Genomic DNA, 114,028 nt, shown 5'->3' on the forward strand with positions numbered 1-114,028 from the left:
ACCAGTGGGTGGCGTTCTTCGGCAGCTGTTCCAGCGTGGTGACCACCACCGCCTCCACCTGATCGACGCTGATGGTGGGCGGCCGGCCCGGCCGGGGCTCGTCGACCAGCCCGTCCAGCCGCTCGGCGAGGAAGCGTCGCCGCCACTTGCGGACCGTGTCCGCAGCCACCCGCAGATCCCGGGCGACCGCGATGATCGCCGGCACCTCCGGTCCCGCACACGCCAGCACAATCCGCGCCCGCAAGGCCAGTGCCTGGGCCGACGGCGCCCGACGCGTCCACCGCTCCAACACCGCCCGCTCGTCATCAGACAGCAGCAACGGTTGAAGCTTTGGTCCCCGACGAGGAACTGACGCACCAGCAGCAGAAGTCACACACCAACTAACGATCAACTACTGGCGCAGGACACTAGGCCGTGTATCGAAAGTGGATCTTGAGTGACGGATGATCTCGGTGCATGGGGCGGGGAGATCTCACGGACGAGCAGTGGACGGTGCTGGAGCCGTTGTTGCCGAAGGGCACGAGAGCGGGGCGGCCGCCTGTTTGGTCTCGGCGGCAGTTGATCGACGGCATAAGGTTCCGGGTTCGGACGGGTGTTCCGTGGCGCGACGTACCCTCCGAGTACGGGCCGTGGGGTCGGGTCTACGACCCGTTCCGCCGGTGGCAGCGGGAAGGCAGTTGGCACCGGATCTTCACCCAGCTTCAGTCCCAGGCCGACCTGAAGGGGGCGATCACGTGGGACCTGAGCGTTGACTCCACGGTATGTCGCGCCCATCAGCATGCGGCCGGGGCCCGGAAGCGGGGCGATCTACAGAAGGAGCCGCCGGGCGGTGTCTTCACCGAGCCTCGTGATCACGGACTTGGACGTTCGCGCGGCGGATTCACGACCAAGCTGCACGTGGCCGTCGAGCAGGGCCAGAAACTGATGTCGATCATGGTCACAGCCGGGCAGCGTGGAGACTCTCCGCAGTTTGAGCCTGTGCTGAACAGAGTCCGTGTGCCTCGCTCAGGGCCGGGACGGCCACGTGTCCGCCCCGATCGCGTGCGCGCTGACAAGGCGTACGCCTCCCGCGAGAACCGCGCCTACCTGCGCCGCCGCGGCATCCGCTGCACCATTCCCGACAAGGCCGACCAGGCGCGCAACCGCAGGAAACGCGGCTCCCGTGGCGGCCGGCCGCCACGTTTCGACCCGGTCGACTACCGTGAGCGCCACGCTGTCGAGTGCGGAATCAACCGCCTCAAGAGACACCGAGCTGTGGCCACGAGGTACGACAAGCTCGCAGTCCGCTACGAGGCAACCATCCTCATCGCGGCCGTCAACGAGTGGCTGTGACCCTCGGCTGTCACGCGGTGGGATCCAGGTTTCATGCCCCAGGCAGTTTCTGCCGCAGGGCACGCAGCCGAAGCCGTCCTCGCACACGATGTTGCGCTTCTGGGGGCGTTTCGATTCGCTTCCGGGCCGTAGGGTGCGCCGTGAGGTACACGTTTGGGGAGAGGAATGACCGTGGGTGATGTGCAGCTGGCGTGGCAGCGCTTGGTGGACTGGCTGGAGACGAATGCACCGGCGACTGCATCGTCGGTTCTCGCTCCCGCGACGCCGGCGGCGATCACTGCGGCAGAGAAGCGCATGGGCGTCGTTTTCCCGGTCGACCTTCGGACGTGGCTTCTGGCCTCCGGGGCCGACAACGGCCCTGTTGGTGTCACGGAGGGGGTCGTGCCCGGCAGCAACCGCGATTTGCTGGGACTCGCGGCCATGGGGCGGACGTACCACTTCAAGATGGAGATCGAGCGCGACGACCCGTCCCCCGATCCGGAGTTTCCCTTCTGGCATGAGCAGTGGATTCCGATCATCTCGGACGACGATACTTGTTACGGCAAGTTCCTGGATGCGCGTAGCGGTCAGATCGGTTCATTCGGCGATGGGGATGAGCCATCTTTCGGAGTTCACGAGTCACTGACCGCTCTGTTCAGCGAGACGGTCGTCCTCATGGAGCAGATTTCTGCGGGGGCGCAGGGCGCAACTGGACGTGTTCAGGGTGGCAGGCTGATCTGGAACTGATGATCGGCGTACGCACCCAGGCCAACGGTGCCGATCGACACCACGGGCCCACTGCTGTTTCTGCTGTGCTACTGCGGCTTGGCTGCGTCGACCCGGTCCTGGTCGCCGTCAATGACTGCACTGCTTTGGATCTCCCACCGTGATTTGAACCTTCGCCGCACTGTTCGCGATCCACTTTCGATACAAGCCCTAGTGCCGTCCTCCACCCCCACGCCACCGCCTGCCGCGTCTCCGCAAGCCGGCGGGGTGTGGCTGTGCGACGGGAGACCATTCCTCACGCCCCCGGCGGCGGCCCCGTCGTCCCGCGCACCATCAGCCGCGGTTCCAGCACCAGTTCGCGCGGCGGCGTCGACGCCGCGTCCTCCAGCCGCTCCACCGCGAAGCTGACCGCCTGCGCGGCCTGAGCCGCGGCGTCCTGGCGGACCGTGGTCAGGTCGATGTGCGACAGATGGGAGAGGTAACTGTCGTCGAAACCCGCGACCGAGATGTCCCCCGGCACCTCCAGCCCCGCGCCTGCGAGGCTGTGCAGCAGGCCGACGGCGCAGCGGTCGTTGGCCGCGAGAACCGCGGTGGGTCGGGCGTCCTCCATGGCCAGCAGTCGCCCGGCGGCGATGCCCGCCTCCTCGGTATGTCCGCCGGGAATGACCCGGATCTCGTCGGCCAGGCCGTGACGACGCATCGCGGCACGATAGGCGCGGCGGCGCTCCGCGGAGCCGGCGCCCCGGCCGCCATCGATATGGGCGATACGGCGGTGGCCGAGGGTGACGAAGTGGTCGATGACCTGGCGTACGCCCTTGCCCTCCGCCGTACGGACGCTGTCCGCGCCGCTGCCCGGCACGTCCGCGCCCACCACGACCAGGGCGGAGCTGCGCCGCGCCAGTTCGCCGAGGAAGGCGGCGTCCGATTCGGGCCCGAGCAGGATCAGCGCCTCGCAGCGGTGGCTGAGCAGCGCCTCGGCGGCCGTGCGCTCGTCGCGCCCCGGGGCGCGGGCCGACAGCAGCACGTCGTACTCCAGGCGCTCCGCCTCCGGGTAGATCGCCTCGACCAGGTCGGCGTGGAAGGGATGGTGCAGGGTCAGCAGCACGCCGATGGTGCGGCTGCGGCCGCGGGCCAGCAGCCGGGCGGCGCTGTCCGGCTGGTAGCCCAGCTCGTCGGCTGCCCGCAGGACGCGCTGCCGGGTCTGCTCGCTGGCGCCCGGCCGGTTACGGAAGACCAGGGAGACCAGGGCGCGCGAGACACCCGCCCGGGCGGCCACATCCACCATGGTGGGGCGCTTCTGGTCGGTTCCTGCCAACGCTTCGCTCCTGTCTTGTCGCACTCTGGCCGTCGTCCTGACGGTGCGGTCCTTCGCGTCTGCTCCCGCGCGGGAACGCACTTCCTCGGCCGGCCGCCGCCCGCACTCTTGACATCCCGGCGCTACGGGATCATGGTACTCGCATCTAGCGCGCTCTAGTAGAGCGCGACAGGAGGGTTTCATGGCACTGGATGTGCTGACGATGGGGCGGGGCGGCGTGGACATCTACCCGCTGCAGAGCGGCGTCGGCCTGGCGGAGGTCACCTCGTTCGCCAACTACCTCGGCGGCAGCCCGACGAACGTCGCCGTGGCGGCGGCCCGCTACGGGCGCGCCGCCGCCGTCGTCACGAAGACGGGGGCGGACCCCTTCGGCGAGTTCGTCCGCGCGGCCCTCACGGGCTACGGCGTGGACACCGCCCATGTGGGCGTCTCCCCGGGGCTGCCGACGCCGGTGACGTTCTGCGAGATCTTCCCTCCGGACCACTTCCCGCTGTACTTCTACCGCTTCCCCAAGGCTCCGGATCTGGACATCACGCCCGAGGAGCTGGACCTGGGCGCGATCCGCTCGGCAAGGGTGTTCTGGATGACCGGCACCGGGCTGTGCGAGGAGCCGAGCCGAGCCGCCACTCTGGCGGCACTGCGGGCGCGCGGGCGGAGGGCGCACACGGTCTTCGACCTGGACTGGCGCCCGATGTTCTGGACCACCCCGCCCCGGGCCTGGTACGAGGAGGCCCTGGCGCACGCGACCGTCGCTGTCGGCAACATCGACGAATGCGAGGTCGCCACCGGCGAGCGGGACCCGTATGCCGCGGCCCGAGCGCTGCTGGCCACGGGCGTGGAGCTGGCCGTCGTCAAGCAGGGACCGCGCGGTGTGCTGGCCGTGCATCGGGACGGCACCGCGGTGGAGCAGCCGCCGGTGCCGGTGGATGTGATCAACGGCCTCGGTGCCGGCGACGCGTTCGGCGGTGCGCTGGTGCACGGCCTACTGGCCAGCTGGGAACTGGACCACATCATCGCGTTCGCCAACGCGGCCGGCGCCCATGTGGCCGGACAGCTCGCCTGCTCGGACGCCATGCCCACCGAGACCGAGGTCGCGGAGCGGCTGAAGGCGGCCGGCACATGGTGAGGGGGCGGATCCGGGAGCTGACCTCGCTGCGGGTGCGGGATCCGGAGGCGGTGGCCACGGCGGCCGCGGCCCGGAGGCGGGCCAAGTCCCCGCTGGGAGACACCGGGCGGGCAATGGTCATCGCCGCCGACCATCCGGCCCGCGGGGCGACGGCGGTGGGCGGCGACGCGCTGGCCATGGCGGACCGCACCGAGCTGCTGCGGCGGCTGTGCGTCGCACTGGAGCGGCCCGGGGTGACGGGGGTGCTGGGCACCGCCGACATCCTGGAGGACCTGCTGCTGCTCGGGGTACTGGACGACAAGTGCGTGTTCGGGTCGATGAACCGGGGCGGACTGGCCGGCTCGGTCTTCGAGATCGACGACCGGTTCACCGGCTACGACGCGCACACCATCGCCGAACTCCGCTTCGACGGCGGCAAGATGCTCACTCGCGTCGCCCTCGACGATCCGGCCACCGCCGGCGTGCTGCAGAACTCGGCCCGGGCAGTCGACGAGCTGGCCGAGCGGCGGCTGCTGGCCATGGTGGAGCCGTTCCTGTCCCACTGGGAGGACGGCCGGGTGCGCAACGACCTGTCGCCCGACGCGGTCGTCCGCTCGGTGGCCATTGCTTCCGGTCTCGGCCGGCGCAGCGCCTACACATGGCTGAAACTGCCGGTGGTCGACGACATGGAGCGGGTACTGGCTGCGACCACCCTGCCGGTGCTGCTGCTCGGCGGCGATCCGGGCGACGCAGATGGGGAGCGGGTGGCGCGAGCCAAGTGGTGGCGGGCGCTGCGGCTGCCCGGGGTGCAGGGGTTGGTGGTGGGCCGTTCGCTGCTCTATCCGGCGGACGGCGATGTGGCGGGAGCGGTGGACAGGGCGGTGGGGCTGCTGTGAGCACGAAATATCTGCAAGCGGATACCGCGGCCTCCGGGCCGTACCGAACGGTGATCACGCCGAAGTCGGCGGGGTGGGGCTACTCGGGCCTGCGGATCCTTCAACTGGCGCCGGGCCAGGAGCACGTCTTCGGCACCAGTGACGCGGAGCATCTGGTGCTGCCCCTGTCCGGCGGCTGCACGGTTACCGTCGACGGCGCGTCGTACGAACTGAAGGGGCGCGACGGCGTGTTCGGCGCTCCCACCGACTTCCTCTACCTGCCCCGGGACGGCGAGGCCCGCGTGACCAGCCGCAACGGCGGCCGCTTCGCGCTACCCTCCGCCCGCTGCGAGCGGCGCCTCCCGGTGCGTTACGGCCCGGCGGAGGAGGTGCCCGTGGAACTGCGCGGGGCCGGCAGCTGCAGCAGGCAGGTCCACAACTACTGCCTGCCGCAAACCTTCGACGCCGACCGGCTGCTGGTGTGCGAGGTGCTGACGCCGGGCGGCAACTGGTCGTCGTACCCACCGCACAAGCACGACGAGGCGCGGCCGGGCGAGGAGGGTGAGCTCGAGGAGATCTACTACTTCGAGGTGGCGGACGGGGGCATGGCCTATCAGCGGGTGTACGGCTCCCCCGAGCGGCCCGTCGACGTGCTCCAGGAGGTGCGCAGCGGCGACACGGTGCTGATTCCGCACGGTTGGCACGGGCCGTCCATGGCTGTGCCCGGCTACGACCTGTTCTACCTCAACGTGATGGCGGGGCCCGGCCCCGAACGCGCCTGGCTGATCTGCGACGACCCGGCGCACGGCTGGATCCGTACCACCTGGGAGGACCAGCCCACCGATCCGCGGCTGCCGTTCGGAGGGACGACGAGATGAGACTGACCACCGGCCAGGCACTGGTGCGCTTCCTGGCGAATCAGTTCAGCGAGCGCGACGGTCGTGAGCGGCGGCTGATCGACGGCGTGTGGGGGATCTTCGGCCACGGCAACGTGGCGGGGATCGGGCAGGCGCTGCTGCAGTACCCCGACGAGCTGCCGTACTTCCTCGCCCGCAACGAGCAGGCGATGGTGCACACCGCCGCCGCCTACGCCAAGATGAACGACCGGCTGGCGACCTACGCCTGCACCTCCTCCATCGGCCCCGGCGCCACCAACATGGTCACCGGCGCCGCGCTGGCCACCGTCAACCGGCTGCCGGTGCTGCTGCTGCCCGGCGACACCTTCGCCACCCGCGTCGCCGACCCCGTGCTGCAGCAGCTGGAGGATCCGCGCCAGGGCGATGTCTCGGTGAACGACGCGCTGCGGCCGGTGTCGAAGTACTTCGACCGGATCGAGCGCCCCGAGCAGCTGATCCCGGCCGCCCTGGCCGCGATGCGGGTGCTCACCGACCCGGTGGAGACCGGCGCGGTGACGCTGTGCCTGCCGCAGGACGTGCAGGCGGAGGCCTTCGACTGGCCGGAGGACTTCTTCCGCCGCCGGGTCTGGCACGTGGGCCGGCCGCAGCCCGAACCCGACGCGCTGACGCGCGCGGTGGCGCTGCTCCGGCAGGCCGAGCGGCCGCTGATCGTCGCGGGCGGCGGTGTGGTGTACGCGCAGGCGTGGCCGCAGTTGCGGGAGTTCGCCGAGGCGACGGGCATCCCGGTGGCGGACACGCACGCCGGCAAGGGCGCGATCCCGTGGGACCACCCGTGCGCGGTGGGCGGCCTCGGCTCGACCGGCACCAGCGCCGCCAACGCGCTGGCTGCCGAGGCGGACGTGGTCCTCGGCATCGGCACCCGCTACAGCGACTTCACCACCGCCAGCCGGACGGTCTTCGCCTACCCGCAGGTGCGGTTCGTCAACCTCAACGTGGCCCGGCTCGACGCCGTCAAGCACGCCGCCGAACCCCTGGTGGCCGACGCCCGGGCGGGCCTGGAGGCGCTGACCCGCAAGCTGGCGGACTGGCGCACGGACGAGGCGTACCGGGCCCGCGTGCGGGAGCTGGCCGCCGACTGGCGGTGGGCCACCGACCACGCCTACCACCTGTGCCACGGCCCGCTGCCCGCGCAGACCGAGATCCTGGGCGCGCTGAACGAACTCCTCGACGACCGGGACGTGGTGATCAACGCGGCCGGCTCGATGCCGGGCGATCTGCAGGCGCTGTGGCGGGCGCGCGATCCGAAGGCGTACCACGTGGAGTACGCGTACTCCTGCATGGGTTACGAGATCGCCGCCGGGGTCGGCGCCAAGCTGGCCGCCCCCGACCGCGAGGTGGTGGTGCTGGTCGGCGACGGCTCGTATCTGATGATGTGCCAGGAGCTGGTCACCGCCGTCTCGGAGGGGCTGAAGCTGACGGTGGTGCTGGTCGACAACGGCGGCTTCGCCTCGATCGGCGCGCTTTCGGAGTCCCTCGGCTCGCAGCGCTTCGGCACCCGCTACCGCTTCCGCGACGAGAAGACCGGGCGGCTGGACGGCGGCGTGCTGCCGGTGGATCTGGCGGCGAACGCGGCGAGCCTGGGCGCGCGGGTGCTGAGCGCGGGCAGCGTTCCCGAGTTCCGTGCGGCGCTGTTGGAGGCCAGGGCCGCCGACCGCACGACGGTCGTGCATGTCACCACGGACCATCTCAGCCCCGGTCCGCCGAGCTCCGCCTGGTGGGACGTGCCGGTGGCGGAGGTCGCGGAGCTGGACTCCACCCGGCAGGCACACGCCTCGTACGAGACCGCCAAGCGGGCGCAGCGGCCGTATCTGTGATCCGTACCGACTGAACAGCGAAAGGAGAACCCCTTGCACACCATCGAGCACTGGATAGCCGGCTCCCCCGCCGCAGGCTGCGGCAGCCGCACCGCCCCCGTCTTCGACCCGGCGACCGGACGGCAGCGGGCGAGCGTGCTGCTGGCGGAGCCGGCCGACGTGGACGCGGCGGTCACCGCCGCGGCCAAGGCCTTCGACAGCTGGAGCGAGAGCTCCCTCAGCACCCGGATGCGGGTCATGTTCGCCTTCCGTGAGCTGCTCGTACGGCATGAGGACGAGCTGGCCCGGATCATCTCCGCCGAGCACGGCAAGGTGCTGGACGACGCGCGCGGCGAGGTGGTGCGCGGGCGGGAGGTCGTGGAGTTCGCGTGCGGGATCGCCGACGCGCTCAAGGGCGACTACTCGGCGCAGTACTCGCGCGGGGTGGACGTGCTGTCCTTCCGTGAGCCGCTGGGGGTGTGCGCGGGGATCACCCCGTTCAACTTCCCGGCCATGGTGCCGCTGTGGATGCATCCCATCGCCATCGCGACCGGCAACACCTTCGTCCTCAAGCCCAGCGAACGCGACCCCTCGGCGTCGAACCGGATCGCCGGGCTGTACGCCGAGGCCGAGCTGCCGGGCGGCGTGTTCAACGTCGTGCGCCGTGGTACTGCCCGATGCGGACCCGGAGTTCGCCGCCGACCAGCTGATCGCCGCCGCCTACGGCTCGGCCGGGGAGCGGTGCATGGCGGTCTCGGTGGCCGTCGCGGTCGGGGACGCGGCGGACCCGCTGGTCGCGGCGCTGGGGCGCAGGGCGCGGGCAGTGCGGGTCGGGCCCGGCGACGATGCGGCCAGCGAGATGGGGCCGCTGGTCAGCCACGCCCTCCGGGCCGTGGATCGGGCTGTCGCCGATGAGGGAGTCCTTCCAGCCGCCGAAGGAGTAGCCGGCCATCGGCACCGGCACATTGACGCCGATCATCCCGACCTGCACCCCGCGCTGGAACCGCCTCGCCGCGCCGTCGTCGCCGGTGAACAGGGCGGTGCCGTTGCCGTACGGGTTGGCGTTGACCAGCTCGATGGCGGCGTCGAGGGGGGCGACGCCTACGACGGCGAGGACGGGGCCGAAGATCTCCTCGCGGTAGGCGTCCATGCCGGGCGTGACACGGTCGAGCAGCGACGGGCCGGTGAAGAACCCGTCCTCGTGCCCCGGCACCGTCAGCCCCCGCCCGTCCACCACGACGACCGCGCCCTGCCGCGCCGCCGAGGCGACGGCGCCCTCCACCCGCTCCCGTGCAGCTGCGCTTCTACACCCGGCCGAAGGTAGTCACCACCCGCTGGCCGGACGGGGGCGGCCCGCGCGCCGCCTTCGCTAACCCGCCCGTATCTCCCAGACCCCTGAAAGGCCATACCGTGAGCACCGCATCGACCCCCCGCGCCACCGCGGGCAACCTCTGCCTCGGCTCCGCGCCCGACTCCTGGGGCGTGTGGTTCGCCGAGGACGAGCACCAGGTCCCCTACACCCGCTTCCTCGACGAACTCGTCCAGGCCGGCTATCGCTGGCTGGAGCTCGGCCCGTACGGCTACCTCCCCGTCGACCCGCGGCGCCTGGCCGACGAGCTGACCGCCCGCGAACTGCAGGTCTCCGGCGGCACCGTCTTCGGCGCGCTGCACCGGCCCGAGCAGTGGGACGAGATGCTGGCGGGCGCCCGCCGGGTGGCCGAGCTGACCGCCGCCGCGGGCGCGCACCACCTGGTGTTCATCCCGCCGCTGTACCGGGACGAGAAGACCGGCTCCTTCACCGAGTCCCCCGAGCTGACCGCCGCACAGTGGGACCTGGTCAGCGGCGCGGCGGATCGGCTGGGGAAGATCCTGCTGGAGGAATTCGACGTACGCCTCGTCGTCCACCCGCACGCCGACAGCCACATCCAGACCCAGCCGGAGATCGAGCGCTTCCTGAACGCCTCCGACTCCCGCTACGCCAACCTCTGCCTGGACACCGGGCACGTCGCCTACGGCCGCGGCGACAACCTCGATCTGATCCGCCGGTATGCCGAGCGCATCGGCTACGTCCACATCAAGCAGATGGACGCGGAGATCCTCGCCCAGGTCGAGGCGGAGGACCTGTCCTTCAGCGAGGCCGTCAGGCGCGGCGTGTGCGTGGAGCCGCCGGCCGGGGTGCCGAACCCGGCGGACATCGTCGCCGCGCTGTCGGAGCTCGACGCGGAGCTGTTCGTCATCGTCGAGCAGGACCTGTACCCCTGCGCCCCGGAGGTGCCGCTGCCGATCGCGGTGCGCACCCGCGAGTATCTGAACGGCGCCGGGCTGTCGGGGACCCGGCGCCCCAACCGCTAGCCCGCAAGCCCGCCTCTGTCCCGCCCGACCCGCAAGGAGAACGACCAGCATGACCATACGTATCGGAGTGATCGGCACCGGCTCGATCGGGCGCGAGCACATCGAACGCGTCACCCGCCGTACCAGCGGCGCCGTCATCTCCGCCGTCACCGACATCGACCGGGCCCTGGCCGAGAAGGCTGCGGGCGAGGCGGGCGGCGCCCGGGTGTGCGCCGACGGCGCCGAACTCATCGCCTCCGCGGACGTGGACGCGGTGCTGGTCACGTCCTGGGGCCCGACCCACGCCGAGCATGTGCTCGGCGCCGTCGCGGCGGGCAAGCCGGTGCTCTGCGAGAAGCCGCTGGCCACGACCGCCGAGGACTGCCTGGCCGTGATGGCGGCCGAAGAGGCCTACGGGCGGCGGCTGGTGCAGGTCGGCTTCATGCGCCGGTACGACACGGGCTACCGCGAGCTGAAGCGGATCATCTCCGGCGGCGGCATCGGCCGGGCGCTGATGATGCACTGCGCGCACCGCAACCGGGCTGTGCCGGACGCGTACACCACCGACATGGCGGTGCAGGACTCCGGCGTGCACGAGATCGACGCGGCGCGCTGGCTGCTGGACGACGAGATCGTCTCGGTGCAGGTGATCGTGCCGCGGTCGACCAGCCGGCGCTTCGAGCACCTGGCGGACCCGCAGTTCATCCTCTTCGAGACCGCCGACGGGGTGCGGATCGATCTGGAGGTCTTCGTCAACTGCCAGTACGGCTACGACATCCAGTGCGAGGCGATCGGCGAGGAGGGCCTGATCCGGCTGCCCGACCCGGCCCGGGCGCAGCTGCGGGCGGCGGCGCGGATCGGCACCGCGATCGACCAGGAGTGGGACGACCGCTTCTCGGCGGCCTTCGACGCGGAGCTGCAGGCGTGGGTGGACTCGGCCGCGGCGGGCCGCGCCACGGGGCCGTCGGCGTGGGACGGCTACGCCGCCACGGCAGTGTCGGTGGCGGCGGTGCGGGCGCAGCGCTCCGGCGGGGTGGAGCAGGTGGAGATGGTGGACAAGCCGGCGTTCTACGCCTGACGTCGGCGTGCGTAAGGGGCGCCCTCCGCGGAGGGCGCCCCTTACGCGTTCAGCCCTGGAGCTTCTCGAAGAAGAACTCGTGCTTCAGGAACGACGTGTCGTACTCCGCGCCCGGGTACGGCGGGATCAGCTGCGCGGCCTGGAACAGCCGCCAGCCGTCCTGGAGCGCCGCGACGCCCGTCTCGTACGGCGGTTCGTCGCTGTCGCCGGTGGTCGGGCTGGTGCGGCCCGTGCCGTCGTACTGCGACCAGCCCACCACCTCGGAGTCGAGCGCCGAGTTGGCCAGATAGAGGACCAGGACCTGCTGCTTCATGCGTGGCTCCGGAGGGTGGGGCGGTTGGCGACGCGGGTCGCCCAGTAGTCGATGTCGAAGGTGTCGTCGCCGGTCAGGGCGCGCCAGAGTTTCACCCGGTTGTAGACCTCCAGGCGGCCGGTGGCGGGCTCGTACCAGGGGAAGGTGAGGCTGAGTTCCCTGGCGACGGCGGGGTCGTCCAGGTCGGAGGTGTCCCAGAGGCGGACCTGGGGGACGGTCGGGTTGAAGCGGATCTTGAACATGTAGCGCAGGATGTCGCTGGCGTTGCGCCGGCCGCCGTGCCAGATGCCATGGTGCAGCAGGACGACCGTGCCGGCCGGGCAGGTGAGGCGGGTCTGGCCGCGGAGGTTCTGGTAGCGGCCGGTGTCGGACTCGTTGGTGCGGCGCAGATGGCTGCCGGGGACGCTGAGGGTGCCGCCCATCTCGGTAGTGACGTCCTGCGGGTAGTACATGAGCTGGACGTCGAACGCGTCGGGCCGGATGTCGATGACGGCGTCGGCGTGCAGGGGCTGGGCCTCGCCGCCGTGCGGTTCGCGGACGTGGACGAAGTGGTGGTCGACGGTGGGGCCCGGGCCGACGAGGCTCTCCAGGGCGCCGGCGACGGCCGGGAGCTCGATCAGCCGGCGGGCGAAGGACCCCTCGGGGAAGGCCTTGTCCACGGGGGTGCCGAACGGCACCTCGGGGATCCCGGCGTCGAAGACGCCGATGGCCTGCTCGTTCATCTCCGGCGGTACGACGGCGTCCAGGCGGAGCGAGCCGTGCGCGACGAAGCTCGCCACCTGGGCCGAGTTCAGTAGCTGCTTGCTGGTTGACATACGGCAAGCCTAGAAAGGGCCTGCTCCCCTGTCGTGTGCTCTATTCATCGACTACTGGTAATTTCTCACCATGACCGGTCATGTGGTGCTGCCGCTGGACGAACCGCCGCAGGCGGTGAACGCGGGCGTCGGCATGCACGGCACCCTCGGCTCGCACGACGTCTTCCGGCTTCCCGGCCTGTGGCAGCTGCACCTGTACACCTACTCCGGCGAGCTGGCCTTCGGCGGCGGCCGGTATCCCATCCGGCCCGGGCACGTGAGCCTGGTGCCGCCGGATGTAGAGGTGCACTTCCACTACGAATCGCGCCGGAACGAGCATCTGTACGCGCACTTCGCGCTGCCCGGCCGCGGTGAGCGGCGGACCGTGCCGGTGATGCAGGACGCGGGCGCGGAGGCCCCGGTGCTCACCGCTCTGCTGCGGCACGCGGTGGCCGCGATGCCGGTGTCGCCGGCGCGGGCGGCTGCGGAGGTGTGGACGGTGCTGTGGCACACGGCGCAGCTCGGCGGCGGCCAGGAGGCGGCGGGGCAGCCGCATCCGGCGCTGGCGGCGGCGTTCGCGTACATCGAACAGGGGCTGGCGGGACCGCTGCCGGTGCCGGGGATCGCCCGGGCGGCGGGGGTCTCGCACAACCACCTCACCCGCCTGTTCCGCACAGGCACGGGCGACACGGTGGTGTCCTACATCCGCCGCCGCCGTATGGAGCGCGCCCGGCATCTGCTCCAGGCCTCGACGATGCCGATCCCGGCGGTGGCGGCGGCGGTCGGCATCCCGGACCTCCAGGCCTTCAACAAGACCTGCCGCCGCGAACTGGGAGCGGCGCCGCGTACGATCCGCGAGGCGGCGCGGCCCTAGCCGTCGCCTTATCCGGGGGTTGAGAGCTGCTACTCGCTGTGTGTGCAGGAGCGTGTGAGTGCGTCCTCGGGCACGGCGTGGGAGCGCGCGGTGGCAGGCGGGTCGGACTGTCGGTGGAACGAACCCGGCTCGGCGTGACCGCCCCGGGCTGTCGCGGCTGGCGGACCGGTCACCCCGTGACGCTCGGCCTCCCGTCCTCGATGTGTCCCGCCAGCCGCCGGGAGAAAGCCGGGTCGCCCGCCACGGTGACCACCAGGTCGTACCAGCCGTGTGCGGCGCTGGTGGGGTGGGTGAGGGTGCGGGTCTCGCCGGGTGCCAACCGCAGGCAGGCCGGGTGCGGATCCCGTTCACGGGCCTGCGGGCGGACCGTTGCCGTCTGAGGCCGCGCCGAGGTGTTGGTGAGCGTCAGCCGCAGCTCACGGGCCGGGGCTTCGACCGCCGAGGCGACCTCCACGCCGTCGGACGGCGTGCCCGTGAACTCGCGGCGGAAGCCGTTCGGGCCGGTGACCGTGAAGCGGTAGTGGTCGGCGGTGAGAGGCACCGTCCACTGCGCCTCGCCCCTTACATCCCGGTGCTGGGGCGCGGCGAACTCACCCGCGTAGGGGTAGAGCGCGAAGTGCGCGCTGGACGCGCCGGTGTTGACCAGCGTCACCGCGACCTGCTCGCCGCGCACAACGGCGTGCGCGTCCGGCTGGTACGGCAGCGCGCGGGCGGGACGCGTTCCCGGCGGCACGGCGGCCGGAGCGGGCTCCGGGTCGAACGCGAACGCCGCCGTCAGATCGCCCGTCACCGTCCGGCGCCACGGCGAGACGTTCGGGTCCTCGACCCCCGTCCACCGCTCGAGGAACCGGTTCACGGAGGTGTGGTCGAAGAGCTCCGAGCAGACGTGACCGCCCGTCGACCAGGGTGAGATGACCAGCATCGGCACCCGGATCCCCAGGCCCGTGGGGTGTCCCTCCCACCACTCGTCCGGGTCGTCCGGGCCCGGCACTGGCGGCGGGACGTGGTCGAAGAAGCCGTCGTTCTCGTCGTAGGTCAGGAGGAGGACCGTGTGCCGCCACACCTCGGGGTGCGAGGCCAGCGCGTCCAGCAGCCCGTGGATCACCTCCGCTCCGGCCTGCGGGGAGGAGACGTTGGGGTGCTCCGACGACACCGCCGGGGCGACGACGTAGGAGACCTCCGCCAGCCGGCCCGCCGCCACATCGCGGGCGAAGGCGTCGGTGAGGGTGCCGGTGGGCACCCGGCGCAGGGCCCGCTCGAACAGGCTGCGCTCCGCCGGGGCGAGGGCGTCGACGCCCTCCTCCAGCAAGCCCAGCAGCCGGTCCCGTTCGGCGTCGTCGGCCGCCTCGCGGACGGTCTCGTAGAAGGACTCCAGGTAGGTGTGGCCGTCGGTCTTGCGCAGCGCCTCGCGGGCGACGGCCTTGAAGGTGGCGAAGAACTCCGGCTGGTTGTCGGTGTAGTTCTCCCACTCGCTGTACGTCTGCCAGCTGCGGCCCGCCCGCTCCAGCAGCTCGGCGTACGTCGGCCAGTCGTAGCCGGGGTGGACGTCCTCGTCGTTGGCGTCGTTGTCGACGGCGCGGCGGCCGTCCGGCTCATGGCCGGACAGGCTGGACCACAGGTAGTTGCGGTTGGGGCTGGTCGAGGAGTGGATGGACGCGTGGTAGGCGTCGCAGATCGTGAAGGCGTCGGCCAGTGCGTAGTGCAGCGGGATGTCGTCCCGGTCCAGGTAGGCCATGGTGGCCGGGGTCTTCGCCGGGACCCAGCCGTCCATCCAGCCGCCGTGCCAGGCCTGCTGGGCGGTCTCCCAGCTGTGGTCGAGGTCGTGGAAGGTCGCCAGCTGCGGCGTACCGGCCGCGGCGCGGGCGGCGAAGGGGCGGACGGTCCGCTCCCCGTCGGGCTGGTCGAAGACCAGGGCGCCGCCGGGGAGGCGGATCGCATTGCGGTCGCCGAAGCCGCGGACGCCGGGGAGCATGCCGAAGTAGTGGTCGAAGGACCGGTTCTCCTGCATGAGGACCACCACGTGCCGGACGTCTTCCAGCCCGCCGGCCGGCGGCTCCTCGGCCAGCATCCGCAGCACCGAGGCCGGGAGCTGAGCCGTCACGTCAGCTCCCCGCGACATCGACGAACACCGGGTTGGTGTAGAACCACGTGTCGAGCCACGGGTCGCCGCCGCCCGGCTCGTGTGCGATCGGCCCGTGCGGGTCGATCGACGCGCCGAGGTAGCCGGTGCCGTTGCGGTTGCCGTCGCTGCCGCGCAGCCGGACGTAGAAGGGCTCGTCGCCGGCCGTCAGCGGGATGTGCAGGGTATAGGTCCCGGAGCGGCCGGTGACGTCCGTCGTGTGCACGACCCGGGTGTCGGGCGCCCGCCACGAGTCGCGGTCCGCGGCCGGGCCGCGCACCGCACCGTGGATCACATCGACGTGGGCGAGCTCCGGCAGGATGTCGTGCGCGTTGGGCCGGGAGGCCGTGGTGACGGTGACGGACAGGGTGAGCCGGTCGCCGGGGCGTACCCGCAGCCGGCCGCCGAGGGTGACTCCGCGGCCGGTGTCGTCGGCGCGTCTGAGGCGCACGTCGAGCCCGTCCAGGAGCTGGCCGTGGTCGAGCCAGACCCTGCCGGCCCGCAGACCCGCCATGACCGGCCGGTAGCCGTACTTGGTGACGCCCACATGGGTCCGGCTGAACTGGCCGGGCCAGAAGTCGCCGCCGGGCTGCGGCTCGGTGGTGTTCACCGGGTCGGGCAGCCGGCCGGTGTTGTCGAAGTTCTGCCCCGGCGGCCAGTCGCCGTTCTTCCAGGTGTCGAAGACCACCCGGTGCACGTCGGAGTTGGTGGTGATGGTGAACAGCCTGCCCTCGGAGAGCATCGCGTCCCACAGGCCGCCGACGGTGGCGGTCACCCAGTCGAAGCCGCCGTACGTGACGTAGGCGTCGGTGGGGTAGCCGGGCCAGGAGTTGGCCGAGGGGGCGTTCTCGTACTCGCCGCGCTGCGAGTCGGGGCCGCGCCAGCCGGGGATGCCGCCGCCCTGGGCGCCGGGGGCGCCCTCCATGCCGATCATGATGTCGGGTGCGGCGTCGCGCCAGTTGCGCATCTCGTGCGGGGAGTCGATGCCCAGGCGCATCGGGTGGTTGGCGATGACCAGGACGTCGTCGATGTAGCCGGTGCGGCGCTGTTCGGCGAGCCAGCGGATGGCGGCCACCGCGTGCGCCTCGTTGCGCGGGGTGTCGGGGTGGTCGGGGCCGCCGGCGGTGTGGTCCAGGAGCTTGCCGTCGTAGGCGAGCTCGAACCGCGTGAGCAGGTCGACCTCGTGCGGTCCCGGGGCGGCGAAGACCGTGCAGTGCTCGGCGGCTGGGATGTACCACTCCAGGCCCTGGAAGATCAGCTGCCGGGGGTGGGCGGCGCGGGCCTTGAGGATCTCCTCGTGCTCCAGCCGGGCGCCGTAGCTCGCGTGGCCGAAGTTGGAGTGCTCGTTGAAGACCATCCAGTCCAGGCCGTAGCGGGCACCCGCGTCGACCAGCTGGCTGAACGTGTACTTGGCGTCGTGGCTGTAGACGCTGTGGATGTGGTGGTCGCCGACCAGGTACGCCAACTCCGGGTCCGTGCCGCCGAGCTGGGGCGCGGACGCGGCGGAAGCGGTGGACGGGCTGAGCAGGGATCCGGCGGCGAAGGCGGCGCCGAACAGGCCGGCGCGGCGCAGCAGGCCGCGGCGGGACAGGGCCTGGGCGCTGAGCGCGGCGGCGGGCACGTCGGGGTCGGCCCAGATCGGCAGCTTGGAGGACGGCATGCGGGTGCTACTCCCTTGCGGTGGATGGCGGGAATCGGCGGGATGGAGGGCTCGCCCCCGGAGGCGAGAGGGGGCGAGCCCTCGGGCGGGACCGGTCGGCCCGGATGAAGTCCGTCAGCTGAGCATGAAGTCGCCGACGGCCAGCGCCCGGTCGCAGATGCGGACGTCGCCGAGGCGGCCGTTGAGGATCTGGTCGATCCTGCCGCCGTACTCGTAACCCCCCAGCAGCCACGGCAGCCCGACCGAGGTGAGGCCGACGGCTGCCGCGTGCGGGTTGCGGGCGACCGGGCAGCCCTGGACGTACATCGTGGTGTGGCTGCCGTCGTTGACGACGGCGACGTGCCACCAGCGGCCGGGCGCGGTCTCGTCGCCCCAGTTGGTGGCGATGCCCTCCTGGTTGAGCGGCCGGACGGCCCACTGCGGGCCGGGGCCGTCGGACAACGACAGGGTGGCCAGCGGCTCGTCCGGGTCGTCCTGCGTCTTGCCCGCGGCGCCGCCGGTGCCGGTGCGACCGACGAGTCCGCCCCAGGCGTTGCGGGCGGAGTCCCAGTCCTCGGCGGGCTGGTAGAAGGCCTCGATGGTGTAACCGTCGGGGAAGGTCGCGGCGTTCAGCGGTGCGCCCTGGACCGTACGCAGATATGCGCCCTGCAGCGGCGGCTTGCCGCCGGCAAAGCGCAGGCTGCCGTGACCGGGCTGGTCGGGGTGGTGGGCGGCGGAGAAGGTGAGGCTGCGGGAGGAGGAGCCGGGGACGGCGACGACGGTGAGGTCGTTGCCGCGGCCGCTCAGGTCGCGAATCGGTCCCTCGGCCCTGGCGCCGTCCTCGCGCCCGTCGAAACGCCAGTACGCCAGGGTGCCGGGGACCAACAGCTGCGCCGCGGGCCGGGGCCCGCGCGCGGCCACGGGGGCGAAGCCCGCGAAACGCTCGGCGAAGTCCACCGCGACGGAGAACCGGTCGTCGGGGCCGGTCAGTTCGATCTCCCCGCGCTCCAGCTCGTTCAGGCCGTCGGCGGCCCGGCCCAGGATCCACGGCGAGACGGTCTCGACGTCGATGGTGTCGCGATCCAGGTCGAAGTGGTAGAGGCGGATCATGGCGGCGCCGCCGTAGTAGCGGTTCTGGTAGTTGGTGAGGTGCAGGTGCACGTCGTTGCCGGCGGCGTTCTCGCGGACGGTGCGGGCCGCGGGCCAGAAGTGGCCGTTCAGGGTGAGGAAGATCTGGTCGTGGTCGTGGATCAGCTCGGACCACAGGCGCTGCCCGTAGTCGGACAGGACCGCCCCGCCCTTGTCCTCGTCGACGCCCACGAGGTCGTGCGTGGTGAGGATGACGGGGGACTCCGGGTGGTCGGCGATGACCTGGCGGGCCCAGGCGAAGCCCGCCTCGGACATCCGCCAGTCCAGCGCCAGGACCAGCCACTCGCGGCCGGCGGCGGGGATCAGGTGGTACGTGTTGTAGCCGTCCGGCGTGGCCCCGCCGAAGGTGGGCAGATCGGCCATCCGGTCCGGGCCGAAGGTGCGCAGATACGGGGTGGCGCCGCGCTGGTCGTCGGTGCGCGAGGGGATGTCGTGGTTGCCGGTGAGCACGCTGTAGCCGACGCCGTTGCGGTCCAGCAGCTCGAACGCCTCGCCCACGGCGGCGAACTCGGTGTCCGTGCCGTGCTCGGTGAGGTCGCCCAGATGGGCCAGGAAGACGATGTTGTCGTCGCGGCCGTGGTCCAGGACGTAGCGCAGGGAGGCCTCGACGGGTGCGCGCTGGATGCTCGGACCGTCGAAGAGGTACTGGGTGTCGGGCATCACGACCAGCGTGAACCGGTTGCTGTCCGGGTCCGGCCGCCAGTCGGCGGGCTCGTCCGCCTGCGCTGCGGCCTGCGTGGCGGCGGTGGCCGTGGCGAGCGCGGTGCCTGCGGTGATCAGCCCGGCGCGGCTGAGGAAGGTGCGCCGGTCGGTGCCGTGCGAGGTGCACACATCGTCTCCAGGAGAGGTTTCGGGCAGCCCGGACCGCGCTCCGGCTGGGGGACGGAGCGCGGTGGGCTTGTCGGCCCGGTGGATGCGGACTTGGCTGGCTGGTGGTGGACGGTGCCCCGGGGGCCGCCTACTCGGCGGTCAGCCTCCAGGACCAGCGGTGGACGCCCGGGCCCACGAGGTACTGCGGCAGCGTGTCGGGCCCGCAGGACGCCGTACCGACACCGCGGTGCTCGGCGTCCAGATGGACCACGCAGCGCTCTTGCGGTGTGAGCTCGTCGTGGTGCGTGGCGGCCGTCAGATCGGCGGCGCGGTGCCGGGTGACCGACACCTGGCGCGGCTCGTCCAAGCGCACCGCGAGCCGCTCCCCCGCGGCGGAGTGCAGGGCGAGGCTGCGTACGCCCTGCCGGCCGCCGCTCTCCTGCGGGCGCAGATAGGGGGTGAACAGGTCGTCCACGGCGACCCGGTGGTGGCCGACGGGCGGGCCGGCGCAGCGGTCGGGGTAGGACTCCCACGGCCCCTGGCCGAACCAGTCCAGCTCCTCGTAGCTGGCGGCCGTCTCGAAGACGGTGCCCACCCGGGCGACGTCCGTCAGGCCCTCGGGGAGCTCGGCCGTCTCCTCGACGAGGACTCCGCCGGGGATCGGGGTGAAGGTCTGCTCATGGCGTACGGCGCCCTCGGCGGTGGCGTACTCCGCCCGTACGACGGTCCGCCCGTCGCGTACGGACACGTCCAGCAGGGTGCGGGTCGGAGCCTGAAGGCCCCACTTGCGCCAGCGCTCCGCGATCCCGCCGAGCTCGTCGTTGTCGGTGGGCGCGCGCCACAGGCTCAGCGTGGGCGGCGCGGCCAGCAGCGGGTGCACGAGCAGGCCGTCCTCGTCGAGGGTGACCTCGCCCTGCGCGGTGTCGGCGACCGCCGGGGCGGCGCCGCGCAGCCGCACCTGCGGCGTGCACACCTCCAGCCCCGCCGGCGCCCAGCTCTCCGCGCCGGCCGTGGTGGCGCGCAGCGTCAGCCACGCCTCGCCGCCGTCCCCGTCCGCCTGCGCCAGCAGCTCCGCGGGTACGGCGACGGTCGCCGACTCCCCCGGACCCAGGTCGGGCAGGACCGCTGGGACGGTGTGCGTGCCGGTGCGCTCCGCCGCCAGCACCCACTCGCCCGCCAGCCAGGACAGATCGCGGAAGTGCTGGTGGTTGCGTACCGTCACCGACCCGTCGACCGACGCGGTCAGCCGGACCGGCGCCGCCAGTTCGCGGTGCTCGTACATCGCCGGCTTGGGGGTGCGGTCGGGGAAGACCATGCCGTCGGTGACGAACGCCCCGTCGTGTGGGGTGTCACCGAAGTCGCCGCCGTAGGCCCAGCGCAGGCCCGGACCGGCGACACCGTCGGCGAAGGCGCCGGCGCCCGCGGTGCCGGCCGGTCGCTTGTCGTCCACACGCTGCAGGATGCCGTGGTCGCGGAACTCCCAGATGAACCCGCCCTGGAGGCCCGGCGTGCTTTCGATGGCCGCCCAGTGGTCCGCGAGGGTGCCGTTGCTGTTGCCCATGGCGTGCGAGAACTCGCACCAGATCAGCGGTTTGGTCTGGCGCCCGGACAGGGCGTGCTCGACGACCTCGGGGAGGTTGGCGTACATCGGGCAGGCGATGTCGGAGGCCAGCGAGGTGTCGGCCCAGTCGATCTTCGCGGCGCCCTCGTACTGCAGCGGCCGGGTCGGGTCGTAGCGGCGCAGCCAGCCCGCGGCGGCGTCGTGGTTGGCGCCGTAGTCGGACTCGTTGCCGAGCGACCAGATCAGCACGCTGGGGTGGTTCTTGTCGCGCAGCGCCATCCGCGACACCCGGTCGGTGAACGCCGCCAGATAGCGCGGGTCGTCGGCTATCTCATGGGCGTGGTCGTGCGACTCGATGTCCGCCTCGTCGATCAGATAGACGCCGAGTTCGTCGGCAAGATCGTAGAAGGCGGGGTCGTTGGGGTAGTGCGAGGTGCGCACCGCGTTGAAGCCGAAGCGCTTGAGCAGGACGAGGTCGGCGCGCATGTCCGCCTGCGACACGACCCGCCCGGTGAGCGGGTGGAAGTCGTGCCGGTTGACACCCCGCAGGAAGATCCGCTCGCCGTTGACCAGCAGGTCCCGGCCCTGGATCTGCACGGTGCGGAAGCCCACCCGGTGCCGCGAGGTGTCCGCCACGCTGCCGTCCGCCCGGTGCAGCCGCACCGTGAGTCCGTACAGCTCGGGGGTCTCCGCGGTCCACGGCCGCACGTCCGGCACGACGGCCTTGAGCCGCGCCTCGCCGAGGAAGTCGGAGACCCGCCACTCCTCCTTGCAGTACGCGTCGAACTCCGCGTCCTGCGCCAGCTCCCCGACACCCTCCAGCTCGCCGCTGACATACCAGCCTGCGGGCAGCGCCCCCGCCGCCGAGCGGACCTGCACCTCGGCCAGAAGACCGCCGTCCGCCGGGGCGGTGATCTTCACATCGGCGAGATACAGCGGATCGGTGGCGTAGACGTACACGGAGCGGGTGATACCGCCGTGCCACCACTGGTCCTGGTCCTCGATGTGCGTGGCGTCGGACCACTTGACCACGGTCAGCCGTACGGTGGCACGCTCGCCGGGCCGTACGGCGTCGGTGATGTCGAACTCGCCCGCCAGATGAGAGTCCTTGCCCATCCCCACCGGTCGCCCGTCGACCGCGGCGACCAGCACGCTCTCCGCCGCCCCCACGTGCAGCACGATCCGCCGCCCCGCCCACTCCGCCGGGATGTCGACCTCCCGCTCGTGCACACCGGTCGGGTTCGCGGCGGGCACCTGCGGCGGGAAGTGCGGGAACGGCATCTGGACGTTGGTGTAGTGCGGCAGGTCCGCCACCCCGTGCAGATCGTCGAACTCCTGCATGGTCCAGAGGCCGGGCACCTCCAGCTCGGTCCAGAAGTCCGCGAGCGGGACATCGGGCGCGGGCAGCAGCTGGAAGCGCCAGCTGCCGTCGAGCTCGATCCGGTCCCCCTCCCGGCGTACGGCGTGCATCGGCAGCCGCTGCCAGGAGGTGAGCTCCGGGCTCTCCCAGGGGCGGGTGGGCAGGGACGGGCGGGTCATCAGCGGATGGCTCCCTTGGCCAGGTCGGCGATGAAGTGGCGGGCCGCGAAGGCGAACACGATGAGCAGCGGGATCAGGGCCAGCAGGGCGCCGGCCATGACCATGCCGTAGTCCGTCATGCTGTGCACACCGTTGAGCTGGGACAGCGCGACCTGGAGAGTGACGTTGTCCGGGTTGGTGAGGGCGATCAGGGGCCAGGCGTAGTCGTTCCACTGGCTCATGAAGGTGAAGATGCCGAGGAACGCCAGGCCAGGGCGGACCACGGGCAGCGCCACATGCCAGTACTGGCGGAGGAAGCTGCAGCCGTCGAGGCGGGAGGCGTCCATCAGCTCGTCGTGGATGGCGCCCGTCATGTACTGGCGCATCCAGAAGATGCCGAACGCGTTGGCCGCCGCAGGGACGATCAGCGCGGTGAGCGAGCCGATCCAGCCCAGCTTCGCCATGATCACGAACTGCGGGATGGCGGCCAGCTGCGCGGGCAGCATGAAGATGGCCATCATCAGCCCGAACAGCAGCTTGCGCCCCGGGAACTCGAACTTGGCGAAGACGAACGCCGCGAGCGAGTCGAAGAACAACACCAGCACCGTGACGCTGACCGCGACGATCAACGAGTTCAGCATCGACCCGAAGAAGTCGACGTTGTCGAAGAGGTTCTTGACGTTCTCGCCGAAGTGCGAGCCGGGCAGCAGCTTCGGCGGGTACGAGAAGATCTCGCTGGTCGTCCGGGTGGCCATGACGACGGCCAGATAGAACGGGAAGACCGACAGCAGTACGCCCGCGATGAGCGCGGTGTGCAAGGAGACACCGCGGGCCAGGGCACCCTTGATCCTCGGTGTGAAGGTCTTGGTCATGGCGGCCTCCTAGTCCCTTTCCCGGCGCTGGACCAGCCGCCAGTTGATGATGGAGAAGACGACCACGATCAGGAAGATCGCCCAGGCGATGGCCGCCCCGTAGCCGAAGTCGTTGTTGTCGAAGGTCTGTTGGAAGAAGTAGAGGACCACCGTCTGGCCGGCGTGCTCGGGGCCGCCGGAGAACGTCGAGCCGCCGTTGTTGGCGCCGAGCAGCACCTGCGACTCGGAGAAGGACTGCAGACCGGTGATCGTGGACACCACCACGGTGAACAGGATGACCGGGCGCATCATCGGCACGGTGATCTTGAAGAAGGTCTTGACCGGACCGGCTCCGTCGACCTTCGCGGCCTCGTACAGCTCGCTGGGGATGGTCTGCAGACCGGCGAGATAGATGATCGCGTTGTAGCCGGTCCACTGCCAGGTCATCAGCGCGGCGACGGCGACCTTGATGCCCCACGGCTCGTTCAGCCAGGCGACCTCGCTGACCCCGATGGCCTTGAGCACGGCGTTCACCATGCCGAAGCTGGTGGAGAAGATGGAGCCGAAGATGATCGCGACGGCGACCACCGAGGTGACCGACGGCACGAAGTAGGCGAACCGGTAGACGCGCTTCAGCCGCACCGCGGAGTTCAGCATCACGGCACTGATCAGGGCGATGACGAGCATCGGGAAGGTGCCCATGGCCCAGATCACGAGTGTGTTGCCCAGCGCGTCCCAGAACTGGGTGTCGGTGAGCAGATAGCGGAACTGCGACAGCCCCGCGTACTCCATGTTGCCCAGGCCGTCCCAGCGTTGGAAGGCGAGGAAGAGCGAGAAGCCGGCCGGGATCAGGCCGAAGCAGAGAAAGAGCAGATAGAACGGCGAGATCGCGGCGTACAGCCGCCAGTGGCGACGGATGCCGCCCTCCGGATGGGCCTTGACAGCGACAGCCGGTGGGGGCGCGTCCATGGCCGCTGCGGCCGGTGCGGTCTTCAGATCGGCCATGACTCAGCTCACCCCCAGGTGGTCTGCGATACGTCGGCACTGGGCCATGGCGTCCCGCCAGGCCTTCTTGCGGTTCTTGCCGGAGATGTAGACGGAGGTCAGCTCGTCCCTGATGGGCTGGCTGAGGGCTACGTCGTACGGGCTGTTGTAGGAGACCGGGACCCGCTGGGCGGCCGGACCGAAGACGTCCATGGTGATCTGGCCGCCGAAGAACTCGTCCGGCGTGCGCAGGTCCGGCGACTCGAAGGAGGCCGGGGTGGAGGGGAAGAGGGAGGCTTCGAGGAAGCCGCGGGACTGGTTCTCGGGGCCGAGCAGCCAAGTAATGATCTGGAAGGCGAGCTCGGGATCACGGCAGTACCTGGTGATGCCGAGGAAGGAGCCGCCGTCGTTGGCCGGGCGCTCCGGCATCGCGGCGACCCGCCACTTCCCCTTGGACTTCGTCAGCTGCGACTTGAAGTCGCCGGCCACCCAGGAGGCGCCGATCTGGCTCGGCAGTTTGCCGTCCTCCAGCGCCGGGTTGATGTCCACGGTGCCGGACTTGAACGGGGAGTCGATGCCCCGGTCCAGGCATTCCAGCGCGAGGTCCCAGGCGCGGGTGATGTGTTCCTGGTCACCGATGAAGTGCCGGTCCTTGTCGACGTAGCGTTTCGTCGACTGACCCACGGCCATGCCGAAGATCGCCAGCGGGTCGCTCACCATGTAGGAGCCCTTGGCCTTCTTCACCAGCTGTTCACCTGCGGCGAAGTAGTCGTCCCAGGTGCCCATCTGCGCGGCCACGTCCTCGGGCTCGGTGGGCAGGCCCGCCTTCTCGAAGATGTCGGGGCGGTAGTAGTGGACGCAGGGGCCGGTGTCGATCGGGAAACCGATCTGGCGGCCGTCGTCGGCGGTGCCCTGGCTCCACTTCCAGTCCAGGTACTGGCTCTTCAGCTTGTCCGCGCCGAGGGTATTGAGGTCGACGAACTGGTCGGCGTTGGGCAGCAGGGAGGCTATGTCCTCGCCCTTGAGTCCGGTGATGTCGGGCGCATGAGCGCGGGCGGTGAGGGTCGTCAGCAGCTTCGAGCGGAAGTAGCCGCCGATCTGAGTGGCCTTGAGGTCGACCTGGGTGAAGCGCTTGACGGCGTCCTCCACCAGCTTGTCGCTCAGTCCACCGCCCCAGTACCAGAGCGTCATGTCGCTCCCGGTGGATCCGGCTGGGACCGAGCAGCCGGCGACCGTGCCGCCCAACAGGGCGGCCGAGGTGGTTGCCAGGCCCGCGCGAAGCAGTCCTCTGCGCGAGAGATGCACTGCTCCCACCGCCTTTCGGTTTCTCGTCGTTGAGGGTTCAGGAGGTGTTACGGAGGGTCTTACGGAGGAAGGTCCTACAGGGGAGTGACCGGTGCCCTTGGTGGGGGCGGACCGGGGTCGGTGGGGATCCGGTCGGTGAGGAAGCCGAATTCGCGGCGCAGCGCCTCGGCGCCGGGATCGGCTGCGACACCGCGCCACCACTCGGCGACGCCGCCCCAGCCGGGCGCCGCCAGCGCCCCGCCGTGCAGGCGTACGGACAGCCCCGCCGCGAGCGCCGCGAAACGCAGCCGTTCGGCGAGCGGCCAGCCGGCCAGGGAGGCGGCGACAAAACTCGTCCCGAAGACATCCCCGGCGCCGGTCGCATCCAGGACATCAACGTCAAGCGCACCGGCCTCGGCGAACTCACCCGTGCTCTGGTCGACGGCGATCGCGCCGTCCCGCCCCCGGGTGATCACCGCGACCGGCACCAGGTCGGACAGCGCGTGCAGCGCCGCCGTCGGGGTGTCGGTGCGGGTGTACGCCATGGCCTCGCCCTCGTTGGGCAGGAACGCGTGGCACAGGGAGAGCCGGTCGAGCACGTCGGACGACCACTGCTGGGAGGGGTCCCAACCGACGTCGGCGAAGATCTTGGTGCCCGAAGCGGCGGCCTTGGCGAGCCACTGCTGCGGCTCGGCGCCGATGTGCACCAGCGCGGAGCGGGCGGCCGGTGGGTCACGGATGAGCTCGTCCTGGCTGTACGGCGGCTCGTGGCCGTTGGTGACCAGCGCCCGGTCATCCCCCAACGCGAGGGAGACGGTGACGGGCGTGTGCCAGCCGGCCGGGGCCGTACGGGACAGGGAGAGGTCGATACCCTCCTGCCCGGCAAGCACCTCGCGGCAGTAGCGGCCGTAGAAGTCGTCACCGAACACGGTGGCCAGCGAGGTGCGCAGGCCGAAGCGGGCGGCAGCGACCGCGAGGTTCGCAATGCCGCCGGGACCGCTGCCCATCCCCCGGGTCCAGATCTCCTCGCCCGGCACGGGTGGCTGTCCGAGGCCGGTGAAGACCAGGTCGTAGAAGAGCAGACCGGTGAGCAGGAGGTCGGGCGCTTCATCGCCCGGTGTCACGTCGGAGGCTGGGAGCGGCTCGCTCACGAGCGCGTCCTCTCGTCAAGAGTGTGCAAGTTCGACCAGCCGATCGTGGGACAAGTGCGCAAACTTTTCAAGACTTCTTCAATATCAAGCATGGAATTGAATGAAATTGAAGGGTAGTGTGCACTGCATGCTGGCAGAGCGACGACATCAACTCATCCTGCGGGCACTGCGCTCCGGGGGGCCCGCCTCTGTGGCCGATCTCTCCTCCGAGCTGGACGTGAGCGCCGCCACGGTCCGCCGCGACCTGATCAGGCTGGAGGAGGACGGCCTTCTCACCCGCGTCCACGGGGGCGCGGTGGTGGAGGAGGGTGATCAGCCCTTCGCGGAGGTCGCCGAGGTCCGGGTCTCCGACAAGGACGTCCTGGCGGAGCGCGCCGCGGCAATGATCAAGGACGGCCAGACGGTGCTGCTGGACATCGGCACCACCGCCTACCGCCTGGCCCGGCAGCTGCACGGCCGCCGACTCACCGTGATCACAAGCAATCTGGTGGTGTACGAGGAGCTGGCCGAGGACACCGGCATCGAGCTGGTGCTCCCCGGCGGTGTGGTCCGCCGCGAGTACCGCTCGCTGGTGGGCTTCCTCACCGAGGACAGCCTGCGCCAACTGCACGCCGACTGGCTGTTCCTGGGAACGAGCGGCGTCCGACCCGGCGGACAGGTCATGGACACCACCGTGGTCGAGGTGCCGGTGAAGCGGGCCATGATGGCCGCCGCCGAGAAGGTGGTGCTGCTCGCCGACGCCGGGAAGTTCCCCGGCCAGGGGATGGCCAAGGTGTGCGGTCCGGCGGACCTCGACGTAGTAGTGACCAACGCGTCCGCGGACCCGGCGACCCTCGCCGCGCTCGCGGAGGCCGGCGTAGAGGTGATCAAAGTATGAAACTGACCATTCTGGGCGGCGGGGGATTCCGGGTGCCGCTCGTGTACGGTGCGCTGCTCGGCGACCGCGCGGAGGGCCGGGTCACCGGCGTGACCCTCTACGACCTCGACGCCGGCCGGCTCTCCGCGATCGCCCGGGTGCTGGCCGAGCAGGCCGCCGGTCACCCGGACGCCCCGGCGGTGACCGTCACCACGGATCTGGACGAGGCGCTGAGGGGCGCCGACTTCGTCTTCTCCGCGATCCGCGTCGGCGGTCTGGAGGGCCGGGCGGCGGACGAGCAAGTGGCGCTCGCCAAGGGCGTGCTCGGCCAGGAGACGGTCGGCGCCGGCGGCATCGCGTACGGGCTGCGCACGCTGCCGGTCGTGGACCACATCGCCCGGCGGGTGGCTGCGCTGGCCCCGGACGCCTGGTTCATCAACTTCACCAACCCGGCGGGCCTGGTCACCGAGGCCATGTCCCGGCATCTGGGCGACCGGGTGATCGGCATCTGCGACTCCCCGGTGGGCCTGGGCCGCCGGGTGGCCCGCGCGCTGGGCGCCACACGCCCGCAGGACGCCTGGATCGACTACGTCGGGCTGAACCATCTGGGCTGGCTGCGCGGCCTGCACATCGACGGCCGCGACCAGTTGCCGCGGCTGCTCGCGGACCGGGAGCTGTTGGGCAGCTTCGAGGAGGGCAAGCTCTTCGGCCCGGAGTGGATCCAGTCGCTGGGCGCCGTACCGAACGAGTATCTGCACTACTACTACTTCAACCGGGAAGCGGTGAAGGCGTACCGGGAGGCGCAGCAGACCCGCGGCGCCTTCCTGCGCGACCAGCAGGCCCGCTTCTACGACTGCATGCGCGACCCGGCCGCGCCCGCGCTGCGTACCTGGGACGACACCCGGGCCGAGCGCGAGGCGACCTATATGTCGGAGAACCGCGAGGCGGCCGGCGCCGGCGAGCGGGACGAGGCGTCGCTCAGTGAGTCCGGCGGCTACGAGAAGGTCGCCCTCGCCCTGATGCGGGCCATCGCCCGCGACGAGCGCGCCACTTTGATCCTCAACGTGCGCAACCGGACGACCCTCCCCATCCTCGACGAGGACGCCGTCATCGAGGTCCCCTGCCTGGTCGACGGCAACGGCGCCCACCCGGTGACCGTCTCCCCGCTGCCGGGTCATGCCGCCGGGCTGGTCTGCGCGATCAAGGCCGTGGAGCGCGAGGTGCTGGCCGCGGCCGCCTCCGGCTCCCGGTCCGCCGCCATCAAGGCCTTCGCGCTGCACCCGCTCATCGACTCCGTGGAGGTGGCGCGGCGGCTGGTCGACGAGTACCGCGAGGTGCATCCGGGCCTCGCGTACCTGACGTAGCGCCGCGCCTCTCCATTGCCGCAAAGCTCCCTGAGAGCTGCCCAAGAACTTCTGAAAAGAGATCCCATGCACGACGAACGCCGCCGGATCGAGGAGCGCGTCGAACGCATCCACGACCAGCGCATCAAGCCGGCCGTCTACTCCGCCTCCGTCCCGCTCATGGTCGAGGCCTGGCAGGCGCCCGGCGAGCCGGTGCCCTTCGCCGAGGCCGCGGATGCCGCGTACGAACCCTTCGCGATGGGCACGCCGTGGGGCCCGCCGTGGGGCACCACCTGGTTCCGGATGCGCGGCCGGGTGCCGGCCGAGTGGGCCGGCAAGCGTGTCGAGACGGTGATGGACCTGGGCTTCGTCGGCGACTGGCCGGGCAACCAGGCCGAGGCGCTGGTGCACGTGCCGGACGGCCGCCCGCTGAAGGCCGTCAACCCGCAGAACCAGTACGTCCCGGTCGCCAACCCGGCCGTCGGCGGCGAGGAGATCCACTACCTGGTGGAGGCCGCCTCCAACCCGGACATCCTCGCCAACGACTTCATCGGCCCCACTCCGCTGGGCGACCGGCTCACTGCCGGTGACAAGCCGCTGTACACCTTCAAGCGCGCCGATCTCGCCGTACTGGACGAGGACGTCTGGCATCTGTCACTGGACCTGCAGGTGCTGCGCGAGCTGATGCTGGAGCTCGAGGCGCACGACCCGCGCCGGCACGAGATCATGACGTGTCTGGACCGCGCCCTGGACGCGCTGGACCTGGACGACATCTCCGGCACCGCGGCCGACGCCCGCGCCGTGCTGAAGGAGGCCCTGGCCAAGCCCGCGCACGCCAGTGCGCACCGGATGTCGGCCGTCGGGCATGCGCACATCGACTCGGCGTGGCTGTGGCCGATCCGTGAGACCAAGCGCAAGACCTCCCGCACCTTCTCCAACGTCACGGCGCTGGCCGAGGAGTACAACGAGTTCGTCTTCGCCTGCTCGCAGGCCCAGCAGTACGAGTGGGTGCGCGACAACTACCCGCACGTGTGGGCCCGTATCCAGCAGGCCGTGAAGAACGGGCAGTGGGCGCCGGTCGGCGGCATGTGGGTGGAGTCGGACGGCAACCTGCCGGGCGGTGAGGCCATCGCCCGCCAGCTGATCCACGGCAAGCGGTTCTTCATCGAGCACTTCGGCATCGAGACCAAGGGCGTGTGGCTGCCGGACTCCTTCGGCTACAACGCCGCCTACCCGCAGCTGGCGAAGCTCGCCGGCAACGAGTGGTTCCTCACCCAGAAGCTGTCGTGGAACCAGACCAACAAGCTGCCCCACCACTCGTTCTGGTGGGAGGGCGTGGACGGCACCCGGATCTTCACTCACTTCCCGCCGGTGGACACCTACAACGCCGAGTTCTCCGGCAAGGAGATGGCGCACGCGGTGCGCAACTACCAGGACAAGGGCGTCGGCACCCGCTCGCTGGCCCCGTTCGGGCACGGTGACGGCGGTGGCGGCCCCACCCGGGAGATGCTGGAGCGCGCCCGCCGGCTCGCCGACCTCGAGGGCTCGGCGAAGGTGACGGTCGAGCACCCGGACACCTTCTTCGCGGAGGCGGCGAAGGAGGTTCCCAAGGACCAGGTGTGGTCCGGTGAGCTGTATCTGGAGCTGCACCGCGCCACGTACACCTCACAGGCGCGCACCAAGCAGGGCAACCGGCGCAGCGAGCACCTGATGCGCGAGGCGGAGCTGTGGGCGACGACGGCCGCGCTGCACGCGCCGGGCTACCGCTATCCGCACGAGAAGCTGGACCGGCTGTGGAAGACGGTGCTGCTGCACCAGTTCCACGACATCCTGCCGGGCTCCTCGATCGCCTGGGTCCATCGCGAGGCAGAGGCGGAGTACGCTCGGGTCGCGGCCGAGGTGCAGGAGCTGACGACCGAGGCACTGGCGGCGCTTTCCGGTGGTGAAGGCCTGTCGGTGTTCAACACCGCTCCGCGCGACCGCGCCGAGGTCGTCACGGTGCCCGCGGGCACAGCGGCCGACGGCCAGCAGCTGGCCGACGGCTCGGTGGCCGTGTACACCGAGGTCCCGGCGAGCGGCATCGCACCGCTCGGCGCGTCGGGGGCCGCCCCGCAGCCGGTGACCGTCGAGGGCCGGGTGCTGGACAACGGCCTGGTGCGGGTGGAAGTCGCCGCGAACGGCACCATCGCCTCCGTCCGCGACCTGGTGGCCGGCCGTGAGGTGCTGGCGCCGAACGCTGCCGGCAATCTGCTGCGCCTGCACAGCGACCTGCCCAACTACTGGGACGCCTGGGACATCGACAAGCACTACCGGAACCGCTACACGGACCTCACCGAGGCCGAGTCGGTCACTGTGTCGGAGGAGGGCCCGCTGCTCGGCGCGCTGCGGGTGGAGCGCTCCTTCGGCAAGGGCTCACGGATCGTCCAGAGGATCGTGGTACGTGCGGGCAGCCGCCGGATCGACATCGAGACGGAGATCGACTGGCACGAGGCGGAGAAGATACTCAAGGCCGCCTTCCCGGTCGACGTCCGGGCCGACCACTCCCGCGCCGAGATCCAGTTCGGCCATGTGCAGCGCCCCACGCACACCAACACCAGCTGGGAGGCTGCCCGGTTCGAGGTCTACGGCCACCGGTGGGTGCACATCGGGGAGCCGGGGTACGGCGTCGCGGTCATCAACGACTCGACGTACGGACACGATGTCTCCCGCACCACGCGGGAGACGGACGGCGGTACGACGACGACGGTCCGTCTCAGCCTGGTGCGAGCCCCGCGCGTCCCGGACCCGGGGGCGGACCAGGGCAAGCACCGCTTCACCTACGCCCTGTTGCCGGGCGCGACGGTCGAGGACGCCGTCGCCGAGGGGTACGCACTGAACCTGCCGCTGCGGGTCGGCGCCGCGGCCTCGGCCACCCCGGTGGTCACCAGCGACAACCCGGCCGTCACCGTCGAGGCGGTCAAGCTGGCCGACGACGGCTCGGGCGATGTGGTGGTGCGGCTCTACGAGTCGCTGGGCGGCCGGGCGCAGGCGGTTCTGCGCCCGGGCTTCCCGCTGGGCAAAGTACAGGTCACGGACCTGCTGGAGCGCCCGCTCGCGGGGCAGCCCGCAGAGGTATCAGCGGCCCGTGAGGGGGAGGTGGCCGTGACACTACGGCCGTTCCAGATCCTCACCGTGCGGCTGACGCCCGCGGGCTGATGGTACGGGGCCCTGCCCGGTCTTCCCCATGGGCCGGGCGGGACCCTTGTGCCGGTTGCTTCCGGCGGCGCGCGCTGATTCCCGGCGCACCATGGGACGGGCCAAAGGGCGCGTTTCGTCGCTCCAGGGCAAGATCCTGCAGCCCGTGGGCAGCACCATCCGCAATCGCGCGCACCGACGGCTGACCGGTGCGCCAGAGAGCAGCATCAGCCGCGCCGCTACGGCACGCTCAGGACTGCGCACGCCTTGGAGGCAATCCGCGAGGCGCGCCGTGTAAAGACGGCCACGGCGGGCTCCGCGGCCGGTGCGTTGGGCTCACCGCGAGATCAGCCACACGAGCAACCCGGTCGTGATGGTGCTGCCGGCCGCGTACGCGGCGCCGCGGAGCATGGCGACGCCTGCGGCATGCAGCAGGCGACGTCGGGTTCGGCGAACAGGTCGTGGCATGAATCCTCCTACGTGTGAAGGGAGTTGAGAACGTTGCACCCGTCAGGTACGTGCTGGTTCAGCGGGCGTGCGATCCAGTAGGCCATCTCGTCAGCCGGCAACCGGGCGGCGTAATCGCGGGGTTCTAACTAGAGTGTGGCTGTGGCGTGGAAGGGGCCGAGTGCGGCTGAGCGGGAGCTGTCTGAACTGATGCGGGCGCGGGATCTGTGCGTGAGCTGGGCCCGGATCAGGCGCTGGCGTGAGTTCGGGGCCCTGCCGTGGGGCGCCCGGCGCGGTCTGGGAAGAGGTGCCGGATCGGTCTCGGAACTCACGGCCGATACCGCCGTGGTCGCCGAGGCTCTTGCCCTGGCCACGGCCAGGAAGGCGCGTCTTGAAAAAGCCGTGCTCCGCGTCTTCACCGTGCACCCGCGGTGCGAGGATGTGTTCGTCGCCACCTGGGTTCCGCTGCCGGAACGTGGGGTTCGTAAAGCGTTGACGTGGTACCTCGGCCAGGACCGTTCAAGTGCGGTGGCCGTCGTCGAGCGGGCTGTCGAAGCCGTAGGCGACGATCCTGAGCGGCGTGCGGAAGCCGCGCATGCTGCCGCACACGCCTACTACACCAGGCGCTATCACCAGGCGCGGAGAATGCGCTCGGCAGGTGGCGGCGTCCACCCGGCTGATCCACACAGCCGGGCGGACGCTCAGGGACTGGCTACGTTCGCGGCAGCCGCAGTGCTCGGCATGGAGGAATTCGGCGCGGACAGCGTGATGGAAGCCCTCCAACAGTCACTGGGGTCAGAAGACGATGAAGCCCTGTCAGCTCAGGCGTTCACCGAGATGACGGCCATCGCCGCGCAGCGCGAGCTCTCCGGCAACAAGCTGGCCGACCCGAGCTGGATGCTCACGGCCGACAGGGCACGCCGACTGCGCGAGACGGACTACAGCACCATCTGCACAGTCCGCCACGTGCTCGCCGTGCTGGTGGAGTCCGCCCTGCCGCTACGCCTGGCTTACCGGGCCTGCCTGCAGGATCCCGCACTGCAGCACATCGAGCAGGTCCGTACGGCCAACCCGCGCGTACACCACTACCTGGACTGCGCTGAATACATCAGCCGTCGCTCTCCAGCCGACGCCTGGGAATCGTTCACCTCTCTGCTGCTCAGCATCTGCACCGACCCCGAGAGACTGGAAGCCTTCCAACAGGATGTCACCGCCCTGGACCCGGCCCTCGACGAGGTCCACGCCCTGGGCCGGCACGCGGCAGCCCGCCTCGCACCGGCCTCGGCGGCGGCGAGCCGCCCGGCCTGAAGGCCGCCCCGACGCGGGCGGGATCTTCCCCCCAGCCGGTCCGCTGGTTGCCGTCATGGTCACTTCGGCAGCTTCAAGGGCTGCCTTGAGGTGGTCGAAGTGCCATGCCCGAAGGCAGCACTGGGCGTCTGGGCGGGCGGTGTGTGCTGTTCCTTCGTGCGCTCCCCTGCCGATCAGATCGTGTCGTCCTCTGCGGTCGGCCAGTCGAAGGGGTCTGTGTGCTCGATGTCGTCCGTCCAGTAGCCGTACCGTTCGCCGAGCACCAGCAGCAGTGCCTGCGGGTCGAGCGAGCCAGGGCGGATGACGAGGCCGAGGCCGCGCGCGGTGCTCACGGCAGCCGCGGACAGGTGAGAGCGCAGGGCGTGTTCGGTGATTGCTCCTGCAGGAACAGGCAGGTCGTCGGAACGCTCGGGGGCCTGCATGGCGGCAAAGATGCGGGCTCGGTGTTCGTGGGAATCGCCCGGGGAGGGGCGCAGACCCTGCTGCTGGGCGCGATGGTTTCCGGCCGCGTTCGCGATGGCGGTCAGCAGATGCCAGTCACGCCACCCTTCTGCCCGCAGCTGCGTGGCCATACGCTCGAGATGATCAAGGGAAACCATGGAGGACTGACATGCAGCGATTCGAACCGGGACAAACGGCCGTGCGGCGGGACGTATTCCGAGGAAAGGTCTGGAGCGCTCAGGCTTTGCGGGTAGTGCAGGACGACCAGAACGCGCTCGTCGTGGCCTGCCGCCCCGGAGCGGAGTCGATGGCCGCCACCACGTTCATCGAGTCGATGCTCAGCGGCGACGACCTGGTCCGCAAGCAGGCACTCCCGAACCTCGCGGCAGGCCGCTGGCAGCTGGACCGATGGATCTGGCGGGACACCGTGCTGCTTCTGTGGAACCCGCCGGAGACGTACTTCAGTATCAACATGTTCTACAACCCGACCGACGATCACCACATGCTCAACTGGTACGTCAACTTCCAGCGCCCACTGGAACGCACAAAGATCGGCTTCGACACCTTCGATCTGTTGGTCGACCTTGTCGTCGCACCCGACCTGTCTTCCTGGCGCTGGAAGGACGAGGACGAATACGCCCAAGGTCGCCGCCTGGGCGTCGTGGACGACACTGACCACAAAGCCGTCCAGCAAGCACGCGAACAAGTACTGGCAATGATCGAGCAACGCCAGGGCCCGTTCGCCTTGAACAGCGGCTGGACGGAGTGGCGATCCGAACCATCCTGGCCGACCCCCATCCTTCCTCTCGACCACCTGACCGTGAATCCGGCCTAGTCGCTATGACCGTGAAGGTTCACCGAGTCAGGACGCAAAGGTCGGGGTGAAGCAGGGCTCGACCTCGTTCCGGCGGGCCCAGGCCCGATCGAAGCTTCACGGTCGCAGCACTAGCATGCTCGGGTGCCTACCGAGCATGCCCCCGCCGGATTGCCGGTTCTGGCCCGACGGCTGGTGCGCACGACCTTCGGGGTGCGCGCAACCGAACCACAGCCGCTGGCGGCCGGCGCCTGGTCTCAGGCGTTCGAGCTGACCATCGACGGCGTGGAGGCGGTCCTGCGCATCGGCGCGCACGGTATGGACTTCGCCAAGGACGAGATCGCCGCCCGCTTCGCCGGACCCCACCTGCCCGTCCCGCCGGTCCTGGCGAGGGGCATGGTCGACAACTGGCAGTATGCGATCTCGACCCGCGCGCACGGGACCGGGTTCGACGACCTGTCCACAGCCGACGTGGCGCTGACACTGCCGAGCCTGCTGACCGCGCTCGACGCCATCGGCAGAATCGACCTTGCCGGCACCGCCGGCTACGGCATCTGGACCCCGGACGGGCGAGCACCGTACGACTCCTGGGTGGACGCGCTGCTGGCCATCGGTACCGAGACGGCCCGGGTACCTGGCTGGCGAGCAGCGCTGGCCGACTCCGAGATCGGGCTCGGGCCGGTCGAGGCCGGGCTGGCCGCCCTCGCCACACTGGGACCGTACCTGCCCAACGAACGCCGCATGATCCATGGCGACCTGCTCAGCCGCAACGTCCTCGCTGCCGGCGGCACCGTCACCGCAGTTCTGGACTGGGGCAACGCACTGTACGGCGACCACCTCTACGACGCTGCCTGGCTCATCTACTGGTGGCCGTGGTACCCGCAGTGGCGCACCATCGACATCCACGCCGAGCTGCTCGCGGACTGGCACGCCACCGGCCCACTCCCCACCCACCTGCGCGAACGCCTCCACGCGTACCTCATCCATTTCGGCCTCGACGCCATCGCCTACTGCACCTACCAACACCGCTGGGACGAAGTACGGCACAACGCCGACACCGTGGTCGCGCTGACCAACAGCGCGCCGGGCGAGATCGAACTCAACCGACCCATGATCGAGCCCTCGTGACTGCAACCATCGGCACCCAACCGGCCGCCACGAAACTCGGGACAGCTCACACGGACACGTCGGCTTGACGTTGTGGAGCCTTGTGGCCGCGTCGGGGACGCGGAACTGAAGCATCGGGTACCCACGGTGCCAGGCCCTTCAAGTGTGCAAGGGGATTCAGCCGTGCTCTTCCTCCTCGGATTCCATGCGCCGGATTCCCTCGTGGGTGAGGGTGACCATCGCGGGGGTGTTGCCCGGTTCCCAGTCGACGGTAATCAGGCCTTCGCCCGCCAGGTAGGTGCAGGCGGCGGCCAGGTCCTGTTCCGGTACGTGGAGATCGCGCCGCAGCTGTGCCCCGGTGATGCCGAGGAGGCGGTTGCCTTCGACGGCTTCGTACAGGACCCGGAGCACCTGATCGCGGTAGGTCTTGCGTTCGCGCAGTGTGGCCATGACCGCGTCCTCTCGTGTGCGGGGTTGGATTCTGGGGCCCGTCGGGGCTCTTAGGTCTCGTCGGAGTGGGCGCCGGTGCCGACGGGGCTCCGGCTGGCGGCCGGCCAGGAGCGGGCGGGGCCAGCGGGAGTTGCAGTGTCCACGGTGAGGTGGAGGCGGGTGTCGCCGTCGAAGCCGGGATAGCTGCGCTGTTCCGCCCCGACGAAGCAGCCGCGGAGGGCTTCCGCGACCGCTCGGGCGGCTTCGGGCGTGTGCGCGATGATCCGTACCTCGGCGTACCCGAGCGACGGCAGTGTCTGGGTCTCGATGTACTTCACGTGGGCGTGTTCCCTTCGGGGTGGGCGAGAAGCCGGCGGGCCGGGGCGCCGTGGCGCCCCGCCCGCTGCCCCCGGTCGGAGGAAGGTCTTTCCTCACCGGTCGACATCCGTGCGGTGGGCTCGACGACTGGTGTCGTCCGGCAGGCCGGGAGGTCTCGGCAGGGGGTCGCTGAAGTGGTGGGCCGCGATCCGTGCGTCGTGCCGGGCGTTGAGCAGGTGGATCAGGCGCATTCCGATACCGATCGCGAGGACGATCACCGCGATGAGGACGAGGGTCTCCACGGAGCTCATCTCCAGCCGTTTCCGGGCAGAGGGAGGGCGCTTCGGTCCATCGGATTCCCGAAGGGGGACAGGCAGGCGCCGCCCTCGCCCTCCCAGGTGGCTTCCCGGCGCTGAACGTCGATGGTGGCTTCGTTGGCCGTCAGGACGCCTGCGGTGAGGACGCTGCCCGGGATCGCGGCGGCGGCCATCAGGCGGGCCGCGGCGGCGGGTGCGGTCTCGGGCGGGATGACGAGGAGGTCCCAGCGGCCGGCGATGTAGGAGAGCAGGATCAGCTTGTCGGGGTCCTGTTCGGTGAACCAGCCCACGTGCAGCGTGCGCCCGTCCACGGGCACCGTGTGCGGTACGACGGGCCAGCGGGTGGGGTTCACGGTGACGCGCGTGATGCGCCCCCAGGGTTCCTCCAGGGCGGCGGCAAGCGGTGGAAGCTCGGCTTCGAGGTCGCGGGAGTAGGGCCACCAGGCCCCGTCCAGCTGGCCGGCGAGCGTGGTCTTCGGGGTGAGGGACAAGCGTGCCGGGAGCTCTGCGGCAAGGTCGCGGGGCGCGGTCCGGTCGAGGGTCGTGATCATGGTGTGGACCTGCCCCCGGACTGCCCATCGACAGTCCGGTTTTTAGGCGACCGCCGGAAATGACACCCGCGTGAAAGCCGGTGCGCGAAGTACTTCCGGTGCTTTCACTGTACGCCTGTTCGATGGACTATGGCCGGTGTGACCAGGCATTTTCCGGCGCAGGCGCTGTGGAGTGCGGCGGTGTGGGCGGCGGGAGTACCGTGAAACGACGGCGGGTTCGTGCACATCGTCGACCGGGCACCGGCGTCGGCATCGGCGCCGAACTGCGACGACGCACGGCCGCACCCCGTAGACGGGCGGACTCACATGGCTGACTCCGACATCCCCCACACGCCCCCACTGCTCCTGCCGGATGCGATCCACCAGGCGGTCAAACCGGGTACGGCCCTGCTGCGGCTGGAGACCACGCGGTCCCGGGAGGGGCTCCTGGACGGCGCGTGGTGGCCGCGCACGCGCGACATCGAGACCGAGCTGCCCGCGCTCATCAGCGTGCTGACCGGGCATCTCGGGCCGATCACCCGGGTGGGTCTGGACACGTCCGCCTGGAACGGCCTCCCCACCCGCCTGGTCATCGACGACCAGGTCGTGCACCTCGACTCCGACCCGGTCGGCGACGACACCGTCCTCATCACCCGCGGCGACAACGACCTCTTCGCCCTGCTGGTGGTTCCCCCGGACACCACCGCCGACGCCGCCCGCGAAGCGATGGCCCGCGCCGTCCGCGCCGACAACATCACCCAGGCCGCTCAGATCCTCATCGCCACCACGCCCGAACCCGAGTAGGACCAGGTCGTTGACGTGGGACTTCGCTGAAGAGCGGCTGGCGAGACCGGCCGGGCACAACATACGTCTGGCCGACGGACGCCACGTCCCCGACCACAGCCAGTAGCACGCAGGAGAAGGGCTCTACCGCATCTCGGGGTTCGGGTAGGGCTGGGCCTGGAGCCTCTCGCGCAGGTCGATCTCCTCGGCGGTGAGCGGGTCCTCGGGCCGGCGGATGTGTACGGGCTTGGGCCGCCGCGGCAGGCCGTCGTCGACCGCTGCGGCCTCGGCTTCGGCGAACGCCCGGTAGTGCGAGGCGACCGAGGGGGACTTGCCCGCGTTCTTCCCGACCTTGATGGTGAGCTTCTTCGCGATGTCGGGTACGGGGACGGCCCTGTCCTTGAGCGCGATGGCGAAGGTGAGCATGTCGTCGTCGATGACCTTCGGCCGTCCGCCGTGGTTGCCCTTGGCCGCGGCGGTGACCAGGCCTTCGAGGGTCTTCTCCCGGATGTAGTTGCGCTCGATCTGCCCGGCGACGGCGAGCACGGCGAAGAACTTGGCGCCCATGCCGCCCGGGTCGTAGATCCCGGTGAGCGGGCCGGTGAGGAGTTCGAACTGGATGCCGCCGGCCTGGAGCTCGGCGGACAGCGTCATCAACTCGGCCGCGTTGCGCCCGAGCCGCTTGAGCTCGCGCACGTGAAGATGACCGGCGTCTCGGGCGCGGCCTCCTTGAACTGGCGGGCCAGCGAGCGCCTTCTCCAGCTCGGGCCGCACCTTGATGCGGGTGCTGATCTGCTCCTCGAAGACCTTGTGGCACTCCGCCCGGTGGAGGGCTTCGAGCTGGCTCGCCAGCTCCTGGCGGGCGGTCGAGGTACGGGCGTACCCGATCCCGCGCGATCGTAGTAAGCGGGTGTGGTCTGCGATGGTGGTTCCGCACGCGGGGCGGGAAGACCGCCTCGAAGTACCACACCCCGCCGCTTCGTCCTCGTCCCCGCGCTCCGCGAGGAACTGGAGATCCCCGTCCCGGCCGACCGGCTCCCCGGCCGCGCGTGGAAGCAGGGCCCCGCGCTCGCCGTCGTGCCCGCGCCCCTCACCGAGCGGCCGGTGCGGAATTCCTGACTGGCTTTATCGAGCGGCTGCGCTTGAGGGATCTGGCCCGACTTCTGTGGTCGGTCACGCTGGGTTGGCCGGTCACGGGAGCAGTACCCGTTTGCTCAGGAGACCATGCATGTCAACAGTTCTGACGGGGTGCGACATGCCGTCTCTGGCGTAATCGGCTCATTGGGGTGGTTGGCGGTGTCAGGCTGTACGGGGTGACCACTGTCGTGGCCGGAGCCCCGTGTGTACGGGGCGTGTGAGCGCTCTTCGAGCGGATCGCCCTTGTGTGCCCGATGGATCCGGGTGCGTTGGGTCGGGGCACTGTGAGCCGGAATGCGTGGCCAGGGAGTTGAAGGCGCCGCCGTCGAGGGGCGGGAGAAGGTGATCTCCATCCTGGCCAGCACCACCTCGTACCGGCGCCTGGCCACCGAAGGCGAGCGCCAGGCCGCCTGGCGAACACCTCGGGGAGACAGCCGCCCGGTGATTTCCCCCCGAGGCCGCGGGACGAAGGGATGCGAGCAGCGATGACCGGAGGCGGGCGGAACCCGAGCAGGTTTGAGGTGGACCGGTCGGAGGGGTTTGGTGAGCGCTTGCTGGGTGTGCTGCTGGACCGGGCTCACGAGATGCCGCCGGAGCTGATCGCCCCACTCGTTGCGGAAGAGGTGGCCAGGGTCGGTGGCCGGGACCTCTCGATCCTCTTGCAGGACTACGAACAAATGCTGCTGATGCCGCTGCCGGGCCGGCGGCTGGCAGTCGGTGACCCCGAACCGGTCGAGGACTCCCCCGCCGGCGAGGCGTTCCTGAGCCGCAAAGCGGTGGAGGTGCCGCAGGACGGCAGTGTGCGGATGTATGTGCCGCTGCTGGACGGCAGTGACCAGATCGGGGCGATGGCCGTCACCCTGGACAGCGTCGATGACGACGACCGGCGGTTGCTGCGCAGACTCGCCGGTCTGGTCGCAGACATGATCGTCACCAAGGACGCCTACACCGACCTGTTCTTCCAGGCCCGACGCCGCGCCCCGATGAGCCTGGCCACGGAGATCCAGTGGTCGTTGCTGCCCCCGCTCTCGATGACTGTTCCGCAGGTTGAGGTGGCCGGAATCCTCGAGCCCGCGTACGACGTGGCCGGCGACAGTTTCGACTACGCCCTCAACGGCGACATCCTGCATGTGGCCATGATCGACGCGATGGGCCACGGCCTGGACGCGGCGACCATGGCGACCGTGGCCATCGGCGCCTATCGTCACGCGCGACGGGCCAACACCGGTCTGTCCCAGGTGTGTCCGTCGCCCGGCGGATTCCGGACTGCGGGGGTCCGGGGTGGTGCCCCGGGCACGTCTCCGTCCGTGCTGCTCAATGCTCATCGTGTGGCGTGGACCACGCAGCCGTCAACCCTCTTCAGGCCCAGTCGCCAGGTTGTTAAACCTTTAATTTGATGCTGTGGACAGGCTCGAACCTTCAATTCGATGCTGCGGGTAGAGCCCTGGCGCCTGGGGCGGGCAGGGCAGGACGCTAAGCGCGGGACGCCTTTACCTTCCGCGCCATGACGAACACTCCTTCGCCGACCCGTGGCCGCCCTGTGGGGCTCGGAAAGTCATCGCTGCAGCTCAAGCGGCGTATCTGTACTCGTTGATGACTCCGCCGAGGACGCGGGTGCGTAGGAGTCTTTGCGTGTGGGGGTCGTGCCCGACAGCGAGCTGGTCCTGAGCCTCGGGCGGTCGTTGGTCTCGGGCCCGGTGCGGTCGATGCCTGTTGTAGTGGTGCTGGTACTCGGCGAGGACCTGTCGGGCGTGGGCCCCGTTCATGATCAGAACGTGGTCGAGTGCCTCCCGGCGGATCGTGCCGATCACGCGCTCGCAGTGGGCGTTCATCCGCGGCGCCTGCGGCGCGCTGAGCAGCACCTCCATCTCCTCCGTTTCGAAGACGGCGTCGAAGGAGCTGGTGTACTTGCTGTCGCGGTCGCGAAGGGCGAAGCGCAGGGACTCGACACGAGCGCCGAGATCCGCGGCGAGGTTGCGGGCCTGCTGGGTCGCCCACTGTGCGGTGGGGTGGGCGGTGACGCCGGTGAGGTGGAGTCTGCGGGTGCCGTGCTCGAGGAACACCAGCGCGTACAGGCGCCTGCCGGTCACGGTGTCCACGTGGAAGAAGTCCGCGGCGATGATCCCCTCCGCCTGCACGGTGAGGAACTCGCGCCAGCTCGGACCGGAGCGACGCGGGGCCGGGCCGATGCCAGCAGCGTGCAGGATCTGTCACACAGTTGAGTACGCGATCGGGTGCCCCAGTCGGGCCAGCTCGCCCTGGATCCGGCGATGCCCCCACCGGGGATTATCCTGCGCCAGGCGCAGGACCAGCTTCTTGAGCGCGGCAGCGGTGGGCGGTCTACCGGTGTGTCGGCGTCGGCCGGAGCAGTCCCACTTTCTGGCGATCAGCCTTCGGTGCCAGGCCAGTAGCGTCCCCGGCGTGACCGGGAAGACGTTGCTCCAGCGGCGGCGCGGTATCAGCGACGACAGCGCGGCCAGCCAGAATCGGTCGGCGGGCTCGTAGCGGATCGGACTGGTGAGTTGCCGTCGCAGTACCGCGTTCTCGTGCCGCAGCACCAGCAGTTCGGCATCCTTGGCGGTCTCCCGGCGCAGCAGTACCGCCGGCACGGACAGCAGCGCACGGGTGGCCCGGTACAGCAGCGAGGTGATCACCCGTGCAGCATCTCAGCCACCGCCGAGGGCTCGGCACGCAGGCTCCTACCTGCAGCGATGACTTTGCGAGCCCCACAGGGTGCGGGCGGCCCGCGCTCACCGGACTGCGCTGATCTGTTCGTCGGTGGTCTGGTCGGCCAGGTCCGCGCGACCGAGGTAGCGGTCGGTGGCCGCGTGGTGGACCTCGATCCGGTGGTTGTGGTGCGGCATGAAGCGGACCAGGACCTGGATGCCGGCCTGGCCGGTCATCCATGGGCCCACTTAGTCGCGTCTCCTGAAGCGGACTCCGCGGGTAATCAGCGTACGGGTGCCGGCGTCTTCCAGGGTGAACGTCCGACACGAAAGCGAGAGATCGCAGATGAGGTGGCACGGGACACCGCCGTGCTCGATGCGAAGCGGTCCACCGCCGAGCATCTGACCGGTCCGCTGCGCGATCACCGCATCGCGGCCAGGACTCGTAAGGGGCGGCGTGCTCTCGGCTGCTTCCGGCAGGCGGTGCTCGTCCTGCGCTGGTTCATCGACGGCACCCGTCTTTTCCAACTCGCCCGTGACAACGGCCTGTCGACCTCCACCGTCTGCCGCTATCTCCACAAGGGGCTGACCGTTCTGGCGGCCGGGGCGCCGGACCTCGCCACCGCATTGAAGCGCGTGAAGGCGGCCGGGCGAGGCTTGTCGGCGGGGGCGGTGGTAGGTCCTCTCGATCCAGGTCACGCTCGCGATCCACAGTTCCTGACGGGTATGCGCTGGGCCAGGTGCGTGGCGCCGGCGCCGCCACGCCATCGGCGCCGGCCTCGCCAGTGCTGACTCAGCTTGCCCGGGCTACCGGCAGCTGCTGGACTTCGTCCGCCAGCACATCCCCCGGCCGGCGCTGCCCCCTTGAGGTGCGCGTGATACCGAGGAGCTCTTTCTTCAGCATCCCGACGCGGAGATCATCACGAGCTTTCCCGGTCTTGCCGTGCTTACCGGCGCTCGGATACTCGCCGAGATCGGTGACGACCGCACCAGGTTCGGCACGGCCCGGGACCTGAAGGCCTATGCCGGAAGCGCCCCGGTGACCCGTGAATCCGGCAAGAGCCGCCGCGTGAGCCCCTGGCGACCGCGAAGAAGGCGCCAGCCAAAAAGACGGCAGCCAAGAAGGCCACGACGAAGAAGATGCTCGCCGTCGAAGCCAGTGGGCCGGCCGCCTCGGGAACCACGGTTCTGCCGGTGTCTTTGCCGGTGCGTTTCGGGACTCGGCCAGCCGTCGGGCGCTGCTACTTGCGCGTTCACCCGGGGCTGCGCATTGCCCCTGAAGCTCGGGGAAGATGACCGGATCGGCGTCCAGGCCTTCAGGCGGTTTGGTGTCAACGCTGACGGACACCGTAAGAACCCCGGCCTGAACGTCCGCCTCCGACGGAGGGCAGGTTGATGCCGGCCCGGCGTCCCTGCACGCTCAGCCCCCAGCGGCCTGCCAGGCGTCCAGATGGTCGTCGCCGACGCGCACGCCATCCAGCGCGAATCGCTCACCCCATTCGCGTGTGGGTCGGTGGAAGATCCGGTCCGGTGACCCACAACAGCGGCGGTGGCTGCCGCGTGACCGCGGAGTCGGCACTCCAGCGTTCGCGAGCGGTCGGGTGGGCCCAGGGCGCGGCATGTGGCGTCCGGGTAGTTCGAGCCCCTGCTCCTTCCTGCAGATGCCAGCGCGCGTGGATCCGTGCGACACCCCAGCGGCACGAGCACGTTATGAGCGCGACTAGTTGCCCAGAGTAGTGAATAGCTAGTAGTTGACTGATTAACAAACTGCGGTTTATGGTCGTTCTGTCGCCCCGATCGGGTGGCGGCTTCTGACTCCCCTACTTCATAGGAGACGCATCATGTCCGGTATCACCAGCAGGCGTTCGGTTCTGGCAGCCTCGGCCGCAGGTGCTGCAGCAGTGGTCGCGGGAACGGGCACCGCCAATGCCGCGACCGTGGACGCCACCCCGGCCGCTATGAACACGGCCGCTGCGAAGCAGCGTCCCCACTGGGACCCGATCAGCGCCAAGGACTCGGTCCTGGTGCTCATCGACCACCAGCCCTCCCTCATCGCCGGCGTGGGCAGCCACCCCTCGACGACCGTCATCAACAACGTGACGGGCCTCGCCAAGACGGCCAAGCTCTTCGGTGTTCCCACGATCCTGACCAGCGTCCTGTCCGACCGTGGCGGCAAGCTGCTTCCCCAGATCACCGGCGTCTTCCCCGGCCAGAAGGTGTACGACCGCACCGCGATCAACGCCTGGGAGGACGCCCACGTCCGTGAGGCCATCCGCAAGACCGGCGCCCGCAAGATAGTCATCGCCGCTCTGTGGACCGAGATCTGCCTGACCTTCCCCGCCCTGTCCGCGCTGGACGAGGGCTACGAGGTCTACGCCGTCACCGACGCCTCCGGCGGTATCAGTCCCGAGGGACACGACATGGCCGTCCGGCGCCTCGAGCAGGCGGGCGTCATCCCGATCACCTGGACCGCCGTGGGCGGCGAACTCCAGCGCGACTGGTCCCACAGCGCCACCGTGGCCGGTGTCAGCAAGATCAACCAGGAGCACGGCGGAGCCTTCGGCGCCATCATCGGGCTCGAGGACCAGCTCACCAGCCACTGACACTCCAAGCGGCTGACCTGGCTCGACCAAGACACGCCGATGAGCATACGGCGCCGTCAACGCGCCCCGCTCCCATGGTGATCGGCAGCAGCCATGATCAGCCGGCCGCAGTGATGCGGGAAATCGTCGCCGTCCCGTACACGCGTGTACGGGAGACAGCCCACCGGCTTCCGGCTCTCCTCGCCCAGGGGCTTCGAGCATGGACGTCCTGGCCGCCGGCTGTTCCCGGCTGCCAGGACGAGCCCGAAGCCTGGCCTTGCCCAGTCGAATCAGGGCGGCCTTCAGAGCGCCGTTCATTCAACGTTCAGTTGTCCGCCCGGGCGTTGCGGCAACCACACCACTCCACACGGGAGCCGTACATGTTCTTCGATATCGGCCCGCTCGAAGTCGTCACACTGATGGTACTTGCGGTCATTCTCGTCGGGCCCGACAAGCTGCCCTCAATGGTATCCGCCACCGTGAGGAATCTGCGCAAGTTCCAAGAGTTCTCGCAGAGCACTCAGGAGAGCATCCGCAGCGAACTCCCGGCCGAATTGCGTGACCTGACACCGAGAGACCTTTCTCCGAGGTCACTGGTCAGTCACCTTCTCACTGCCGAGGACCTGAATCCGTCCGACGAGGCACCGGCCGTGAGCTCGGACGCGGCCGGCGGTGCCGAGGCGGGCACTCAGAAGCTGTCGAAGAGCTCCGCCGGATCTGGTCAGAGCTCTACGACCCCCAGCCCCCACCGCTGACAACGGCGGAAGTAGCGATCCGGCGAGCGCTGACATCCGCCGCACCACATGTGGAGGCTGTGCCACGCAGTTCGTGCGCAAGCCGCAGCAGAACCGCCTCCATAGGCAGGCCGGGGGTCCACTGCTTGCAATCAGAACCGAAGGCGGCCATCCCTGATACGGCCGACAGCCCGGCCACCCTTGCAGGAGTGACTCACTCTTGTACCCGTTCCTTCAGAAAGGAAAACACTCATGTTCGGCAGGCTCGGAGCACCCGAAATCGTGCTCCTCCTCGTTGTCCTGGTGCTCCTCTTCGGCGCCAAACGGCTTCCTGACATGGCCCGTTCGTTCGGGCAGTCCCTGCGCATCCTCAAGAGCGAGACCAAGGCCATGCGCAAGGACGAAGCGGAGCAACCTCACAACGGCGTGCAGGTCTCCGCCCCCACACTTCCGCAGACGCCTGACAACCGTCAGACGTCCCCGGAGACGACCGAGGCGGACACCGTTCAACGGCGTTGACGCGCCACCACCACTACCGACGTGCCTGGTGCGGCAGTTGCCACACGTGAAGGCGTCAGGGACTGACCATGCTCACCCGAACACCGCACGCGTCGCAGATGACTCTCGGAGGGCATCTGCGCGAGCTGCGAAACCGCCTGCTCAAGGCCGTGGGAGCGATCCTGCTGGTCACGGTTGTCGCGGCCCTCTTCTACAAGCAACTGATCGGATTCCTGATCGATCCGTTGCCCGGCTGCACCCCCAGCCAGCTGGTCGGTACCACGGTAGCCGGGCACTGCGGTCTGATCTCTATCAACGGTCTGCTGTCACCCTTCACCCTCGCACTGAAGGTGTCGATCACCGCAGGGGTCGTTGTCGCGAGTCCGGTGTGGCTGTACCAGCTGTGGGCGTTCGTTGCCCCGGGGCTGTACCGCAGCGAGAAGAAGTACACGCTGGCCGTCCTGGGAGTGGGTGTCCCCTTGTTCCTTTCCGGCGCCGCGGTGACGTACTGGCTGCTGCCGACCACGGCACGTGTCCTGATCTCCTTCACCCCCGACACGGCGACCAACCTCCTGCCGGTCGACGACTTCCTCAATCTGGCGACCCGCATGGTGCTCGTCTTCGGCCTCTCCTTCGAACTTCCGCTGATCCTCGTCCTGCTCAACCTGGGCGGCATAGTCAGCGCACGCCGGATGACCGGCTGGTGGCGCGGGATGTTCATGGGTATCACCGTCTTCGCGGCGGTGGCCACCCCCAGTACGGACCCGCTCAGCATGCTGCTGCTCGCCGCGCCCATCGCGCTGCTGTACCTGGCCGCGTGCGCGGTCGCCTGGTTCAACGATCTGCGTCGGGGCCGTACCGGCGGAATGGAAAGCGAAGCGGAACCACAGGCAGCCCAGGGACCGACGGTGGACCCGACTCGCACACCGTGATGCTCAGACGGATTGCACCAACCTGAGCTTCGCGGCACGCCTTCCCATCCCTGAACAAGGCGTGCACCGCCCGACTCTCGGCACCTGCGGTTGTCTGTCAAGCCACGGTCGCCGCCGTCCCGACTCCCCGTGGAGCTCCACATGAAGCCTTTCCGTTCCTCACCGGCCCTGGTCGCCGCCCTCACCGCTGCTGGTCTGCTGTCCTCGCTGGTGCAGACACTGGTGATCCCTCTGATCCCGGACTTCCCCCGGCTGTTGGGCACTTCGCCCACGGGTGCCTCCTGGGTGGTGACCATCACCCTTCTCGTCGGCGCCGTCGTCACTCCGGTCAGCGGGCGCCTGGGCGATCTCTTCGGGAAACGACGCGCGATGCTGCTGACACTCGCCGTGGTGTTCACCGGCTCGGTGATCTCCGCGCTCACCAGTTCGCTGTGGCCGATGGTGATCGGCCGCGGACTTCAGGGTTGCGTGATCGGGGTGATCCCGCTCGCCCTGGGTCTGTTCCGGGACGAACTGCCACCCCCGCGCATCGGTGAGGCCATCGCCCTCCTGAGCGCGATACTCGGATTCGGGGCCGTGGCGGGGATCCCGCTGGCGGGCTTGGTGGCCGAGCACGCGGAATGGCACGTGCTGTTCTGGGCGTCGGGCGGGTTCACGTTGCTCTGCGCTCTGCTGGTCGCCCTGGTAGTCCCCGAGTCACAGCCTCCGGCCGCGCGACGCTTCGACGTCATCGGCACGGTCGGCCTGACCGTGGGGCTGATCGGATTGCTCCTGCCGGTCGTCAACGCCGGGGAATGGGGCTGGGGCAGCCCTCGTACACTCGGCCTCGGCGCGGCGGCCGTCCTGGTCCTGCTCGGCTGGGGCCGGCACCAGTTGCGCACGGACTATCCCCTGGTCGACCTGCGGATGACCGCGCAGCGGCCGGTACTGATGACCAACCTCGCCACGATCGGCATCGGATTCGCGGTCTACACCATGCTCTTTGTGTTCCCGCAGGTCCTGCAGGCGCCGACCGCCACCGGCTACGGATTCGGCCAGAGTCTGCTGCGCGCCGGGATGGCCGTCGTCCCGAACGGCCTGGCCGCACTCCTTCTGACCCGGGCCGCAGCACGCCTGGTCGCCCGGTACGGTGCGCGGTCGGCCATGATGGTCGGAGCGGCCGTCATGGCCGCCGGCTATGTCTTCATCGCACTGTGCATGACCTCGGTCAACGACTTCGTCATCGCTGCGACCATCATCGGAGCCGGAGCTGGCATCGCCATCGCGGCCACCTCCAGCCTCATCACCGACGCGGTCCCGGTGACGGAAACGGCCTCGGCCAACGGAGTGAACACCCTGATGCGCTCCGTGGGAGGTGCGGTCGCCAGTGCCGTCCTCGCTCTGATCCTGACACACACCACCGTCAAGGTCGGTGCGGCCACATTGCCCTCACGCGAGGGAGTCCGCACCGCGTTCACCGTCGCGGCCGCGGCCGCGGTCATCGGGCTGATGTTCACCGCATTCGTTCCGGGGAACAGGTCAATGCCCAGCAACAGCTCCGCAAACTCAACAGTCGACCAGGCAAAGAGAAAGTCGATTCGCCGTATATCCGCGGGACGTCACCGGCGTGATGCCCACATTTCCGTGCCGTCGTGATCAACAGCAACTTTGGGATCACGTCGACGGTGTGGCCGACAAGACGGAAGGGCGTGCCGACCGGCATGGCTCCGGCCTCACGGACGCCTTTCGGATCGCGGTCGATCCCGCCCGAATAAAAATAAAACGATGCAAAGTCCTACGGCCAAGGCGTAAGCCGTCATCTACATCATGAACGAATAACGCGCAGAAAGGTGCAACCGTGCAGTTCGGAATTTTCTCGGTCAGTGACGTAACGAGGAGCGAGGTCACCTCCGAAACCCCCAGTGAGGCGGAACGTATCGAGGCGATCGTAAAGATCGCGCAGCGAGCCGACGAAGTCGGGCTCGACGTCTTCGCGATAGGCGAGCACCATAACCCGCCCTTCTTCTCCTCCTCGCCGACGACGCTCCTCGCTCACATCGCGGCTATCACCAACAAAATTCTGCTCAGCACTTCGGTCACACTGATCACGACCAACGACCCAGTCAAGATCGCCGAGGACTACGCCATGCTGCAGCATCTGGCCAAGGGCCGGATGGACCTGATGCTCGGGCGGGGCAACACGGTGCCGGTCTATCCGTGGTTCGGGAAGGAAATCAGGGACGGTGTCGCGCTCGCGCTGGAGAACTACAATCTTCTCCACCGCCTGTGGCGCGAAGACGTGGTCGACTGGGAAGGTAAGTTCCGCACTCCGCTGCAGGGGTTCACGTCGACTCCGCGCCCCTTGGACGGCGTTCCGCCCTTCGTGTGGCACGGTGCCATCCGCACCCCCGAGATCGCCGAACAGGCAGCGTTCTACGGGAACGGATACTTCGCAAATAACATCCTCGCTCCGAACTTCCATTTCAAGCCGCTCGTCGACTTGTACCGTCAGCGGTTCGAGCACTACGGGCACGGCAAACGCGAGCAGGCCGTAGTCGGTCTGGGCGGTCACGTGTTCATCGCGCGCAGGTCTCAGGATGCATGGAATACCTTCCGGCCCTACTTCAACAGCTTCTCGCGCGGTCGTAACACGCTTGAGGAATTCGTTCGGGAGACCCCGCTGAGCGTGGGCAGTCCTCAGGAGATCATCGACAAGACGATGACCTTCCGGGAGGCGTTCGGCGACTACCAGCGCCAACTGTTCAACGTCGACTCCATGGGGCTTCCGCTGGAGATGGCCCTGGAACAGGTCGAGTTGCTGGCTACCGAGGTAGTGCCTGTGTTGCGCAAAGAGATAGCCGCGGGCAGGCCACCCGATGCGGCGGACGCCCCCACACATGCCGCGCTGGTGAAGGCCGAGTACGGGGACGCCGAACCGCGCCGGCCCCGCCCGAACCAGAACCGGGGCGACAACCTCACGGGCACGTCGCCCTATCAAGACACCAACCCGAAGCAGCGGGCCCGGTACCCCAAAGCAGGCTGAACTCGCGCAGCCGTCAGACCACTCCCCCGCACTGCGGACATGGCGGGCGGCATACCGGGGTCAGGAAGTGAACGATGCCACAACCCGGTTCCTCGACCCGGACGAACTTGCCCAGTTACGTGACCTGGCCGTCCCGCATGGCCACTGGTCCGACAGGTCCCAGGAAGGAAACGAAGTGACCGAATCCACCGCCACCGACCACACCCCGCCTGTGTTGCGGATCGCTGTCGTGAGCGCGGGGGTCAGCGACCCGTCCACCACGCGGCTGCTCGCCGACCGGCTCGCGCAGCGTGTATTGGACCGCCTGCACGCGGTTGAGGTGCCGGCGACTGCGGCTCTCGTCGACCTCGCTCCTCTCGCGGTCGACATCGCTCAAGCCGGGATATCCGGACTGTCGAGCACCTCGCTGCGGGCGGCCACGGACACACTGGCTCAGGCCGATGGACTCATCGCCGCGACCCCAGTCTACAAAGCAGGAGTGAGCGGGCTCTTCAAGTCCTTCATCGACATACTCGACAACGACCTGCTGATCGCCAAGCCAGTCATCGTGGCGGCCACCGCCGGGAGCCCGCGACACGCCTTGGTGGCCGACGAACACATGCGCCCCCTGTTCGCCTTCATGCGAGCGTTGACCACACCGACATCGCTGTCCGTCTCACCTGACGACTGGGCCTCACCTGAACTGGGCACCCGGCTTGATCGCGCCGCCACCGAAATGGTTCATCTGGTTCGCGCCAGGGTGGCAGACGCGATCGCCGACGATGCCTGGAAAGGCTATCAGCACCAGTTCGCCGGGGAGGCCACCCGCGCCAGCCGGTCGGCCACCGACATCGATTTCAGCTCCTCTCTCATGCAAGTCGCCGCCGGCGGATCCCTGGTCCCAAGGCCATCCCGCGACGAGTGACGGACTCCTGTCCCGGACGGCCGTCCGCGCTGACGAACACGCACACCGACCTACACCCCGGCCTGACCTCGCTGACCTGCAACGAGATCCAGCGCCTGCTCCCACCCACACCACTACGCAGGAACACGACCGAGCGCCAGTGACGTTCGCGGTCGGCGGCAGCATCAAGCACATTCCTATGGGGATTTTCGCGGCCACTCCGCGCACCGGAGGGCCCATACCCGGACATCGACGGCATCGATTTCGCGCGGATCGCGAGGCGTTCAGCCGGCCAATGTCTCTGCAGTGGACCCAATACCTCATTGGCGGCGGACAGCTATGCCCACGGTACTCAGACGCCGACCCGGGGCGGCGTGGGCGTTCCGTGGATCCGCTTGGCGCGAGAAGCGTAGAGACGGTGCCCGAACAGGGGTGGCGGCGCCTGCGCGAGCAGGCTCTTGATCAAGTCGGGGTCCGCCCCGTACATCGCCATGCCGAAGGTCAGCGGCAGCGTCTTCTTCGCGCTCTTTGCGAACCCGTGCTCGGCCAGCTGGTTCCACTCGTCGGCGGTCACGTACTTCTCGGCGAGCGGGAGGATCTCGCTCTCTTCCAGGCCGAGGTACTCAACCAGACCGGTCAGCAGACGCTCCAGGACATCGGCAAGCTGCTCGCCTTGACGCCCCGTGGCACGCCAGTCCGGCAGCAACCCCGTCACCTCGTCATAGTCCCGGTGTATGACGGGGCGTTGTTCCTCCCGGGATCAACTCCCTGCCCCCCCCCACGCGTCCGGCCCGACCCTCCGCGGCCCATGCCCGCATCACCATAAAACCGAGTCTGGCCCCACCACACACAGCGAGGCCAGAACCCGACATCCTCACCGGTCTTCTAGCGGTCGCGGCGCACCGAGGCGCCTGGCGGCCTCTACATCAGTTCGACCAGTGCAGTTCAGGAGCGCGCTCAGGGCCTTGGCCCAAGGCCGGGTGGTCATCGTGTTCGCGCTGATGCAAGCGAGTTGGCGGGAGTCGGCGCCGAAGCCGAACATGGGAATGGGATACGGGGCCCCGTTGAAGCAGGCAGTCCGCCGAGACCGTCTGCAACGTATGGAAACTCCGCCGACTGAGCCTTTGCACCTAGTCACCCGGTCCGCCGACCGTCTCTCACGGGTTCACGGCGACCGGGATCCGGTCAGCTCCCGGCCAATCGGGCGAGCCGATTCGAGTCCTGCCGTTCGAACTGGTCGACACGGTCCGGGAGGAGCCGCGGAGTGTGGACTCGGCCCATGATCTGACCAGGGCGCCGGACGGCAGTCCGAGCAGATAGGCGCGGGTGGTGGCACGACGTTCCATCCGCCCGAACAGCCCCTGCGGTCCGGGCCATGGCCTGGTCGAACCATGCCCGCCACCGACCGACCGAACGCCGCGAGGGCCCATTACCAAGGGGGTGAACGATCAGAACGCCGACCGACTGTCGACCGCTGGCTCGTCAGGCGTGGGGCAAGCTGCGTTCAAGGGTCTTGACCAGAAGCTCCAGCGCTTCGATGACCCGGTCCCGGTCGGAACCCAGGCCCGAGAGAACCTGGGCCTCCCGGTCCAGATGCCGAGGGAACAGCCGATCGATCACAGCTATGCCGTCCTGCGAAATAGTCACCAGGGCACTGCGCTGGTCCGCCGAGTTCGCTCGACGCTCGATCAGCCCCCGGCCCTCGAGCTTGGCCAGCATCTTGCTGACAGCGGCACGCGACACACCCAGCCACTGCGCCAGCCGTCGCGCAATGATTGGCTCCTCCAGGTACCGCAGGTGAACCAGGACGTCCATCTCCGAGGGAGTGAGTTCGGAGGTCTCGTACACCGATTCCAGAGCGATCGCCAACAGTGCTTGCGCCCGCTTGAGAGGGCTCACCACGTACATGGACGAGGTGTTCAGGTCTGGGCGGGCATTCACCCACTTCTGCCTGAGCTGCTCCGGTCCTGAGGGAGTCTGCGTATCCATATGCTTATGTTAACGCATTAACGAAATAGATGTGTTAACTCCCGATCGCTCTGCTTGGCTCCCAGCCGGTAATCTCGTCTTCGAGGCCATGCGGTGAGTTCGGTGGACAGGACCGCGTCGTCAGCTTCTGCTCGGCCCGGAGGGGCCGGGACTTGGCCTGCAGGTCGTGCTGCGCGGCGTCGAGATATCCGGGGCCCTTGTTCGAGAGCGGCCTTCCGAGCGCAGCATGTTCGCCGCCTCTGCCGCGAGGTACCGGCAGCTTCGCGCCGATCACGTCCACCTGGGCCATGTGGCTTTCAGGCACGGCCGACGGGGGCGCGGCCGATCAGCGGGCGCAGGAAGGCCGGCCGACCGCATCCGTACCGCCCGGCAGGGACGCGGGGGTTTAGGTGCTCGAGCTGATGCGGATCGGGGAGAGGCCGGGCGGGCCAGGATGACGGCGCGGCCGAGCGGGTCGGTATAGCGGACGGGGCGGCCGAGGCTGTGGGCGTAGGTCAGGGGGCACGGCCCCTACGAACAACAACTCGAGGCCGAAGAGATGGCCGCCGACCTGCGTGCCCAGACGCCCCACACCGGGCACTGGCCAGGATCGTCATGCCCAGCAGCGACCGGACCAACATCTACCCGCCCCTCCGACAGCTCGTGGCCGACGGCTTGGTCGACACCGACGACATCGGGCCCCACCGCCTCTCCGAGGGGGGCGAGGGCCTGGCGCCCGTCTTCGGGGCCTTGTCACCCCCTCGTGCAGGCCGCTCAGTACCCGGTCTGGGGGCGCCCGGATGCCGCACTCACTCCAACCAATGTGGGTCAGCAACCCATCGCGGCTGCCGACCCCCAACAGCAGCGTCAGTGCCGGTCTGAGCGGGCCAGAACTCACCGTCGACATGGCAGAACCGCGACCTGTTCTCCCACGCCGCGACGGCCCGCCCGAAGGCGGCGCTTCCGGCACGAGGCCCGCGCCGACCGACATCACCTCTGTCGGACCGCGCACGGCCGGCCCGCTGGGTGGGGCTGGCAGCGGCATGTGGCAGAGGATCTCGTCGAATCGGCCCAGGCCGCGCAGCTGGGCATCGGCGAGCTGCGGCAGCAAGTCCCTGAGCCGGCCCATCAGGCTGTTCCACTCTGACGGGCCGTCGATGTCGGCGGTGAGCAGGTCGTGCAGGAGCAGGCGCATCTGCCCGCCGGGCGAGGCGGTGCTGCGTTCGAGTCGGAGCAGAGCGGGCAGTGCATGCTCGAGGCTGCGTCTGGAAGCTCTACGCACGGCGTCCCAGGCCTGGACGGTTGCGGTGTGACGGTCGCCGGTCCGGGTCGCACCGGCGGGACAAGTGATCCCGTAGCCGGGACACCGTCCAGCCGATGCGTCAGGGCCTCACCGGCGAGCGGCAGCAGGTCCAGCGCGTCGTCGCGGTGCATGCGTCCCGGCAGACCGAGAAGCATCTCCAGTGCCTCCGCGGTCTGTTCATCGCTGCCCGGCACGGGGTGCGGGCACCGCAGTAGCCGAAACGGGGCTGTTTCCCGGCGCAGCCGTCTCTCTCTTCGTCCTGCCCGCGAGCTTGTCCGCCAGCTCAAGGCCCTCGGCCACGACGTCACCCTCGCACCAGCCGCCTGAACCTCACTGCCCCTCGTGTCAAAGAACGCTCCCGCACGCCCGGAACCAGGGGGATTTTCCGTTCAGGCCCTAGACCGCTTGAGAGGCTCGACATGACGCTGTCGTCGGCACCTTGCGCTGCTGCCCGGCGTTCGGGCAGGCATCGTCAGCCTGAGGCCGCCTCGACGCCGGCTCGTTCGCGCGCGGCAAGAATGTCCGGGACGTGCGTCTCGGCCCACTGTCGTACGGCACGCAGCGGAACCAGCAGGGAGCGGCCGAGCTCGGTCAGGGCGTATTCGACGTGCGGCGGGTTGCCGCCCAGGTCGGTACGGGCGAGCAGGCCGTCAGCCTCCATGGCGCGCAGCGTCTCGGTGAGGGCCTTGGGGGTGATCCCGCGGATGTGCGCTTTGAGCTCGGTGAACCGCATCGGTCCGTCCTCCAGTGCGTTGACGGCGAACACCGTCCAACGCGCCCCGATGCGGTGCAGCACGGTGCGACTCGGGCACGTCGCCGCCATGACGTTGTACGCCTTGCCCATGGGGGTCCTCTCGGTAGCGTTGAAGATACCGGTAGCAAATGTATACCGTCGCGGTCATGAACGAGAACCTGACAGGCAAGCGAATCCTGGTCGTCGGCGGGGCCCACGGTATCGGCGCTGAGATCGTCCGGCGCACCGGGCAGGCCGGCGCCGACGTCGTCGTCGCCACACGGTCTGGCCCCGAGGTCCAGATCGACGTCACCGACGAGACCACCATCGCGCGGGCCGCGGAGTCGCTCGGCGCCTTCGACCACGTGATCTCCACCGCGTCAGCTCATCATGACGTGCCGGTGCCCGACCTGGAACACGACAAGATCCAGGCCGCGTTCTCCGCCAAGGTCGTCGGCCCGCTGCTGCTGGCCAAGCACTTCGCCCCACGGATGCCTGCCGACGGATCGTTCCTGTTCTTCTCCGGCATTGTGGGCTGGCAGCCCAAGCCCGGCACCGTCGTCAAAGGTACTGCGAATGCTGCCCTGGCCGCGCTGGTCACCCACCTGGCCGTCGAGCTCGCGCCGCTGCGTGTCAACGCCATCGCGCCCGGTATCACCGACTCCGGCACCTGGGACCGGCTTCCGAACGAGCGTCGCCGTGCCTTGTACGACAGGGCCGCCGCGGCCTCCCTCGCAGGCAGGGTCGGAACGCTCGAGGACGTCACCGACACCGCCCTGTGGCTCCTGGGCGCGGGATGGGTGACGGGCGAGACCGTCCATGTCGACGGCGGCGCCCGGCACCGCTGATCCCAGCGCCACCAGTGCCATGGCAACCACCACCAAGATCCAGCCGCGCGCCCTCGTCCGTGCCTGCGGAGGCCCCCGCTACGCCGTCGCCCTGGCCGTGGACGCCCTCGGCACCGGCCTGCTGCGGCCCTTTCTGCTGCTCTACGGGATGACCGTGCTCAGGCTGTCCGCACCGACCACGGGCATCGGCATGACAGCCGGCGTCGTCGTGGGTCTTGTGTGCATGCCCGCGGTGGGCCGATGGCTGGACCGGGGCGCACGCAGCACGGTCGTGGCGGCGTCGATGCTGGTGCGGGTGCTGGGCGTGGCGCTGCTGCTGGCCACCCCGACGGGGAACGTCTGGCTGTTCGCGACGGCGGCACTCTTCCTCGGCATCGGCAACCAGGCATGGCCGGCCGCCCACGCAGCCCTCGTGGCCACGGTCGCCCACGGCCGCGAACGCGACGCCGCTCTCGCGGGAGGCCGCGCCCTGCGCAACGCCGGCCTGGGCGTGGGCGCGCTCCTGGCCACGGCATGCATGGCGGGCGGCACCACCGCATTGCAGGCGCTGGCGGCCGTCACCGGGCTCGCCTACCTCACCGCGGCGGCGTTGGCGTGGTCGGTCCACGTGCACGCTCATCCGGCCGCTGCCGCTGACCCGGCCAAGGACAGGGCCGACGGGCCCGCACCCCGGATAGGCGCGCTGCTGGCCGCCAACGTGATCTACGCCTTCTGCCTCAACATCACCGAAATCGCGCTCCCTCTGGTCCTGAAGACACAGCTGCACGCACCCCCGGTGTGGTCGGGAGCCATCTTCGTGACCAACACGGTGCTGGTGGTCACCCTGCAGGTCCCGGTCACCGTCCTGATGTCCCGCTTCCCCCGCCGGACCGTGCTGGCTCTCGCCGGCGTGGTGCTCACCGCGTCCTACCTCGGCTTCCTCGCGGCCACCTCACTGGGACACGGCTGGGGTGCCCCGGCCGTCGCCACGGTGTCCGTGGTCTGCACCCTCGGCGAGATCATCTACGCCGGCAGCGCCACCGCGCTCGTCACCGCCCTCACCCCCGCCCATGTCCTGGGACGCGCCCTCGCCCGCTTCCAGCTCTCCACGGGCTTCGGCCTCGCCGTCTCCCCAGCGGTCATCACCGCCCTCGCACCCCACGGCCCGGCCGCCCTCTGGGGCAGCTCGCCGCCGCGACGCTCCTATCCGCCTCCGCCGTCGCCCGCTGAGCATGCTCGGACCACGCGCGCACCGCGTCAGCCCGCAACTGTTCTCGTTCCTGCTCTGCAAAGGCCCTACGATCGTTAACGCAATCGCCGTCCGGCTGCAGGCAGCCAGCCCCGGCGACGGTGAACCCCCGAGATCGGCTTACGGGTTCGGCCTTGGCGAGCTGGCCGACGCCGTGGAGTACACGGTACGGCCCGGCAAGGTCGGCCTCGTCCTCGTCCGCCCCTGATAGCCGCCGCTAGCTCCTCGAGACGGCGGCGTCCAGTTGCTGCAGGGTGCGCCTGCAGCAACTGACCACGTTCATGGCGCGCGTCGCGGCGTGTTTTCCTGGCCCTCCAGCCCCGTACCGTTACATCGGTAAAGGGGTGACGAAGCGGCGGGCAAGCAACGAACAGGATGCTGACCTGCACGGCAACCGGTCATCTCGTCAGTGGTCACTGTAGGGCAGGGCCTAGGGGCAACTGCAGGGCAAGCTGTAGGGGAAGAGCCAACCCACGAGCAGGGTCTGACGACTCACCAGCCACCCACCGGTCACCCCCAGCCCGCGCCCGGAACGCGAGCGGCCATTGTGGGTAGCGGGCAGTCCGCTCGATAGTGAGGGCAGAGACCGGAAGAGCTCCGGTGCTGCACTGGACACGGCTCACCACGTGCCATGAGCCAACCAGACACCAGCAGAAGAGTCGGCTGCGGGCAGCCAACCAGGTGACGAACACGCCGCCCGCTCGCGCGTCACCACCCGGGCACCCCACCCGGCAAGGAGAGTGAATCAGCAGCGTCCAGGCCGACCCTGAATGGCGCCAACTCCCTGAAGCTCCCGGAATGGCACCGCGAGACGGCCCTCCCGGAGCCAGGGCACCCACGACCGGCAGGCGGGCGACCTTCGCCAGCCGCACCGCCGACCGGCCGTGGTGAGTCCCCGAGAAACCCACCACGGCTCAGGTCTACAGCCGATGGCGAGTTCCACTGGTGCCAGGGAACTCGGGACGACGTCGGTGGGAGGCGCCCTCCACTCCCCCGATCCCGCCGGCCGACGACTCCGCGCCTGTCGATGAGGACGATCCCCGGGTGCGCTGCCAGGGCGGCGTCTTGCAGGACTTCGCGGGTGAGGGCTTCTGGGCCATCGAGGATAGAGAGTTGGGCGGCCATGCCGATCAGCAGGGCGAGGTGCTCCATGAGGCCGTCAGTGATCCGGTAGAGGCCCTCTTCGTGTTCCAGGAGGCTGCCGGGTTTGTGGTGTCGCAGCTGGAGCCGGCTGTCGAGGGTGGCCAGGGTGCTGACCCATTCGTCGGGGTGCTCTTTGCAGCGGGGCGGCAGCCCAGAGGGTGGGGATCGACCGCTGCCGGATGGGGGCGGTGGCCTCGGTAGGGCGGCGCAGAGTGGGGAAGCGTGCGGCGCGGGCTTCACGGAGGATGTCGCTGGAGCCGATGCCGCTCCAGAAGACGGTCAGCCCCAGTTCGTCGGCCTGGGATGCCTCGCGGCCTGCCATCAGTCCCCGGCCACACCATGCCTCGACACACCGTCAGATGTCCACCCAACCGACAACGTGACAACCCCCTCCGAGGCGATGCTCACCCTTGCCAGAGGAGCTCGTGCGCCATCGCGATCATGGCACGTGCCGCAGCACCGGGCGTGCGTTCGGACGGAGCGGCCAGGGAAAACTGCCATTCCAGGTCGGCGTCGTCGACGGTCAGCGTGGCGACGTCCTGTCCCTTGCCGAGGGCGACCCGTGGCAGCAGCGCCACGCCCAGGCCGTTTCGGACGTAGGCCACGCCGGTGGTGAGGTCGGTGATCTCGATGGCGACGCGATGGGGGACGGAGGCAGCGGCGAAGGCCCGGTCGGCAACGGTCCGGTTGCTGTAGCCCGCGGGGAAGTCGACGAAGTCGAGGTCGGCCAGTTCGGTGATCGACACGGTGTGGCGTTTCGCGAGCGGATGGGTGGCCGGCACGACGAGGTCGAGCACCGAGGTGGCGAGGGCGGTCAGCGTGATGCCTGTCGGGCGCGGTCCGGGCCCCGAAACGAAGGCGAGGTCGAGCCGCCGTTCGAGGAGGGCTTCGATCAGGCCATGGGAGCCGGAGGGGGCGGCGCTGGTCTGCAGGAACACGCCAGGATGACGCCGGTGGAATTCACCGAGGAACACGGGAAGGTCGATGAGCCCAACCGTGGTTATCGCGCCCAGCCGCAGTGTGCCGCGCAGTCCGCCGCGGACCTCGCCCACCGCGTCTGCGGCCTCCCGGGCAGCGTCGAGAGCGGCATGGGCGCGCGGTAGCAGGGCAGCACCGGCATCGGTAAGCAGCACGCGTTTGGGGGTGCGTTCCAACAGCGGCGTGCGGAGTTCTCGCTCGAGGTTCTTGATTGTGGTGGAGACCGCGGACTGGACCACGTGCAGCCGTGCGGCGGCACGAGTGAAGTTCGCTTCCTCGGCGACGGCGACGAAGTACTCGAGCTGGCGCAGTTCCACCCTCCGAGTATCCCTCAGCGAGCCCCCAAGGTATCTCTCAGCGAGATGGCGGCGATCTCTGACTCTCGTTGGACAGCGACCGCTGCGTCCAGCGATTCTGTTCATAGGAACTGCTCGAAGCAGGAGCTGGCTCATTCCAGGACTTCATCTACATCGGTAAGTACGGAAAGAACGTCGTCGTCAAGGACTACGTGGCGACGGTGGACGGTAGGCCAATTACCAACATCTCTGTCGTCTATAAGGACGAAAATGGGAAGAAACAACATCTTGTGATGAACCACCGTCCGCTGCTGATGCTCCAGCACTTCTCCCGGAAGCTGGGCGAGCACTTCGCTGGTACAGAGTACGCGAAGTACTGTGCCGACCCGTCGGATGCCGAGCGCTACTGAACGAATTCCCATTCATTTCTGCTGCGACATAGAGGAAACGTGTCGCGCAATCAGGAAATCGCGGATGCTTGCTGGCGGGCACATCGAACACTGGAGGACAATCGCAAGGTGACCGCCACGATCAACAGGCTGGTCGCCGAGGCGCTCGATATCTCCCCCGACGACATCTTCATCTCCCTGATTCCGGTGTCGAACGAGAACTTCTCGTTCGGACGAGGGGAGCTGCAATTGGCCGAAGACGCGCCGCACTGGTGAATGCTAAAGGACGTCCAGACGTCCCGAGCTCGGAAACACGACGATTCAATCTAGGAACGAGGAGACAACTGCCATGACCACACCGAACGAGCCCACTGACGGGTCAAAGAACCAGGCGCCGCACCTGGACTACTACCCCCACTGGCTCGACAATCTGGCCGACGACGTCATCCTCCAGGGCAACTTTGCCAACGGCGAAGTGCTCGGAAAGGAAAAAGTAGCGAAGCTGCTGGGCTTCGCGCGAAGCATCTACGCCTTCCAGGACTTCCGCTTCTACGGCAAGCGCGGCGAGCTCTTCCTGGAGGACTACCAATCCCGCATCCGTGGCAGCGAGATCTACCGCCCAGACGGAATCGAGATCTACAACTTCGTCGTCGTGTACTTCAACGAGGCGGGCGAGACCAGTCAACTCGTCATGAACCACCGGCCGCAGTCAGCCGCCCTGCTGTTCTCGTCCTTGCTGGCGAAGCACTTCGGTGACGAGTTCGGCTCGGACCTCTTCTACGATGGCGATGTCAGCCATCGGCTGCTCGATCACGACCTGTCCCGCGGTCAATGGCCGCCGTCGTCGCCCCGCTGACTTGCGGAATCCGTCAGCCGACCGAGCTCAGTAAGGTCGGGGACTGGCGCGGTGGCTGATGGTTCCCAGTCCCCGCCGCTTCAAACCGTGCATGCAGTTCTTCCGCACACGGCTTTCCGACATCGTTCACCGTCTGGCATGCACCGTCGCCCTGTGCAGTTTTTGGCAGCGGCCTCTTCGAAGACGGCCGGGACAAGGACGACGGGCAGGAAGCGGCCCAGCCGGTGCTGGCGCCGATGCGGCTGCGGCAGGACAAGGCCGCCAGGCGCCGGAGCCCCCGACCAGCACGTTCGAAGATGGCAAAGACTCATTCGAGTTGCTGACTGTTATACGCATTGCTACGGAAAGAACCCATCCCATGAGTGCTGAACTCCACGATCTGGCAATCGCCACCGCCGGTGGCCAAGGACTCTGGAACACCCTGCGCGGCCTGAAAGCCGACGTCTCCATCGGCGGCCCGGTCTGGGGGATGAAGGGCTGGCCGCCGGGCACGACGTTCAGACAGACCGTGACGGTCGATACGGCCAGAGAGCACATCGTGTTCAGCCCGTTCACCCGCCCCGACTGGCAGATGGTCTTCGACGCCGCCGCCGACAGCGTCACCGTGCAGACCCTCGACGGCGAACCGGTCGAGACACTCGCCCCCGCACGCGCCGGCTTCAAGGGAATGCTGCGCAACAGCACCTGGGACGCTCCGCACCTCGGCTACTTCCTGGGCTACGCGCTCTGGAACTACCTCACCACCCCGTTCCTCTTCACCTATCCGGGCGTGCAGACCCGCGAGATCGAACCGTGGCGTGAGGCCGGCCAGACCTGGCGACGCCTGCAGGTGCGCTTCCCACCCGAGATCGCCGCACACAGCCCCAACCAGGTGTTCTACTTCGACGCTTTCGGCAGGCAACGCCGCATGGACTACGTCGCCGAGGTCAACAACAGTTTCCTCGTCGGCCACTACACCGGCCGCTTCCAGAACTTCGATGGGCTGCTCGTGCCGACACGCCGACGAATGTTCCGCCGCAACCCCGACAACACCGTCAACCTCAACTTCCCCTCCATCACCGTCGACATCCACGATGTCGAACTCGTCCGCACCGACGACGAACAGGCACGGCCATGACCACGGACAGCATCCTCATCGACCACCCCGCCCGTCGGCTCGTCGTGACGCTCCCACGTCCCTACGACGCGGCGATCGAGCACTACGAGACCCTCGTCCCCGAGGCCGATCTCCACCGCTTCTACCAGATGGCCTCCTGGACGGCCACGTACGAGCTCGCCGAGATCAACGCCCCCCACGGGTTCATGCGCTACCACCGCAGCGACATCACCGCCCTCATGGCCGGCTCGACGTCCCTCTGGAAGGCCACCCAGTACTCGATGGGCAACCACACCATCACCGAACGCATGTTCCGCCACGACCCGTCGGCCATGCTGCACGCCTCACTGCAAACCGTGCTCTACGCGGACCCCGACGGCGACACCAAACTCGCCGTCGACCAGCCCAGCCTGCTGCTCGCCAGCTACGACAACCCGCAGATCGCCGAGGTCGGCCGCGAACTCGACGCCCTCCTAGCTCAGCTGATCACACTTCTCGGCGGCGACGTACCTCCCCAACTGAGCGACGCATCTCCCCGACTGTGAACCATCGCCACCTTCGAACGGGCTGGTCGCGGGTTCTGGTGTGCCCAAGCAGGGCGACGACCACTTCCGGCTGTTGCCGACCCAGGCGGACAGGGCGCACTACGCGGAGTACATCCGTGGCACGCACACCGGCAGCGGCGGTGGCCGGGTCGGCGAGACCTACCGCTTCTTCAGAAGCAGGCTGGTCAAGGCGGAGGATCCCGCCGATCCGTACGATCTCGCCCTCATCGAGCAGGCCATCGCCTCCCGGATGACCCTGGTGGCGGTCAGTGCGGAGAAGGACGACAACGTCCACCGGATCTTCGAGTCCCTGAACAACACCGGTCTGAAGCTCAGCCAGGCCGACCTGCTGCGCAAGTACCTGTTCATGAAGCTGCGGCAGCGCGGACAGGAGGTGTACGACACCTACTGGCTGCCGCTGCAGGAGGTGTTCAGCAACGAGGACCTCGAGCATCTGATGTGGCTGCAGCTGGTGCTCGACGGCGACGACCGGGTGCGCCGGCAGGATCTGTACACCGCGCAGCAGCAGCGCTTTGCGGAGCCTGCACAGGCTTCAGGAGTGGCAGGCCAGCGTGGCCCACCCCGTGGTCATGCTGATGCTGGACGAACGGTCCAAGGGCAACATCGACAGCGCCGAGGTGGCACGGGCCCTGTCCTACGTGGAGAGCTTCCTGGTCCGGCGCATACTGTGCTGGATTCCCACCAACAACCTCAACCGTATCTTCCAGGCCGTTCCCGGCCAGCTGCCGGTCGACCTCTCCCCTGCCGACGGCCTGCGGCAGCTGCTGTCCGCCGCCCGCCGGTTCTGGCCCACCGACGACGAGGTCCGCCTTCACGTGCGGACCGGCCGGTTCTACGAACGTGGCCGGGTCAACCAGCGTAGGTTCCTCCTGCAACGACTCGAGCAGAGCTACGAGCACCTCGAGCCGGTGGACTTCACCCAGTCCAAGCTCACCGTCGAGCACGTGATGCCGCAGTCCGCCGGATCGGAGTGGCTGGCGGCGCTGGCCCAGGACTGCGCCGACGGCGAGACGCCGGAAGAATTGCACAGCCGCCTGGTCCACACGCTGGGCAACCTCACCCTGACCGCCGTCAACTCCCAGTTGTCCAACAATCCCTTTGATCGCAAGAAGGACCTGCTGCACGCCAGCCATCTGGAGATGAACCGGCGGATCGCCGGCACCGACCGCTGGGGGGTCACCGAGATCTTCGCAAGGGCCGATGAACTCGCCGACCGGGTGATCGGCCTGTGGCCCGCCCCGGTGGAAGGCGTCTCCCGGGTGGAACGCGGCCGTGACTGGGGCCAGTTGCACCAGGCGCTCGCCGCCCTGCCGGATGGAACCTGGACCACCTACGGCGACCTCGCCGCGCTCATCGGCTCCAGCGCCGGACCGGTCGGCACGCACCTGCTGGGCACCCCTGGCCTGCTCAACGCCCACCGCGTGCTCACCTACGACGGACGGATAGTCGAGGGCTTCGAGTGGGCCGATGGACACGACCGCGGCGACGTACGGGCCCTGTTGGAGGGCGAAGGTGTGGAATTCACCGCCACCGGCGGCGCCCTTCCCTCCCAGCGGCTCGATGCGGAGGAACTGGCAGCGCTGCTCCGGCAGGAAGAGCCCGAACAGGAGATCACTCGCCCCAGCCTTTCACCCGCCGCCCGGGCCTCCTGGCAGGAGCGCTTGGAACGCTTCCAGGACCAGCTGGCAGCCGACAACCCAGAAGCACACGTTGCCGTCGTCCGTGAACTTTTGGACTTCTGGGAGGCTGTCGGCGGCTGGGTCGGCCTCGGTACCGGACACACCTACACCAGTGCCTTCCTCAACCTCGATCAGCCGGGCACCCAAACCACCGTCTAGCCTCTTTCGATCTTCCCCGGCACCGGGCGCGGCGGAGCCGTAGAATTCGTCTTCCAACACCTGGCCTCTCGGGAGCCGTTCACTGAGACCGGCCTGCGCGACGAACTCCGGCAGCGACTCAACCGGATCGAGGGCGTCACCATCCCCCACGGCAAACTCGCCCTGCGCCCCCGCTTTCTCCTGGCCGTGCTGGCAGGCGAAGAAGGCCGAGCAACGCTCTTCGAAACCCTCGCCTGGTTCCGCGACCACGCACTGCGCACGACCTGACCCGTAGCACCCCCGAGGGACCCGGCTACTGGGTGGACAGACCATGGCGCAAGATCGGCTGGTGGTGACATATCGCGCCACCACCAGCCCTTCGGGGCGAACTTGACGAGAGCCGCGCAGAGCGAGCCTCGCTATTGCCAGGGCCCATCAGCCGACGGGAGTCCGTGCGCAGCGCGCGGGACCCCGGCGCACAACTAACCGTGATCACGGTTCAAGGGGCCCTGCCCGATCGGACAGGGCCCCTCGTGGTGAGGTCTGAAACAGTTTCGCGTTACCGGCGGACCTTCCTCAAGGCAAGCTCGACAAGGCGCAGCGCAGCCTGCACCGCCTGGCCCCCAAAGCAATGCCTGGAACTGGCTACGCAGCCCGTGGTCGGCGGCGGTCTCGTCGTCCTCCCCCGCACGGTGCATGAGGCGTCGGTGTGTTGCCTCGGCGGACAAGCCGGCAAACGGCATGGAGAAGCCTTCGCCCGACTGCAGCCAGGCGGCAGTGTCCAGCACATCGCGGCGGAACTGCGGGACGTATGCCATGTTGTCGTCGCAGGTCAGCCACTTTCCAGCGGCCCAGAGATCCAAACGGCGCAGTTGGCCTTGTTCGCCGACCTCGGCGGCGAACCTGCGCTTGTCTCCCAAAATCACGTTCACGTCGGTGACCGTCGCAGGTACAGCCCATCACGCACAACCGCATACTCCGCTGGACCGGCGTCCGCCGACGGCCATCACCGACCACCACCTCACGCCCGTAGTGGCGGAGCTCTCTGTGGCGCCTGAGGGAGACGGGCCGGCGGATGTACTTCCACCACGGCACTTTGACCAGCTGAGCGGGTGGAACCCCGCCCGCGAGGGCGGAGGTCGCCCAGCAGCCCGTGGCTGGCGCTTCCGCGCTCGGATGCTGTCAGAACTCGGGCTCTGGCTCACAACCAAGAGATCACCAAGAGCATCATTCGACTGCATGTCGGCCGCGAACGCACCATTGAAAGACGTCCAACAACCCCAAATCAGCAAGCGGTTGGCGCACCACACCGCCTGCTGCTCGCCCTGCGGAGGGCGGGCGCGGTGCTTCCGTTGGCCGTGTATGTGGAGGTCCAGGCTCCGCGATGTGCGGCTGGCTGGGCAGGGTGCCGCGCGAGGTCGCCGTGGTGCTCAGTCGGGCAGGGCGGGGGCGCGGTGCTGGTGCGGACGTGGAGTGACCGTGTTCTGCTTACGGCTCTTGCTTCCAGTACCAGCCGCGTGAGGCCATGCACTCCTTCGTCCACTCGGCGATCAATCGCGCCCCTTCCCGCCCGCCCCGCAGGGCAAGCCAGTTCAAATGTCACCCGATCGTGCATCAGACCCCTCCACCTAGGGAGCACCTCGCGCCACCACCAGCCCCATGACACCCCGCCCGGACCACCGCACTACCGTCATTCGCTCCGCGGCTACTTCCTCGGGGCGGCCTACACCCGTCGAACCATCGTCCACCGAGTGGAATGCCTGCGCGACGGGCACAGCTAACGCGCCGGGTTCGTGAGCCGGGATATCGACGTTGCGTCAGACCCTCCACTCCGGGACCGCACAGCGGAACACCGGGGCCCCGAAGCGAAATAGCGGTCCGGTGGAAGAATTCCGCGCCCTGAAAGTCGTCAAGGGCAGTGCGGCCAGGGTCCACAACTTCGGGAGTTTTCTTCGCAGATGACCTGACTGGCCCGGCCGACAGATCGGCATCGATGCGCTTGTCGCCGACGAGCGGCGCCCGGAACGGCCGAACCAGATGACAGGGCGGACGACGCCGCTTGCCGGCTGTTCCGCGGCCGACTTGTGAGCGCGGGCGATGCGGAAGCAAGAGCGCCGCGGGCGACGGCAGCCGGCTTCGCCACGACGTCCCCGGAGCCGGAAAACCAGATCCTGAAGGTGATGAAATATGTCACAGACGCAACGTTTAACGTTCAACTTGTTTCGGAGTAGCGTCGCTCCTGCCCCACCACCCCGGGGCGCCGCCAGGGCCCCACCCACAGGGCTCCGGCACCGAGCAAGGAGAAAGATCATGAATCACACCTTCGGGCGCCGCGCCGCTACCGCGGCCGTCGCTTTCGCCGCCATAGCCGGCACCCTGCTGGCAGCAGGCGGCGCTGCCTCGGCAGCCCCCAATCCTGCGGCCGGCCATGCCGCGGTCGCCTCCCACACCCAGGGCGCATCGACGTACGGCGATCACCGTGGCGACCGGAACGACCACCGCGACAGCTGGGGCGGCCGAGACGGAGACGGCCACCGCTGGAGCGACCGGGACGACCGCCGCGGCGACTGGCGCTGGGACGGCCACCGCCGCTGGGAGCGGCAGGGCCGGTACTGGTACAGCAACGACCACGGTCACCGTTACCGCTTCGACAACCACCGCTTCTACCAGTGGCAGCGCGGCATATGGGTTGTCGTGATCGGCAACGCGCACGACTTCGACTACGGCATCTTCCGCTGACCGCACGGACGATGGCGCGCGCCAGGTCCGGGCACCGCCCTACCGCCCGGACCCGGCGCCCCCCGGCCCCAACACACTCCGAACCATGACCAGTTGCGTAGATCACATGCTCGACATGGAGCTCGCGTCCCCTCTGGGTGAGCGGATCCTCGTGCCGACCCACCTGCTCTACAGGTCACTGGACCCGCTCGCCGTTCAGCTCCTCTTCCAGGACGGGCTCCAGGGCCTGGTCCCGTGGGTCTTCGCGCGCGACCTTCTCGCCGCAGGGACCCGGACCCTCAGCGGGGACGGCGACGTGCAGGTCTGGCCCGACGGGTTCGGCCCCGAGGCGCTCCTGCACCTCCTGCTGTCCTCCCCCCACGGATCCGCCCACCTCACGGCCCCGCTCCCGGCGATCGAGCGGTGGCTGCACTGCACGTACCAGCTCGTGCCCGCCGCCAGGGAAACCGAGGCACTGGACCTCGAAACCCACCTCGCCCAGTTCCTGGATGGAGCAACCTGAACCATTCCGGGATCCCTGGATGCTCCTCCTTCGGCACACACCCGAGCCCCTTGCCCTCCCGACGCCGACGGTGACAGGCCGACGCGACAGCAGCGAAGACGGTGCACCGGGCACTGCGGGCGACCGTGGCCGACGTCACCAGGTCAAAATGGACAAACGATGCCATCATCAATGTCGTGCAAGATTCAACCATTCACTTGGAACGCGCGCCCTTGACGATGCCGGGGCCGATACCCCGCCTCGTCGGCCGGCTCCGCACCAAGCGGGCGGACCATGTGGTGCACGGCGCCAAAACCCTCATCGCGGCACTGCTCACCTGGGGCATCGTGGCCCCTTGGTCCACCGGGGGCCGGCCCTACATGGCCGTCGCCACGGCTCTGCTCATGGTCAACGCGTCCACGGTCTACCAGTCCGTGACCAAAGCGGCACAAAATGTAGTGGCCAGGGTCGCCGGGCTGGTCCTCGCCCTCGCGGCAGCCCAACTGCTGGGACCGACCGCGGGCGCCGTCGCGGTCATCGCGGTCATCGCGGTCCTGGCAGGACCCCGCCGCACCGCTGAGGACCGACTCCAGATCGCCTCCACCGCAGTCATCGCACTGGCCGCCACCACAGCCGGTCCCATGGGCAGTCTCATATCCCCCGCACTCCAGACACTCACCGGCGCGGCCGTGGGCATCGCGGTGAACGCCCTCGTCCTGCCACCGCTCTACCTGAACGAGTCCGATTCCGCCGTACGCGACCTCGCCCGCTCCATGGGCACACTGCTGCACGACATGGGCACCGGCCTCTCCCGGCGACACCTCACCTCGAAGGCCCACACCTGGCTGCACCAGGCGCGCAGCTTGGACGACCGCCTCATCCGTGCCGAGGAACAGGTGAGGCAGGCCAACGAGAGCCTGCGGTGGAACACACGCTGTGTCGCGCACACGCGGCGCAAGGAGACGTCGGCCTTCAACGACGACGACACGTTCAGGGCCTTGCGCGGCGTGTCGCTCCAGGTACGCGGAATCGCACGGACCCTCGCCGACAACGCGCACGACAACCACGCCGATCACCACCTGGGGCACCAGTTCCTCGACCAGTACGCCGAAACCCTCCAGCTGGCAGGAGCAGCCGTTCAGACATTCGCCGAACCCACCCCGGCAGCCAGTTCACCGGACACGTCCCCTCGCGTACGCCTGCGCGGAACGATCGACGGCACACTGGCCTGGCACGACACCATGACCGACATGATCGCCCGGGGCACCCTCACCAAACCGGGCGCCTGGCACGTCTACGGCTCACTCATGACCGACGCGGAAAGACTGCTGGCCGACCTCGACCGCACAGACACGCGCTGACTGAGGTTTCACCGGTCCGCGCGGCCTTGGCCACGCCGGACTTCCAGATCAGGGCCGCAGAAGCACCTGTCGTCGGAGTAGGTCAGCCACCCCGTATCCCGCCCCACCGGCGCCCTCACGCCGACCCCTTGACCGCGGAGGGGCCCCAGGAGTCATGGACCGGGGGCTACCGGCACGCCCTGAGGCCAAGGGCTCACCGGGTCGCACTGTGACTTGCCCGGCCGGGCGGGTGGGGCCGTGAACGACACCCGGCCGCAGCCCGTCATGCAGACCTGCACCCTCCACCGCAGCCGCAGGGAAATAAGGCATCACCTCCGGTCGCGGCCGTCGTCGATCCAGCATGGCGCCCCGGAGGAATGTGCGGTCAACCGGCCCCGCGCTTGACGGCGTTGTGCTGCCGCCCTCGCAACGAGCGGCAGCATCGGCCGGCGCCGGCGACCGGGGAGCGACTGCTGGGGCACGGCGACGCGCAAACCGCTGCTCATGCCGCCGCGGTTGAGCGGGGCGGGGGCCGCAAGCCCGCCGAGGAACCGATCCGCCGGAGCCGCGCGTCCCGACGGTCAGCCGGCGAAGGGGTTAAGGCTTCAGCCTCAGGCCCGGCCAGGACCCTGGAAGGCCAGCAGCACCCGGACCGCAACACCCAGCTCCGCTCCATCGACGAGCAGGTCACACAGCGCCGAGCCGACCGCGAGCCGGCCGTCAGCAGCGACGCACAGAAGAAGGAGCCGCTCCGCCAACTGCCCGGCCCCGAGCGGCAGGCAACCGATGGAGCTACCGGAAACATTTCGACGCAACGACTCTCCGGGACATGGCGCACCTCACCCTCCAAGTAGTTCACCGTTCAACCACTTCGGAGTACTGTCGTCAGTGCCTCATCAAAGGCAAGCCCTCGCGGCCTGTTGTGCAGGTCACGCGGTAAGCAAGGAGGAAAGATCATGGCTTTCAGGATTGCGCGACGCGCTGCTCTCGCGGCCGCCTCTGTGACCATCGCAGCAACCGGACTCCTCACAACGGGTGGCCCCGCCTCAGCAGCGACCCACCCCACCGACGGCCGGACAGCCATCGTTTCCCACCACGTGCAGCTCCTCGACACCCATGACGACAGCCGCAGCCGGGACGCAGGACGGGCCGGCAACGACAACGACGCCCGGCGACGCTGGGTCAACGACCAAATCGAATGGACCCTGCACCACAACCCACCCACAGGACGAACGACGACGACGCCCGTTGAGCTGGGTCAGTGACCAGATCGAGCGAATCCGGGACCACGATGGACCTCATCACTGGGTCCGGGACGAGTACAAGGGGCGTTCATACCGCCGAGCCCCCTTCATCCGTGCAGTTCCCATTGCTTCACGCACCCGCAGAGACTCCCTCGGCCGTTCACGCCGGCCACGGGGCCGCCACCGCCCTCCGGCCCGCCGGCACCCGCATCCCGCGGCACGCGTCGCTGGCCCCGAGCCCGCCACACGGGGCCCACAACACCGACTGACCCCACCAGGCCCACGTGCCGCTCCTGCACATCTCTGGCCCCGGTCCGCCGTGAGGGACGGGATGCACAAGGCTCCCGGAGCCTGTACTCCGGGAGCCTTGTGATGCTCAGTCGCTGGTCAGGCGACCGTGATGTTCTCCGCCTGCGGGCCCTTCTGGCCCTGGGTGATGTCGAAGGTCACGGCCTGGCCTTCCTGGAGCTCACGGAAGCCGTTCGCATTGATGTTGGAGTAGTGCGCGAAGACGTCCGGCCCACCGCCGTCCTGGGCGATGAAGCCGAAACCCTTTTCCGAGTTGAACCACTTGACGGTTCCGCTGGCCATGCTCGTGCCTTCCAGTCGATATCGGATCCGCACCGCGCGAACCCGGAGGTGATCGCCCTGGTCTCGCACTGCACAGCAAAACGCCCACGCCAGGGCGCGGGCAGGAACTGCGAACCACGACATCTGGCAGCAACGCTACACGGCGAAACCGGCCCGCACCAGAGAGCAACGACCATGATCCGGGCCCGGGTCGCCCGAGCCGGATTGCTACGGTCGGCGCGCCCAGTGGGCACATCCGCCCACGCGGCGTCCGGGCCATGTCAATCGTCGTCGGTCGCGCCCCAAAACCACGCCACCAGCCGGCCATTTGCCGCCATTCCCCAGTGCGGGTCTGCGCAAGGCATCGTGTTCCTTGTCCAGCAGGCAGCTTCCGCCGTACCAATCATTGATGCCCGGACAGACCGGCTGAGAACGTCGGGGTCGCCCTCCTGAAGGTCATCGTCTCAGCGGTCCGCGAGCAACCGTCAGAGGGCGCGCAGCAGGGCGCCGAGGCACGGCCGCCGGCCACATCCTCAACAGCCTCGCCGGCTAACGCCGACGCATCAACGGCCCAGATCACCAGGGCTGGCGCCCCGACCTCGTTCTACGACGAGATCGGGGGCGTCCGTGGCGCGGGTCAGATGGTGAGAGTGGGCCAGGGGACGTCGGTTTCGACGGCGGCGGTGTAATCGACGCCGGGGACAGAGAAGCCGTAGAGGCGGCGGACTTCGTCGCTGAACCAGTCGAGGTCGGCGAGTTCGGTGATGGTGTCGCTGGTGGCGGTGCTCCAGCGTTCGGCGACGGCGTTCTGCACGACGGGGTCGAGTTCCCATGTGTCGAGGCGGACCCGGCCCTCGTCGTCGAGGTCTAGGGGGCGAGCGCCGGTCAGCTGGTCCCACAGCTCCGCCAGTTGACCGATCGGGGCCACCATGGCATCGCCGAGGACGCCACGCAGCAGCCCGACGTACAGGGCGATACCGGGGATGGCGGTGGAGGACTGGGTGACGGCAGCGGCGTTGACCGAGGTCACGGCCCGGCCGCCCACGGTCTTGGCGAGGCGCTCGTCCAACGTGCGTGCGGTGGCTTCCAGATGGGATTTTGCGGCGCCGATGGTGCCCTGCCGGTAGATCGCCGCGGTGAGCGGCGAGCCGATGTAGGACAGGGCGGCGGTGGCGAAGCCGTCGGCGAGCAGGGACCGGTCGGCCAGGAACGTGATCCACCGTTCCCAGTCGGTGCCGCCCATCACCGCCATGGTCTGCTCGATGTCGTCGTCCTCGGCCGGCGCGGTGGTGACCTCCTTCACCTCCGGGGCACCGTGCTCGTCGAAGACGAGGGTCTTGGTGGTGTATGGCGAGCCGATCGGCTTGAGCACCGAGGCATACACGTTGCCGGTGTCCGGGTCGGTGCGACGAGGCGCGGCCACCGAGTAGATCAGGAAGTCGAGTCGTCCCCCGAACCGCTCGGCGAGGAGGTCGGCAACCTGCTCCTTCACCGTGTCGCTGAACGCATCGCCATTGAGGAAGACCATGTCCCGCCCGTGCTGTTGGGCGAGGCGGGCGGTGGCGGCGGTGCGATACCAGCCGGCCGTGCCGGTGCGCCGGGCGGGCGCCTTCTCGAAGCACACGCCGATGCCACGGATACCGACACGGGCCAGGCCCGCGATCGTAGCGGCCAGGCCATACCCGGCGGACGAGCCGATGACCAGAGCCACCGGCCCTTCGCCCCCGGCGGTGACCGGGGCGGGGACGGCCTGCCACATCTCGTCCACCAGCTGTCGGCAGCCGCCAGGATGGGAGTCGAGGAACAGGAAGCCCCGGCTCTTGGGCGCAATGACGCGTTCGCTCACGGTGTGGTGTCCCAGGTGTCGTCACGGACAAGGACGCGGCGGCCGCCTCGGCCACCCCGTCCTGCAAGTCTGCGGCCGTGCGGATGAACACGGTGATCTTGACCGGCACAACGATGTCCAGCCGGGCTTGGAGGGTTCCCACTAGCTCTGGAGGGGGCAGGTGGCGGACCCAAGTCCCTTCCCTCAGGCTAGAGCGTGTATTGAAGGTGCTGCCATGCGCCTGAGCTGTGTGCGCGAAGGCTGAGCGCAACTCGGTAGCGTCTGGAGTGGAAGTGAGGAAGGCTCGCGCGCATGGTTTCGGTATTGCAGAACGTGGCGATTGACTGTGCGGATGCCTACGAGCTGGCCCGGTTCTGGAGCAGAGTGACTGACCGTCCACTACACCCGGAGGACAAACCGGGTGACCGGGAGACTCAGGTGCTGCTGGCGGAGGGCCCAGTGCTGTACTTCAACCAGGTGCCCGAGTCTAAGAAGATCAAGAACCGGATCCATCTGTGTTTGCGCCCTGAGACATCGCGTGAGCAGGAGGTGGAACGGCTGCTCGGCCTCGGTGCCACCTTTGTCACCGATCATCGGAACCCCGATGGCTCTGGCTGGGCAGTCCTTGCTGACCCCGAAGGCAACGAATTCTGCGTTCTTCGCAGCGAGTCCGACCGAGCCGCGATGGGTTCCTGACGCCCACGCGCCATCCTGGCCAGTTTCGTATGACCGCTGGTCACAGCCACTCGTTCATGGCCGCTACGAGGACGGTCGCCTCGTAGCGGACCGCGAGCTTGATGCCCCTATGGATGTCAAGCAGCGGCTCTGACAGATCCTGCCTGGTCAGCCGGAGGCTTCGATGGGACGAGAAGTCGGTAGATCTCTCGTGCGACGTAGCGTTTGAGGCAGCGGATGATCTCGCGGCGCGTCTTCCCCTCGGCCAGACGTCGTTGCAGGTAATCGCGGGTGCGGTCGTCCCAGCGCAAACGGCTCAGGACGATCCGGTAGAGGGCGGCGTTCGCCTGGCGATCGCCGCCTCGGTTCAGTCTGCGGCGCTGTGTCTTCCCAGAGGAAGCCTCGACCGGGCTGGTGCCGCATAGAGCTGCGAAGGATGCCTCGCTGACGAGCCGCTCAGGGTTGTCGCCGGCCGCGACGAGAAGGGCAGCGGCGCTGTCCGGCCCGACGCCACGAACTTCCAGCAGGCCGGGCGTGCTGGCCTCGACGGCCTCGGCTATCCGCTTTTGGAGATCGTCGATCTCCTCGGTCAGGTGCCGGATGCGGCGGGCCAGCAGCCTCAAGGTGTGACGAGCGGCCCCGGCCGGCCCGCTCGTGGGCTGGGTGTCGAGGTTGGCGCACCGCTTGAACAGGTGCGGGTTGCTCAGCCCGGCCGGCGACTCGCGGAGGGCGGAGTCAGCTGAGACCAGCACGCTCTTGAGCTGGTTGATCGCCTGAGTCCTGGACTTGATGGCGGACCCCTTCGCCAGCTTAAACAGCCGGAGCATCTCGACTGGACCATCGCCGGTCTTCGCCGCAGCGGTGGCTCGTCCAGTCAGCACGGCGCGGGCGGCGGCTTCGGCGTCGATGGCGTCGGTTTTGCCGTGACGGCGTCGGGCGGCCTTGTCAGGCTGGTTGACCTCGGTCACCTCGATGCCTTCGGCGCGCAGGTGACGGGTCAGGGCGGCTCCGTATGAGCCGGTGCACTCGACCCCGGCCCGCCGCAGCACGCCGAACGACCGTGCCCAGTCGAGGAGTTGCCGATAGCCATCGGCGGTCGCGGGGAAGCTGCGACCGTCCAGTGCGGCGCCGAGCACGGTGATCACGGCCGCGGCGTGGACATCCTTGTGAGTGTCCACGCCGAGCAGGACGTCCTCGGCGTCCGCTGGAATGTGACATGGGGCGGTGGACTGCGTGATGCTGGTCAAGGTCGCCTGTCTCCTGATCGCCTCGGGAACCGGTGGCCGTCGCCGGGCCGGGGCGGTCAAGACTGTGACGGTGCCTGTCGCGAAGGCCCCTATCGGGACACATCCCCTGCCCGGCGGCAGCGAATACCGCCCCGAGCAGTGGCCGACAGATCAAACTCAAGGCACCAAGGCCAGTCGTATCGCGAGTCAGGCCACCGCCAGGAGCGGCACCTGAACATCCTCACAGTCATATCGCGTGGCGACGGCGCGGTGTCTCTTGAGGCGGTTGATCCCGCACTCGACCGCATGGCGCTCGCGGTAGAGCGACCTCTGAGCACCGGAAAGCATTGACAGCCCGGATCAGCGGGCGGTCACACGGCGACGCCGGCGTCCTCGTGCGGTCCCGACGGGGCGGCTTCGGGGGCACGGCCGGCCGGCGGCACCGTGGGGCGGGCGTCCGGCTCACCGGCGGGCCCGTCGGCCGCCGCGCGGCGACGCGCCACGAAGGCAATCGCGATGAGGGCGAGTGCGACGGTCCCGGAGAGCGCGGGCCAGTACACGTAACGGTAGTTGGACTCGGGCGCGGTGGGCAGGTAGGCGAGGATGTACAGGAGGGAACTGGCCCCGAGGAGCCGGAGTTCCCGGGTGTAAGGGCCGGTCCACCGGCGACGCAGCACGAGCACCAGCGAGACGGCGAGCCAGAACCAGCCCTGGAAAAGCATCGGCAGGTCGCGGGCGAAACCGGTCACGTAGTTCTGCAGAGCGGACCTCAGTGTGTCGTTCAGCGGCTTCTTCTGCACCTCGGGGTGGAGTCGGGCGCCGGCATTGACATTGGTGCCGTTCCGGAAGACCTGGTTGCTCTGGAAGAGCAGCTTGGTGAAGACCCGGACCCGGTACTCGGCGTAGCCCTTCCAGTGCCGTGGCATCTGCTGCGTCCACATCCGGACGACAACGTCGGCGCGCTGATTCAGATACGTCACGTCGAATGGCCGGCGGTGCGGGTAGCACTGCAGGTACGCATCGGAGGTGATGTGCTGCTTCTGGCAGTTGATGGCGGTGGTGACCAGGCGGTCACGCAAGTCCGCGCTCGCGCCGGCCTGTTCGGCGGCGGTGCGCACCTGGGCCGGGGTGAGCACGTGGACGAGATCGTCCACCGGGATCACCGCGTACACGCGGGTGGCCAACGGGGCAGTAGCCGCGGAAACACCGGCGCTACCGGCGATCACGACCGCGACGAAGACACCGGTAGCGGCCAGCCAGCGGCGTCGGCCCGGGGCGGGCCACGCCGCGAGGACCAGCAGGGCGAAGACCGGGATCACGGCGGGGACACCGTTCTTCCGTACGAGGGCGGCGTACGCGAGGAACAGCACACCCAGCACCAGCAGGGCCCAGCGGGTCTTGGCCCGGTCCTGTGGCAGCTCACGCACGGTGAGCGCGATCGCGAAGACTGCGAGGAGCGCGTACGCCAGGTGCACGTCCTTCCACACCACTCCCGTGAAGTTCATGATGTGCGGCGCAAAGCCGACGGCCAGCACCGCGAGGGAGAGCCCGCGGCTGCCGGTCTTCTTCCACACGAGTTGGGCGAGGACCCACAGCGTCCCCCACAGCACGGCGGCCTGCAGGGCGGCCATGGCCGAGAAGTCCCCCGTGATCTGGATGATGATCCGCCACACAAGCGCCATCACCGGCGGATGCCAGTCGTTCACCGGCTCATCCCCCAGCGCCTGCCACAGCTGGGTGTTGCTGTCCGCGCTGAGGTATCCGGGGTGAAAGACCGTGGCGACGGCGTAGCCGCAGGCCGCCGCGATGGCCGCCAGACACCACGGCCACAGCGTGCCGGCCCTCCAGGCTCTGCGCAGTGCGGTGGTCCACCGGTCGACGGTTCCGGACATGTGGGCGGGGTCCTCCCAGCCGATGATGACGGGTCGCGTTGTCGCTCAACTGCGAGCTGAGAGGAAACAGTTCGCGCGCAGCATGGCGGAAATCTACGCGTATTGGACTCCAAAGGACAAACCGGCACGACCATTCACCTGCCCGGCGAGCTCGTCGTGCGGCATCACAAGATCGCCGACAGAGGTGGGAATCGTGATGGCTCGCACTCGACTCGGGCGACCCCCACCTGCTCGCCACCCAGCTCACCCGGACCCACCGCGGACCCACCGGCGCCGCTCATGTCCGCGACAGTCGGCATCCTGCGCTCCACCCGGAGCCGGCCCGCGCCAGCAAAAAGAAATTCTCCGTGGACTCTGGACCGAAAGGAGCCCGTCCGATCATCTTCTAGACATGCCTGGACAGGCACACAAGCATCATCGCATCGCCCGCGTCCTCGCCGACGAGATCCGCGCCGGGGTCCATACAGACGGCAGCAGGCTGCCCGGGGAGCACGCGCTCACCCAGCGGTTCGACGTCAGCCGCACCACCCTGCGGCAGGCGCTCCAGGTCCTCGGTGAAGAGGGGCTGATTTCCACCCATGCCGGGATCGGCTCCTTCGTCACCTTCGACGGGACACCGCTGGACAACCGCCTCGGCTGGACCCGGGCGCTGGCCGAGCAGGGCACCGAACTGACGACCGAGACCCTCCGCTTCGAGGAGGTGACCGACCAGGAGCTGGCTGCCGAGCTGGGGCTCGCGTCGAGCAGGTTCATCGCCCTGGACCGGGTCAGACGGCTCGCCAACGGGCAGGGCGTATCGCTCGAACACAGCAGGGTCCCCGCCACTGGGGACCTCTCCGGGCTACCGGAGCGCGGACTTGACGGCGGCTCGCTCAGCCGGGCTCTGATCGCCGCGGGCCGTATCACCGACTCCGGCGAGGGCCTGGTGTCGGTCCGCGGGCTCGACGCGGCGGAAGCCGCAGTACTGCACCGCTCCCCGGGCGAGTCCTTCCTACGACTCACCCAGGTCTACCGGGCCGCCGACCGCTCGGTCACCGAGCAGGTCACCAGCCTGCTCGCCCCCGCCAGATTCGAACTGCACGTGCGCTCGGGCCGAGGAGGCCGACTGTGACCGACCGACTCGACCGCGCCCTCGGCGCGTACTACGGACTCGCCCTCGGCGACGCTCTCGGCATGCCTACGCAAGTGATGTCCCGTCAGGACGTCGTACGGGTCTACGGCAACCTCACCGGCTTCGAGCCCGCCCTTCCCGACAACCCGGTCAGTGCGGGCATGCCCGCCGGGTCGGTCACCGACGACACGGATCAGGCCGTGATCGTCGGCCGGCTGATCGACGAGGGCCGCGGCCGGATCGACCCACTGCGCCTCGCACATGAGCTGCTCAACTGGGAGAAGGAGATGAGGGCCAAGGGTTCCTTCGATCTCCTCGGCCCGTCCACCAAGGCCGCTCTGGACGCAGTGGCCCGTGGCGTACCGCCGGAGTAGGCGGGGAGGTACGGCACGACCAACGGCGCCGCGATGCGCGTCACCCCGGTCGGGATCGCCTTCGCCGTTGAGCCGCTGGAGTCCTTCCTCGATCACGTCGTGGAGTCCTGCCAGGTCACCCATGACACAACCATCGGGATCGCGGGCGCTGCGGCCGTCGCCGCCGCTGTCAGTACAGGCGTCGGTGGAGGCACACTTGGGGAGGCCGTCGCCACCGCGGTGGTCGCTGCCCGGGCGGTCGCGCAGCGCGGGCACTGGATCGCCGGGGCCGATATCGCGTCCCGTATCGAGTGGGCCTGGGAGCTGGTACGGGGTCTCCCGGAGGCCGAGGCTCTGGACCGGATCTGCGCGCTCATCGGCACCAGCGTGGCCAGCCAGGAGTCGGTACCCGCCGCCTTCGCGGTACTCGCCGTGGCCGACGGCGATCCATGGCGAGCCGCACTGCTCGCCGCCAATCTCGGTGGCGACAGTGACACCATCGGCGCCATCGCGGGCGCGATCGCCGGGTCGGTCGCCGGGCTCTCCGCGCTGCCGACCGAGGCTGTCCGGACGCTCCGTACCGTCAACTCCCTCGTCCTGGAGCCCCTGACCACCCGGCTGCTCGCACTCCGTTGAGCCGCCCAAGGCCCCTGCGCGCCGCGGAACCCCAAAGGCCTCCGGCGCTCCAGGGCTCCCGCTCTACCGCTTTCGCCACCCGCCCCTTCGCATCTTGCTAGGAGGTTCCGTCATGGCCGCTTCGAAGACGAACGATCGCGTCGGTGCCATTGAGACCCGAGGGATCGAGCCGGTCCCCGACAACGAGCGGCACGGCCATGCCGGCCAGATGTTCTGGACCTGGTTCGCCGCAAATATCAGCATCCTCGGGCTCCCGCTCGGCGCGACCCTCGTCGCCTTCCGCGGCCTGAACATCTGGCAGGCGATTCTCGTCGCCGTCGTAGGCTCCTTCGGCTCCTTCGCGCTGGTGGGGGCCCTGAGCCTGGCGGGCAAGAAGGGCGGCGCCCCGGCGCTCACCCTCTCCCGCGCGGTCTTCGGGCAGCGGGGCAACGCGGGTCCGACCTTGATCACCTGGCTGAGCCGGGTCGGCTGGGAGACGATCACCACCACCACCGCGGCGTACGCGCTGCTCGCGCTGCTCGGCACCGCGTTCGGTGTCGTCCAGAACACCGTGCTCACGCTCGTCTGTCTGTTGGTCTTCATCGTCTGCACGCTGCTGATCAGCGGTCTCGGCCACGCCACCATCATGTGGATCAACAAGTGGGCCACGGTCGTCTTCGGCGTCCTCAATCTGATCGTGATGGGCTTCCTGGCCGCGACCGTCGACTGGGCCAAGGTGCTCGACGCCCCGACGGGTCCGACCAGCGGCGTGGTCGCGGGCATCGGCTTCATCGCCGCCGGTACCGGTATCGGCTGGGCCAACGCGGGTGCGGACTACGCCCGTTATCTGCCCCGCGAGATTCCTGGCAGGCGGCTGATTGTGGCCTCGGCGTTCGGCGCGGGCATCCCTCTCGTGCTGCTGATCTCGCTCGGCTCGCTGCTCTCCGCGGGCGATCCGACGCTCGCCACCTCCGCCGACCCGGTCGCCGCCATCAACGCGATGCTGCCCTCCTGGATGGCGATCCCCTATCTGATCGCGGCCTTCGGCGGGCTGCTGATGTCGAACCATCTCTCCACCTACTCCGCCGGGCTGACTATGATCACGTTGGGACTGCGGGTGCCGCGCCCCATGGCCGTCGCCCTCGATGTGGTGCTGATGTTCGCCGGCGGTATCTACTTCATGCTGATCGCCGACGACTTCTACGGCCCCTTCTCCACCTTCCTGACCCTGCTCGCCGTACCGATCTCGGCCTGGATCGGCGTGATCGCGGTGGACTCGCTGCGCGGGCGTACGTACGACTCCGATGCGCTGATGGACACCACCCGCACCAGCCGGTACTGGTACACGGGCGGCTTCCATCTTCCGGCCGTCCTCGGCTGGGCCGCCGCCATCGTGGCCGGTCTGCTCTTCACCAAGGCGTCGACGAGCGACACCGACGTCTGGTTCGCGGGTTCGCTCTCCGACACCTGGTTCGGCGTGAACGGTTTGGGCTGGGCGATCTCGATGGCCGTCGGAGCGGTTGTGTACGCGCTGTTCGGCCGACGTACCAGCACCGCGGCCGGCACCGGGAACGAACCCGCCTTCCCCGCTCTTCAGGAGGCCGGACAATGAGCGGGCGTCTCGTCCTCGCAGGGAATGTCATCGCCGATCTGGTGATCGAGGTTCCCGCACTGCCCGAACGCGGCGGCGACGTCATCGGCACGCGTACGGAACTGACTGCGGGCGGCGGTTTCAACACCCTGGTCGCGGCCCGCCGCCTCGGTGCGGAAGCGGTCTTCGCCGGGCTGCACGGCACGGGGCCGTACGGCGACCTCGTACGCAAGGCGCTCGCTGCCGAACAGATCGGAACACTGCTGCCCGCCCGTACGGACGGCGACACCGGCTTCACCGTGGCCCTGGTCGACGGCGGCGGCGAACGTACCTTCGTCACCAGCTTCGGGGTCGACGCCGAGCTGACGCAGTCGGATGTCGACGTGGTCGCCGCGCGGCTGCGGCCCGGCGATCTGGTGCAACTCTCCGGCTACGGGATGGTGATGCCGGTCAACGGCCCGCTGCTGTCGCGCTTCACGGCGGGGCTGCCGGCCGACATCACGGTCTGTTTCGACCCGGCACCGCTGGTGGCCGACATCCCCGAGGCGGTGCTCGCCCCCGTCCTGGCCCGTACGGACTGGCTCAGCGCCAATGCCCGCGAGGCCCGCCTGCTGTCCGGCCACGACAATCCGCGCGCGGCGGCAGCGGCCCTGCAGGAACGGCTGGCTCCGGGCGCGGGTGTGCTCGTACGGGCGGACAAGGACGGCTGCTGGCTGGCGGCGCCCGGCGAGGCCCCGCGCCATGTGCCGGGTTTCCCGGTCGACGCGGTCGACAGCAACGGGGCGGGGGACGCGCATGTCGGCTCGTTCCTGGCCCTGCTCAGCCAGGGTCACGACCCGCTGACGGCCGCGCGCGGAGCCAACGCGGCGGCGGCATACGCGGTGGGGCGCCGCGGCCCCGCCACCGCGCCGGACCGCACGGAGCTGGCAGCGTTCCTGAAGGGGGATCCCCTGGTGGAGCGGCTATTCGGCGCGGGCCGCTGACGGTCTGTTGATGAGCGGGTGGGCGGGCGAACCGGCGCTGTCAGCGGCGAACTGCTGGACTTGAAGCAGTGGTTGGTCGGCAGCGGCGATGCGGCAGAGCCCGGCGCGCTGCTGAATTCGAACAGCGCCTCTCCGGGGCCCCGGGAGGCGGGACGCTTGCCGGAACCCCGCCTCGCCCAGATCGAACGTCGCAAGGCCGAGGTCGCCAAGGCGCGGGCGCGGCTCGGCCGGATGACGCCAAGGCCAGCGACCTGCGGGCGTTCCGAGGTCACTGCGCGCGGGCAAGGGCAGCCACGAGTTTGCTGGTGAAGCGATGCATGTGAGGGTCAAGTGTGTCCCCGGGCTCGGCAAGGACCTGCTGCAGTGGCAGCCACTTGATCGCTTCGAATTCATCCTCGTCGAAGGAGACGATGTCACCTGCCTCTGAGGTCAGGACGTACCACAACGACACATCAGTGTGCTGTCCCTGCCCGCGCGTTCGCGTGACGGTCAAGAAGAACGGATTCTTGCCGGACACCCCGGACGGAACGGCCTCGGTGCGCAGTTCCTCACAGCACTCGCGCAGAACCGTCTCCCACGGGTCCTCCATCGGTTCGACGTGACCGCCACTGGGAAGCCACAGGCCGGCCTTGCGGTGAGCGACAAGCAAAAGCTCCCCGCGGGCCTCGTCGAGGGCCACGAAGTAGCTGACCAAGTGCATCGTCGGAACATCGGGCTTCTGCGTCCGATACAGCGGAGCTCCGCTTGCGATCCACTTCGCTGCCGTGGCGAGGTGCGCGCGCTCCTGCTCATCCCAGGGATCGATCTCCTCCAGCAACTCGGTCAGCCGAGTACGAAGAGGCGGGTCAGGAACGTCTGAGGCACCAATGGCAATCACGGCCCCCATGATGCCAAGGAGCTATGACCTCCTCCCCGCTTCAAGCCGGCTGCCGACCGTCCAAGCAAGAGGGCGAGCCACCGGGATCAAGACCGTTGTGGATGCGGCGAGAGGCAGAAGCGACGCCCCGGAGTGAGACACGTGAGGCAAGCGATGGCAGACAGATGAGAGCTCAACCGGCCGTCAGCCGAGACAGCGCACAGACGGACATGTCTCATGCTTGCTCATCAGGCGTAACCGATCCGAATCGACCGCTCGGTGCGGGCACGGGTACGACGACCATGTCAGGCCAGTGGATGCATCCCATACCCTCGGGGCGTGCGGTGGGCAAGCCTGAGACGCCGTGGGCAAGCCCTCGCGTCGATTCGTAGCTGACAGCTTTGTCGGGCAGTAGTTGGCCATCCGGACCTGGCGAGGAGACGACTGTGACTGATCCTGTGACCGATCGCCGCAGTCGGCCCGTCCGGCCAGGTGCGTCGCTCATCTCGGAGTGGGCTCCGAGTGCGATCCTCGCCGGGCCGTAGGTCTGCTGAGTGCCGGCCCGCGTCACCCCGACTGAGCCAACTGAAGGTGCACCGCCGCGGTGGTACGCGCGGTATCGCCAGTGGCGAGCAGGTCCAGCAGCGCTCCCCGTAGGGCTGCGAGGACGAGGGTGCGCTGTGCGAGCCCGGCCTCGGTATCGCGGAATTCGGCGGGCTGCCCGGAGGCGAGCAGCGCCAGCCAGTCGCCGACCGTATCGCTGGCGAATCCGGCCCACGGCCCGTCCGGGTCCGTGAGGGAGCGGGCGTAGCTTTCGACCCACAGTGTCAGCAGGCCGCGGTGGGCGGCGTCGGACAGCCACCGCCACAGTTCGCGGGCGACCGATTGCAGCCCCTCGGGACCGTCCTGCGAGCCGGCGATCTCCCTGATGACGGCCAGCTCGTCGGCTCTGGCCCGCGCGAGCAGGGCGCGGATCAGGCCGTCCTTGCTGCCGAACAGGTAGAGCAGCACGCGCGGGCTGGACTGGATCTCCTCGGCGAGCGGGCGCAGGGACAGTTCGGTGAGGCCGCTGCGCAGGGCGTAGGCGTATGCGGCTTCCAGCAGCTCCTGCCGCCGCGGGGAAGGGTTTGTTTCGGATCGGGTCACCGGGCTAGTCTACTGAAACAGTCGTTTCAGTGATGCGGGAGTGAGGACATCATGGAGGAGCGTCAGGTGGTCATCCGGCCACTGGACCGGCCCGGGGACCTGGGCTGGGTGGTGATGGCGCACGGCGCCCTCTACGACCACGAGTTCGGCTGGGACACCAGCTTCGAGGCGCTCGTCGCACGGATCGTCGCCGACTACGCCGAGCAGAAGGACCCCGGACCGCAGGCAGCATGGATCGCCGACGTCGACGGAGAGCGGGCCGGCTGCGTCTTCTGCGTACGCGGGGACGACCGGACCGCGAAGCTGCGACTACTGCTCGTCGATCCCGCGGCACGCGGGCTGGGCTTGGGTGACCGTCTGGTCGACGAGTGCCTGCGGTTCGCGCGGGAGGCCGGGTACGAGTCGATCACCCTGTGGACCAACGACGTCCTCGGCTCGGCCCGGCGCATCTACCAGAAGCAGGGCTTCGAGCTCATCACCGAAGAGCCCCATCACAGCTTCGGGCACGACCTCGTCGGCCAGACCTGGCAGCGTCGTCTCTAGCGGAGCCACCCGGGGCGGCACCGCGGCCGCCCCAGCGGCTCTGCGTCGACAGCCTTCCGCACCTGCTGACGCTGGTCGACAGCTCACGGTCGTCCGTGAGCCAGAACCCCGAGGGCCGCTTGCAGGAGGGCAAAGCGACTGCGAGTGGCCCTGCTGGTCCGCTCGGCCGGCAGTCTCAGGCGATGGACAGCGCGCCCCCGGTCCGCCAAGCTACCTTGGCGATCATGCGCCGGCGGTGGCTACATGGTATGAGGGGCGGGTATTGGTGGAGCAATTGCAGCTTGAGGCTACGCCGCCGGAGCGCATCCGTTACCGGTGTACGGGTCTCCAACGCGTACTGCCTGTTCTGCCCCTCCTCGTCGTCGTGTGGGGCACGAAGGTCTGGGATTGGATGACCTGGACGCCCGCCGGGTCTGAGATAGCCGAGTCGTTGGGGATGTGGGTTGCCGCACTGTTCGTGCTGCTCGTCCTCGGGCAGCACTTCGGCGTCACTCTCACGGAGTCGACGGCCGTCGTGCACAACCTCCGCCGCCGGACCATCCAGTGGTCGAACGTCCAGGCCATCCGCGTCGAACGCGTCCAGGGGGCCCAGACCGTTGTGATCTACGAAGCGGGTGGCCGTCGTACTCGCCTGCGGGCACCGATCACCGGGTTCCTCAACTGGGATCGCGGGTTCGAGGAGAAGTTCCGCATGATCGGTAGGTGGTGGCTGGATCATCGCGGCCCGGATTGGGCTCCTGTCCTGCTTCCGGGCGCGCAGTGGAGCAGCCCACCGGCGCCGGACGGGAACCCTTTCGCCTCCCCCACGTAGTCGGCGGCTGGTCCGCACACCTAGGCGGTGGAGCGGCCAGCGAGGCGTCATCCATTCGGCCCGTAGTGATTGCCGTAGGGCGGAGTTGGGGGTGGGCTGTGAGTGCGCCTGGCGATAGTCGCGGGCGCCAAGAGGGCGGGGCGCCCCTGCCGAACGAGCGGGACCAGCCCCCGTCGACCCACACGAGACTTGGAGATCCCCATGCCTTACCGCAAGGGACAGCACGTGGAGTACCGGGACCAGCAGGACGAGCTTCAGCGGGGCGAGATCCGCAGCGCCGAGGGCAGCGGGGCGCAGACGCGCTACGCCGTCCAGAACGAGGCGACCATGCGCGAAGACAAGGTCAGTGAGAACCAGATCGAGCGCGAGCTGTAGTAACAGCCTTGCCGACACAGCCCGCCGTTGCACCGAACCAAGGGTGCAACGGCGGGCTGCTGGATGTCCTGCGACAGCAAACAGCGAACGTTGAGCAGTGCCACTGTGTCCGTGCTCAGGCCTTCAGCCAGGGTCGGCTTCCGGGTGGGTGTCGTGGCCGCGAGGCCGCGGCCTGTCGCAGGGCAGGGCGCAGCGGCGGTCTCCGGTACTCCCGGGCAGGCATAGTTGGTGTCGGGGTAATTGATGTCGGCGAATTCCACGAGCAGGTCGTTCGCCCGTCGGCCGCTGTCCTTGAAATACGCCTTCCTACAATCCCTCCGCAACGATGTGCTGCAATTCTTGTTCGCCGGAACCAGCCTCCCGGGCGGCGAAAAGACGGTCGTCATGAACGGGCAGAAGATGCTGGGTAATCAGCCAGACGCGTCCGCCATCCGTCGTTCGTCCACCAGCCGGGTGGCGGGCCATAAAGCGGAAGGACCCCACATCGTCACCGACCGCCGGCCCGTTTCCGTGAGCTATCCGTCATGTTCGTCTGATGACCAGCACGGCCACGTCGTCGAGGTGGTCCACCGCGACCGCGGCGTCGAGAATTCGGTCGGCGATCGCCTCGGCGTTCAGTCCGTCGTGGAGAGCTTGGCCGGCCAGCGTTCCGGCCCGCTTCAGTCCGGCTTCCAGCGTCAGGCCCGGCCCTTCGACCACACCGTCGGTGACCATGACCAGCGCGGTGCCCTTCTCCAGCGTGAAGGTCTCCTCGAGGTAGTCGGTACCTGTCAGGACTCCCAGCACTGGACCGCCCAGCAGCTCGCGGATGTCACTGCTGCCGTCCTCGCGTGCGCACAGCAACGGCACATGGCCTGCGCTGGCGCCGGTGACCTGTCCGTCGCGTGGATCGACATACAGCATCGTGCAGCTGGCGAACCGAACCGCGTTCATCGTGATAAGCAGTTCGTTGGTGCGCGTCAGCACGGTTCCCGGCTCCGGTTCGTGCGGGGCGATCGCGCGGATGGAGGTGCGTACCTGTCCCATGAAGGCGGCGGCGTCCACGTCGTGCCCTTGGCTGTCGCCGATCTCCAGGGCCACTGTTCCGTTGGGCATCACGAAGGCGTCGTACCAGTCCCCGCCGATGTCGAGCCCGTCTCGGCTGGGCTGATAGCGGGCGGCGACCTCCAGGCCCGGGAGATGGTCGGGCAGCGTGGGCAGCATGTGCTGCTGGAGCGCCGTGGCCAGCTCGACGCGGGCCTGCTGCAATCGGATGCGCTTGAGTGCCTGGCCTGCTAGGTCGGCCAGAGTGCTCATGAGGGCGCGTTCGTCCGGGGGAAAGTGGTGCTCGCTGTCGTAGGTCACCGCCCAGCCCCCGAGCGGCTGGTCGCCGACCGGACTGAGGGGGATGATCGATATGGCGATGAAGGAGTCAAGGTACGGAATACTGACTGCCTGCGGCCAACGGCGTATGAGTTCCTCGTGGTTGGCGATGAATTCCGGCGTGCCGGTTCGGATCGCACAGGGCAGCGGTTGCGGATCGTCCAGAGACACGCCAGCCATGGAGTCGCTCTGCCGCGGGTCGACCCCGGCATCGGAGGAGGCGCGTAGCAGCCCCGTCTCATTATCGAGGAGTGTAAGCACGGCGCCCGTGCCGCCGAAGGTCGCGGCGACCCGGGTCAGGACGACCTGCCGGAGTTCCTGCTCGCTGGCGGCGGTGATCAGGGCGGCGGAGAAGTCAGCGATCTCGTCGGCACGCTGCCGCTCGGCAGCCAGCGTGGCCAGCGCTTTCTGTCGGTGCGCCTCGAGCTGAGTGTCGTCGCGGATCACTCCGAAGACCTGCTCGGGGCCGCCATAGCCCAGCTGGATCCGGCGGGTCTGGCAGGCGATATGGTGCCACTCCTCGTTCTCGGTACGGAACCGCAGGCTGGTCCAGGGGGACTGGGCGGCGGTCGACCGCACAAGCCGTCCCAGGGCCTCCCGGTCGTCCGGGTGAACTCGCCGGACCACCCTGGACAAGGACGCCGAGGCATGCGGGAACAGCAAGGCCAGGGCGGGTGCGCCACCCAGCCAATCCAGCTGATGCTTCCAGGGCGCGTACATCCACAGGCCGAGGTCCGCGGCTGCGGCAGCCAGCCGGAACGGGATCAGCAGGCCGCCCGGGTCGTTTCGCGCGTCCACCGAGTGCACCCACACCAGCCGCTCGCGACTTGCGGGATCCTTCACCGGCCGGGCCTCGATGAGGCTGATCACGGACGCTTCGCCCGGTCCGGAGAACTCCAGCACACGCATCGCGACGGTCTTCGTTGTGGCCCCGTGTATCAGCAGACTCTCGGCCGAGGCCCGCTGGGTTTCGGGCAGCAAGCCGAGGAAGTCGTAACCTACGCACTGCTTCGCCGGTCTGCCCAGCGTCGCGGCCATCGGGGCGTTGAGGGAGCGTATGGCGCCGTCGAGCGTCAGAAGAGCCGACGGGGTAGCCCATCGAAGGAATTCGTCCCAGGTGTCCATCGGTCGCTCCCTGACAATCCTAGGGCGATGACCCAAACGATCCTTCTCCATCGTATTCCGGTCTTTTCGCTGCGGCGCTCCGGAACGGGCTCGTGCACCCGCCCTGCGCTGACACGCTGCATCGGGGCCGTCAGGGGTGAAGCAACCGGCCGCGCTACGCCTGCGTGCCTCCGGCGGCGACAAGACCCGCGTCCTTGCAGTATCAAGGAGCCGGTCGAAGACCCACCGTTCCGTGCTGTGCCCGGCCGGCCGGCGCGCGCCCGGGATGCGAAATGACCCCGCCCAATTGGGGGCGGGGTCGTTCGTGGTGCTGAGCTTGACCCAGTGCGCGTCGCGGCGGCGCATTTCGCGATCCGGGACGCCGCGCGGCGGGCCCCGCGTGCCGGGCTCACGTAGGACGCTCGGCATCGTTTCGGTGCTCCGTTGATACCCCTGTTGGTTGCTCTACCCAGACGGTCTTTCCCTGCCTCTGGTAGCGGGTGCCCCACTGGTCGGCAAGGCTCGCAATGATGAACAGCCCTCGGCCTGTCTCGTCGATGGTGCGGGCATGTCTTACCTGCGGAGCGCTGGTCGCGGCGTCGCTGACCTCGCAGGTCAGCATCCGCTCGAAGATCAGGCGTAGTTGCAGGGGCGGAGCCCCGTAGCGGATCGCGTTGCCGACGAGCTCGCTGACGATGAGCTCGGTGGTGAACGCCGTCTCCTCGTCCACCCCCCAGGCCTTGAGTTGGCGGCGGGCCGCTGCGCGGGCGATCGGTGCGGCCTCGGGGTCCGCAGGCAGCGAGAGGGTCAGTACCCGATCTGGGGGCAGCGCCTTCGTGCGGGCGAACAGCATGAGTGTCTCGCCGGTCCGGTGGTCGTCCGGGAGGGCGTGCGCGATGTCGTCGCACAGGTCCGACAGGGGCCTTGTGCCGGCGCCGTCCAGGAGCGGGCGCAGTGCACCGGACGGGGCCAGGACCTCGTCCGCGAGCGCGGCCGTGCCCAATGCCAGAGTGCTTCCTTCTGGGAGGCTGACGGTGGTCGCGGGGAATGGGGCGTTGCCGGTTTCGGCGAGTGGGGGACCTGGAGGGACGGACAGGCCGGGCAGGCCGGCCGAGGTGCTGTCGGGAAGGACCGCGACCGGCTCGGGGAGGCCGGCGCGGGCGATGGTGCAGGTGAGTTCGACCGGGTCGTAGATCGCGATGACGCAGCCGGCGGTGAGCGGCTCGCGGTCCAGGGGTTCCGTGGGAGGCAGTTCGGCGTATGCGGCGGCGAGACGGGCTGTGGTGCCGCTGAGGCGGGCCAGCAGCTCGTCGGGCTGCAGGTCCAGGGCGGCGAGTGTATGGACGGCCGTCCGCAGGAGTCCCATCGTGATGGCTGCGGCGATGCCTTGCCCTGCCACGTCGCCGACGATCAGCGCGGTCCGTGCACCGGGCAGCGCGATGGCGTCGAACCATGCGCCGCCGCTCTCCGGAGACGGAAGGTGGAGTGGGCAGATGTCCACGGTGGCATGTGTGGCGGGTTGTTGGGGAAGAAGCCTGCGCTGGACGGTGCGCGCGATAATCCACTCGCGCATGAACTGACGGGCGTTGTCGATGCAGAGCGCAGTGTGGGCACACACTGCGGACGCCACCGCAACGTCCTCCTCTTCAAAGGGATCTTCTTGCTGGTGGCGGTAGAAGCTGACCACGCCCAGAGCATGGCCGCGCAACGCCAGTGGTGCCACGATCAGGGAGTGTGAACCGGACCGCCTGATGACTTCGGCTCGGGCCGGGTCGACGTCCAGCCACGAGCCGTCCTCCTCGATCGATACGAGGCGCGGCCGAAGGTCGGACAGGACGTGCGAGAAGGGGGTGCCGGTCGGCAGGGGGCGCACGACTCCGACCGGCTGACCCGCGATTCGGCCCTGGAAGGCGGTCCGACGCAGTGGAACGTCTCCGGGGACGGGCACCGGCGGGGGCTCGTCTCCGCGGATGACGTCTTCGATCACTTCGACGTCGGCGATGTCGGCGAAGGCGGGCACTACCGCCTCCACCAGCTCCTGACAGACAGCGCCCACGTTCAGCCGGTGCCCCACTTGTCTGCGGACCGTGTCCAGGAGGGCCAGGCGGTTCTGTGCGTTCTCTCGCTCGGTGACGTCGACGGCGGATGCCACCAGTCCGAGCACACGGTCGTGGGAGTCCTCCAGGCGGAAGTAGGAGAAGGACTGGATACGGCGCGTGGGCCGGCCGGGTGCCTTGACGTGCCGGACGAGCCGGTTCACCACCGGTTCTCCGGTCTCCATGACCCTTTGCGCCACGGCGGCTTCTTCCTCGGGATCTTCGAGTTCCCACGCTTCGGTGAAATGCTTGCCCAGCAGGTGCCCCACCGGCGTGTTGTTCAGTTCGCCGGTGGCGGTGCTCATGCGGACCACGCGCAGCTGATCGTCGAGGACGTGCAGTGCCACCGGGGAATGGGTGAACATGGCCTTCAAGATCGCCACGTCCTGCCCCGACATGGTGTCCCCCACTGAGAGCACCTGCCACACCACAGAAGTACCTCGCAGCACCGGCTTGACCAGCACCGCGGCAGCATCCGAGAACCTTTCCCGCCGCGACCCGCCGTCAGCGGCGACCTCACGCATAAGAGCTGCCACGGACCGGCCGACGGCCTCCTCGGCAGACCACCCGAACAGCTCCTCAGCCGGACGCCCCCACTCGACCACCCGGCCACTGTCATCGATGAGTACGAGCACGTCACCGCTGGGCATTCGAAAACACCTCCGCCCCCCATTCCTGCCCACCCATGCCGACGGCTGGCCCGCTCACCCCACAGTTACACCGATCGGCTCAGCCCGCTTCCCAGCGGGGCTGTCCAGGGTCCGGTCCACCCCCAGGCCGCATCCATGAGTCGACACAGGTCGTGCTCGGCCGGCCGATGTCCAGCCCGTTCCCTTCGAACTCAGCCCCGGACGCGCCGAGGAAGGCTGAGGTCGGTACGGGCGGCCGTGACAGCCCGGGCCATCTTGACCGTGCCGTTTGCGCCGGCGCCGGCTCGTGGAAAGCACTGGGAGCCGTAACGCCTACGGGCGTAACGGCTTCGCGTACCTGCATCTCCCGGCAGGCGGCCCGGTAGGCGGCCTGCTGGCATGCCGGGTTGCAGAAGGCCGGAGCCTCGGCGGGGCCGGTGCCCGTCAGCCTTGTGCGACGTGCTCCGATGCCGCCCGGGCGAGAGTGTCCCCGGATGGCGACAACAGCTTTCAGGCGCGTGTACTGGGGCGTCGGTCGCTGGGCGTGCTGCATCTTCACGACATTCTCGACGCAGAGGTCGTGGTCACGAGCATCTTTGTCAGCGGTCGACTGGCCATGTCCCTGTTCCCAGCTGCCTCCCGAACCGGCAGACAAATCGCTCTTCCTAGGAACCGACGAGGCCGCTGACCGCCCGCCGCCTGGCCCGAACCTTAACGCGACTGGCCGTCCCGGGAGCTCGGCCCACCCCACGACATCCGCTGTCCGGCGCCACACGACATGGCGGAGCCTGCGGACCTTCTCCCTGCTGCAGGACCAAGGCGCGCCCGTCGGGGCCCAGGCCAGTCGTCTTGTCCCTGGGAGACGCCTTGCGCTTGAAAGAGTGCGGCTGCTACTCCGGCCGGCCCTGGTTATTCCTCCGGGCGAATCCAGGTCCGGGCGAGTTCCGCGACCCAGGTGGCTGCCGCGTCGGGAGCGGGCGGGGGTGCGCCGACGACGACGAGTTCGGTGACGCCCGCCGCAGCGAGTGCGGGGAGGTGTTCCGGGATGCCGTCGCTCAGCGCGACGGCGACCGTGAGCTCGTCAAAAGCGCGACCGTGGCGGGCGCACTCATCGGCGAGAACGGCGACGCGCGCCGGGACGTCGGCCGCCGGGACGTTGAAGCCGTACCAGCCGTCGGCGAGCGTAGCCGCGCGCCGCAAGGCGGCGTCGCTGTTGCCGCCGACCACGACCGGGAGCCGGCCGCCGCGCAGCGGCTTCGGGTTGACCCGGATCGCGTCGAAGCGGGTGAACTCCCCTGTGAAGGAGGCCGGGTCCTCGGCCCAGACGGCGCGCATCGCGGCGAGGTACTCCTCGGTGCGCCGCCCGCGCTTGGCGAAGGGCACTCCGAGCGCTGCGAATTCCTCGGCCGACCAGCCGACCCCGACCCCGAGGCTGAATCGTCCGGCGGAGAGCACGTCGAGTGTGGCGGCCTGTTTGGCGACCAGGACCGGGTTGTGCTCAGGCAGCAGGAGTACGCCGGAGGCGAGCTCGATCCGGCGGGTGACCGCCGCCGCGAAGGTCAGGGCAAGCAGCGGGTCCAGCCAGTCCGCGTCCGTGGGCACGGCGATCCGGCCGTCCGCGGAGTAGGGATAGCGCGAAGCGGGCGCGTCCACGAGCACCACGTGCTCGCCGCACCAGAGCCTCGCGAAGCCGTGCGTCTCCGCGGCTGTGGCCACCGCACGGATCACCTCGGGATGGGCACCGTCACCGATACCGAGCGCGTGCAACCCCACTCGCATTCTCCACCTCCGGGCATCACCTCACGGACTCCTAACGAAATGATCGCTGTGGTGGTTGGATCGCTTCGGGATTTTGACGATCTGGGGGTGTCTAGTGGGTCGGTCGAAGCCGTGGGATGTTGACGACAAGTCGTCGTCGGTGATCGAACCGCTGCTGGCGAATCGCCTGGGAATACCTAGCGCAGGAGCTCGGCTTCGGCTCTGGCATGCCGTGCTGGCGCCGCCGGGCCGAGTAAACCGAAGCCGGGGTGTGGTCCCGCCTGCACGAAGTTCTGCTCGCTGAACTCCGCAGTGTGAACGCCCTGGACTTCTCCCGGGCTGCGGAAGACGACTTCCGCAGCCGGGCGTTGAGAGGGCTCCAAGACGGGACGAAGTCCTGTTGGCCGGGGCAGAGCGGCAGTAAGCACCTTCTGATCACGGATGCCACTGGGATTCCGCTTGCCGTCACGCTGACCGGCGGCAATCGTAAGAACGTCACCCAGTTCATCCCCCTGCTGGAGGCTGTGCCCGCGGTGCGGGGCAAGCGCTGTCGACCCCGGCGCCGCGCCGACGTTGTGCTCGGCGATCGCGGCTACGATCACGACACGTACTGCCGCCTCGTCCGCGCTCTCGGGGTGAAGCCGGTGATCGCTCCCACCTCGTGGATGCTTCGCCCCCGCCCGAGACACCATCCGCCGAAACAGCACGCACAACCGGTCCGGCAACAGCCGCTCAACCAGATCCGCCATACACGGCCCAACAACGGATCACACCGATCACGCCATAAGCAACGTCGCCGTTGACTAGCGGCACGAGTGTGACCGCGAACCTTCCTACTTATCGTGCTGTCGGCGCACCATCTCGGTGATCCAGATGGGCGCGAACGGAGACGTGCAGCCCGGGGAAGTCGGGTAGTCCTTGAGTACCTCCAGGCGCTCACCGATGCCGATTGCATGGATGCGGTGTTCAGGGTGCTCGATCCCGATCTGAGCCAGGCAGTGGTTCATCGCCCACTGCAGGCGATCCGGTGCGTCTTTCATCTCCGCCTCGACGACGTCCAACAGTCCTGCAAGGTCGAGGCCCTCGGGCTTCTTCGCCACGCGTTCGGTGGTCAGCGCCCAGCCGGCACTCGCGACCACTGGATCCGGATCGACGAACCAGGCCAGGCGCAGCTCTTCGGAGTGCGGGTTCTTCTTCACCACGTAGTTCACGAGCCAGTCGTGCACCTTGGGTGTGCGCGCCTCGCGCAACATGACGTCCAACTCGTCACGCTCGAACGCCTTCGGGCGGAAGATCAGGATCGCCAGCAGTCTCGCCGCGGTGTCATCCGTCTCCCAGAGCCGGCACGCGAGTTCCTGCTGCGTCTTCAGCCGCTTCGCGAGCGCGCGCAGCTTGCTGAGGTTCACGCCGTGATCGTCACCGTGTTTCTCGTTCACCTCGCGCGTCTTCGGGTCCTCGAGCTCAGCCAGCTCGGCCATCACCTCGGCCACCATCGTCTCGGCCACCCCAGCCTCCTGTCCCTCAGGTGCGCGATACAGCCTATGGCGGAAGTCGGTCTCCTGTCGTACACGACGGTTCCACGGCAGCCACCGACACGAAGTCCTCCGTCCGTGCGCCCCCCATCGTGCTGGGTTTGCCGGGATCCGGAAGCCGTCCCTCTCACAGACTGCCGTGCGACCTGGGTGTATTCCTGTCTCCGGCTGATGGAAGCTAGGGCGGAGGGGGTGGGCGATGACAACAGCGCGGGCGAAGGCTCACAGCACGGGCGGACTGCCGAGCAAGGACGGTGCCGACCGGCGGTCGCCGGGTCGGGCGAGGTTCATGGGCGTGCTGCTGATCCTGCTGTCCCTGATATCGGCGGCAGCCTGCTACTTGGTGTTCTCCTGGTGGTTGCCCTCCGACAGCGAGCGCTACCAGGACTACCGCGCGGCCGAGGCGTGCTCCTCCCGCGCGATGGAACAGGGGCAGACGGACTGCCTGAGTACCTGGCACCTCACCGTGGTGAAGACGGTGAACAAGACCTCGGGCAAGAGCTCCTCCTACGAGGCAACCCTGAAGGATCGGGACTCCTGGCAGGGAACCGTGTCCTTCGGCGACCCGGGGCCGCTCTTGGAGCGGCTCGCGCCCGGCGACCAGGTCACGGCCACCGCCTGGCGGCGCGACATCGTGGTGCTCAGCAAGAGCGGCGTACGGCAGAACACCTCGGAGGCGCCCCGTGACGAGCTCCAGATGAACGCTGCCATCGGCGTGCTTGCCGCGCTCGTCGCGGCTCAGACCTTCGTGTTCGGTGCGGTGCGTCTTGCCCGGCCCCGTGACTACGAGCCCTTCACCTGGAATCCGTACGGCAAGCGGCTGCTCATCACCATCACCGCGGTCTGTTTCGGGGTGGGCCTGCCTGCGACGTGGATCGGCATCCCGTGGTGGACCGTGCCCGCCGTCGCCGTACCCGTGGTGGTGTGCGCGGCGGGGCTGATGCATCGCCGCGCACGGCCCCGAGCCGCAGGCGGAGTGTGACGGCCCTGGTGAATGCCGGTGTGCTGGTGTGAGGGGCATGTGAGTCGGACAAGATCAACCCTGGGTATTCAGCGGAATTGGGTGACCTGACGCTCCGATAGCAGAAAGGAGCCGTTGACCTGCAAGGATGCGAGTGTCGAGATCGTATCCGTAGCAGTGAGCAAGGCACCTTTCCGGTGACTGAGCGTACGGGGTGGGATCGTAGGCTGACGGGAAGAGGCTGATCAGGCGTGAAGCACGATCGCGACTGCCAGTTGGACCAGCACCCCCGCACGTTCCCGCCGCCCGACCGCCGTGCTGGACGGCAGTACGTTGCCCAGCGCCCCGGTCAGACCTGTGAGATCCGCGCACCGGCGCAACAGGACCGGCTCCGCGGGCAGCGGTCACCTTCAAGAAGATGTTCGGGTTTCATCCGGGCGAACCGCCAACCCACTCACGCGCTCACGACCGCTGAAGAATCGAGGATATGCGAACAGGGGACTTCACCGCCGACGGGTTGTCTTCGTCCGCGCCCACGCCCAGCGGCTGCGGTGCCCGGAGTGCTGACCTGCCCGGAGCGCCGCTGGTGCTTATCGTGAAAGAGCACATGATCGACATGGCGTCGCGGGCAGGGGGCATCGTGAACGCATCGGGGATCGACTACGAGGCGGTATTCCAGGCGCTGCCGGGCGCGGTGGCCCTGTTCACCACGGACCTGGTGTACGTCGACGTCAATGAGGCGTTCCTGAGCAGCATGGGGCGTACCCGTGACCAGGTGGTAGGCCGCCACCTGTTTGATGCCTTCCCCGACGACCCCAAGGATCCCGCCGTGACCGGCATGCGCAAGCTGCAGGCATCGCTGCAGTGGGTGGCTGCCACCGGGGAGCGCGACGCCATGACGCTGCACCGCTACGACGTGGAGTACCCGGACCGGCCCGGGGTGTGGGAGGAGCGGTACTGGAGTCCGGTCAACGTCCCCGTTTTCGGCCCGGACGGGCGGGTGGCGCTGCTGCTGCACCGGGAGGAGGACATCACCGAGCTGATCCGCACCCTCACTGACCGAGGCACCGGTGACCGGCCGACGGTACTGGAAGCCGAGCTGTACACCCGGGCTGGGGAGCTGCAGGGGGTCAACGAACGGCTGCGCGAGGCCCACGCCTGCGAACACGAAGTCGCTCTGAGGCTGCAAGAGGCGATGCTGCCCGCCCCCGGGCCTGTCAGGCATCACCGCGCAGCAGTGCGCTACCGCCCGGCGGTCGGGGGGCTGAACGTGTGCGGGGACTGGTACGACCTCGTCGAGCTGCCTGGCGACCGCATCGCGGTGGCCGTCGGCGACGTCGTCGGCTGCGGCCTGCCCGCTGCCTGCGTCATGGGCCAGCTGCGCAGCGCCCTCAGCGCCGCTTCCCGCGTCGCCGACGGCCCCGCTCAGGCCCTGGAAGCCCTCGGCCTGTACGCCCGCTCGGTCGACGGCGCGGAATCGACAACGGCCGTCTTGTCCGTCATCGACGGCACCAACCGCACCATCGCCTACAGCAGCGCCGGCCACCTTCCGCCAGCCCTGCTGCACCCCGACGGCACCGTGGACTTCCTCGACCAGGCCACCGACCCCCCACTCGGCGCCCGCCCCGAACACATCCCCCGCCCCCAGGCCGAGACCGCGTTCACCGAGGGGGCCACCCTTGTGCTGTACACCGACGGGCTGGTCGAACGCCGCAGCGAGGACATCGATGCCAGCCTGACCCGGCTTGCCGACTCCCTCACACGCCACCGGAGCGCCGACCCCGAAACCCTCGCCGACGCCCTCCTGGCCGACCTGACCCCACCGGCCGGTGCCACCGACGACACCGCCCTGGTCGTCCTCCGCCTGTGACAGAGGCGGAGGACGACATCGCTCACCGCCGCGTCGCCGACCGCCAAGCTCCTTGGCCTATCACGACGGCCCGCTGTTGGCTCCACCGTCCCCGTGACGGCCCTGGAAACCTGCTGAGAGCCATGGAATCCGCCCAGGCGCTGCTCCCCACCGGTAGGCGATGGCCTCCTTGGGCACCCACTCGGCAAGCCGTTGCCACGACACTTCAGGGTCACGGTGGATGCCGGGAGCGGGCCCGACATTCACCACGGTAGCGACCGGTGACCGACGCCTGAACGGCAACGCTCGCACCCGAGCGCAGGGGAGTTCCGATGCAGGCAGGTTCCGCTGGGCATGGGGGTCAGTGACCGTTGCGGTGCAGCCGCCCCTCGTAGTGGGCTTCCAGCTTCGCGTTGCGCTCGAAGCCGCCCGGCAGATTGGCGGAGATGTACACGGGCACCTCGTGGCCCCCGGCCATGAGCAGGGCGACACTCTCGGCCAACACCATCTGCACCAGCGTGGCCGAGACGATGGTGGACACCCCGCACAAAGTGCCGCCGCCGGGCAGCGGCAGCAGCGCGTCACCGGCGGGCGCGCAGTTGTCGAGCACCACGTCGGCGAGGTCGGCGAGCCGCTGCCCGCTGGGATGCAGGGCGGGGACCGAACGGGTGTGCTCCAGCGAAGTGAGCGCCACCAGCAGATGCCCCTCGCCCGTCACCAACTGGGCGAGATCGACGATCGAGTTGTTGACCCCCGAATTCGAGATGATCACAAAGAGGTCCTGCGGGCGCGGGGTACTCAGTTCGTAGAGCCGGGCGGCGAGTCCTGGTCGGCGTTCGAGCAAGGGATCGTCGAGCACCGCACGGTCCTCGCCGCCCCGCAGCACGAGGTCGGCGAGGCTCATCCGGTTGGTGGGGATGAGACCGCCCGCACGCCCGGCGATCTCCAGTGCGGTGGCCTGCGAGTGCCCCGTGCCGAACGCGTGGATCACTCCGTCCGCGGCGACACAGTCCGCGAACAGCCGGGCGGCGGCGGCCACCGCGGCCGCGTTGGTGTCGATCGCTCCGTCCAGCGACGCGCGTGCCCGGTCGGCGAAAAGCTTCGCGCTGATCTGCGGTTCGGCCATGAGGATCACCACTCTCGTGCGATTGATTGATTCAACAGATATCGATTCGGATGAAACAATGAACCAGCCACTTCATCGCGTCAAGAGCCGGGCCAGCGCCACGGCCCCTGCGGCGCCGTCGCGCACAGCGGCGACACGCAGCCCCATCGGCCTCACGCGTTCCGCCAGGCGCTCCGCCAGCGGCCCCTCGGGTCCTATCAGTCCTCCGGTGGTCACGAGGAGTTCGCCGCTGCGCGGGGCCAGCGCGCCGACCTTGTCGGCCAGTTCATCGGCGGCCCGGTCGAGCAGCGACCGCGCCGTCGGATCGCCATCGGCCCCGGCCGCGACCACCAGGGGACTCAGCCGCGCCAGCGCCACCGGAGGCCGGGAGTAGGCCCAGTCCGCGATGGCGTCTCTCAGGCGAGTGCGCTCCGCCAGCGGCAGGCCGGCATCCGGACTGTCGGGAGTGATCTGTTCCAGCACCGATCCGACCAGTGGTCCCCACGGCCCCCGCCCGTCCAGCGCAAGCACGGCGGCCCGCACCGCCTCCCGGCCGAGCCAGAACCCGCTGCCCTTGTCGCCGAGCAGCCAGCCGTGTCCGTCCACGGTCTGCGCGCAGCGCCGCCCCACCACCCGGCCGGCGATCGCGCCGGTCCCGGCGATGAGGACGAGTCCGTCGGCGGGCGCCCCCGGCCCCGAGGCAAAGGCGACGTCCGCGTCCCCGTACACCTCGGCCGCCACGGCGCTGATGTCCAGTGCTTCAAGAGCCTCGGCCAGACAGGAGGCCGCGGTGTCCCGTCCGCGCCCAGGCCCGGCGCCCGCGAAACCGCCCGCCACCGCCGTCACTCCGCTACGCACACCCTCCGGTGCGGCAGTGCCCATGGCCTGGGTCAAGTGCCGTACGAGATCGGCAGGCGGCACGCTGAGTGCATTGCCGGGGCCGCTGTCGCCCATACCGACCACGCGGCCTCTCGCATCGGCGCAGTACGCCCGTACCCGGGTGCCGCCCGCGTCGATTCCGATCACCAGAGGTTGTTCGAAGGATTCAGAAATCACGCTGCATAGTGGTTGGTAGAGTCACGTCCAGACAAGAGATCTTCCGAACCCGAATTCACTTGGGCGCCACCGCATCGAATCGAGCCGAGTCCACCGTGATCACAGACCTGATCCACTCCGAACTGCCCAGGCTGACCGTCTCGCTGCGCAAGGTCGGCGAGCAGGTCATGGCCGATCCGGCGGCCCTGGCCCACACGTCGGCGGCCGACCTCGGCCGGCGCACCGGGACCTCGCAGGCGACCGTCACCCGCTTCTGCCAGGCCCTCGGACTCGACTCGTACCAGGCGCTGCTGCTCGAACTCGCCAAGGAGCAGGGGCAGCTCCCGCAGGAACGCCCGCTGGGGCCGGACATCGGTCCCGACGACAGCCTGGACCAGGTCATCGACGTCATCGCACACGCCGATCTCCAAGCCTTGCGCGGCACCGTGGAACGGCTGGACCGTAACGCACTCGAGAGTGCGGCTCGGGCCCTGGCCAGGGCCCGCCGCATCGACGTCTACGGAGTGGGTATGTCCGGGGTCCTGGCCCGTGAGGCAGAAGCCCGTCTGTTCGGTATCGGCTGCCAGGCCCGGGGCTGGACCGAGGTGCACGCCGCGGAGACCTCGGCGTCCCTGCTGACGCCCGCCGACGTCGCCGTCGCGCTCTCGCACTCCGGCAGTACCCGTGAGGTGCTGAGCCCTCTTCAGCTGGCTGCCGAGCGCGGGGCCACGACCATCGCCATCACCTCGGACCCGCGCTCACCGGCCGCCCAGGCCGCGGGAATCCACCTCGCGTCGACCTCGGCGGAAACGAGCTTCCGGCACGGAGGCTTCGGTTCGCGCCACTCCGTACTGCTGATCATCGACTGCCTCTACGCGCGGGTGGCCCAGCTCTCCTACGACCGGGCCACCGCGTCGATCGCCCTTACGGCGCACATCTCCGAAGAACATGCGGCGAGGCCGCGCCGCCGGACGTGAGGCGCGGCCCCGTGCGGGTTACGCCGAACGTTCCGTAGTGCTTGACGGTGATCTTGCCGGTGAAGTCGTTGTGCCACGGGCCATAATCGCCGGCGAGCGAGTCGCGCCCATCGTCTTGTCGATGCAGCCTTCCCCACCGTGGCCCCGTTGACGGAAAGGTGCCGGCGGCGCGCTTGTTGAGCCCTCCGCAGTCGTAGGCGAAGTCGAGGACGTGCAGTCGTTGGGCGTCGCCATGTGGCGATGCTGCATGGCGTCACCAGTCTGCCTCACCAACCCCGAGACGAAATGCCCTGGTCGACGGCAGAAGCACAGGACAGGGTGGCGATGACGTCTTCGCCCCTCCCCCGGAACTCGAGCACAGCACAGTCCGCCCCAAGCACCGGACACCCTGCACACCCACCACGTGGGCGCCGCGAACCTTGCGGTTCTTCAACCAGGTCGCCAGTCGGCTCGCGCCGACCCGGCCCGGGCCGCTCGGCTTCCGGTAGCCGGTCAACAGAACGAGCGCCGTGGCGAGAGCCGGCCATGAGGCAGCCGCGGTGACCGGTCCAAGGCCCGGCACTCACCAGAACAGGCCACTCGACAGCATCACGCGGTGACGTTGTGTTCGATCGTGCGGCCTCCACAGAGCCCTTCTCCTGGTACGGCTACACCCAATAGGGCCGCTCAAGACCGCCTGCGTATGCCGTCGTTGATGGCACATGGCGCTGTCAGTGTTGGTCGCCCCTGCGGGCCCTCGGACGGCCCGGAGACGGCCGCACTCGGCACGTCAGCCGTCGTAGAGCTCGGACTTGGTCAGATCCTTGGCGAGCCGCCAGCCGTCTCCTGCTGACTCGAGGATGAAGAGGTGGGAGCTCACGTAAGGTTCGGTCGGCTGCGAGTCCTTGCCGGACAGATCGGTGGCGTACGGCGTGGTGAACTCGTCGACCCATACCTTGGCCCGGTCACCCTGCATCTCGACGTCGGAGATGGCAGCCCTGGCAATGGCCTTGTCCCACACCTTGTCCGCTGGTGGCTCATAGCTCCGCCACTCCGCCGTGGCGAGGTCGGCGTCGCGCTGGAAGATCTTCAGAGCCGCTTGCTCAAGCGACTCCCGCTCTGCTGTCTCGATCCTGTCCTGTATCACCAACGTGGCCGGCACGGCGGCGAGTAGAGCTGCCACTGCAGCCAGAACCAGCTTGTGCTTCTTGTCCATGGTGCCCCCACCCTGAGCTGCGGATATCCCGGTCAGACGTTCGCCAGTGCTCTTCCGCTTCGCCTCCGGCCTACCGCTCCCTCGCCCTGAACCACCGGGCAGCAACTATGGCGAGACCTGCGATGGCAACGACCGTGACGGCTGCGGCGATCATGGCTCCCGGGCCCATTGTTCCAAACATGTTCGTCTCCTTAGTTGCCTGATGGCAGTACCCCGCGACTCACGGTCGTGTTCCGCGTGGAGATCAACATGGCACCCCGCTCCTGCTCGTGGAACCCGAAACGCAAAGTCTTGAGGACCATCTGAGCTTGGCTCTCATTCAGTGGCGAAATGCCTCACCTGCCTGTGCTTCTCCGGCGCCTTGACGTCTTGTCCGCCCAGCACTTCAGGCCCGCCTCGGTGAGCGCGTCGATGATCCGGTGATGTCGGGCAGCAGTGAGGTCGTGGGTCGATCCGGGCAGGGCGGGCGAGGCCCAGACCAGGTGTCCGAACGGATCGGTGAGAACCTGGATGTTCATGCCGTGGCGCTCGTGTTTCCCGGAGTGGTACGGGTGTCCGCAGCGATCCGGTCGATCGGCAGCAGGGTGCCGTCCAGGATCACAATCGCCTTCTCGCGGATCGTCCGCATCGCCTCGGCGAGCGAAGGCGCGAGGGCGGCCAGGGCCTCGACGGCTTCGCGTATGCAGCGGTAGACCGTGGCGATCCCGATCCCGATGCCGAATCCGGCAGCGAGCTGGCGTAGGTATCACCGCACCGCGGGTGCGCGAGGGCGAGCAGAGCCTGGTGGCCGACGGGCAGGCGTCGCCACCGTGTACCGATATCTTCGCCTGCCGCCGCGGCCAGTTGACCGGTAAGGAACCGCAGGGTTCGGCTGGACAGATCGATCAAGGATGGGTCGACAAGCATGCGAAGCTCCTGGCGGACACGGGTGATCTTGGTCGAGAACCCGTCCACCGGGAGCTCATCGTTGCGCAGGCGCGTCCAACTTGCGGTCGACATCGGGGTGTTGGAATGTGTTCACGGAGGCCTTCCTCAGCCCGGCACTTCCAGCTCGATACCGCCGATCCGGCAGCTCAGTCGCCGGTCGGACCGAGTCCCGATCCTTCGGGCGCCTTTCAGGTTCTTCGCAAAGGCCTTGCGCTGGGCCGGACTGACAGAGCGCCAGCGCAGCTCGACGACCGGGCGCACCGGCGGGATGAGCTCCCGCAGCCGCTCGTCGACCTGGGCGAGGCGGGTCTCGTAATCGTCGTCCGGCCGATAGACCAGATCGAGGTCGACCGACGGCTCGGTGCCGCCGGCCTGGTGGTGACAGGCCGTGAGCCAGCCGGCGATCCAGTCGAGCGCGATCCGCACCGTGGAAGAGATCTGCTCCTGCCACTCGCCGAGGTAAGGCGCGTTCACCGAATCCGCGGTCACTTCCTCCGGCATCACGATCAGCCCGCGGACGGCGGTACCGAGCAGCTCGACGTGGATGCGCGGCCACAGGCCGCTCGCGTCGATCCGGAAAGAGGGAAAGCGCCCCGCCATGCCCATCCCCGTCCGCAGCTGAGCCCAGTTCATCGCGTCGGCCGGTGGCCGGTCGGGCGTGTACGGCCCGGTAGTCCGATGCCCGAGCTGACTGGCGCGCATCATGAACACGGCCGCGAACTCGTCGCCTCGCAACGTCATGCTCACGGGGAAGAACGCCCCGATCTCGCCCATGAATACCTTGCTGGTGATCAGGGCTTCGATACTGGACCGCCCCGGGATCATCGCCGCCTCCTCCATCGCCGCCGCGCCGGCTTCTCCGGCGTCGGTGCCTGCCCCCGCACGCTGTCCAGCTCGGTCTGGACGGCCAGCGTGTCCGGGTGGTCGTCGCCCAGCCGCAGCCGCCGTTTCGCCAGCACCTCGCGCAGGACCGGCTCGGCGTCGCCCGGTCGCCCGAGCCGGTGGTGCACCCGCGCCAGCCCCACCCGGGCGTCGAGCGTCCGGCCGTCGTCGCGGCCGAAGCGCCTCACGAGCCGGGGCAGCAGGTCGGCGTACATCCGTTCCGCTTCCGCCTGTTCGCCGCTCGCCGAGAGCAGGGACGCGAGCGCCGCGGTCGCCTCCAGGGTGGCCGGGTGGTCCGGCCCCAGGTCCTGTGCGCGCTCTCCGGTCACCGCCCGGACCAGCGCCAAGGCCTCCGGCTCCCGGTGCAGGTCGGTGAGGACCGCGGCCCAGCCGAGCATCGCGCCCTGGGTTTCGACGTGCCCGGCGTCCCAGAGGTGGGAGCGGACGTCGACGACGAGTTGCCATGCGTGCTCGGCTGCGGCCAGTTCGCCCTCGCGGTGCAGGACCGGGGCGGCCTCAGCCAGCGTGACGAGGTCGTCCTGGAGCTGCTCGGCGAAGTAGCCGGCCCAGAACTCCTCGGACCGGTTCAACTCTGCCTCCGGTCGCAGCAGCAGCGCGAGTCGTTCGGCCGTGCTCGGTATCTGTGTGGGCTCCCGGGTCGCCGCGTCCTCGGCCACGAAGCGTACGTACAGCCGATAGCCGGTATCGGTGCGCGAAACGATCTTGTCCAGTTCGCCGGCGAGCTCCAGGGTGCGGGTGACGGCGTGCCGCTGCCCGTCGCCGAGGCGGGCGAACGCCTCGACGAGCGCCGGGCGGCTGTCGTCGCGGGAAGGCAGCGGAACGGCGACCTCGGCCCGCAGCTCGTCGAGCGTGGGCTCGGCCTCCGGCCGTAGGGAGCCGGTCGCCGAGCCGAAGTCGTATTCCCAGTCCAGGGCCCAGGTCAGCAGGCGCCCGTGCTCGTCGCCGGCCAGGAGCAGGGTGCCGTCGGGGGCCAGCGCGACGTGCGTGACCGCGGCCGAAAAGCCGGTGAAGGCACGCAGTTGCCGGCCGGTGGTGAGGTCCCACAACCGGGCCTTCCGGTCCTCCCCGCCCGACGCCGCGAGCCGGAAGTCCGGTGTGACAGCCAGACTCCGCACGATGCCTACGTGCCCGGCCAGGACGTGGACGCAGCGCGCGCCCACGACGTCCCAGAGCCGGACGGTGCCGTCCACCGAGCAGGACAGCAGCCGCCGGGCGTCCGGGCTCGGCAGGACGTCGACCACGGCGTCCATGTGCCCGGTGAGTACCACCTCGCACTGTCCGTCGGCGGTCCGCCAGACCCGCACCGCTGCGTCGGCGCCACCGGTGACCACGAACCGGCTGTCGTCGCTCAGCCGCGCGGCGCCGATCCACTCGTGGTGCCCGCGCAGCACCCACCGGAGCTCGCCTGCGCGCAGATCCCAGATCTTCACGCTGACGTCCTGGCCGCGCGAGAGCCCGTAGCGGTGATCGGCGCTGACGGCCACGCCCAGCACCGCCCCCGAGTGCGCCTCCCAGCGCCCGATGGTCCGGCCGCTGACGATGTCCCAGGCCGTGACCAGGCCGTCGGCGGTTCCCGCGAGAGCCACTTGGCCGTCCTCGCTGACCGCGACGTAGTACACGTGGTCGCGGGGGCTGGTGAACAGCTGGACGATCCGCCTGTCGCGCGGGTGCCAGGCGACGACCCGGCCGTCCTCGCCCCCGGACACCGCGAGCCGGCCGTCGGCGGTCATCGCCACGGCGCTGATGTGGCCGGTGTGCAGGCTGAGCGTGTGCAGCAGCTGCCCGGTCTCGACGTCGAAGACCCACGCTTCGGCGCCGCTCCCGGCGCGGGCGAGCGCGGTGGGGCTGCGGCCGCTGAACTCCAGGGCCCACGACCGGCCGTCCTCCGGGACGATCCGGCCCGCGGACCAGGCGTCGGCGAGCTCGGTACGGCGGCCGAGGGCGCCGAGGCGGCGCCAGAGACGCACCGGCTCGGTGTGGCGCCGGTGCCCGGGCAGCGCGCGGGCGGCGCGGATCAGACCCGCCGCGTCGTCGTGCCGTCCGGTGCCGGCCAGCGTGGCCGCCTCCGCCAGCAGCGCGGCCGCCCGGGCGGCGGTGGCGGCGACGTCCGGGGCTTCGTGCGGGCGGACGTAGCTCCACGGAGCCGGCGGTCCCGCGGGCGGCAGGTGCCACACCCGCACGGACTTCCCCTCGGCGGTGACCGCGACCCGCCCGGCCGCGCTGAGCACGACCTCCTTGGTGTCGGGCGTCGGGTCAAGGGACAGGCGGCACCGGCCACTGCCCAGGTCCCACACTCTCGACGGCTCGTCCCGGCCACCGCTGGAGAAGCCGACCGTCCCGTCCAGGTTGACGGCGACCCGGCCGAAGCCGGTCTTCAGCTCCTGCCGCGGTTCGCCGGACTCGAGATCGACCAGGCGGACGTCCGTGCTGCCGAGGTCGACCACGGCGAGGCGGCCGTCGCCGCTGAACCGCGCCGACATCACGGTGCGGTCGAACCGGTGCACCAGCTCGCCCGTGCGGACGTCGTACACGGAGTTCGTGTGGCGCTGGTAGTCGATGACGGAGCACAGGGTGCCCTGTGCCCCGAGGACGTCCGCCTTGCTCTCGAACTGCCGGACGTCCAGGGGCTCGCGCGTCTCGAGGTCCCAGGTGACGGTTTCCCCTTCGAAGCCGCTGGTGACCGCGTGCCGCTGGTCCGCCGTCAGCGCGACCAGGCCCACCCAGCTGGGGTGGCCGGGCAGTTCGAACCCGGCCGCGGCTTCGAGGTCGAGCACGAGCGCCCGCCCGACACCCCCGCCGACGACCACGAGCTGTCCGTCGTCGCGCACCGCCACGGCCGAGGCACGATACTTCTCGAGCTGGAACTGTTGCCGGCACTCCTTCGTCGGGACGTCCCAGATCCGCAGCCCGCCGGAGCCGTCGGCCGAGACCGCGACCTGGCCGTCCGGGGTCAACGCGAGGGCGGCGATCCAGTCTTCGTGCTCCCCCGGCAGGACCGACTGCGCGGGGGCGGGTGCGTGCTCGACCGACGCGAGCGCGTCGGCGATCTGCGGATCGCCGGGCGTCCGCGCGTCCGCGTCCCGCAGCAGTGTGGCCGCCGCGACCGGATCGCCGCGTTCTCGGTGCACGAGCGCGAGCAGGTACTCCCCGACACCGTCACCCGGATCCCCGAACCGCAAGGACTCCAGTTCGTCGACCAGTTCGGCGTCGGTGATCACCCCGGTCCGCCATCGGTGCAGCCCGCGGTTGTAGCGGGCGTGCGGGTGGTGCGGATCCGCCCGCAGAGCCCGGGTCCACAGCTCCTCGGCGCTGTCGCGGCGGCCGAGGTCCAGCATGGACAGCGCGTGGTTGGACAAGCCGTCGGCGAGCAGAGTGGCCGCCACCGGAGCGCGCCGGGGATACGGGCCGACTTCCCGCTCGTGCACCCGGATCAGGCGCTCCGCGAGCGGCCCGAGCCGGGCGGGACGCGCGGCCGGGTCCTCGGTGAAGCACTCGCGCAGCACGTCCGCCACCTCGGCCGGCACCGGCAGGACCGCGTCCGGGGCCCCGGAGCGGGCGAAGCCGTCGAAGACGCCGCCCGCCGCGGTCCCGTCCGGGTCCGGTGGCCGGCCGAGGAACATTTCGAGGATGGTGACCGCCCAGGACCAGGTGTCCGTGGCCGTCGTGAGCCCGCCCGGCGACCGCGCCTGTTCGGGCGAGCAGTACGCGGGAGTCAGGCCGCCGCCGCTGACGAACGGATCCGCGTCCCCGGCTTCCTGCCCGGTGGCCATGCGGGCCCGGGCCATGCCGAAGTCGGTGACCTTGACCGTTCCGTCCCGGGTGAGCATCACGTTGGCGGGCTTGACGTCCTGGTGCACGACCCCGTTCTCGTGCGCGTGGTCGAGCCCCCACGCGGACTGGATGGCGACGTCCAGCACCGCTCCCAGGGGCTCGGTCCCGTAGAGGCTCCGGCTCCGGACGGCTTCGGCCAGGCTGCCGCCGTCCGCCCACTCCGCGAAGACCCGGGGCACGCCGTCGAGGGTGCGGACGTAGACGCAGTTCGCGATGTGCGGGTGCAGGCCCAGCCCGACCCACACCTCGGCTTCCCGTTCGAAGTCCCGGATCGCGTCCGGCGAGCGGACCAGTGCCCGGCGCGGGGTCTTCACCGCCAGGTCGATGTCCCAGCCGTGGTGCCGGACCCGGTGCACCAGTCCCATGCCGCCGGTGCGCACCACGTCCAGGACCTCGTAGAGGTCGAGGATCAGGTCCCCTCGGCGCCACGTCGCCATCGTCGTCAGTCGATGGTGGCGACGTACACCGGTGTCCCGAGCAGGACCGACCTGGCCGTGCCGTCCGGGCTGTCGCCGTGCAGCAGGCGCTTGGCCACGAACTCGACGTTCTGCGCAGGCCACCGCAGGCTCGCCACGGCGCCCTGCACCCGGGCGAGCGCGGCACGATCGGCCCGGTCGAGGTCGCCGTCCACCGCGTCGGCGACGTACTCGTCCTCGAGGTCCGAAGTGACTCCCAGCCCGTCGAGCATCGACGACATCATCGAGCGCCCCACCCCGCGCGCCTCGGCGTCCGGCACGGAGTCCCACACATGCTTGTACGAGCCGCCCAGCCCGACGACGGTGTTCTCGCTCCGCCCGCCGAAGAACACCAGCGAGGACGTGGGATCGCCGGGGAACGCCCCCCAGCGCATCGGCAGCAGCCCCCAGAAGAACTGACCCGGCTCGTCCACCGATCCGAGATCACCGCGATCGCGCAGGTACCCGACGACGGTCTCCAGCCGGCGGATCCGGTCGTCGGACGGGCCCTCGGTCGTTCGCTTCGCCGACAGCACCGTGAGATTCACGCCCAGCTCCGTCTGGCGCTTCGCCCCGAACCTGGGATCGATCTGCGGCAACAGCATGTCGATCTTGCTGTCGCTGACGTAAACGTAGTAGCTGAACGACATTGCCAGCTCCCTCCCAGGCATTGACCTGCCCCAGCGTAGCGATCACGGCCCGATGCGAGCCATCAGATGCGTGGATCGGGCACCGTGAGGTTGCGGTGCCCGCGCTCCGATCGGGATGACGCACACATTCAGAAGACCAAGTCGCGATCACGCAAAGGCCCTGAGGAACTGGCTGTGTTCGGCGCGGGCTACCGAGCTCGAGGGGACCGTCGTCAAGGACGATCCAGGTTGAACAGTCATGTGCGGCTTGGGTGCAGGTGGGGCCGGACATCAGCGATCGGCCGGCCGGTTCGAGGCCGCCCTCGACGGCTTCGGCCGGGCACTGTCGCTCGTACGCGGCCCGGTGCTCGACGGCACTCCCGAGGGCCCGGTGCTGACCCGCTTCTCCACCTGGGTGGAGGAGGAGCGGCTCGCCTTCCTGGAGCCTTCCGTCGATGCCAGTACGGCGCTCGGCCGGCACCGCGAGGTCATCAGCCTGCTGAACACCCTCACCGCCGAGTACCCGTTGCGGAAGTCCTTCTACCGCCAGCTGATGCTGGTGCCGTACCGCTCGGAGCGGCAGGCGGAGACGCTCCCGGTGTACCGCTCCGCACAGCCCGTCCGCAGATCCGCACTGGGCCTGGAGCCCTGCCGGTCGCTGCGCCGAATGCACCAGGCGATCCTCACTTCTGACCGGCTCCTCGATCTCCCCGTGGCGAGCTGACGGTGGCCATGAGGCACTCTGTGGCATCCGATGCGCCCATTCAGCCGGTGTTCGCCTGGGCGATCGGGTGAAACCGGTCTCCGCCCCCTCATCGATGTAGCCGAGTCCCGTTGCCTGTCCAGGCATCATGCCTGATCCCGCCCGCTCCTGATGGGTGCGGTATCCGAACCCCTGGGCACTCTGGAGAACAAGAAAGAGTCCTGATGAATATTCACCGGTTGGCCCAGTGGACGGCGCGCTGGACGCTGTGCGTGCTTGTGGGCATTGCCCTGCACGTTCATCAACACGGCCACCGTCTGCGGCGGCGGCAGCGGGTCGGCCACCGTGAGCAATCCGACGACGGTCACCGGCGGCACCTGCAACGGCGGGAACGACGGTGGGGGATCGATCCTGCCGACCAACCCCAACGGCATCCTCACGATGTTCAGCAACGTCAGCACCAGCAACAACATCATCAGCTCCGGCGGCAGCAACACCAACCAGACCTTCACGAAGACCACCGAATGACAACGACCTTCCGAGCGAGCCACCCCATCCCATGGCGGTGGCCCGGTTGCGTAACGGCGCCGTGTGCAGATCTTCCACCGCCGACCACTCCCGCCCGCCACGCTGCGCACACCAACGATCCGGATCGGCGGGCAGATCACACCTTCGAGGCCGAGCAGCCGCGCACATCGCACGTCTCGTGCCGAGGTCTCGAGACGTCAGTGGTCCGGCTCAACCCGGCGCCCTCGTATGGCGAACCAGCAGGGGAGGACTCTGTGTGTCAGGGAACACCAGCCGCAGGCCGCGCAGCGTTCCGGATGTCGGGTGGGAGGCCGTCGGTACTGTCGGCGGGCCCCAGAAGCGGTGAAACCAATACCGACGGCGACGCACTCCCGCCGCGGACCGGATCGGGCAACCTCCCACGGGCGGTCGTGTTGGCGGTGCTGGTCGGGGCGCTGCTCCCCGGCACTGTCGCAGCGTGCAGCCCCGGCGGCAAGGACGTGACCGCGACCAGCCGCCAAGTGCACCTCGGGGCCGATTCACACGGCGTGCCGTTGCTGCGAGCAGAAGTGCGAGACACCCTCCCCCACGACCCGCAAGCCTTCACCCAGGGCCTGGAGTTCCGCGGCGGCAGCCTCTACGAAAGCACGGGCCTGGTCGGCCGGTCCTCGCTGCGCGCCGGACGGCCGGGCAAGTCGCCCACCGTGTACGCCGAGCTGCAGGCGCCCTTGTTCGGCGAGGGCATCACCCTGTCCGGCGACAAACTCTGGCAACTCACCTGGCGCAACGGCACCGCCATCGAGCGCGACCCCACCACACTCGCAGAACGTCGCCGTGTCACCTACCAGGGCGAAGGCTGGGGCCTGTGCCACCAACGCTTCTCCGGGCGGCAACAGCTCGTGATGAGCAATGGCACCGACCGGCTCACGTTCCGCGACCCCAACACCTTCAAGGCAACAGGCAGCATCGACGTGCGCCAGGACGGCCAACCCGTGACAGGGCTCAACGAGCTGGAATGCGCGCCCGACGGCTTCATCTACTCGAACGTGTACCCGACGGACACGATCGTGCGCATCGACCCCAGCACCGGCACCGTCACCGCACACATCGACGCCACCGGACTCCTGACCCCATCCGAACGCAGCGGAGCCCAAGCACTCAACGGCATCGCCGCCGTGCCAGGAACCAACCTGTTTTTGATCACCGGCAAGCTCTGGCCCCGCATGTTCAAGGTCAGCTTCGTAGCAAAGTGACCGCCCTCGTCGGCATGCGACGGAGGGCAGGGCCGCGCTGTTCAAGCGGTCCCCCGCGGGCGTGGTCAGGTCAGTAGCTGTACCCAACTGGCGCTGAGTTCATCGAGCATCTGATTACGCGTCAGCTTCCAGTCGGCACGATCCCAGTTCTGGCCGACGAAGTCGAGCTGGGCCATCGCAAGAACGCCCCGAAAGTGGCGTTGATGGGGCTCGAGGCGCCCAGCCGTCGTCAGTCCGTCCTCGATGTCGCTGATGGCCTCCCCCATCCATCGCTCGCTGCTGACGCTGCCCCACACCACGTCGTCGACCGCGGCCGGGTCGAGGTACATGGGCCTTGGCCAGTACGCCCATCAGCGTGTGGCCGCCAGATCATCTGGGCGGACGCCGGCCCAGCGCGCAGCTGAACCGGCCGAACGGTGTCCGTGCCGCCATGTACTGGAAGGCGTCGGTCACTCGGCGATGCCTCCCACGAACGCAGGGGCGCCCGCGCCCTCGAGGTCCGTCCGTGCGAGCGCACCCGCGGTGTCCATCTCCCGGCCGGGCCGAGGACAGCGCGATGGGGACGAACATCGCGGGTTCCTCGTCCGGGGCCAGCGCGGTGGGACCGTACACCCAGTCGGTGAAGCCGTAGTCGTGGGCATCACGCCCGCGCATGATCGCGTTGCGCTGCAGCCGCTTCTCGCCGTCCAGGTGCCACAGGTCGCCCCACGCGCGGGCGGTGGACTGCACCCGGCGGCAGTGCTCGACGCAGACCGCCTCGTAGGAGGCGAGTCCGGCGTCCCAGTCCGGTACTCCGGCGTTCCCGGTGGACTGACGGGTGACTGAGTCACGGACGACAGCGTGCGCCGGGTTCGCCTACAAGACATGTAAATTCTGGAGAGCAGAACCACGGTGAACGAAGGCGCACCGGACGCCGAACCGGAAGGCCGCACCAGGCGTCTCAATGGCCGAGTCAAGCCGCCGACACTAGAGTCCGTGGGCAAGTTGCATGCGTCAGGCTGCTGGGAGCCGACGTACCTCTTGGCCTCGGCCTTCACTCCCGCCTCACCGACCTGCGGACCCACCGTCAGAGTAGGCGCTGACCTGAGGCTGATGGGTCGCCCGCTGCCACCGCTGGTTGCCCTTCGCCGCCCTCGGACGGCCCAGCGGTGGTCCGGCGCTTACGCCTGAAGGTACTCCTGGAGCGCCGTTATAGCCGTCGCCACGGACTCCTCAGCGCTGGTCGTTTCGAGCAGAATCTCGGTCGGATCATGCTTCTGCGCCACCGAGTAGCTGCCTCCGGGAAGAAGGGCGATACACACGGGGAGAACGTTGCCCTCCCCCAGCCAATGCCGCCGACCAGTGCTGAAACAAAGCCTGGCGTGGCTGGTGAAGGGATAGAACCGGCCGAGTGTGCTGTTCCGCGCCGCGTCCACGAGGGCTCCCATGATCGGCGGTACCCATGTCGTAGCGGAGCCTCGGGAGCGCTCGTCCCATTGCGTTGCGGCACGCGCTTGAAAGTCCCACTCTGCCTCGACCGAGTCTCGGGATTCGCGTTCTGGGTCCATGGTCTGATGCCCCTCCGAGATGCTTGCGGCACGGTACCGCCCGGGTAGTGGAGTCTCAATGCCCAAGTCAGGCTGCTTGGGCGGTTAACGGGGCAGGGGTGAACACCCGGTTGTCGCGCAGGAGAGCCCAGAGCACATCGGCCCGCCGGCGGGCGAGAGCGATGACAGCCTGTACATGCTTGAGTCATGGCCCGCTGGGCGGTAGCCGGGGTGATCGGGCAGATCCGTGACCAGCTCCGCAAGCGCGTCCGCCGGGACATGGGCCGATCGCCCGGGGGCGGTCGCCACCATCATCGACTCGCAGTCCGTGAAGGGCCGCCGAAACCGTGGGCAAGGACTCACGCGGCTACAACGCGGCGAAGAAGATCAACGGCCGCAAGCGCCACCTGGTCGTGGATACCAAGGGCCTGCCACTGTTCGTGATGGTCACCCCGGCCGACATCACCGACCGCGACGCGGCCAAGGAAGTGCTGTTCCGGCTGCGGCTGATGCACCCGGAGATCACGATTGTCCGGGCCGACTCGGCCTACGCCGGACAGCTCGTGACCTGGGCGAAGAAGTACCTGAACCTCACTGTCAAGACGGTCAGCCGACCCAAGGACGCGAAGGGGTTCGTCGTTCTGCCCCGCCGCTGGGTGGTAGAACGGTCGATCGCCTGGGTCATTCACGCCCGTCGGCACGGCCGCGACTACGAACGGCTCATCCAGCACTCCGAGTCGCTCATCACCTGGGTCGCGATCACGCTGATGACCAGGCGAATCACCCGCCGCACCTCCCGCCGGACCGGCCAGCCCGCCTCACGCGAGGCCCAGCGGGACTGACCGCGGTCACCGCCGCGAACGCCAACCGCGCCTTCCGACTCACGCACCCTCGCACGGAGCTGCACGGCCCGTCAGCACCGCAGCAGGGGCAGCTGAACTCAGCCTCCCGCTATCTCCACCGGCGCTTGGCACCGTAAGCGCGCACTGACCACACGCTCAGCGCCACTGACACGACGCCGTGAGGCAAACGCTCCCGCTAGAGCACACGGACGGCGGCATTCGCCTCACGGTCCAAGACCGGCGGGACAGAACCTAGCGGTTCGGGTAGTAGGCCGGGAAGCACACGGCGCCGTCCGCGCCGCAGATCTCCGTCTTCGGAATCTGGCGCGAGTGCTTCTCGTAGGAGATCAGGCCCAACTTGCGGCCCGAACCGAAGGTCACGACGGCGTCGTGGATCGGGCCCGCCGCCTCTGACATCGCCCCCTTGTAGTCGTACGGGCCGTGCTCGCCCTCGACGATGGCAAGGAAGACGAACAGGCTGGGCTGCTCGCCGGGCTTCTCCTGGTACGGCTCGCCCGTCGTCACGTTCAGGACGCCCTTGCGCGGCCAGCTCTCCGGCAGGGACCCGCACTCGATCCTGGCCAGCCCCTCGCGAACGATCGCGGAACAGTAACTACGGTCGTCCTTCATCCACAGGAGCTCACCGGCGTCCGGCGCATCCCGCCGGATCACCGCTACGAACTCGTCGGACGGCATCTCGTAGGACGACAGCGAGTTCATGCTCTTGCGGACCGACGCCAGCATCGGCCCGTCGGCGACCGTAGGCCGAGCCGCCCCGACCGGGACGGCGGGCCCCGACGAGGATGCCGGCTTGGGCGGCGAGGGTGACGCAGTGGGTGAGGCCTGCGTCTGCTGCGACTTCGGCGGCGCGGATCCCGACGGTGGAGCCGCCGTGCACGAAGTCACGGCCAGCAGTGCCAGTCCGTACCCCGCTCCGCGCGCGACGAGCCTGCGCCCGTGCCTGTTGAGCCCCATCTGCCCCACCCCCGTGATCGAACCCCCGCACCCCTCGAACGGGGCGAACCCGTCGAAGCGTAACGCTCATACCTGTCATGAACGGCTCAGGAACAGGTACTCAGCTTGTCCTACCTTCCAAGCGTGGGTCTGAGCTGGTCCTTCGTAAGATCAGCGGGCCCGGGGGTTCTGGGTATGGCTGTGAGCTTGTCGCCGTTCCATGGCTCAAAGAACTTGGCCGCCCGGAGCCCCGCGACGACTCGACCGCTAATTGGGATACGCGACTTGATCGCTGTGTAGGACAACGTCGGCGAGGTCGTCTGCGGGTCCGTGTGTGACGACGAGCTGGCGGAGGTGACCCGTGCCCCAGATCTGGGCCGGAGTGGACATCGGCAAGGAACACCACCACTGTGTGGTGGTCGACGAGCGAGGCGAACGCCTCCTTTCCCGCCGAGTTTTCAACGACGAACAGGCTCTGCTGGAGCTCATCGCAGACGTACTCGCGCTGTGCGAGGACGCCCTGTGGGCGGTGGACATCAACCATGGCGGCGCCGCGCTGTTGATCGGCCTTCTGCTCAACCACCGGCAGCCGATGGTCTACATCACCGGCCTCGCCGTGCACCAGGCGTCGACGGCCTACCGGGGTCAGGGCAAGACGGACGAGAAGGACGCGTTCGTCATCGCTGACCAGGCACGTATGCGCCAGGACCTCGGTCTCCTGCGGCCCGGTGACGAGATAGCCGTCGACCTGCGCACCCTGACCGCCCGCCGCCTTGACCTGGTCAACGACCGCACCCGTCAGACCAACCGACTGCGAGCTCAGCTACTTGAGTTCTTCCCTGCTCTGGAGCGGGCGTTGAACTTGAGCAAGAAGGGTCCGGTCGTGCTGCTGACCGGTTACCAGGCGCCGGCCGCGATCCGCCGCAGCGGGGCCAGCCGGATCGGAACCTGGCTGAAGAACCGCAAGGTGAAGAATGCAGCAGCGCTCGCCGAGACGGCCGTCGAGGCGGCCAAGTCGCAGCACACCGCACTGCCGGGTGAGACTCTCGCGGCCGCCATGGTGGCCCGGATCGCCAAGGGCGTGCTGGCTCTCAACGAGGAGATCGCCGAACTCGACGCGCTCATCGAGGGCCGGTTCAGCGAGCACCGACACGCTACGGTGATCCGGAGCCTGCCTGGCATGGGCTCCCTCCTCGGTGCCGAGTTCATCGCCGCTACCGGCGGAGACATGGAAACTTTCGGCACGGCCGACCGCCTGGCGTCCTTCGCCGGCCTCTCACCCGTGCCGCGGGACTCCGGACGCGTCAGCGGCAACATGCGCCGCCCACGCCGCTACCACCGAGGCCTGCTCCGGGCCTTCTATCTCTCCGCGATGGCCAGCCTGAGAACCTGCTCCGCCTCCCAGGCCTACTACGCACGAAAGCGCAACGAGGGGAAGGGCCACAAGCAAGCCTTGCTCGCTCTGGCTCGTCGACGAGC

General features: G+C 69.1%; 99 protein-coding genes and 11 pseudogenes (2 of these 110 only partly in view). 60 read left to right on the top strand and 50 right to left on the bottom strand.

What is annotated here, in order from left to right:
- Positions 1-373 carry the 5' end (the start) of an IS630 family transposase gene (locus OHA88_RS01845; RefSeq protein ID WP_328623918.1) on the bottom strand. 749 nt of this gene lie to the left of the window's left edge, so 373 of the gene's 1,122 nt are visible here — the first part of the coding sequence; the start codon lies at positions 371-373; the stop codon falls past the left edge of the window.
- Positions 374-456: 83 nt separating this feature from the next.
- On the opposite strand from OHA88_RS01845, the gene OHA88_RS01850 reads away from it, so the two are divergent.
- Together OHA88_RS01850 and OHA88_RS01855 are read left to right on the top strand one after the other, a co-directional pair.
- The gene (locus OHA88_RS01850; protein ID WP_328623919.1) at positions 457-1,332 is read left to right on the top strand and encodes an IS5 family transposase; all 876 of its coding nucleotides are present in this window, start codon (positions 457-459) and stop codon (positions 1,330-1,332) included.
- 171 nt (positions 1,333-1,503) lie between these two features.
- Complete coding sequence (locus tag OHA88_RS01855; protein WP_328623920.1) at positions 1,504-2,058, top strand: SMI1/KNR4 family protein; 555 nt, start codon at positions 1,504-1,506, stop codon at positions 2,056-2,058.
- 274 nt (positions 2,059-2,332) lie between these two features.
- Here the strand turns inward: OHA88_RS01855 and OHA88_RS01860 are convergent, their stop codons facing one another.
- Entirely contained in the window at positions 2,333-3,322 is a 990-nt protein-coding gene (locus OHA88_RS01860) for a LacI family DNA-binding transcriptional regulator (RefSeq protein ID WP_326633800.1), read from the bottom strand.
- A gap of 211 nt (positions 3,323-3,533) precedes the next feature.
- On the opposite strand from OHA88_RS01860, the gene iolC reads away from it, so the two are divergent.
- From iolC to OHA88_RS44420, 6 genes and pseudogenes are all read left to right on the top strand, one after another.
- Complete coding sequence (iolC, locus tag OHA88_RS01865) at positions 3,534-4,478, top strand: 5-dehydro-2-deoxygluconokinase (RefSeq protein WP_328623921.1); 945 nt, start codon at positions 3,534-3,536, stop codon at positions 4,476-4,478.
- Complete coding sequence (locus OHA88_RS01870) at positions 4,472-5,353, top strand: Cgl0159 family (beta/alpha)8-fold protein (protein WP_328623922.1); 882 nt, start codon at positions 4,472-4,474, stop codon at positions 5,351-5,353. The genes iolC and OHA88_RS01870 overlap by 7 nt, the downstream gene beginning before the upstream one ends.
- Complete coding sequence (iolB, locus tag OHA88_RS01875; RefSeq protein ID WP_326623956.1) at positions 5,350-6,210, top strand: 5-deoxy-glucuronate isomerase; 861 nt, start codon at positions 5,350-5,352, stop codon at positions 6,208-6,210. Before OHA88_RS01870 ends, iolB begins: the two co-directional genes overlap by 4 nt.
- Positions 6,207-8,063 carry a 3D-(3,5/4)-trihydroxycyclohexane-1,2-dione acylhydrolase (decyclizing) gene (gene iolD, locus OHA88_RS01880; protein ID WP_328623923.1) on the top strand — a complete coding sequence of 619 codons (1,857 nt, stop codon included), beginning with the start codon at positions 6,207-6,209 and terminating at the stop codon, positions 8,061-8,063. Before iolB ends, iolD begins: the two co-directional genes overlap by 4 nt.
- 135 nt (positions 8,064-8,198) lie before the next feature.
- Positions 8,199-8,637 (top strand): annotated as a pseudogene (locus tag OHA88_RS44415) (aldehyde dehydrogenase family protein); the annotation flags it as partial.
- 69 nt (positions 8,638-8,706) lie between these two features.
- Positions 8,707-8,934: pseudogene (locus OHA88_RS44420) on the top strand (aldehyde dehydrogenase family protein); the annotation flags it as partial.
- A gap of 69 nt (positions 8,935-9,003) precedes the next feature.
- Here OHA88_RS44420 and OHA88_RS01890 read toward each other — a convergent pair.
- Positions 9,004-9,324 (bottom strand): annotated as a pseudogene (locus OHA88_RS01890) (aldehyde dehydrogenase family protein); the annotation flags it as partial.
- Between the two features lie 128 nt (positions 9,325-9,452).
- Here OHA88_RS01890 and OHA88_RS01895 point away from each other — a divergent pair.
- Together OHA88_RS01895 and OHA88_RS01900 are read left to right on the top strand one after the other, a co-directional pair.
- Entirely contained in the window at positions 9,453-10,394 is a 942-nt protein-coding gene (locus OHA88_RS01895; protein WP_328623924.1) for a TIM barrel protein, read from the top strand.
- A gap of 49 nt (positions 10,395-10,443) precedes the next feature.
- Positions 10,444-11,451: a Gfo/Idh/MocA family protein gene (locus tag OHA88_RS01900; protein WP_328623925.1), complete on the top strand. Its 1,008-nt coding sequence runs from the start codon at positions 10,444-10,446 to the stop codon at positions 11,449-11,451.
- A gap of 49 nt (positions 11,452-11,500) precedes the next feature.
- Here the strand turns inward: OHA88_RS01900 and OHA88_RS01905 are convergent, their stop codons facing one another.
- The gene (locus tag OHA88_RS01905; RefSeq protein WP_267009353.1) at positions 11,501-11,764 is read right to left on the bottom strand and encodes a hypothetical protein; all 264 of its coding nucleotides are present in this window, start codon (positions 11,762-11,764) and stop codon (positions 11,501-11,503) included.
- Positions 11,761-12,579, bottom strand: a complete 819-nt coding sequence (locus tag OHA88_RS01910; protein ID WP_328623926.1) for a phytanoyl-CoA dioxygenase family protein — start codon at positions 12,577-12,579, stop codon at positions 11,761-11,763. Before OHA88_RS01910 ends, OHA88_RS01905 begins: the two co-directional genes overlap by 4 nt.
- A gap of 70 nt (positions 12,580-12,649) precedes the next feature.
- On the opposite strand from OHA88_RS01910, the gene OHA88_RS01915 reads away from it, so the two are divergent.
- Positions 12,650-13,432, top strand: a complete 783-nt coding sequence (locus tag OHA88_RS01915; RefSeq protein ID WP_267009351.1) for an AraC family transcriptional regulator — start codon at positions 12,650-12,652, stop codon at positions 13,430-13,432.
- A 169-nt stretch (positions 13,433-13,601) separates the two neighbouring features.
- Here the strand turns inward: OHA88_RS01915 and OHA88_RS01920 are convergent, their stop codons facing one another.
- The 8 genes from OHA88_RS01920 to OHA88_RS01955 all read right to left on the bottom strand — a co-directional run bounded on the left by OHA88_RS01920 (position 13,602) and on the right by OHA88_RS01955 (position 26,498).
- On the bottom strand, positions 13,602-15,551 hold the full coding sequence (locus OHA88_RS01920) for an alkaline phosphatase family protein (protein WP_443044149.1): 1,950 nt from the start codon (positions 15,549-15,551) through the stop codon (positions 13,602-13,604).
- Positions 15,535-17,211 (bottom strand): histidinol-phosphatase, encoded by a 1,677-nt coding sequence (locus OHA88_RS01925; protein WP_328623927.1) that lies wholly within the window; start codon positions 17,209-17,211, stop codon positions 15,535-15,537. Before OHA88_RS01925 ends, OHA88_RS01920 begins: the two co-directional genes overlap by 17 nt.
- A gap of 114 nt (positions 17,212-17,325) precedes the next feature.
- Positions 17,326-19,170, bottom strand: coding sequence for a LamG-like jellyroll fold domain-containing protein (locus OHA88_RS01930; protein WP_443044151.1), 1,845 nt, complete (start codon positions 19,168-19,170; stop codon positions 17,326-17,328).
- A 127-nt stretch (positions 19,171-19,297) separates the two neighbouring features.
- Entirely contained in the window at positions 19,298-22,249 is a 2,952-nt protein-coding gene (locus OHA88_RS01935) for a glycoside hydrolase family 2 TIM barrel-domain containing protein (RefSeq protein WP_328623928.1), read from the bottom strand.
- Positions 22,249-23,100: a carbohydrate ABC transporter permease gene (locus tag OHA88_RS01940; protein WP_267009346.1), complete on the bottom strand. Its 852-nt coding sequence runs from the start codon at positions 23,098-23,100 to the stop codon at positions 22,249-22,251. The genes OHA88_RS01935 and OHA88_RS01940 overlap by 1 nt, the downstream gene beginning before the upstream one ends.
- Before the next feature lie 9 nt (positions 23,101-23,109).
- A complete protein-coding gene (locus OHA88_RS01945) occupies positions 23,110-24,084 on the bottom strand; it encodes a carbohydrate ABC transporter permease (protein ID WP_371797151.1) in 975 nt (324 codons plus the stop codon).
- Positions 24,085-24,087: 3 nt separating this feature from the next.
- Positions 24,088-25,368 carry an ABC transporter substrate-binding protein gene (locus OHA88_RS01950; RefSeq protein ID WP_328629558.1) on the bottom strand — a complete coding sequence of 427 codons (1,281 nt, stop codon included), beginning with the start codon at positions 25,366-25,368 and terminating at the stop codon, positions 24,088-24,090.
- A gap of 74 nt (positions 25,369-25,442) precedes the next feature.
- Positions 25,443-26,498: a carbohydrate kinase family protein gene (locus tag OHA88_RS01955; RefSeq protein ID WP_328623929.1), complete on the bottom strand. Its 1,056-nt coding sequence runs from the start codon at positions 26,496-26,498 to the stop codon at positions 25,443-25,445.
- Positions 26,499-26,625: 127 nt separating this feature from the next.
- On the opposite strand from OHA88_RS01955, the gene OHA88_RS01960 reads away from it, so the two are divergent.
- From OHA88_RS01960 to OHA88_RS01970, 3 genes are all read left to right on the top strand, one after another.
- Positions 26,626-27,375, top strand: coding sequence for a DeoR/GlpR family DNA-binding transcription regulator (locus OHA88_RS01960; protein WP_267009344.1), 750 nt, complete (start codon positions 26,626-26,628; stop codon positions 27,373-27,375).
- A complete protein-coding gene (locus tag OHA88_RS01965) occupies positions 27,372-28,718 on the top strand; it encodes a 6-phospho-beta-glucosidase (protein ID WP_328623930.1) in 1,347 nt (448 codons plus the stop codon). Before OHA88_RS01960 ends, OHA88_RS01965 begins: the two co-directional genes overlap by 4 nt.
- Positions 28,719-28,784: 66 nt before the next feature.
- Entirely contained in the window at positions 28,785-31,892 is a 3,108-nt protein-coding gene (locus OHA88_RS01970) for an alpha-mannosidase (RefSeq protein WP_328623931.1), read from the top strand.
- Positions 31,893-32,207: 315 nt separating this feature from the next.
- On the opposite strand, the gene OHA88_RS01975 is transcribed toward OHA88_RS01970, so the two are convergent.
- Positions 32,208-32,339 (bottom strand): hypothetical protein, encoded by a 132-nt coding sequence (locus OHA88_RS01975; protein WP_326623970.1) that lies wholly within the window; start codon positions 32,337-32,339, stop codon positions 32,208-32,210.
- 141 nt (positions 32,340-32,480) lie between these two features.
- Here OHA88_RS01975 and OHA88_RS01980 point away from each other — a divergent pair, with 141 nt between their 5' ends.
- On the top strand, positions 32,481-33,626 hold the full coding sequence (locus OHA88_RS01980) for a hypothetical protein (RefSeq protein ID WP_328623932.1): 1,146 nt from the start codon (positions 32,481-32,483) through the stop codon (positions 33,624-33,626).
- Between the two features lie 173 nt (positions 33,627-33,799).
- Here the strand turns inward: OHA88_RS01980 and OHA88_RS01985 are convergent, their stop codons facing one another.
- A complete protein-coding gene (locus tag OHA88_RS01985; RefSeq protein ID WP_328623933.1) occupies positions 33,800-34,198 on the bottom strand; it encodes a hypothetical protein in 399 nt (132 codons plus the stop codon).
- Positions 34,199-34,320: 122 nt separating this feature from the next.
- Between OHA88_RS01985 and OHA88_RS01990 the strand changes: the two genes are divergently transcribed.
- Entirely contained in the window at positions 34,321-34,902 is a 582-nt protein-coding gene (locus tag OHA88_RS01990; RefSeq protein WP_328629559.1) for a DUF402 domain-containing protein, read from the top strand.
- A gap of 123 nt (positions 34,903-35,025) precedes the next feature.
- Positions 35,026-36,009, top strand: coding sequence for a phosphotransferase family protein (locus OHA88_RS01995; protein WP_328623934.1), 984 nt, complete (start codon positions 35,026-35,028; stop codon positions 36,007-36,009).
- Between the two features lie 156 nt (positions 36,010-36,165).
- Here the strand turns inward: OHA88_RS01995 and OHA88_RS02000 are convergent, their stop codons facing one another.
- The 4 genes from OHA88_RS02000 to OHA88_RS02015 form a co-directional block, all read right to left on the bottom strand.
- Positions 36,166-36,438 carry a hypothetical protein gene (locus OHA88_RS02000; protein WP_030980527.1) on the bottom strand — a complete coding sequence of 91 codons (273 nt, stop codon included), beginning with the start codon at positions 36,436-36,438 and terminating at the stop codon, positions 36,166-36,168.
- Positions 36,439-36,488: 50 nt separating this feature from the next.
- Positions 36,489-36,755 carry a hypothetical protein gene (locus tag OHA88_RS02005; protein ID WP_328623935.1) on the bottom strand — a complete coding sequence of 89 codons (267 nt, stop codon included), beginning with the start codon at positions 36,753-36,755 and terminating at the stop codon, positions 36,489-36,491.
- Positions 36,756-36,848: 93 nt separating this feature from the next.
- On the bottom strand, positions 36,849-37,037 hold the full coding sequence (locus OHA88_RS02010) for a hypothetical protein (RefSeq protein ID WP_328623936.1): 189 nt from the start codon (positions 37,035-37,037) through the stop codon (positions 36,849-36,851).
- A 5-nt stretch (positions 37,038-37,042) separates the two neighbouring features.
- Complete coding sequence (locus OHA88_RS02015) at positions 37,043-37,603, bottom strand: DUF5994 family protein (protein WP_328623937.1); 561 nt, start codon at positions 37,601-37,603, stop codon at positions 37,043-37,045.
- A 306-nt stretch (positions 37,604-37,909) separates the two neighbouring features.
- On the opposite strand from OHA88_RS02015, the gene OHA88_RS02020 reads away from it, so the two are divergent.
- Positions 37,910-38,386: a DUF5994 family protein gene (locus tag OHA88_RS02020; RefSeq protein ID WP_328623938.1), complete on the top strand. Its 477-nt coding sequence runs from the start codon at positions 37,910-37,912 to the stop codon at positions 38,384-38,386.
- A gap of 123 nt (positions 38,387-38,509) precedes the next feature.
- Here OHA88_RS02020 and OHA88_RS02025 read toward each other — a convergent pair whose 3' ends face one another.
- Positions 38,510-39,289: a recombinase family protein gene (locus OHA88_RS02025; RefSeq protein ID WP_328629560.1), complete on the bottom strand. Its 780-nt coding sequence runs from the start codon at positions 39,287-39,289 to the stop codon at positions 38,510-38,512.
- Between OHA88_RS02025 and OHA88_RS02030 the strand changes: the two genes are divergently transcribed.
- A complete protein-coding gene (locus OHA88_RS02030; protein WP_328623939.1) occupies positions 39,278-39,484 on the top strand; it encodes a hypothetical protein in 207 nt (68 codons plus the stop codon). The genes OHA88_RS02025 and OHA88_RS02030 overlap by 12 nt on opposite strands.
- A 503-nt stretch (positions 39,485-39,987) precedes the next feature.
- A pseudogene (locus tag OHA88_RS02035) lies at positions 39,988-40,743 on the top strand (PP2C family protein-serine/threonine phosphatase); the annotation flags it as partial.
- Between the two features lie 327 nt (positions 40,744-41,070).
- Here the strand turns inward: OHA88_RS02035 and OHA88_RS02040 are convergent.
- Positions 41,071-42,156: pseudogene (locus OHA88_RS02040) on the bottom strand (integrase core domain-containing protein).
- A gap of 96 nt (positions 42,157-42,252) precedes the next feature.
- A complete protein-coding gene (locus tag OHA88_RS02045; protein ID WP_328623940.1) occupies positions 42,253-42,405 on the bottom strand; it encodes a hypothetical protein in 153 nt (50 codons plus the stop codon).
- Between the two features lie 114 nt (positions 42,406-42,519).
- On the opposite strand from OHA88_RS02045, the pseudogene OHA88_RS02050 reads away from it, so the two are divergent.
- The 9 genes and pseudogenes from OHA88_RS02050 to OHA88_RS02090 all read left to right on the top strand — a co-directional run.
- A pseudogene (locus OHA88_RS02050) lies at positions 42,520-42,819 on the top strand (IS5/IS1182 family transposase); the annotation flags it as partial.
- Between the two features lie 247 nt (positions 42,820-43,066).
- A pseudogene (locus OHA88_RS02055) lies at positions 43,067-43,267 on the top strand (transposase); the annotation flags it as partial.
- Between the two features lie 859 nt (positions 43,268-44,126).
- The gene (locus OHA88_RS02060; RefSeq protein WP_443044344.1) at positions 44,127-44,771 is read left to right on the top strand and encodes a hydrolase; all 645 of its coding nucleotides are present in this window, start codon (positions 44,127-44,129) and stop codon (positions 44,769-44,771) included.
- Between the two features lie 359 nt (positions 44,772-45,130).
- Positions 45,131-45,505 (top strand): twin-arginine translocase TatA/TatE family subunit, encoded by a 375-nt coding sequence (locus OHA88_RS02065; protein ID WP_328623942.1) that lies wholly within the window; start codon positions 45,131-45,133, stop codon positions 45,503-45,505.
- A 231-nt stretch (positions 45,506-45,736) separates the two neighbouring features.
- Positions 45,737-46,003 carry a Sec-independent protein translocase subunit TatA gene (tatA, locus tag OHA88_RS02070; RefSeq protein WP_328623943.1) on the top strand — a complete coding sequence of 89 codons (267 nt, stop codon included), beginning with the start codon at positions 45,737-45,739 and terminating at the stop codon, positions 46,001-46,003.
- Positions 46,004-46,071: 68 nt separating this feature from the next.
- On the top strand, positions 46,072-46,914 hold the full coding sequence (gene tatC, locus OHA88_RS02075) for a twin-arginine translocase subunit TatC (RefSeq protein ID WP_328623944.1): 843 nt from the start codon (positions 46,072-46,074) through the stop codon (positions 46,912-46,914).
- Between the two features lie 141 nt (positions 46,915-47,055).
- A complete protein-coding gene (locus tag OHA88_RS02080; RefSeq protein WP_328623945.1) occupies positions 47,056-48,549 on the top strand; it encodes an MFS transporter in 1,494 nt (497 codons plus the stop codon).
- Between the two features lie 202 nt (positions 48,550-48,751).
- Positions 48,752-49,936, top strand: coding sequence for a CE1758 family FMN-dependent luciferase-like monooxygenase (locus OHA88_RS02085; RefSeq protein ID WP_328623946.1), 1,185 nt, complete (start codon positions 48,752-48,754; stop codon positions 49,934-49,936).
- Positions 49,937-50,003: 67 nt separating this feature from the next.
- Positions 50,004-50,840 (top strand): CE1759 family FMN reductase, encoded by an 837-nt coding sequence (locus tag OHA88_RS02090; RefSeq protein WP_328623947.1) that lies wholly within the window; start codon positions 50,004-50,006, stop codon positions 50,838-50,840.
- Between the two features lie 331 nt (positions 50,841-51,171).
- Here the strand turns inward: OHA88_RS02090 and OHA88_RS02095 are convergent, their stop codons facing one another.
- The 3 genes from OHA88_RS02095 to OHA88_RS02105 all read right to left on the bottom strand — a co-directional run bounded on the left by OHA88_RS02095 (position 51,172) and on the right by OHA88_RS02105 (position 52,808).
- Positions 51,172-51,534 carry a hypothetical protein gene (locus tag OHA88_RS02095; RefSeq protein WP_328623948.1) on the bottom strand — a complete coding sequence of 121 codons (363 nt, stop codon included), beginning with the start codon at positions 51,532-51,534 and terminating at the stop codon, positions 51,172-51,174.
- 442 nt (positions 51,535-51,976) lie between these two features.
- Complete coding sequence (locus tag OHA88_RS02100; protein WP_328623949.1) at positions 51,977-52,165, bottom strand: hypothetical protein; 189 nt, start codon at positions 52,163-52,165, stop codon at positions 51,977-51,979.
- Positions 52,166-52,301: 136 nt separating this feature from the next.
- Positions 52,302-52,808, bottom strand: coding sequence for a MarR family winged helix-turn-helix transcriptional regulator (locus OHA88_RS02105; RefSeq protein ID WP_328623950.1), 507 nt, complete (start codon positions 52,806-52,808; stop codon positions 52,302-52,304).
- Between the two features lie 1,356 nt (positions 52,809-54,164).
- On the opposite strand from OHA88_RS02105, the gene OHA88_RS02110 reads away from it, so the two are divergent.
- Positions 54,165-54,305 carry a hypothetical protein gene (locus OHA88_RS02110; RefSeq protein WP_328623951.1) on the top strand — a complete coding sequence of 47 codons (141 nt, stop codon included), beginning with the start codon at positions 54,165-54,167 and terminating at the stop codon, positions 54,303-54,305.
- 257 nt (positions 54,306-54,562) lie between these two features.
- Here the strand turns inward: OHA88_RS02110 and OHA88_RS02115 are convergent, their stop codons facing one another.
- A complete protein-coding gene (locus OHA88_RS02115) occupies positions 54,563-54,934 on the bottom strand; it encodes a winged helix-turn-helix transcriptional regulator (protein WP_328623952.1) in 372 nt (123 codons plus the stop codon).
- Positions 54,935-54,990: 56 nt separating this feature from the next.
- Here OHA88_RS02115 and OHA88_RS02120 point away from each other — a divergent pair, with 56 nt between their 5' ends.
- Both OHA88_RS02120 and OHA88_RS02125 read left to right on the top strand, forming a co-directional pair.
- On the top strand, positions 54,991-55,671 hold the full coding sequence (locus OHA88_RS02120; RefSeq protein WP_328623953.1) for an SDR family oxidoreductase: 681 nt from the start codon (positions 54,991-54,993) through the stop codon (positions 55,669-55,671).
- A 19-nt stretch (positions 55,672-55,690) separates the two neighbouring features.
- Positions 55,691-56,880 (top strand): annotated as a pseudogene (locus OHA88_RS02125) (MFS transporter).
- Positions 56,881-58,446: 1,566 nt separating this feature from the next.
- On the opposite strand, the gene OHA88_RS02130 reads toward OHA88_RS02125, so the two are convergent.
- Complete coding sequence (locus OHA88_RS02130) at positions 58,447-59,337, bottom strand: LysR family transcriptional regulator (protein ID WP_328623954.1); 891 nt, start codon at positions 59,335-59,337, stop codon at positions 58,447-58,449.
- 191 nt (positions 59,338-59,528) lie between these two features.
- Here OHA88_RS02130 and OHA88_RS02135 point away from each other — a divergent pair, with 191 nt between their 5' ends.
- The 6 genes from OHA88_RS02135 (at position 59,529) to OHA88_RS02160 (ending at position 64,061) form a co-directional block, all read left to right on the top strand.
- Positions 59,529-59,726 (top strand): hypothetical protein, encoded by a 198-nt coding sequence (locus OHA88_RS02135; RefSeq protein ID WP_328623955.1) that lies wholly within the window; start codon positions 59,529-59,531, stop codon positions 59,724-59,726.
- Between the two features lie 39 nt (positions 59,727-59,765).
- The gene (locus OHA88_RS02140; RefSeq protein ID WP_328623956.1) at positions 59,766-59,981 is read left to right on the top strand and encodes a tautomerase family protein; all 216 of its coding nucleotides are present in this window, start codon (positions 59,766-59,768) and stop codon (positions 59,979-59,981) included.
- Positions 59,982-60,054: 73 nt separating this feature from the next.
- Complete coding sequence (locus OHA88_RS02145) at positions 60,055-60,561, top strand: hypothetical protein (RefSeq protein WP_328623957.1); 507 nt, start codon at positions 60,055-60,057, stop codon at positions 60,559-60,561.
- Positions 60,562-60,919: 358 nt separating this feature from the next.
- The gene (locus tag OHA88_RS02150) at positions 60,920-61,678 is read left to right on the top strand and encodes a hypothetical protein (protein ID WP_328623958.1); all 759 of its coding nucleotides are present in this window, start codon (positions 60,920-60,922) and stop codon (positions 61,676-61,678) included.
- Positions 61,675-62,202 carry a hypothetical protein gene (locus OHA88_RS02155; protein WP_328623959.1) on the top strand — a complete coding sequence of 176 codons (528 nt, stop codon included), beginning with the start codon at positions 61,675-61,677 and terminating at the stop codon, positions 62,200-62,202. The genes OHA88_RS02150 and OHA88_RS02155 overlap by 4 nt, the downstream gene beginning before the upstream one ends.
- A 572-nt stretch (positions 62,203-62,774) precedes the next feature.
- Entirely contained in the window at positions 62,775-64,061 is a 1,287-nt protein-coding gene (locus OHA88_RS02160; RefSeq protein WP_328623960.1) for a GmrSD restriction endonuclease domain-containing protein, read from the top strand.
- 461 nt (positions 64,062-64,522) lie between these two features.
- Here the strand turns inward: OHA88_RS02160 and OHA88_RS02165 are convergent, their stop codons facing one another.
- Positions 64,523-64,972 carry a hypothetical protein gene (locus OHA88_RS02165; RefSeq protein WP_328623961.1) on the bottom strand — a complete coding sequence of 150 codons (450 nt, stop codon included), beginning with the start codon at positions 64,970-64,972 and terminating at the stop codon, positions 64,523-64,525.
- Between the two features lie 1,378 nt (positions 64,973-66,350).
- Here OHA88_RS02165 and OHA88_RS02170 point away from each other — a divergent pair.
- The 5 genes from OHA88_RS02170 (at position 66,351) to OHA88_RS02190 (ending at position 69,865) form a co-directional block, all read left to right on the top strand.
- Entirely contained in the window at positions 66,351-66,779 is a 429-nt protein-coding gene (locus tag OHA88_RS02170; protein WP_328623962.1) for a hypothetical protein, read from the top strand.
- Positions 66,780-66,864: 85 nt separating this feature from the next.
- Positions 66,865-67,281 carry an SsgA family sporulation/cell division regulator gene (locus OHA88_RS02175; RefSeq protein ID WP_328623963.1) on the top strand — a complete coding sequence of 139 codons (417 nt, stop codon included), beginning with the start codon at positions 66,865-66,867 and terminating at the stop codon, positions 67,279-67,281.
- A gap of 197 nt (positions 67,282-67,478) precedes the next feature.
- Positions 67,479-68,621: an FUSC family protein gene (locus OHA88_RS02180; protein ID WP_328623964.1), complete on the top strand. Its 1,143-nt coding sequence runs from the start codon at positions 67,479-67,481 to the stop codon at positions 68,619-68,621.
- 356 nt (positions 68,622-68,977) lie between these two features.
- Positions 68,978-69,454 carry an ISAzo13-like element transposase-related protein gene (locus tag OHA88_RS02185; RefSeq protein ID WP_328623965.1) on the top strand — a complete coding sequence of 159 codons (477 nt, stop codon included), beginning with the start codon at positions 68,978-68,980 and terminating at the stop codon, positions 69,452-69,454.
- A 102-nt stretch (positions 69,455-69,556) separates the two neighbouring features.
- Positions 69,557-69,865 carry a hypothetical protein gene (locus OHA88_RS02190; RefSeq protein WP_328623966.1) on the top strand — a complete coding sequence of 103 codons (309 nt, stop codon included), beginning with the start codon at positions 69,557-69,559 and terminating at the stop codon, positions 69,863-69,865.
- A 366-nt stretch (positions 69,866-70,231) separates the two neighbouring features.
- On the opposite strand, the gene OHA88_RS02195 is transcribed toward OHA88_RS02190, so the two are convergent.
- Together OHA88_RS02195 and fabV are read right to left on the bottom strand one after the other, a co-directional pair.
- Positions 70,232-70,435 carry a cold-shock protein gene (locus OHA88_RS02195; protein WP_267009713.1) on the bottom strand — a complete coding sequence of 68 codons (204 nt, stop codon included), beginning with the start codon at positions 70,433-70,435 and terminating at the stop codon, positions 70,232-70,234.
- Between the two features lie 616 nt (positions 70,436-71,051).
- Complete coding sequence (gene fabV, locus OHA88_RS02200; RefSeq protein WP_328623967.1) at positions 71,052-72,260, bottom strand: enoyl-[acyl-carrier-protein] reductase FabV; 1,209 nt, start codon at positions 72,258-72,260, stop codon at positions 71,052-71,054.
- A gap of 291 nt (positions 72,261-72,551) precedes the next feature.
- On the opposite strand from fabV, the gene OHA88_RS02205 reads away from it, so the two are divergent.
- A complete protein-coding gene (locus OHA88_RS02205; RefSeq protein WP_326608294.1) occupies positions 72,552-72,935 on the top strand; it encodes a VOC family protein in 384 nt (127 codons plus the stop codon).
- A 116-nt stretch (positions 72,936-73,051) separates the two neighbouring features.
- Here OHA88_RS02205 and OHA88_RS02210 read toward each other — a convergent pair whose 3' ends face one another.
- Both OHA88_RS02210 and OHA88_RS02215 read right to left on the bottom strand, forming a co-directional pair.
- Positions 73,052-74,161 (bottom strand): IS110 family transposase, encoded by a 1,110-nt coding sequence (locus OHA88_RS02210; RefSeq protein WP_328623968.1) that lies wholly within the window; start codon positions 74,159-74,161, stop codon positions 73,052-73,054.
- 350 nt (positions 74,162-74,511) lie between these two features.
- Entirely contained in the window at positions 74,512-76,032 is a 1,521-nt protein-coding gene (locus tag OHA88_RS02215) for a hypothetical protein (protein ID WP_328623969.1), read from the bottom strand.
- 391 nt (positions 76,033-76,423) lie between these two features.
- Between OHA88_RS02215 and OHA88_RS02220 the strand changes: the two genes are divergently transcribed.
- The 4 genes and pseudogenes from OHA88_RS02220 (at position 76,424) to OHA88_RS02235 (ending at position 80,685) form a co-directional block, all read left to right on the top strand.
- A complete protein-coding gene (locus OHA88_RS02220; protein ID WP_328623970.1) occupies positions 76,424-77,143 on the top strand; it encodes a GntR family transcriptional regulator in 720 nt (239 codons plus the stop codon).
- Positions 77,140-78,132: pseudogene (locus OHA88_RS02225) on the top strand (ADP-ribosylglycohydrolase family protein). Before OHA88_RS02220 ends, OHA88_RS02225 begins: the two are co-directional and overlap by 4 nt.
- A 112-nt stretch (positions 78,133-78,244) precedes the next feature.
- A complete protein-coding gene (locus OHA88_RS02230; protein WP_328623971.1) occupies positions 78,245-79,723 on the top strand; it encodes a purine-cytosine permease family protein in 1,479 nt (492 codons plus the stop codon).
- A complete protein-coding gene (locus OHA88_RS02235; protein ID WP_328623972.1) occupies positions 79,720-80,685 on the top strand; it encodes a PfkB family carbohydrate kinase in 966 nt (321 codons plus the stop codon). The genes OHA88_RS02230 and OHA88_RS02235 overlap by 4 nt, the downstream gene beginning before the upstream one ends.
- A 268-nt stretch (positions 80,686-80,953) precedes the next feature.
- Here the strand turns inward: OHA88_RS02235 and OHA88_RS02240 are convergent, their stop codons facing one another.
- Positions 80,954-81,562, bottom strand: coding sequence for an NUDIX domain-containing protein (locus OHA88_RS02240; protein WP_328623973.1), 609 nt, complete (start codon positions 81,560-81,562; stop codon positions 80,954-80,956).
- A 546-nt stretch (positions 81,563-82,108) separates the two neighbouring features.
- Positions 82,109-82,687: a TetR/AcrR family transcriptional regulator gene (locus OHA88_RS02245; RefSeq protein ID WP_328623974.1), complete on the bottom strand. Its 579-nt coding sequence runs from the start codon at positions 82,685-82,687 to the stop codon at positions 82,109-82,111.
- A gap of 51 nt (positions 82,688-82,738) precedes the next feature.
- On the opposite strand from OHA88_RS02245, the gene OHA88_RS02250 reads away from it, so the two are divergent.
- The 3 genes from OHA88_RS02250 (at position 82,739) to OHA88_RS02260 (ending at position 84,416) form a co-directional block, all read left to right on the top strand.
- Complete coding sequence (locus tag OHA88_RS02250) at positions 82,739-83,230, top strand: GNAT family N-acetyltransferase (RefSeq protein ID WP_328623975.1); 492 nt, start codon at positions 82,739-82,741, stop codon at positions 83,228-83,230.
- Positions 83,231-83,621: 391 nt separating this feature from the next.
- Entirely contained in the window at positions 83,622-84,041 is a 420-nt protein-coding gene (locus OHA88_RS02255; RefSeq protein ID WP_328623976.1) for a hypothetical protein, read from the top strand.
- Between the two features lie 201 nt (positions 84,042-84,242).
- A complete protein-coding gene (locus OHA88_RS02260) occupies positions 84,243-84,416 on the top strand; it encodes a hypothetical protein (RefSeq protein WP_267009726.1) in 174 nt (57 codons plus the stop codon).
- 522 nt (positions 84,417-84,938) lie between these two features.
- Here the strand turns inward: OHA88_RS02260 and OHA88_RS02265 are convergent.
- Together OHA88_RS02265 and OHA88_RS02270 are read right to left on the bottom strand one after the other, a co-directional pair.
- A complete protein-coding gene (locus OHA88_RS02265) occupies positions 84,939-87,248 on the bottom strand; it encodes a SpoIIE family protein phosphatase (RefSeq protein ID WP_328623977.1) in 2,310 nt (769 codons plus the stop codon).
- Positions 87,249-87,291: 43 nt separating this feature from the next.
- Positions 87,292-89,628: a SpoIIE family protein phosphatase gene (locus tag OHA88_RS02270; RefSeq protein WP_328623978.1), complete on the bottom strand. Its 2,337-nt coding sequence runs from the start codon at positions 89,626-89,628 to the stop codon at positions 87,292-87,294.
- A 463-nt stretch (positions 89,629-90,091) separates the two neighbouring features.
- On the opposite strand from OHA88_RS02270, the gene OHA88_RS02275 reads away from it, so the two are divergent.
- Positions 90,092-90,295, top strand: coding sequence for a DUF5959 family protein (locus OHA88_RS02275; RefSeq protein ID WP_328623979.1), 204 nt, complete (start codon positions 90,092-90,094; stop codon positions 90,293-90,295).
- 221 nt (positions 90,296-90,516) lie between these two features.
- On the opposite strand, the gene OHA88_RS02280 is transcribed toward OHA88_RS02275, so the two are convergent.
- A complete protein-coding gene (locus OHA88_RS02280) occupies positions 90,517-91,386 on the bottom strand; it encodes an LLM class F420-dependent oxidoreductase (RefSeq protein ID WP_328623980.1) in 870 nt (289 codons plus the stop codon).
- A gap of 293 nt (positions 91,387-91,679) precedes the next feature.
- Here OHA88_RS02280 and OHA88_RS02285 point away from each other — a divergent pair, with 293 nt between their 5' ends.
- Complete coding sequence (locus OHA88_RS02285; protein ID WP_443044152.1) at positions 91,680-92,168, top strand: transposase; 489 nt, start codon at positions 91,680-91,682, stop codon at positions 92,166-92,168.
- Between the two features lie 30 nt (positions 92,169-92,198).
- Here OHA88_RS02285 and OHA88_RS02290 read toward each other — a convergent pair whose 3' ends face one another.
- Positions 92,199-92,858 (bottom strand): DNA alkylation repair protein, encoded by a 660-nt coding sequence (locus OHA88_RS02290; protein WP_328629561.1) that lies wholly within the window; start codon positions 92,856-92,858, stop codon positions 92,199-92,201.
- A 238-nt stretch (positions 92,859-93,096) separates the two neighbouring features.
- Between OHA88_RS02290 and OHA88_RS02295 the strand changes: the two genes are divergently transcribed.
- Both OHA88_RS02295 and OHA88_RS02300 read left to right on the top strand, forming a co-directional pair.
- Positions 93,097-93,879: a hypothetical protein gene (locus OHA88_RS02295; protein ID WP_328623981.1), complete on the top strand. Its 783-nt coding sequence runs from the start codon at positions 93,097-93,099 to the stop codon at positions 93,877-93,879.
- A 595-nt stretch (positions 93,880-94,474) separates the two neighbouring features.
- Positions 94,475-95,728, top strand: a complete 1,254-nt coding sequence (locus tag OHA88_RS02300; protein ID WP_328629562.1) for a PP2C family protein-serine/threonine phosphatase — start codon at positions 94,475-94,477, stop codon at positions 95,726-95,728.
- Between the two features lie 340 nt (positions 95,729-96,068).
- On the opposite strand, the gene OHA88_RS02305 is transcribed toward OHA88_RS02300, so the two are convergent.
- Together OHA88_RS02305 and OHA88_RS02310 are read right to left on the bottom strand one after the other, a co-directional pair.
- Positions 96,069-96,833 (bottom strand): SIS domain-containing protein, encoded by a 765-nt coding sequence (locus OHA88_RS02305; protein WP_328623982.1) that lies wholly within the window; start codon positions 96,831-96,833, stop codon positions 96,069-96,071.
- Between the two features lie 72 nt (positions 96,834-96,905).
- Complete coding sequence (locus OHA88_RS02310) at positions 96,906-97,868, bottom strand: N-acetylglucosamine kinase (RefSeq protein ID WP_328623983.1); 963 nt, start codon at positions 97,866-97,868, stop codon at positions 96,906-96,908.
- A 95-nt stretch (positions 97,869-97,963) separates the two neighbouring features.
- Here OHA88_RS02310 and OHA88_RS02315 point away from each other — a divergent pair, with 95 nt between their 5' ends.
- Positions 97,964-98,824: a MurR/RpiR family transcriptional regulator gene (locus OHA88_RS02315; RefSeq protein ID WP_328623984.1), complete on the top strand. Its 861-nt coding sequence runs from the start codon at positions 97,964-97,966 to the stop codon at positions 98,822-98,824.
- A 769-nt stretch (positions 98,825-99,593) separates the two neighbouring features.
- Here the strand turns inward: OHA88_RS02315 and OHA88_RS02320 are convergent.
- From OHA88_RS02320 to OHA88_RS02340, 5 genes and pseudogenes are all read right to left on the bottom strand, one after another.
- Entirely contained in the window at positions 99,594-100,019 is a 426-nt protein-coding gene (locus OHA88_RS02320) for a hypothetical protein (protein ID WP_328623985.1), read from the bottom strand.
- A 338-nt stretch (positions 100,020-100,357) separates the two neighbouring features.
- Positions 100,358-100,925, bottom strand: a pseudogene (locus OHA88_RS02325) (transposase family protein); the annotation flags it as partial.
- A 126-nt stretch (positions 100,926-101,051) separates the two neighbouring features.
- Positions 101,052-101,786, bottom strand: a complete 735-nt coding sequence (locus OHA88_RS02330; protein WP_328623986.1) for a hypothetical protein — start codon at positions 101,784-101,786, stop codon at positions 101,052-101,054.
- The gene (locus OHA88_RS02335; protein ID WP_328623987.1) at positions 101,768-106,117 is read right to left on the bottom strand and encodes a WD40 repeat domain-containing serine/threonine protein kinase; all 4,350 of its coding nucleotides are present in this window, start codon (positions 106,115-106,117) and stop codon (positions 101,768-101,770) included. Before OHA88_RS02335 ends, OHA88_RS02330 begins: the two co-directional genes overlap by 19 nt.
- Before the next feature lie 5 nt (positions 106,118-106,122).
- Positions 106,123-106,785 carry a DUF7019 family protein gene (locus OHA88_RS02340; protein WP_328623988.1) on the bottom strand — a complete coding sequence of 221 codons (663 nt, stop codon included), beginning with the start codon at positions 106,783-106,785 and terminating at the stop codon, positions 106,123-106,125.
- Between the two features lie 238 nt (positions 106,786-107,023).
- Here OHA88_RS02340 and OHA88_RS02345 point away from each other — a divergent pair, with 238 nt between their 5' ends.
- The gene (locus OHA88_RS02345; RefSeq protein ID WP_328623989.1) at positions 107,024-107,488 is read left to right on the top strand and encodes an AfsR/SARP family transcriptional regulator; all 465 of its coding nucleotides are present in this window, start codon (positions 107,024-107,026) and stop codon (positions 107,486-107,488) included.
- A 125-nt stretch (positions 107,489-107,613) separates the two neighbouring features.
- Here OHA88_RS02345 and OHA88_RS02350 read toward each other — a convergent pair whose 3' ends face one another.
- Positions 107,614-107,988, bottom strand: coding sequence for a hypothetical protein (locus tag OHA88_RS02350; RefSeq protein WP_328623990.1), 375 nt, complete (start codon positions 107,986-107,988; stop codon positions 107,614-107,616).
- A gap of 417 nt (positions 107,989-108,405) precedes the next feature.
- On the opposite strand from OHA88_RS02350, the gene OHA88_RS02355 reads away from it, so the two are divergent.
- Positions 108,406-109,227: a glutaminyl-peptide cyclotransferase gene (locus OHA88_RS02355; protein ID WP_328623991.1), complete on the top strand. Its 822-nt coding sequence runs from the start codon at positions 108,406-108,408 to the stop codon at positions 109,225-109,227.
- 65 nt (positions 109,228-109,292) lie between these two features.
- Here OHA88_RS02355 and OHA88_RS02360 read toward each other — a convergent pair whose 3' ends face one another.
- From OHA88_RS02360 to OHA88_RS44430, 3 genes are all read right to left on the bottom strand, one after another.
- Positions 109,293-109,556, bottom strand: a complete 264-nt coding sequence (locus OHA88_RS02360; RefSeq protein WP_328623992.1) for a hypothetical protein — start codon at positions 109,554-109,556, stop codon at positions 109,293-109,295.
- Positions 109,557-109,596: 40 nt separating this feature from the next.
- Complete coding sequence (locus tag OHA88_RS44425) at positions 109,597-109,956, bottom strand: hypothetical protein (protein ID WP_443044153.1); 360 nt, start codon at positions 109,954-109,956, stop codon at positions 109,597-109,599.
- A gap of 431 nt (positions 109,957-110,387) precedes the next feature.
- The gene (locus tag OHA88_RS44430) at positions 110,388-110,774 is read right to left on the bottom strand and encodes a DUF6193 family natural product biosynthesis protein (protein ID WP_443044154.1); all 387 of its coding nucleotides are present in this window, start codon (positions 110,772-110,774) and stop codon (positions 110,388-110,390) included.
- A 186-nt stretch (positions 110,775-110,960) separates the two neighbouring features.
- On the opposite strand from OHA88_RS44430, the pseudogene OHA88_RS02375 reads away from it, so the two are divergent.
- Positions 110,961-111,743: pseudogene (locus OHA88_RS02375) on the top strand (IS5 family transposase); the annotation flags it as partial.
- Between the two features lie 104 nt (positions 111,744-111,847).
- Here OHA88_RS02375 and OHA88_RS02380 read toward each other — a convergent pair.
- Positions 111,848-112,339, bottom strand: a complete 492-nt coding sequence (locus OHA88_RS02380; RefSeq protein ID WP_328623993.1) for a hypothetical protein — start codon at positions 112,337-112,339, stop codon at positions 111,848-111,850.
- Positions 112,340-112,910: 571 nt separating this feature from the next.
- Between OHA88_RS02380 and OHA88_RS02385 the strand changes: the two genes are divergently transcribed.
- Positions 112,911-114,028, top strand: the 5' portion of a protein-coding gene (locus OHA88_RS02385) for an IS110 family transposase (RefSeq protein ID WP_328623720.1). 73 nt of this gene lie beyond the right edge of the window; only the first 1,118 of its 1,191 coding nucleotides appear in the window; its start codon is at positions 112,911-112,913; the stop codon falls past the right edge of the window.

The organism is Streptomyces sp. NBC_00353, assembly GCF_036108815.1.
Classification (GTDB): domain Bacteria; phylum Actinomycetota; class Actinomycetes; order Streptomycetales; family Streptomycetaceae; genus Streptomyces.

What these genes read in the sequence shown, in the direction of transcription:
- OHA88_RS01850 (WP_328623919.1), top strand. Translation starts at nt 457, where the DNA reads ATGGGGCGGGGAGATCTCACGGACGAGCAGTGGACGGTGCTGGAGCCG.
- OHA88_RS01860 (WP_326633800.1), bottom strand. Translation starts at nt 3,322, where the DNA reads ATGGTGGATGTGGCCGCCCGGGCGGGTGTCTCGCGCGCCCTGGTCTCC.
- iolC (WP_328623921.1), top strand. Translation starts at nt 3,534, where the DNA reads ATGGCACTGGATGTGCTGACGATGGGGCGGGGCGGCGTGGACATCTAC.
- OHA88_RS01870 (WP_328623922.1), top strand. Translation starts at nt 4,472, where the DNA reads ATGGTGAGGGGGCGGATCCGGGAGCTGACCTCGCTGCGGGTGCGGGAT.
- iolD (WP_328623923.1), top strand. Translation starts at nt 6,207, where the DNA reads ATGAGACTGACCACCGGCCAGGCACTGGTGCGCTTCCTGGCGAATCAG.
- OHA88_RS01900 (WP_328623925.1), top strand. Translation starts at nt 10,444, where the DNA reads ATGACCATACGTATCGGAGTGATCGGCACCGGCTCGATCGGGCGCGAG.
- OHA88_RS01905 (WP_267009353.1), bottom strand. Translation starts at nt 11,764, where the DNA reads ATGAAGCAGCAGGTCCTGGTCCTCTATCTGGCCAACTCGGCGCTCGAC.
- OHA88_RS01910 (WP_328623926.1), bottom strand. Translation starts at nt 12,579, where the DNA reads ATGTCAACCAGCAAGCAGCTACTGAACTCGGCCCAGGTGGCGAGCTTC.
- OHA88_RS01915 (WP_267009351.1), top strand. Translation starts at nt 12,650, where the DNA reads ATGACCGGTCATGTGGTGCTGCCGCTGGACGAACCGCCGCAGGCGGTG.
- OHA88_RS01920 (WP_443044149.1), bottom strand. Translation starts at nt 15,551, where the DNA reads ATGTCGCGGGGAGCTGACGTGACGGCTCAGCTCCCGGCCTCGGTGCTG.
- OHA88_RS01925 (WP_328623927.1), bottom strand. Translation starts at nt 17,211, where the DNA reads ATGCCGTCCTCCAAGCTGCCGATCTGGGCCGACCCCGACGTGCCCGCC.
- OHA88_RS01935 (WP_328623928.1), bottom strand. Translation starts at nt 22,249, where the DNA reads ATGACCCGCCCGTCCCTGCCCACCCGCCCCTGGGAGAGCCCGGAGCTC.
- OHA88_RS01940 (WP_267009346.1), bottom strand. Translation starts at nt 23,100, where the DNA reads ATGACCAAGACCTTCACACCGAGGATCAAGGGTGCCCTGGCCCGCGGT.
- OHA88_RS01945 (WP_371797151.1), bottom strand. Translation starts at nt 24,084, where the DNA reads ATGGCCGATCTGAAGACCGCACCGGCCGCAGCGGCCATGGACGCGCCC.
- OHA88_RS01960 (WP_267009344.1), top strand. Translation starts at nt 26,626, where the DNA reads ATGCTGGCAGAGCGACGACATCAACTCATCCTGCGGGCACTGCGCTCC.
- OHA88_RS01965 (WP_328623930.1), top strand. Translation starts at nt 27,372, where the DNA reads ATGAAACTGACCATTCTGGGCGGCGGGGGATTCCGGGTGCCGCTCGTG.
- OHA88_RS01970 (WP_328623931.1), top strand. Translation starts at nt 28,785, where the DNA reads ATGCACGACGAACGCCGCCGGATCGAGGAGCGCGTCGAACGCATCCAC.
- OHA88_RS01975 (WP_326623970.1), bottom strand. Translation starts at nt 32,339, where the DNA reads ATGCCACGACCTGTTCGCCGAACCCGACGTCGCCTGCTGCATGCCGCA.
- OHA88_RS01985 (WP_328623933.1), bottom strand. Translation starts at nt 34,198, where the DNA reads ATGGCCACGCAGCTGCGGGCAGAAGGGTGGCGTGACTGGCATCTGCTG.
- OHA88_RS02000 (WP_030980527.1), bottom strand. Translation starts at nt 36,438, where the DNA reads ATGGCCACACTGCGCGAACGCAAGACCTACCGCGATCAGGTGCTCCGG.
- OHA88_RS02015 (WP_328623937.1), bottom strand. Translation starts at nt 37,603, where the DNA reads ATGATCACGACCCTCGACCGGACCGCGCCCCGCGACCTTGCCGCAGAG.
- OHA88_RS02020 (WP_328623938.1), top strand. Translation starts at nt 37,910, where the DNA reads ATGGCTGACTCCGACATCCCCCACACGCCCCCACTGCTCCTGCCGGAT.
- OHA88_RS02045 (WP_328623940.1), bottom strand. Translation starts at nt 42,405, where the DNA reads ATGACCGGCCAGGCCGGCATCCAGGTCCTGGTCCGCTTCATGCCGCAC.
- OHA88_RS02060 (WP_443044344.1), top strand. Translation starts at nt 44,127, where the DNA reads ATGAACACGGCCGCTGCGAAGCAGCGTCCCCACTGGGACCCGATCAGC.
- OHA88_RS02065 (WP_328623942.1), top strand. Translation starts at nt 45,131, where the DNA reads ATGTTCTTCGATATCGGCCCGCTCGAAGTCGTCACACTGATGGTACTT.
- tatA (WP_328623943.1), top strand. Translation starts at nt 45,737, where the DNA reads ATGTTCGGCAGGCTCGGAGCACCCGAAATCGTGCTCCTCCTCGTTGTC.
- tatC (WP_328623944.1), top strand. Translation starts at nt 46,072, where the DNA reads ATGCTCACCCGAACACCGCACGCGTCGCAGATGACTCTCGGAGGGCAT.
- OHA88_RS02080 (WP_328623945.1), top strand. Translation starts at nt 47,056, where the DNA reads ATGAAGCCTTTCCGTTCCTCACCGGCCCTGGTCGCCGCCCTCACCGCT.
- OHA88_RS02100 (WP_328623949.1), bottom strand. Translation starts at nt 52,165, where the DNA reads ATGGAACGTCGTGCCACCACCCGCGCCTATCTGCTCGGACTGCCGTCC.
- OHA88_RS02105 (WP_328623950.1), bottom strand. Translation starts at nt 52,808, where the DNA reads ATGGATACGCAGACTCCCTCAGGACCGGAGCAGCTCAGGCAGAAGTGG.
- OHA88_RS02110 (WP_328623951.1), top strand. Translation starts at nt 54,165, where the DNA reads ATGCGTCAGGGCCTCACCGGCGAGCGGCAGCAGGTCCAGCGCGTCGTC.
- OHA88_RS02115 (WP_328623952.1), bottom strand. Translation starts at nt 54,934, where the DNA reads ATGGGCAAGGCGTACAACGTCATGGCGGCGACGTGCCCGAGTCGCACC.
- OHA88_RS02120 (WP_328623953.1), top strand. Translation starts at nt 54,991, where the DNA reads ATGAACGAGAACCTGACAGGCAAGCGAATCCTGGTCGTCGGCGGGGCC.
- OHA88_RS02145 (WP_328623957.1), top strand. Translation starts at nt 60,055, where the DNA reads ATGACCACACCGAACGAGCCCACTGACGGGTCAAAGAACCAGGCGCCG.
- OHA88_RS02150 (WP_328623958.1), top strand. Translation starts at nt 60,920, where the DNA reads ATGAGTGCTGAACTCCACGATCTGGCAATCGCCACCGCCGGTGGCCAA.
- OHA88_RS02155 (WP_328623959.1), top strand. Translation starts at nt 61,675, where the DNA reads ATGACCACGGACAGCATCCTCATCGACCACCCCGCCCGTCGGCTCGTC.
- OHA88_RS02170 (WP_328623962.1), top strand. Translation starts at nt 66,351, where the DNA reads ATGAATCACACCTTCGGGCGCCGCGCCGCTACCGCGGCCGTCGCTTTC.
- OHA88_RS02175 (WP_328623963.1), top strand. Translation starts at nt 66,865, where the DNA reads ATGACCAGTTGCGTAGATCACATGCTCGACATGGAGCTCGCGTCCCCT.
- OHA88_RS02185 (WP_328623965.1), top strand. Translation starts at nt 68,978, where the DNA reads ATGTGCGGTCAACCGGCCCCGCGCTTGACGGCGTTGTGCTGCCGCCCT.
- OHA88_RS02190 (WP_328623966.1), top strand. Translation starts at nt 69,557, where the DNA reads ATGGCTTTCAGGATTGCGCGACGCGCTGCTCTCGCGGCCGCCTCTGTG.
- OHA88_RS02195 (WP_267009713.1), bottom strand. Translation starts at nt 70,435, where the DNA reads ATGGCCAGCGGAACCGTCAAGTGGTTCAACTCGGAAAAGGGTTTCGGC.
- OHA88_RS02205 (WP_326608294.1), top strand. Translation starts at nt 72,552, where the DNA reads ATGGTTTCGGTATTGCAGAACGTGGCGATTGACTGTGCGGATGCCTAC.
- OHA88_RS02215 (WP_328623969.1), bottom strand. Translation starts at nt 76,032, where the DNA reads ATGTCCGGAACCGTCGACCGGTGGACCACCGCACTGCGCAGAGCCTGG.
- OHA88_RS02220 (WP_328623970.1), top strand. Translation starts at nt 76,424, where the DNA reads ATGCCTGGACAGGCACACAAGCATCATCGCATCGCCCGCGTCCTCGCC.
- OHA88_RS02230 (WP_328623971.1), top strand. Translation starts at nt 78,245, where the DNA reads ATGGCCGCTTCGAAGACGAACGATCGCGTCGGTGCCATTGAGACCCGA.
- OHA88_RS02235 (WP_328623972.1), top strand. Translation starts at nt 79,720, where the DNA reads ATGAGCGGGCGTCTCGTCCTCGCAGGGAATGTCATCGCCGATCTGGTG.
- OHA88_RS02250 (WP_328623975.1), top strand. Translation starts at nt 82,739, where the DNA reads ATGGAGGAGCGTCAGGTGGTCATCCGGCCACTGGACCGGCCCGGGGAC.
- OHA88_RS02255 (WP_328623976.1), top strand. Translation starts at nt 83,622, where the DNA reads ATGACCTGGACGCCCGCCGGGTCTGAGATAGCCGAGTCGTTGGGGATG.
- OHA88_RS02260 (WP_267009726.1), top strand. Translation starts at nt 84,243, where the DNA reads ATGCCTTACCGCAAGGGACAGCACGTGGAGTACCGGGACCAGCAGGAC.
- OHA88_RS02265 (WP_328623977.1), bottom strand. Translation starts at nt 87,248, where the DNA reads ATGCGCCGCCGCGACGCGCACTGGGTCAAGCTCAGCACCACGAACGAC.
- OHA88_RS02270 (WP_328623978.1), bottom strand. Translation starts at nt 89,628, where the DNA reads ATGCCCAGCGGTGACGTGCTCGTACTCATCGATGACAGTGGCCGGGTG.
- OHA88_RS02280 (WP_328623980.1), bottom strand. Translation starts at nt 91,386, where the DNA reads ATGCGAGTGGGGTTGCACGCGCTCGGTATCGGTGACGGTGCCCATCCC.
- OHA88_RS02290 (WP_328629561.1), bottom strand. Translation starts at nt 92,858, where the DNA reads ATGGTGGCCGAGGTGATGGCCGAGCTGGCTGAGCTCGAGGACCCGAAG.
- OHA88_RS02295 (WP_328623981.1), top strand. Translation starts at nt 93,097, where the DNA reads ATGACAACAGCGCGGGCGAAGGCTCACAGCACGGGCGGACTGCCGAGC.
- OHA88_RS02300 (WP_328629562.1), top strand. Translation starts at nt 94,475, where the DNA reads ATGGCGTCGCGGGCAGGGGGCATCGTGAACGCATCGGGGATCGACTAC.
- OHA88_RS02305 (WP_328623982.1), bottom strand. Translation starts at nt 96,833, where the DNA reads ATGGCCGAACCGCAGATCAGCGCGAAGCTTTTCGCCGACCGGGCACGC.
- OHA88_RS02320 (WP_328623985.1), bottom strand. Translation starts at nt 100,019, where the DNA reads ATGGACAAGAAGCACAAGCTGGTTCTGGCTGCAGTGGCAGCTCTACTC.
- OHA88_RS02330 (WP_328623986.1), bottom strand. Translation starts at nt 101,786, where the DNA reads ATGGAGGAGGCGGCGATGATCCCGGGGCGGTCCAGTATCGAAGCCCTG.
- OHA88_RS02335 (WP_328623987.1), bottom strand. Translation starts at nt 106,117, where the DNA reads ATGGCGACGTGGCGCCGAGGGGACCTGATCCTCGACCTCTACGAGGTC.
- OHA88_RS02340 (WP_328623988.1), bottom strand. Translation starts at nt 106,785, where the DNA reads ATGTCGTTCAGCTACTACGTTTACGTCAGCGACAGCAAGATCGACATG.
- OHA88_RS02345 (WP_328623989.1), top strand. Translation starts at nt 107,024, where the DNA reads ATGTGCGGCTTGGGTGCAGGTGGGGCCGGACATCAGCGATCGGCCGGC.
- OHA88_RS02360 (WP_328623992.1), bottom strand. Translation starts at nt 109,556, where the DNA reads ATGTACCTCGACCCGGCCGCGGTCGACGACGTGGTGTGGGGCAGCGTC.
- OHA88_RS44430 (WP_443044154.1), bottom strand. Translation starts at nt 110,774, where the DNA reads ATGGACCCAGAACGCGAATCCCGAGACTCGGTCGAGGCAGAGTGGGAC.
- OHA88_RS02380 (WP_328623993.1), bottom strand. Translation starts at nt 112,339, where the DNA reads ATGCTGGCGTCGGTCCGCAAGAGCATGAACTCGCTGTCGTCCTACGAG.